Genomic DNA, 105541 nt, shown 5'->3' on the forward strand with positions numbered 1-105541 from the left:
CAAAAAAGGCCCTGCCGTTGCCGGCAGGGCCCTCTCATATGGCGATAACGCTGATCAGCTGTACACACGCCCCAACAGCTGGCGATGGCTTTCGAACTGGTCAAGCACATCACGCACGATCTGCTCCGGCGCAAAGCCCATCAGGTCGTACTCCTGGCTGCCATCGTGCAGGTACACCTCGGCACGGTAGAAGCGCTGGCGCACCTCCGGCTCGCCTTCCACCGGCGCCTCGCTCGGCGCGGCCATGTAGCCGTCAAGGCTCACTTCGTAAACGAACGGGTTACCCTCGTCCATCATCACCCGCAGGCCCATCATGTTGCGCGACTGGCCAACGCGGGTTTCCACCTCAAAGCCCAGAGTCTGCAACTGCGCGGCCGCTTCTTTCAGCGCCGGGCTGACCTGCTTGTCCATGAAGCGTTGCACCACAGCCTGGGTCGGTTGCAGCTCCAGTTGGGTCAGGCGCTCGCTGAAACCGCGACGGCCACGGGCGGCCAGCTCGGCGCGCTCGCTTTCTACTGCAACGTCCTGCTTCATGGCCTTGTACAGGCCAAACATGAACAGCACCAGCACCACCGAGAACGGCAGGCCCGCCAATACCACCATGGTCTGCATGGCTTCGAAGTTACCGGCAAACAGCAGGCCGATGGTGACCAGGGTGATAACCACCGACCAGAACACCACCATCCAGTGCGGGGCGTCTTCGTCGACCTTGCCGCCTTTGCACGACAGGTTGGCCATCATCACCGCGCCGGAGTCGGCCGGGGTGAGGAACAGCACAAAGCCCACGAACACCGCTACACCGATCACGATCTTGGCTGCCGGGAAGTATTCCAGCAGCTGGTAGATCGACATCGACGGTTGCTCCAGCGCGGTCTTGCCCAGCTCCACGGCGCCCTGGTTGATCACCAGATCCAGGGCGGTGTTGCCAAAGATCGACAACCAGGCCAGGGTAAAGCCCAGCGGGATCAGCAGCACGCCCATCACCAGCTGGCGCACGGTGCGGCCCTTGGAGATACGGGCAATGAACATGCCGACGAACGGGCCCCAGGAAATCCACCAGGCCCAGTAGAACACGGTCCACAGGCCCAGCCAACGCTCGGACTTGCCCGCCTCGCCTTCATACACGTACAGGTCGAAGGTTTTCAGCACGATGCCGTTCAGGTAATCGCCGATGTTCTGCACGAAGCCGTTGAGCAGGTGCAGGGTTTCGCCGCCCAGCAGCACGAAGATCAGCAGGCCGCTGAACAGCATGATGTTCAGGTTGGACAGGCGGCGAATGCCGTTCTCCACACCCGAAACCGCCGCCACGGTGGCCACACCCGCCATGACCAGGATCACCACCAGCAGGTTGGTCTTGCTGTGGTCCATGCCAAACAGGTATTCCAGGCCAGAGGACACCTGCATCGAGCCAATGCCCAGGTTGGTCACCAGGCCCAGCAGGGTGACGAACATGCCGAAGATGTCCACGGCGTTGCCGGCAGCGCCCTTGACCCAACGCTCACCCACCAACGGGTACAGCGCCGAGCGCAGTGCCAGCGGCTGGTTGTGGCGGTAGGCGAAGTAACCCACGGCCAGGCCGACCAGGGCATAGATTGCCCAGCCGTGCAGGCCCCAGTGCAGGAAGGTTAGTTGCAGGCCCTGGCGCGCAGCTTCGAGGCTGGCCGGGGTACCTTCCGGCGGGTTGAAGTAGTGGTCCAGCGGCTCGGAAGCGCCGAAGTACAGCAGCGAAATACCGATACCGGACGAGAAGAGCATGCCGGCCCAGGCGCCGTAGCTGAAGTCCGGCTGGTCGTCCTTGCCGCCCAGCTTGAGGCTGCCGTAGTCGGAGAAGGCCAGGTAGACGACAAACACCAGGTAACCGCAGATCACCAGCATGTAGTACCAGCCAAAGGTGCGCGTCAGCCATTTCTGGGCCACGCCCAGCACCTGGCCGGCGGTTTCGGGTACAGCGATCAGCAAGGCAGTCAGAACAAGGATCATCAGCGCGGAGGTGAAGAACACCACGCGGTTGACCCGTACCCTCTCGGCGGGGGGCTTGGTAAGTGAGGCAGAACTCATTGCACGAATGCTCCGGGCAGTACGGCTGTGGAGGCTAATCAGTCATTCCCGAGCAATTGGTGGAATATCCCCACTGCGTCAGGTGTTATAAAAGCACCCTGGAAACCGTGATCCCGAATCGATACGTTGCAAAAAAACAGACAGATGGCCTGCTGAAAAAGCCACACCTCGGCAGAGGTGCGCGCATTCGTCACAGATCACCCCGCCCGCTCCAAGGGCCTGTCGCAGGGCCAGTGACCGTACGGCAGAATCTGCATTTCGCATCGCTCATGCCCGTCAACGCCTTGTATTCCGGGGGTTACGCGATTTCCTAGGGTGTCAACTCGTGCCTTCTCGACCGCCTGAAAAACTGTCAATGGCACAAATTGTCGCAGAGCTTATTCTTTATTGATTGAACGTTCAATCAAAACAAAATAGACTGGCCTTCGCCGAGTCAGCCGCCCGTCGTCTGCTCGCAGGCCTGAGGAGATAGCAAGATGCCCAAGGTCGGTATGCAACCCATCCGCCGCCAGCAGTTGATCGAAGCCACGTTGCAGGCGGTCGATCAGGTCGGTCTGGGGGACGCCAGCATTGCGCTGATTGCCCGTTTGGCCGGTGTGTCGAACGGCATCATCAGTCACTACTTTCAGGACAAGAACGGCCTGATTGCAGCGACGATGGGTTACATCATGAACATGCTCAACGAAGGTGTTCGAGCACGTCGCCAGGCCCTGACGGACGACAGCCCGCGCGCTCACCTGAAAGTGATCATCGAGGGCAACTTCGATGCCAGCCAGGTAAACGGCCCGGCAATGAAAACCTGGTTGGCCTTCTGGGCTTCCAGCATGCACCAGCCCGATTTGCACAGGTTGCAGCGGATCAACGACCACCGCTTGTATTCCAACCTGTGCTGCCAGTTCCGCCGCGCCTTGCCGCTCTACCATGCGCGCAAGGCAGCCCGCGGCCTGGCGGCCTTGATCGATGGACTGTGGCTGCGTGGCGCCCTGTCGGGTGATGCATTCGACACCGACCAGGCGATACGGATTGCTTACGAATACATGGATCTACAACTGGCTAAACAGCACACCCTGGGTACAAACGACCAGGCCGCTGAACAACCGCGCACGGCCCTTGCCAACCCGGCTGGAGCGTGACGCGCAAGCCAAACCACACACTGCACTTGCGAGGACACTATGGCCCGTTTCGGAACGCAAAAACTCTACATTGATGGCGCTTACGTCGACGCTGGCAGCGATGCCACCTTCGAAGCCATCAACCCGGCCACCGGCGAAGTCCTCGCCCACGTACAGCGTGCCACCCAGGCTGACGTCGAGAAGGCTGTGGAAAGCGCCGAGCGCGGCCAGAAAGTCTGGGCAGCGATGACTGCCATGCAGCGTTCGCGCATCCTGCGCCGCGCCGTCGACATCCTGCGCGAGCGCAACGACGAGCTGGCCATGCTGGAAACCCTGGACACCGGCAAGTCTTACTCCGAAACCCGCTACGTCGACATCGTCACCGGCGCCGACGTGCTGGAATACTACGCAGGCCTGGTACCGGCCATCGAAGGCGAGCAGATCCCGCTGCGCGAATCGTCCTTCGTCTACACCCGTCGCGAGCCACTGGGCGTCACCGTGGGTATCGGTGCCTGGAACTACCCGATCCAGATCGCCCTGTGGAAGTCCGCCCCGGCCCTGGCCGCTGGCAACGCGATGATCTTCAAGCCGTCGGAAGTCACCTCGCTGACCACCCTGAAACTGGCCGAGATCTACACCGAAGCCGGCCTGCCGAACGGTGTGTTCAACGTCCTGACCGGCAGCGGCCGCGAAGTCGGCACCTGGCTGACCGAGCACCCACGCATTGAAAAAGTGTCCTTCACCGGCGGCACCACCACTGGCAAGAAGGTCATGGCCAGCGCCTCCAGCTCGTCGCTGAAGGAAGTCACCATGGAACTGGGCGGCAAGTCGCCACTGATCATCTGCGCCGACGCCGACCTGGACAAGGCCGCCGACATCGCCATGATGGCCAACTTCTACAGCTCGGGCCAGGTATGCACCAACGGTACCCGCGTGTTCATCCCTGCCGAGATGAAAGCGGCTTTCGAAGCCAAGATCGCCGAGCGCGTAGCCCGCATTCGCGTTGGCAACCCGGAAGACGAAAACACCAACTTCGGCCCGCTGGTCAGCTTCCCGCACATGGAAAACGTGCTGGGCTACATCGCCAAGGGCAAAGAGGAAGGTGCCCGTGTGCTGTGCGGTGGCGAGCGTCTGACTGCCGGTGACTTCGCCAAGGGCGCCTTCGTGGCCCCGACCGTGTTCACCGACTGCACCGACGACATGACCATCGTCAAGGAAGAAATCTTCGGCCCGGTGATGAGCATTCTCACCTACGAAACCGAAGAAGAAGTGATCCGTCGTGCCAACGACACCGAGTACGGCCTGGCCGCCGGTGTGTGCACCAACGACATCACCCGCGCCCACCGCATCATCCACAAGCTGGAAGCCGGTATCTGCTGGATCAACGCCTGGGGCGAATCGCCGGCCGAAATGCCGGTTGGTGGCTACAAGCAGTCGGGCGTCGGCCGTGAAAACGGCGTCAGCTCGCTGGCTCAATACACCCGCATCAAGTCGGTCCAGGTCGAGCTGGGCGGCTACAACTCGGTTTTCTAAACCCTGCCTAGCCACGCCCATGCCGCTGCGCACGGGCGTTCCCGCTCCCTGATCACCGCCAAACACGAGGGTACTTTCATGTCCCAAGAATTCGATTACATCATCGTCGGCGCAGGCTCCGCCGGTAACACCCTGGCTACCCGCCTGACCGAAGACGCCGGCGTTACCGTACTGCTGCTGGAAGCCGGTGGCCCCGACTACCGCTTCGACTTCCGCACCCAGATGCCAGCCGCCCTGGCCTTCCCGCTGCAGGGCCGCCGCTACAACTGGGCCTACGAGACCGACCCGGAGCCGTACATGGACGGCCGCCGCATGGAATGCGGTCGCGGCAAAGGCCTGGGTGGCTCGTCGCTGATCAACGGCATGTGCTACATCCGTGGTAATGCCCTGGACTTCGATGGCTGGGCAGAACTGCCAGGCCTGGAGGACTGGACCTATCTGGACTGCCTGCCGTACTTCCGCAAGGCCGAAACCCGCGACATCGGCCCGAACGACTACCACGGTGGCGAAGGCCCGGTCAGCGTGACCACGCCGAAAGCAGGCAACAACCCGCTGTTCCACGCCATGGTCGAAGCCGGCGTGCAGGCCGGTTACCCGCGCACCGAAGACCTGAATGGCTACCAGCAGGAAGGCTTCGGCCCGATGGACCGTACGGTGACCAAGAACGGCCGCCGCTCCAGCACCGCCCGTGGCTATCTGGACCAGGCCAAGAAGCGCCCGAACCTGACCATCGTCACCCACGCCCTGACTGACCGCGTGCTGTTCGACGGCAAGCGCGCCATTGGCGTGACCTACCTGGTCGGCGACAGTGAAGAACGTGTTGAAGCCCGTGCCCGCAAGGAAGTGATCGTCAGCTCTGGCGCCATCGCATCGCCGCAACTGCTGCAACGCTCCGGCGTCGGCCCGCGTCACTTGCTGGAAAGCCTGGACATCCCGGTGGTACACGACCTGCCGGGCGTTGGTGAGAACCTGCAGGATCACCTGGAACTGTACCTGCAGTACGCCTGCACCCAGCCAGTATCGCTGTACCCCTCGCTGCTGTGGTGGAACCAGCCGGCCATCGGTGCGGAGTGGATGTTCAACGGCACCGGCATCGGCGCCAGCAACCAGTTCGAGGCTGGCGGTTTCATCCGTACCCGCCCTGAGTTCAAGTGGCCGAACATTCAGTACCACTTCCTGCCGGTCGCCATTAACTACAACGGCTCCAATGGCGTGAAGGAACACGGCTTCCAGGCGCATATGGGCTCCATGCGCTCGCCGGCCCGTGGCCGCATCCAGGCCAAGTCGAAGAACCCGCGCCAGCACCCGAGCATCCTGTTCAACTACATGTCCACCGAGCAGGACTGGCAGGAATTCCGCGACGGTATCCGCCTGACCCGTGAAATCATGGCCCAGCCTGCGCTGGACCCGTACCGTGGCCGCGAAATCAGCCCGGGCGCCCACGTGCAAACCGACGAAGAACTGGACAAGTTCATCCGCGAGCACGCCGAAACTGCCTTCCACCCGTCCTGCTCGTGCAAGATGGGCACCGATGATATGGCAGTGGTCGACGGCGAAGGCCGTGTGCACGGCATGAAGGGCCTGCGTGTGGTCGATGCGTCGATCATGCCGCTGATCATCACCGGCAACCTCAACGCCACCACGATCATGATCGCCGAGAAAATCTCCGACAAGATCCGTGGCCGCAAGCCATTGCCGCGCAGCACTGCCAAGTACTATGTGGCGGGCGATGCACCGGTGAAGGGCAAGCCGATGCGTGAAGTGAAGCAGGCCTGACATCGGCACCATTGGGGCTGCTTTGCAGCCCTTCGCGGGCTTGCCCGCGAAGGGCCGCAACGCGGCCCCAAATCCCTTGGTTGACTGGCATCAGGTCGGCAGCGCAAAGAATGTACGCATCAACCCGTCATCCTCCACACCCAATCGTTCCGCCATCACCTGACGGTTGAACAACGCCCCCGTGCGCATCTCACGCACCCTCGCCCCCTCCGGCGCCCGCGCCAGTGCCTTCAGGCACACCTCCATGAAGCGATGATTGTCTCCCTTCACCGGCGTCAGCTTTTCAACCTGCAAATAACGCCCCGGCATCATCAGTGACTCCGCCTCGTCCGGACGCCTTGAGAACGGCCCGATCGGCATTGCCTGCACGTCCTCACCCGGCTCCAGCACATACACCAACGCGTTGTCGCCAAAAGCCCCCTTGCCGCTCACCTGGGTCTGCGGGTCGTTGAACACCTCCCACAGGGCATAAGGGTTTTCTGTGAACGACGTAAAACGAATAAACAGGTCACCCACAACAGCTTGCCGCTGCGTGTCATTCGAGGCCACATGCGCTTCTATCCAGGCCTGGAGCGTTGCGCGATCGTCGAAGACCACCAGCACATTCTGCGCATCGGGTAGATAGACGCACTGCCTGCCGGTCTTGAGTGAGTACAGAAACAGCGGCCTGACACCGGGATCGCTGCTGGAAAGCGAACGCCAGCCACCCCGGGCATTTGCAGGATAATCCTCGCGCAGCGCTTTCAGGCTACTCGGCAGCAGCGTCACACGCAGCGTTGCCGCAAGCAGTTCACGCCGCTCAAGTTCGCTGAGCACGGACTGGCCGACAACGGCAAGAAAGCGGGCGCGGGCCAGTACGCAGTAATCTTCGCCACACTGCTCACGAAAACGGCTCAGTGCCTCGCTGTAGCGCCCCGCAAAATCCATTTGCCAGAACGCCTTCAGCATCGCCTGCGGGTCGAGCCGCACTTCGTTACGCTCGTCATAATCGCCATGGCTGGCATCCACCCGGTAGAAACCGCCATAGACACTCAACTCATCGGCAGCGGTCTGCTGCTGTGGGCTGAAGCGCTGGATAACCAGCTCGGTCAGGCTCAGCGACCGCTGCGGCGGCCCACGGTGGCACCAGCCGGTGTAGCTGTGCGAGCTGCTGGCCGCCGACTGGAACTCGTGCCAGTAGAGCGTGTCCGGGTCCAGCCAGTACCCCAGCTGCTGGCGCAGCACATGGCCCGCCGCCTGGCGCGCAAGGCCGTGCAAATCAGGAAATTGCCCAAGCAGGCGCTGGGCCACCTGGGCAAGAGGGAGGCGTTGTTTATCGTTCATGCTATTCGGCTGCCTGACTGTGGGGGACACCACTACATCCGCAAGCCGTAACTACAGTGCGGTATCGCTTTACAGCCCGCATCAGCCTCAGGTTAGAATCGATTGGCACGCGACCTGCTAGCTTTTGCTGAAAAATCCGCTACCACGTCCCTTCCCCCGCTGTTTCGGAGTACCTGCCTTTGGATGCAAGCACCATCAATAGCCTGTTCCTGATCGGCGCATTGCTGGTGGGTGCAAGTATCCTGGTCAGCTCGCTGTCGTCACGCCTGGGCATCCCTATCCTGGTCATTATCCTCGCCGTCGGCATGGTCGCCGGTGTGGATGGTGGCGGCATCATCTTCAACAACTACCCCACCGCCTACCTGGTGGGCAACCTGGCGCTGGCCGTGATCCTGCTAGACGGTGGCCTGCGCACGCGGGTGGCAAGTTTTCGCGTGGCGCTGTGGCCGGCGCTGTCGCTGGCCACGGTCGGGGTCATGATCACCACCGCCCTCACCGGCCTGGTCGCCGCCTGGCTGTTCAACCTCAGCCTGATCCAGGGCTTGCTGATTGGCGCCATTGTCGGCTCCACCGACGCCGCAGCAGTGTTCTCGCTGCTGGGCGGCAAAGGCCTGAACGAGCGGGTTACCGCCACCCTGGAGATCGAATCGGGTAGCAACGACCCGATGGCAGTGTTCCTGACCGTCACCCTGATCGACATGATCGCCAGCGGCCAGACCGGCCTGCACTGGAGCCTGCTGGGCCACCTGCTGCGCGAGTTCGGCATCGGCGGCCTGCTGGGCTTGGGTGGCGGCTGGCTGATGCTGCAACTGGTCAACCGCATCAACCTGGCTGGCGGCTTGTATCCGATCCTGGTGGTGGCCGGTGGCCTGGTGGTGTTCTCGTTGACCAACGCCCTGCACGGCAGCGGTTTCCTCGCCGTGTACCTGTGCGGCCTGGTGCTGGGCAACAAGCCGATCCGCAGCCGCCATGGCATCCTGCACATGCTCGACGGCATGGCCTGGCTAGCCCAGATCGGCATGTTTCTGGTGCTGGGGCTGCTGGTCACTCCGCACGACCTGCTGCCCATCGCCCTGCCGGCACTGGGCCTGGCGCTGTGGATGATCCTGGTGGCGCGGCCGCTGTCGGTGGTCGCCGCCTTGCTGCCCTTCAAGGCCTTCCATGGCCGCGAAAAAGGCTTCATTTCCTGGGTGGGCCTGCGCGGCGCGGTACCGATCATTCTGGCGGTGTTCCCGCTGATGGCCGGCCTGCCGGACGCCCAGCTGTTCTTCAACCTGGCGTTCTTCATCGTGCTGGTGTCGCTGCTGGTGCAAGGCACCAGCCTGCCGTGGATGGCCAAGCTGCTGAAAGTGACCGTACCGCCAGACCCGGCACCGATCTCCCGCTCTGCCCTGGAAGTGCACATCACCAGCGAGTGGGAGCTGTTCGTGTACCGCCTGGGTGCCGAAAAATGGTGCATCGGCGCCGCCCTGCGCGAGCTGAAAATGCCCGAAGGCACGCGGATTGCCGCCCTGTTCCGTAACGAGCAGTTGCTGCACCCGTCGGGCAGTACCGTGCTGGAAGTAGGCGACATGCTCTGCGTGATCGGCCACGAGCACAACCTGCCGGCCCTGGGCAAACTGTTCAGCCAGGCACCCCAGCGCGGCCTGGACCTGCGCTTTTTCGGCGACTTCGTACTCGAAGGCGATGCCGAACTGGGCGCGGTTGCAGCGTTGTACGGCCTGAAGCTCGATGGCCTGGACGCGAAAATGCCGTTGGCGCAGTTCATCCGACAGAAGGTCGGAGGCGCTCCAGTAGTAGGTGACCAGGTCGAATGGCATGGCACGATCTGGACCGTGGCGACCATGGACGGGAACAAGATCCAGAAAGTGGGCGTCAGATTCCCCGAAGGAACGCGACCCGGACCAGGATTGTTCCTCTAAACTTCGTTTCTGCCGGATCCACAAGTAGTCTGCCTATGTCCCTGCGCGTGTACCTTCGCACAGCCCTGCTCGGGCTGTGCCTGTCCCTTTCCTTTGCGGCCACCGCCGCAGAGGCCCCGACCACCGCCAGCATCCAGAACAGCCTCGACAAGATCGCCGAGCGCAAGCTGCCCGAGGCCGACCAGAAGGCCCTGCAGCAGGTGCTCGAACAGACCTTGAGCCAGCTCGCCAGCAAGGAAGACAGCGAGAAGAAGCTTGTCGCACTTAAGCAGCAGCTGGCCGGGGCCCCGAAAGAAACCAGCGACAGCCAGAAAGAGCTCGCCAGGCTCAAGGAAAGCAAGCCCCAGCCCGTCGCCCAGCGTTATGCCACGCTGAGCGTGCCGCAGCTTGAGCAGATGCTCAGCGAGCGCAACACCCAACAGGGCGAGCTGCAAAAGGCGCTGTCCGAAGCCAACAGCCTGATCATCAACTCGCAAACCCGCCCGGAACGCGCCCAGGCCGAAATCAGCAACAGCCAGGCCCGTGCTCAGCAGATCAACAACATCCTCAAAACCGGCAAGGACGGCGGCAAATCCATCAACGCCGACCAGCGCAACCAGCTCAATGCCGAGCTGGCCTCGCTCAATGCGCTGACCCTGCTGCGCCGCCAGGAGTTGGCCGGTAACAGCCTGCTGCAAGACCTGGGCAACGCCCGCCACGACCTGCTGATCGAACGCGCCACACGCCTGGAGCAGGAAATCCAGGACCTGCAGACCCTGATCAACGACAAGCGCCTGGCCCAGTCCCAGGAGGCGGTAACCCAGCAGTCCATCGAAGCCCAGAAGGCCGGCGGCAGCAGCCTGCTGGCCACCGAAAGCGCGCTTAACCTCAAGCTTTCCGACTACCTGCTGAAAAGTACCGACCGCCTGAACGAACTGACCCAGCAGAACCTGCGCACCAAACAGCAACTGGACAGCCTGACCCAGGCCGACCAGGCGCTGGACGAGCAGATCAACGTGCTCAAGGGCAGCCTGCTGCTGTCCAAGATCCTCTACAAGCAGAAGCAGACCCTGCCGCACCTGAAGGTCGACCGCGACCTGGCCGACCAGATCGCCGACACCCGCCTGTACCAGTTCGAGGTCAACCAGCAGCGCGAGCAAATGAGCAGCCCGGTCACCTATGTCGACAAGCTGCTGGCCGCCCAACCGCAGGAAGCGGTGACGCCTCAGCTGCGCAAGGCCCTGCTGGAAGTGGCGATCAACCGTAGCGACCTGCTGGAGCGGTTGAACCGCGAGCTGTCGGCACTGCTGAACGAATCGATCACCCTGCAGCTCAATCAGAAGCAGTTGCTGGGCACCGCGCAGAGCCTGCGCACCACCCTCGACGAGCAGATGTTCTGGATCCCCAGCAACAAGCCGCTGGACTGGGACTGGCTGAGCTATGTGCCAGAGCGCCTGGCCGACCAGGTCGCCAACCTGCCGTGGGGTTCGGGCCTGAAAGAGCTGGCCGACGGCCTCAGCCAGCGCCCGCTGCTGTTCCTGCCATTGCTGCTGGTGATTGGCGCCCTGTTGTGGCGGCGCCAGTACCTGTACCAACGGCTGGGCAAGGTGCACCAGGACATCGGCCATTTCCGCCGTGACAGCCAGTGGCACACGCCCCAGGCGATTCTTATCAACATCCTCTTGGCGATGCCGGTCAGCCTTGGCCTGGCGCTGTGCAGCTACGCCCTGCAGATCGACGCCCGCGGGCAAAACGCCAACCTCGGCGCCGCCCTCTGGCAACTGGCCCAGGCCTGGCTGGTGTTCTACACCGCCTACCGCATCCTCGCCCCCGGTGGCGTGGCCGAAATCCACTTCCGCTGGCACAAGCCGCAGGTCGAGTTCTTGCGTGGCTGGGTGCGCCGCCTGGGCACCGTGGTACTGGCGCTGGTCGGCGTGGTGGCGGTGGCCGAGCACCAGCCTTCGGCGCTGGCCGACGACGTGCTGGGTATCGGCGTGGTGCTGACCTGCTACGCACTGATGGCCTGGCTGCTCAGCCGCCTGCTGCTCAGCAGCCCCGCGCACCGCGACACCTCGCTGTTCCGCAGGGCCGTGGGCGTGGCGTTCACCGCCCTGCCCATCGCCCTGTTCGTCGCCGTGTGCTTCGGCTACTACTACACCGCGCTGAAACTCACCGACCGGCTGATCTACACCTTGTACCTGCTGCTGTTCTGGCTGGTGATCGAAGCCGCCTTCGTGCGCGGCCTGTCGGTGGCGGCACGGCGCCTGGCCTACCAGCGCGCGCTCAGCAAGCGGGCAGCGGCCAAGGAAGGGCTGGATGGCGAAGTCATCACCGAAGAGCCGACGCTGGATATCGAGCAGGTCAACCAGCAGTCGCTGCGCCTGATCCGCCTGGCCCTGCTCGGCGGCTTCATCGCCGGCCTGTACTGGGTCTGGGCAGACCTGATCTCGGTGTTCGCCTACCTCAACAACTTCGTCCTCTACGAATACACCAGCGGCACCGGCGCCGCCGCCAGCATGGTACCGATCAGCCTCGGCGACCTGCTGGGTGCGCTGGTGATCGTCGGCATCACCTTCGCCCTGGCCGGTAACTTGCCGGGCCTGCTGGAAGTCCTGGTGCTGTCACGCCTGAACCTGGCCCAGGGCAGCGCTTACGCCACCACCACGCTGTTGTCGTACACCATCGTCGGCGTCGGTATCGTCAGCACCCTGTCCACCCTGGGGGTGAGCTGGGACAAGCTGCAATGGCTGGTGGCGGCACTGTCGGTGGGCCTGGGCTTCGGCATGCAGGAAATCTTCGCCAACTTCATCTCCGGCATCATGATCCTGTTCGAGCGCCCGGTGCGCATTGGCGACACCATCACCATCGGCAACCTGTCCGGCACGGTCAGCAAGATCCGCATCCGCGCCACCACCATCACCGACTTCGACCGCAAGGACATCATCGTCCCCAACAAGACCTTCATCACCGGCCAGCTGATCAACTGGTCGCTGACCGACACGGTCACCCGGGTGACGCTGAAACTGGGCATCGACTACGGCTCCGACCTGGACCTGGTGCGCGACCTGCTGCTCAAGGGCGCGCACGAAAACCCGCGCGTGCTCAAAGATCCGGAGCCGATCGTGTACTTCCTCAATTTCGGTGAAAGCTCGCTGGACCACGAACTGCGCATGCACGTGCGCGACCTGGGCGACCGCAACCCAACGCTGGACGAGATCAACCGCTACATCAACCGCGAGTTCAAGGCCCACAACATCAAGATCTCGGTACGCCAGGTCGAGGTGTTCCTGATGGACCAGAAGGACGGCAAGCAGCAGCTGATTCCGCTGGAGCAACCTAAACCCGATGGCACTGCACCGGCCTGAGTGGGCTCGAATGCTTTATTCTGTGCTGAATCTCAGGAGCAGCCCGTGAAAGCCCTCGACCAACTCACTTTCGACAACCGCTTCGCCCGCCTGGGCGATGCGTTCTCTACCCAGGTCCTGCCCGAACCCATCGCAGACCCGCGCCTGGTCGTTGCGAGCGAGTCGGCCATGGCGCTGCTCGACCTCGACCCCGCGCAGGCCGACCTGCCGGTGTTTGCCGAGCTGTTCAGCGGCCACAAACTGTGGGAAGAAGCCGACCCACGGGCGATGGTGTATTCCGGCCACCAGTTCGGCTCCTACAACCCACGCCTGGGCGATGGCCGTGGCCTGCTGTTGGCTGAAGTGCTCAACGACAAAGGCGAACACTGGGACCTGCACCTGAAGGGGGCCGGCCAGACCCCGTATTCGCGCATGGGCGACGGCCGCGCTGTGCTGCGCTCGTCGATTCGCGAGTTCCTCGCCTCCGAAGCCCTGCACGCCCTCGGCATCGCCACCAGCCGTGCGCTGTGCGTAGTCGGCTCCAGCACCCCGGTATGGCGCGAAACCCGGGAAAGCGCTGCCATGCTCACCCGCCTGGCGCAGAGCCATGTGCGCTTCGGCCATTTCGAATACTTCTACTACACCAAACAGCCCGAGCAGCAGCGCGTGCTGATCGACCATGTACTGCAGCAGCATTACCCTGAATGCCAGGCTGCCGAGCAACCGTACCTGGCCATGTTCCGCACCATCGTCGAACGCAATGCCGAACTGATCGCCCGCTGGCAGGCCTATGGTTTCTGCCACGGGGTGATGAACACCGACAACATGTCGATCCTGGGCATCACCTTCGACTTCGGCCCCTACGCCTTCCTCGACGACTTCGACGCCAACTTCATCTGCAACCACTCCGACGACCGTGGCCGCTACAGTTACGCCAACCAGGTGCCCATCGCCCACTGGAACCTCAGCGCGCTGGCCCAGGCCCTGACCACGGTGATCGAGGTGGAGCCCCTGAAAGAAGCGCTCGGCCTGTTCCTGCCGCTGTACCAGGCCCACTATCTGGACCTCATGCGCCGCCGCCTGGGCCTGACCACTGCCGAGGATGACGACATGGCGCTGGTCGAGCGCCTGCTGCAGTGCATGCAGCGGGGTGGCGTGGACTACAGCCTGTTCTTCCGCAAGCTGGGCGAACAGCCGGTGGCCGATGCGCTGAACGTAGTGCGTGATGACTTCATCGACCTGGCCGCTTTCGATGCCTGGGGCGCAGATTATCTAGCCCGCTGCCAACGCGAACCCGGCAATGCCCAAGGGCGCCGTGAGCGAATGCATGCGGTGAACCCGCTGTATGTGCTGCGCAATTACCTGGCGCAGAAAGCCATCGAAGCGGCTGAAGCGGGGGATTACAGTGAAGTGCGGCGGTTGCATCAGGTGCTGACCAGACCGTTCGAGGAACAAGCCGGCATGCAAGCCTACGCTGAGCGACCGCCGGAATGGGGCAAGCATCTGGAAATCAGCTGCTCTTCATGATTAATGCCCAACCCTGTGGGAGCGGGCTTGTCGAGGCGTCGAACCGCCGCTAAGCAGGCAACGCGATGGATGGCACCGGCTTCGCCGGTGTTCGCGGGCAAGCCCGCTCCCACAAGGGAAACGAGAATCCAACCCCGGAGATGACATGTCTGACCCACTGGTAATCCCCTGCCCCCACTGCAACGGCCTCAACCGCCTGCCCGCCGAGCGCCTGGGTGACACCCCGAAATGCGGCCGCTGCAAACAAGACATGCTGCTGAGCACCCCTTTCGAGCTCACCGAGGCCAGCTACGCCAGCCAGATCAAAGGCGACCTGCCGCTGCTGGTCGACATCTGGGCCGACTGGTGCGGCCCATGCAAGTCTTTCGCCCCCACCTTCGAAGAGGCCGCCCGCCAACTGGCCGGCCGTTGCCGACTGGCCAAGCTCGACAGCGAAGCCAACCGCAACCTCGCCGGGCAACTGGGCATCCGCTCGATCCCCAGCCTGCTGCTGTTCAAGAACGGCCGCGAAATCAGCCGCCAGGCCGGGGCATTCCCACTCCAGTCGTTGCTGGAGTGGGTGCGTAGCCAAGGGGTTTAAGCGCTCTCTTCGAGCAACGAATGCAACTCGACAAACTGCTGCGTCAGCTTGTGCTTTGGCTCCAGGTGAATCAGCGGCAGGCTGGCATGGTGCGATTCACGCATCTTCACCGAGCTGCCGAGGTACACCGGTAGCACCGGCAGGCCTTCGGCCAGCAGTTCGTCGAGCATCTGCTGCGGCAGGCTGGCGCGGGACTGGAACTGGTTGACCACGATGCCTTCGACCATCAGGTCTTCGTTGTGGTCATCCTTGAGGTCTTCGATCTCGGCCAACAGGCCGTACAGGGCCTGGCGTGAGAAACTGTCGCAGTCGAAGGGAATCAAGACGCGATCGGCGGCAATCAGTGCAGAAACTGCGTAAAAATTCAGCGCTGGCGGGGTGTCGATATAAATCCGGTCATAATCCTCATCCAGCTCGTCCAGCAGCTTTCGCAGCTTGTTGATCTTGTGCTTGGCCTCAAGCTTGGGCTGCAAGTCAGCCAGTTCTGCCGTGGCGGTAACCACATGCAGGTTGTCGAACGGGGTTTCGTAGATATCGACCTTGTTCTTCTTGCTGAACGGCCCGCTGGACAGGCTTTGTTTGAAGAAGTCGGCAATCCCCATGGGGATGTCCTCGCCGGTGAGGCCGGTGAGGTACTGGGTCGAGTTGGCCTGGGCATCCAGGTCGATCAACAGGGTCCGATAGCCTTCATTGGCACTGACCGCCGCCAGGTTGCAGGCAATGCTCGACTTGCCCACGCCACCTTTCTGATTGAACACCACGCGCCGCATGATTGACCTCCGTGTTTCAACGAATGCCCGAGTATGTGGCGGCACTGCGGCAATGGCCAGTGCCATTTGACCGGCATCAGCCCTGGCCGACCACCTGCCCAGTCAACAGCTCGGCAAATGCCTTGGCCATCACCGAATGACCGCGCTCGCGCTGCACCAGCCACACCGCCGACATCGCCCCCTCATCCAGCAGCGTGCGATATACAACCCCTTCGATGCGCATGCGCTGGAACGACGCCGGCAATACCGACACGCCCAGGCCCGCCGACACCAGGCCAATGATGGTCATCGCCTCCCCCGCCTCCTGGGCAAAGTGCGGGCTGAAACCCGCCTGTCGTGCCAGGCTCAGCAACTGCGCATGCAGGCCGCTGCCGTAACTGCGCGGGAAGAACACGAATGGCTCATGGGCCAACGCCGCCATGTACACACCCTGGTCAGAGCCCTCCGCCAGCGGATGCGAGGCGTTGATAACCGCCACAAGGGGCTCGCGGAACAACTCCGTGGCCACCAGACCTTCCGGCAACGGCATCGGCCGCATCAGCCCCACTTCGATGGACTCATCGAACACCCCTTCGGCGACATCGCGGCTGCTCATTTCCTTGAGGTTCAGGTGCACCGCCGGGAAACGCTGGCGAAAGGCATGGATGGCCTTGGGGATCTTCGAGGTGAAGGGTGCCGACGAGGTAAAACCGATCTTCATCTCGCCCAGTTCTCCCAGCTGTGCACGCCGGGCCACATCGGCCGCCTTCTCCACCTGCGCCAGCACCTGACGCGCTTCCTCAAGGAATAACCGCCCTGCCTCGCTCAGTTCCACCCGACGGTTGGTACGCTCGAACAGCCGAGCCCCCAGCTCCTGCTCCAGGGCCTGGATCTGTTGGCTCAGCGGCGGCTGCGAAATGCCCAGCTGCTGCGCGGCACGGCCAAAGTGCAGCTCTTCGGCCACGGCGATGAAGTAACGCAGATGGCGCAGTTCCATGATCGGCTCCAAACAGGTCGTAAAACATCTCAAATAGGTCGAACAATATATTGGATCTAATCATTAGCCAGCTATATGCTTTTTTCATTGCGCCAGAGGTACCCGCCCGTGAAAACTGCTGTAGCCCCCCTTCCCGCCGAGCCAGAACCTGCCCCCCTGAACGAAATGTGGATCGAGAAAGGCACCCCCGCCTTCATGAAGACCGTCCTGGCGCTGTTCAGCGGCGGCTTCGCCACCTTCGCCCTGCTGTACTGCGTACAGCCGATGATGCCGCTGTTGTCCAAGGAATTTGCCATCAACGCGGCGCAAAGCAGCCTGGTGCTGTCAGTGTCCACCGCCATGCTGGCGTTCGGCCTGTTGATCACCGGCCCTATCTCTGACCGTATCGGGCGCAAGCCGGTGATGGTCTTTGCATTGGTCTGCGCCGCCCTCTCCACCTTGGCCAGCGCCGTGATGCCGAGCTGGGAACTGGTACTGGCCACCCGCGCATTGGTCGGCCTGTCGTTGAGTGGCCTGGCGGCAGTGGCAATGACCTATCTCAGTGAAGAAATTCACCCGCAGCACATCGGCCTGGCCATGGGCCTGTACATCGGGGGCAACGCGATTGGCGGCATGAGTGGACGGCTCATCACGGGCGTATTGATCGACTTTGTCAGCTGGCACACGGCGATGCTGACCATCGGCGGCCTGGCGCTGGTGGCCGCCCTGGTGTTCTGGAAGGTACTGCCCGAATCGCGCAACTTCCGCCCACAGTCGATGAACCCGCGCAGCCTGCTGGACGGCTTTGTCATGCACTTCAAGGATGCCGGCCTGCCTTGGTTGTTCCTTGAAGCCTTCCTGCTGATGGGAGCCTTCGTCACCCTGTTCAACTACATCGGCTACCGCCTGCTGGCTGAGCCCTACCACATGAACCAGGCACTGGTCGGCCTGCTGTCGGTGGTGTACCTGTCTGGCATCTACAGCTCGGCGCAGGTCGGCGCACTGGCGGACAAGCTGGGCCGGCGCAAGGTGTTCTGGGCCAGTATCGTGGTGATGGCAGGTGGCTTGCTGATGACCCTGGCCAGCCCGCTGGCGATGGTGATCGCCGGCATGCTGGTGTTCACCTTCGGCTTCTTTGGTGCGCACTCGGTGGCCAGCAGCTGGATCGGGCGCCGGGCGCTGAAGGCAAAGGGGCAAGCATCGTCGCTGTACCTCTTCAGCTATTACGCAGGGTCCAGCGTGGCCGGTACGGCGGGTGGGGTGTTCTGGCACCAGTGGGGCTGGAATGGCATCGGGCTGTTCATTGGCAGCTTGCTGGCGGTGGCGTTGCTGGTGGCGTTGCACTTGAGCAAGCTACCTCCCAAGGCATAGGCGCACGTGCTCAGGCTTCGGGCAACGCCATCACCAAGCGCGCCTGAAGCAGCTCGCCCTCGGCTTGCAACTGGATGTTCAGCGCTTCGCCACCGTCATGCTCCAGTACGTGCAGCCAGGCCAGCACTGCGGCGACGGGCCCCTCCAGGCCGACATCCACTTGCCCTGCCTTGGCTTCCAGGCTGACGATGTAGACCCCTGCCGCCTTGGCACGCTCATTCAGCCCAGCCGGTGTCAGCAACTCGACGGCGCCTGGCGACCGACGCGGCCCCTGTACAATTCGCTGCAATGTGGCCGCCAGCTCATGCTCACGCGCCAGTGCTTGTTCCGCTTGCTGCATGCGAGCCTGCCCTGGCAACCAGAGTAGCTGGCAGATCACGATCAACAGCAGGCCCCACAACGCTGCACTCATCAGCGCACGCCGGCCTGCTGGTATCTCTTTCCACTGGCGAACCCATGCATGCTCGTTGAGATTTTTCATTCTGCCTCCTGCCAGGCGAGGGTTGCCCGCACGCCCTGGGCAGTCTGTCGCCCCTGTTCCATCCGCATGCCGGCAACACGCTCCCCTAGCCGTTCGAGATCGTCAAAGCCTTCAGCGATGACATCAACACGCCAGCCCTGCCCAGCTGTCGTTTCCGCTCGTTCAATCACCAGATTACCGCTGCTGACCAGCTGCTCGGAGAACTGCGCAAGCTGCTCCATAGCAGTCGACTGCCTGGGCATGTGTTCCAGCAACCGGATTTGCGTGGCCAAATCGCCTCCGGCCAGCGGTTCAGGCGCCCAGCGTTGCAGCACCCGAACATTGTCGGTGTGCTGCAGTGATACCTGACGCATCAACCACTCGGTTCGCCAGTATTCAGCCAGGCAAACCATCAGCAATGCCAGCACCACACTACCTGCCATCGCTTGCCATGCCGGCGCACTGTGCCGTCGGCGCAAGGTGCCCTGGCGCAGGTCCACGGCGCCAGTTTTACCCTGCACCAGCAGTTCCACAGCACTGTCGACCTCCTGATCGCAGCAGTGCGCACCCATTGCCCCTGCCTCGGCCATCCAGGGTATCGACGCATGGCTCTGCTTCAGTACCTGAGCAGCCTGGGCACTGACCGCCAGACGCGCCCCTTCGGTGCCTCCCAGCAACCAGCGACCCTCGAACCACAGGGCACACGCCTGTGCGGCACTCAGCAGGTCGGCATCGACGTGCACCGCGACCGGGTCGATACCCTGCTCAAGCAGCAGCGACATCAGCGGGCGCAGGCGTTCCAGCGCTATCACCAGCACCTTTCGCCGCCCCTCATCATCCTCTGGCCCGAACGCCAGGTGCAAGGCCTCCAAAGGGGCTGCCAACTGCTCTTCGGCCGCATAGCCCAATACTTCCCGGCCGGGGCGCCTGCCCGGCACTGGCCCGATCCTGCAGTACCCTGCCAGCTCCATCGGAAGGACGAGCACTACACCAGCATCGGCCAATGCTGGCGGCAGGTTGCCCAACGTCGACCGATAAAGCTGCCCCTGCGCTGTGCGCACAAGCACCGGCCATGTCCCGTCGGCTGCGGCCATACCCTCCGCCAGTAGAAACAGGTAAACATCACTCATCTGGCATTTGCTCCGGCTGTGCAGAAAAAACACGACGCCACACACGCACCTGATGCGTGTTCAGGTCGATCTCAAGGTCGCTGTACAGGTAACCAACATTGCCTGCCAGCGCTGCGCGCACCTCCAAGCGGTACCAGCGGCTGGTCACCGACAGTCCATGGCTGTCGATACCAAGACCGACCAGACGCGGTTGCGCCAGAAACTGCTGAACGCTGGCAAAACCCTCTTCGGGCCGTTCGCCTATCAAACGCCGGGCAGTGGATGCTTCCACGCCTTCAAGGCCTTCGAGCACCTGCGCCAGGGCGGTATTGACGTTGAGCCCCGCATTTGCAGGCAACGCCACAACCCATGGCCGCAGGCGTGTCATCACTTCATCATCAACGCCTGGCAGGGCGCGCAGCTGGCTAGGGTCGAGCATGCGTTGGCCTGCCAGGGAATCCAGCACTGGCGCCTCGATCTGCAGCGCACGGCACAACCGCTGCCAACGCTTTAGCAGCACAGGGTCGAGATTTTTCCGTGCGGTCAGCGCCGCAATGTTGAAACGCCCGGAAAGGTCTTCCAGACGCAGGCGAACCTGCCCCTGCTCAAGGTCCAGCAACCGGGCTTTCGCCCAGGGCTGACCACCATGGGTCACTTGCAGCAGGGTTGCAGCCTGCTGTTTCAGTTGCACCAAGGCCTGGCGTTCCCCCGCATGTGCCAACTGCAGCAGGCGCGAGGCATCGATTTGCTGCCTGACGCTGCCCAGCATGCCTTGATGGCTACGCAACATGCTGGCAACCAGCACGGTCAGCAGCGCCATGACCAACAGCACGGTGATTAGCGCCACACCCCGCTGCCGAGTGTTCTTCACAGGCTTGCCCCCGCCATTGGCAGCACGCGGCGTATGCCCTGGAAACGCTGGGTCGAAAGCGTGATTTCGAGCGCCTGTGGCGGCTGCGCAGCCGTCCAGTTGGAAACCCAGCCACCCTCTGCGCCATACATACGCCAGCGCAACGCCACAATACCGTCGAGCACGCGCTGCGGGCGTACCTGCCCGTGCTCCAGAGTACGCCGCTGGCGCCACAGCACACCGTCTTCCAGCCAGTATTCGACAACCCTCAGATCGCTGCGCGGCAAGGGCTGCCGATCACGCTCGGCACCCAACAACCAGCTCACCCGATGCGGCGTCAACAAGATGCCGTGGCTCGTGCCGTTCTTGCCGCTCGCGGGCCAGTACCCTTGCAGTGCATCCCGCTGCATCACACTCATTGCCCGCCCCAAGGCGCGCAGTTCGTCGGCGTGGGCCTGGCGCGCTGCATCGGCCCGGGTGAATGCAGCCAGCAACTGGCTGGTGCCTGCCGCCAACAAGGCGAAGATGGCGACGGCCAGCAACAACTCCAGCAGGGTAAAGCCGCGTTGGGTACAGGCTGGCTCACGGCGCACCATCGACAACCTCCAGCCAGCCCACCGTGTGATGAAGTGGCTGCCGATCCGGCGCCAAACCGACACTCACGTTCACTTCGACGAGGGGCGCATCAGCCAGAGGATGCCTCGCCTCGACCAACCACCAGCCCCGCTCATCGAACCGGACCTCCAGGGTGCGCCGCTGTGCAGCCGCAGGCGCGTGCAGACGCAGTTCAGCAAGGTGGTTATCGGCAATCCAGCTGGCGAACAGCCGGTCACGCAGGCCCTGCGACTGCTCCAGCACATGCTGGCTGGCGGTGGTCACAGCAGCAGCCAGCACGGCAAAAACAGACAGCGCCACCAGCACTTCCAGCAACGTAAACCCACGTTCAACGTTCGAGCCAGGGGTCATTGAGGCCATCGCTTGATACCTGGGCCAGGCTGACGCCAGCCTCATGGAATGACAACGAAAACGGGGTGTGCTCGTCGCTACGGGAAAACACCAGTTGCGCAGTGCCTTCCGGCTTGCCGGGCATCACTGCCAGCCCGTCGATTTCGAGATGCAGGTCCAGCCCGGTGTCCCGGCGCTGCCCCTGCGCTGCCACGCTGTGCCCTTCACCCTTCACTAGCTGATAGCCGCGGGGGTCGACGTGCACAGCCAAATCCCGCCCCTCCAGGACCGCCTGCTGCCTGGCGTACTGGACCAGTTGCAGAAACAGGGCGGCTTCCTGCCGTGCCAACCGTTGGGGGCCCTGCCCCACCTGTAGCCCGGCCATGGCCAGGACAACGCCCACCAGCAGCAGCACCAGCATGATTTCAAGCAGGGTGAAGCCCCTCGACCGGTTCTGCCTCATTCGGCCCAGTTACCGATATCGGCATCCGCATCTTCACCGCCGGGCTGGCCGTCGGCCCCCAAAGAGAACAAGTCGTACCCCTGGCCTGATCGCGTTCCTGGGTTGGCGTACTGATAAGGTGCCCCCCACGGGTCCATCGCCTGACGCTTGAGGTAACCCTGGGCGCTCCACTGCCGGGGCAGTGGCGCCAAGGTTGGACGCCGGACGAGCGCCTCCAGGCCTTGAGCCGTAGTGGGGTAGCGCCCATTGTCCAGGCGGTAGATTTCCAGCGCCGTGGCAATGGACTGGATATCGGTACGCGCTGCGGTGAGCTTGGCATGGTCCGGGCGGCTCATCACATTGGGTAGCACCAAGGCACCGAGTACCCCCAGGATGATCACCACCACCATGATTTCAATCAGCGTGAAACCGCGTTGCGCGCGGCGTGCAAAGCCGTAGGACATATCAGTTGACCAGTTGGTTGAGGTTAAGAATGGGCAGCAGGATGGCCAGCACGATGAACAGCACGATGCCGCCCATCACCAAAAGCATCAGGGGTTCACACAGGCTCACCAGAAGGGTTATACGACCTGCCAGTTGCCTGGCCTGAAGATCGGCGGCACGTTCCAGCATGCCGTCCAGCTCCCCGGCACGCTCGCCACTGGCGATCATGTGCAGCATCAGGTCAGGCATGGTCTGGCTACGTGCCAGGCTATGGGCCAGCGTTGCGCCTTCGCCCACTTCACGCACAGCGGCTTGCAAGCGTTCGCGTAGCACCAGATTGCCCACCACGCCGGCCGCGATGTTCATGGCATCGACCAGCACGACGCCGCTGCGCCCCAGAATTGCCAGGGTGCTGATGAAACGTGCGGCTTCACTGGCCAGCACAAAACCGGCGTAACCGGGTATGCGCAGAACCATGGCATGCCATTGCCTTCGTCTGGCGGGTTTGCGTAACAGCAAGACGACCGTTGTAGCGCCTGCCAGCATCACCAGCAAGGCCAACAGCCCAAAGCGGCCGAAGGCATCGCTGAGTGCGATCAGCACCTGCGTTGCCAGTGGTAACTGCGCCTGGTCGCGGGCAAAGGCCTGCACCACGTCCGGCACCACATAACCAAGCAGAAACCCCACCACCAGCAGTGCCACGGCCGTCAGGATCAAGGGGTAAAGCATCGCCAACTGCACCTTCTGGCGCAGTGCCCGCTGATCTTCGCCATGCTCAGCCAGCCGCTCCAGTACGCCGGCCAGGTGCCCTGAACGCTCTGCCGCCTCGACCGTGGCGCGGTAGACCAACGGGAATGCCGATGGGTAATGTGCCAACGCATCGGCAAAGGTATTACCTTCGGCGACCCGCTCAGCCACGCCCAGCAACACCTGCCTGACCAGACGCTGGCCGCTCTGCGCAGCCACCGCCTGCAATGCTTCAGTCAACGGGATGCCGGCCTGCAACAGCGTTGCCAGCTGTCGTGTCAGCAGGCAACGCTGCACGAGCGAGAGGCGGTTGCGTGCAGTCAGCGCGGCAAAGGGCGACGGCTGTACCTCTTCGATCACCAATACCGACCAGCCCTGCTCGCGCAACTGCTGTCGGGCCTGGCGTGCACTGGCTGCCTCTAGCGTGCCGCGCTGACGCGTGCCATCGATGCGCTGAGCCTGATACCGGAAAACCGCCATGCTCAGTCCTGGCCTGTGACGCGCAGCAGTTCCTCGACACTGGTCTGCCCTTGGCAGACTCGCTCGATACCGTGCTGAAACAAGCTGGTCGAGTGCGGGCACAGCAATGCCCGCATCTGTGCCAAGGATGCGCGGCCGTGAATAGCCTGTGCCAGCTGCGGGGTGATCACGACCATTTCATGCAAAGCCACACGCCCGCTGTAGCCCAACTGGCACAGCTCACAACCAACAGCCTGGTAAAGCTGCTGCGGTAAGTCATCGGGATTGCCCAGTGCAGCGGCCATGGCGTCATCCACCTCGCACGCGACCTTGCAATGCGGGCACAACACACGCACCAGCCGTTGAGCCATGACACCGGCGAGCGATGAGGCGAGCAAGCAGGTATCCACACCCATGTCCGCCAACCGCATGATGGCACCCAGTGCGCTGTTGGTATGCAGGGTCGACAGCACCAGATGGCCCGTCAGCGATGCCTGCACGGCAATTTCGGCCGTTTCCCTGTCACGGATCTCACCCACCATCACGACATCCGGGTCCTGCCGCAGGATCGCCCGCAGCCCGCGCGCAAAGGTCATCTCCACCTTGCTGTTGACCTGAGTCTGGCCGATGCCCGGCAAGTGATATTCAACCGGGTCCTCGACGGTGAGAATGTTGCGCGACTCACGGTTCAGTACCGACAACGCCGTATACAACGTGGTGGTCTTGCCAGAGCCGGTGGGGCCGGTCACCAGGAAAATGCCATGGGGTTTGTCCAGCAATGCAAGGAACGCCTTCTGCACAGAGGGCTGCATCTGCATGTGTTGTATGTCCAGGCGGACCGCCTGCTTATCCAGCAAGCGCATCACCACCCGCTCCCCATGGGCCGCAGGCAAGGTGGACACACGCACATCCACCTCATGGCCTGCCAGCCGCAAGCTGATGCGGCCATCCTGTGGCACACGTTTCTCGGCAATGTCCAGGCGCGCCATGACCTTGATGCGCGATACCAGCAATGCCGAGAGCGCCCTGGGCGGCGTGAGCACTTCGCGCATGACACCATCGATGCGCATGCGAACACGCAACTGCTGCTCGAAGGTTTCCAGGTGGATATCGGAAGCGCGTGACCTGACCGCTTCGCTGAGCAATGCATTGAGCAACCGGATGATCGGCGCATCGTCCTGTTGATCGAGCAGGTCACTGGCCTGCGGCAAGCCCTCAGCCATGCGTGACAGGTCGATGTGGTCATCCAGCTCCTGGATAACCGACTGTGCCGCATCCTGGGCGCCGCCATAGCAACCGGCCAGGTGGATGGCAAACGCGTCATCGTCCACCACCCGCAGCGGAACATGCTGCCCGACCACGCGCAACGCTTCGGAAAGCGACTCCAGCGAGGCGCCGTTGCGCATCAGCAACGTGTGGCGGTCCAGCAAAATGCCAAAGCGCCGGGCAAAGCCGAATGGAATCAGATCGCTCACCGGCCATGTTCCTCGCCCATCGGTGCAGGGCGCGCCTCGAACATTTGGCGGGGGTCTTTCGGTACTCGTGCCGGGTCGGACGCCTGTACGTCGCCATAGGCGCGGCGGCCGGACTCGATCAGGTCTTCCTGGGTACGCAAGACGGTAGGCCTCAGGAACACCATCAGGTTGGTCTTTTCCTGAGTGTCCCTGGTCCAGCGGAACAAGCCACCAAGCAGCGGGATGCGGCTTAGCAACGGCACTGCGCGCTGCTCTGTCCGCACGCTGTCCTTGATCAGGCCGCCGATCACGATGATCTCGCCGTCCGCAGCCAGGATGGTGCTCTTGAGCGTCCGCTTGCTGGTGATCAGGTCACCTTCGACCGTGCCAGGTGCCAGTTCGGAGCTTTCCTGTTCGACCTCCAGGCGCAAACTCCTGCCCTCATTGATGTGCGGGCGCACCTTCAGGCTAATACCGATGTCCTTGCGTTCCACGGTCGTGAACGGGTTGTCGGCGCCACTCCCTGATGTGGTGTACGAGCCGGTCTTGAAGGGCACGTTCTGCCCCACCAGGATCTGCGCCTCCTGGTTGTCTAGCGTGAGCAGGCTGGGGGTGGACAGCAAATTGCTGCGGGTATTGCTGGCCAACGCGGAAACCAGCAGGCCAAAACGGTCAGAACCCAATGCCAGTGCCGCACCGCTCGGCAGTGCCTTGTCTGCGCCCAGCAGGTCAGCCCAGGCCACACCGCTGTCGGGGAATGTCACACCGCCCTTGAGGCTGCCTGTATCTATCCCCCACTGCAGCCCCAAGGCTTCATTGATATCCCCGCTGACCTCGACGATGGCCGCATGTATCAGCACTTGCGCGCGTGGCTGGTCGAGTTGCTCGATGATCTGTACCACATTACCCAACGTCTGGGGCTCACCCAGAAGCACCAGCGCATTCTGGCTGACATCGGCCTTGACCATGGCCCCTGCCGCAAGTGGCTGGCCCAAGGTTTCAGTACCTGCCTTGGCATCCAGCCGTTTGCCCACTTCACTGAGCACCTCGGCCAGTTGCTCGGCATTGCCATGCTGAAGGCGCACCACTCGCCAGTTCTGCGAACTGACAGGCGCGGGCACATCCAGCTCGCGGGCCAGGCGAGCAAGGCGTTGCCGGGACTTTTCCGGGCCGAGTATCAGCAGGCGGTTGCTGCGCGAGTCGGACAGCACCCGCACGCCACTGTCCGGGCCGCCCGCCGAAGCCTCTACCACAGGCAACACATCCACGACCTGTGCTGTACGCAAGGTCACCAGCTCATAGTCATGCCGTTGACCGCTGTCCAGTTGCGCCACCAGGCTTTGCAGGCGCTCCAGGTTTGCAGCCGAATCGGTAACGACCAAGGCATTGGCCGAACTGGACGGTCCAATGTAACCATTGCTGGACACCAACGGCCTCAGCAAGCCCGCCAGATCAGCCGCAGTGCTCCCAGACAAGCTGAACACGCGCGTGGTGAATGCGGCAGGAATGGCATCGACCTGCTGGTTGGCCCAGGCTTTTGCCTCACTCGCCGGCAGCACCAGCAAGCGATCACCATCGTTCACCGCGGCGAACCCTTGTGCATTCAGCACCGAGTAGAACAGCCGGCGCACGCCCTCACGATCGTGCGCTTCATTGGACAAGACTGTAATCCGGCCCTGTACGCGCGGATCAAGCACAATTGTCTGGTCAAGAATGGCCCCGACTTCGCGCACCACATCGCGTACATCGGCATCGCTCATCGCCAGTTGCCAGGTCGGCGCATCAGCCAGGGCCAGCGGGCAGGTCAAAGTCAGACAGGCCCCGAACGAGGCCACCCGTAGAAAGCGTTGAAATGTCATTGCACCTCCCGCAGCAGGCGGGGTGAATCGGCAGACGCAGGACCACGCGTGGGGGTACTGCCCGATTGAACGAAGACGCTGGCGCGGCTGCCGGACAACGCCAGCGTTTGCTCGCGCTCACCGTCCCAAAGGGTGATGGAACGCACGTCGATCCGACGCAACACGCTGCCGCCCGGCATACGGTCGCCAACCCGGTACAGGCTTTCACCCTCGCGGCTTGCAACCAGCGCACGGGCCTGGCCCTGGCTTGATACGAAACACGCCTTGAGAACCAGTTCGGCCTGGCTGGCAGCCTGGCCGACTGGCTCGCTATAACCAAATGCCAGTGCCAGGGTTGCTGTGGGTAATGGCTTCTGGGCAATTGATGCGGACGCGACCTGCTCCCGCCCGATGCGCTCTGCCACGGGCCGGGTCGTTTCTCGCACGACCAGAAAAGCAATCGCCAACAGGGGAGCTGCCACCCAGGACAGAATCGAAAACGGCTTCATTGGCTCAGGGCAACATCCGGCGAAGCACCTGCCGCCCAGAACACTCGTGCAGAATGACGGCCCCGACATGCAGCGCCACAACCATGGTCAGCACCACGTTGGCTGCAACATGCAGCTTCAGCCAGGCACTGAGCCATGACGGGTCGCTGATCAACGGCGAGATGGCAAACCATCCAAACACGTCGATTGCGCGGTCCATCATCAGTACACCAGATAACAGCACCAGCGCGGTCAGCCAGTACATACCCTCGTGTACAGCATGGGCAGCCCGGCGCGCCCGAGGGTTCTCATTCAGCGCACCCGGCCTGGCCTTGACCAATCGCACCAGCCAGCGCAGCAAGAAAACCGGGATGAACAGCGTGGTCAGGCCGACATTCACGAAACCGACCAGATGGGCAGTGGCGGGTTCGACATCAAAGCCGGAAACATAAAAGCCACTGACCAGCGCCCAGCCGATCACCAATGCAGAGACCCAGTGCAACAGGATCTGCTGCCAGCAATATTTGTGTACTTGCATCGAAAATACCGTGTTGTGCCCTAGCCGCTACTCCGGCTGCCAGGGCACATTCCTTCAGCGTTTGATCCAGGCGTCTTGCCAGTGGCTGCCTACACCCGGCTCATATTGGGTGGCACTTGCCGAATAGCTCTTGCACCAGCCCTCGAACGGGAACGGCTTGCACTCGAACACTTCACCCGTCTTCGGTTGCAGTACACGTGTACCGGCCTTGTAGCTTGCAATCGATTGAGGGAATTCAAAGTCGTGGCCTTCGCCACCCGCAGCCTTCAGCTGAACCGTGCGCTCTTCCTGCAACAGGATGCGCCCGGCCTTGTTCACGCCAACGACCTTGAGCAGGTGCTCGCCTTCGACACTGCTCGCTTGCAGCGTCATCGGACGGGTGGTGGCGTCCACGTCCTGACGAGTGAAGCCGACTTGCTGGTTGGCACTGTCGAACAGCCGTGCACTGACCTGCAGCTTACGGTTGGTCATTACCGTGAAGTCCAGGTTCGCCTTACCGTCTTCCAGCACGTACTCAGGTTTGAGGTCATGCAGGTGCAGGTAGCTGTCATCGACAGGTACGCCTTCGAAATCCAGCTGATAGCTGCTGATGCCCGTCTCGGGTTTGGCGAAGATGCTGTTGGCGCCCTGGACCGGCTTGATGTTGCCCTCGCTATCAAGGTGGCCCGCTTGTACCAAGGACTGGGTTTCATTGATGCGCTTTGCAAGCTTGTAGGACCAGTTTGCTGCAAGGCCTTCCTCAGCGCTGTCAATGACGATACCTACGCTGAATTGAGCGCTTTCCGAGCCGGCCACGAACGCGCGAGCCCTGACCTTGTCGCCAACCTGCAGGTCACGATGTGGGTTGATGCTGCCCACTTGCGGCCACTCAGGGGCGGGGCCACCTTCAGTCTGAATATCCACGTCCATGACGTTGTAGAACGCTGCAGCAGTGTCATCGACTGTCCAGACACCCAGGATGATGTGCTGCCCGGTCTTGTCAGCAGGCAACGTGCACTGATGCTTTACAAGGGCTGGTCCATGTGTGGGTTGCCCCTCACCACGAGCCGGCTTCCCATGCCCATCAACGGTACAGAAAGGCGTCGACTCGAACGCATCGCGCCCCAAGGGTGCATTCGGGTTCCACCCCGCTTTGGTGATGAAGTACTCCCAACCCGTCGTCTTGTGCCCTTCGGTGTAATACCAGTCGAAGGCGACGTCGCGCTGCTTGATGGGCGTCAGCGACCAGCGGTTGGCAGACTGCTCATCCAGCGGTGCGAAGTCGGACCGCACCCCACCACTGGCGAGTTTGCCATCAGCCGGGCCGCGGGCCGGGAAGCCTTTTTCGGCCTCCCCGACTGCTTGCGGCTCGTACATAGGCTGGCCACACTCGGTGTTCAACCCAAGTCGGCACGCATACGCCCTGGAAGGCGGTTCACTGGCGTAACCGTGTGCACTGGCCATTTGGGCATGCATGCCCACCCCGGCAATCGCCAGCCATGCGCTGCTGGCAACAACCCTTCGTAGATGCTTTCGTGTACTCATGACGCACTCCAAACTGCTGAGTTTGCGTCGGGGGCTCCCGACAGGAGTGCGTCATTCTAAAAATGCGAAAGGCTGCAAAACATAGGAAAATTCCTGCCGAACAGCAGGCATTTTCATGAGTCAGTTGATGATCTCGACAATATCCACGTCAACCTCACGGCTCATCAGGTGCTTTTCCACCTCACCGGTCAACTTGACCTTGGTCTTGTCGTTGAACGGCGTCGACGGCAGGTCTTCGTCATCGATCTCGACGGTGATGGTGCCGGTGTTGTCCTTGAACTCGTACTTGTCGTCGTTGTTGATCTTCTTGGTCACAAACCCTTGCAGCACAACCGGAGTGTCATCGGCAGCGTCGTTGGCAGCGGCAACAGTGGTGACCGACTGAGCGCCGGGGCCGGTATAGGTCGCAGCCAGTGCGGCGGTGCTGAACAGAGGGGCGAGGATCAGGGCGAGGTAACGTGCTTTCATGAGGATCGGGTCCTGTTTGGGTTTCGATGGGACCAGATTAGCGACGATCGCTGAATTAAAACTTAATGCGACAAAAAGCCCGGCACAGGGCCGGGCTTGGGTTTTCAGCTTCAGATCACTGATGATACTGCGCCGACAGCTCATGCACGGCGTTGATGAACACACCCGCGTGCTCCGGATCGACTTCCGGCGTAATGCCGTGGCCCAGGTTGAACACATGGCCCGTGCCGTGGCCGTAACTGGCCAGGATGCGCGCCACTTCCTGGCGGATGGCTTGCGGCTTGGCGTACAGCACGGTCGGGTCCATGTTGCCTTGCAGGGCCACCTTGTCACCCACGCGGCGGCGGGCGTCGCCGATCTCGCAGGTCCAGTCCAGGCCCAGCGCATCGGCGCCGGCTTCAGCGATGCTTTCCAGCCACAGGCCACCGTTCTTGGTGAACAGGATCACCGGCACCTTGCGCCCTTCGTGCTCGCGGATCAGCCCGCTGACGATCTTGCGCATGTAGGCCAGGGAGAATTCCTGGTAGGCCGCCGCCGACAGGTTGCCGCCCCAGGTGTCGAAAATCTGTACGGCCTGGGCACCGGCCAGAATCTGGCCATTCAGGTAGCTGGTCACCGACTGGGCCAGCTTGTCCAGCAGCAGGTGCAGGGCTTGCGGGTTGTCGTAGGCCATGGCCTTGGTCTTGCGGAAGTCTTTCGACGAGCCGCCTTCGACCATGTAGGTGGCCAGGGTCCATGGGCTGCCGGAGAAGCCGATCAGCGGCACACGGCCATTGAGTTCGCGGCGAATGGTGCTGACCGCGTCCATCACATAGCCCAGGTCTTTCTGAGGGTCTGGGATTGGCAGCGCTTCGATGTCGGCCGGGGTGCTGATGACCTTCTTGAAACGCGGACCTTCGCCGGTTTCGAAGTATAGGCCCAGGCCCATGGCGTCGGGGATGGTGAGGATATCCGAGAACAGGATCGCCGCGTCCAGCGGGTAGCGGTCCAGCGGCTGCAGGGTGACCTCGCAGGCGAACTGCGGGTTCATGCACAGGCTCATGAAGTCGCCGGCCTTGGCGCGGCTGGCGCGGTACTCCGGCAGATAGCGGCCGGCCTGGCGCATCATCCACACCGGGGTGACGTCTACGGGTTGCTTGAGCAGTGCACGCAGGAAACGATCGTTCTTCAGGGCAGTCATGTCGGCATCCGGAAAAATAGTGCGGGCATTTTCTCAGACGCACAAAGAAAAGGCACGGCTCATTGCCGTGCCTTTTCTCTATGGGTATGTCCTGGATCAATAGATTTTGTATACAAAATCTAAATGATTTCAGACTTCGAGGTAGTCCAGGATGCCTTCAGCAGCGGTACGCCCTTCGAAGATTGCCGTCACCACCAGGTCCGAACCGCGCACCATGTCGCCACCGGCAAACACTTTCGGGTTGCTGGTCTGGTGCTTGAACTTGCCTTTCTCCGGCGCAACCACGCGGCCTTGGCTGTCCAGCTGGATACCATGCTGCTCGAACCACGGCGCCGGGCTTGGGCGGAAGCCGAAGGCGATCACCACGGCATCGGCCGGCAGGATCTCTTCAGAACCCGGGATCGGCTCGGGGCTGCGGCGGCCACGGGCATCCGGCTCGCCAAGGCGGGTCTCGACCACTTTTACGCCTTCCACCTTGTCCTCGCCAACGATGGCGATAGGCTGGCGGTTGTAGAGGAACTTCACACCCTCTTCCTTGGCGTTCTTCACCTCTTTGCGCGAACCCGGCATGTTGGCTTCGTCACGGCGATAGGCGCAGGTCACCGATTTGGCGCCCTGACGGATCGACGTGCGGTTGCAGTCCATCGCGGTGTCACCACCGCCCAGCACCACCACCTTCTTGCCCTGCATGTCGACGAAGTCTTCCGGCGACTTTTCGAAGCCCAGGTTGCGGTTGACGTTGGCGATCAGGAAGTCCAGCGCGTCATGCACACCTGGCAGGTCCTCGCCCGGGAAGCCACCCTTCATGTAGGTGTAGGTACCCATGCCCATGAACACCGCGTCGTACTCGGCGAGCAGCTGTTCCAGGGTGACGTCCTTGCCCACCTCGGTGTTCAGACGAAACTCGATGCCCATGCCGGTGAAGACTTCGCGGCGGTTGCTGAGCACGGTTTTTTCCAGCTTGAACTCGGGGATGCCGAAGGTCAGCAGGCCACCGATTTCCGGGTTCTTGTCGAACACCACCGGGGTCACGCCGGCACGCACCAGTACGTCGGCGCAGCCCAGGCCAGCAGGGCCGGCGCCGATGATGGCGACGCGCTTGCCGGTTGGTTTGACCTTGGACATGTCCGGGCGCCAGCCCATGGCGAAGGCGGTGTCGGTGATGTACTTCTCCACCGAACCGATGGTCACCGCGCCAAAGCCGTCGTTCAGGGTGCAAGCACCCTCGCACAGGCGGTCTTGCGGGCACACGCGGCCGCACACTTCCGGCAGGGTGTTGGTTTGGTGCGACAGCTCGGCGGCGGCCAGGATGTTGCCTTCGGAAACCAGCTTCAACCAGTTGGGGATGAAGTTGTGTACCGGGCACTTCCATTCGCAATACGGGTTACCGCAGCCCAGGCAGCGGTGTGCCTGGTCCACGGACTGCTGCGGCTTGAACGGTTCGTATATTTCCACGAACTCTTTCTTGCGCTGGCGCAGCAGCTTCTTCTTCGGGTCCTTACGGCCCACTTCGATGAACTGGAAGTCGTTGTTCAGACGTTCAGCCATTTTTCAAAACCTCTTTACAGCAGCTGCAAGCTAGACGCTGCAAGCCGCAAGACGATCACTTAAGCCGGGCAAACCTCGTACTGCCTTTACCTGCAGCGTGAGGCTTGCTACTTGCAGCTGTTTTTACTGCGGGTTGGCACGGGTGCTGGACAGCAGCTGCTTCAGGTTGGCTGCCTTCGGCTTCACCAGCCAGAAGCGCCGCACGTAGTCGTCCAGGTTCTCCGAGAGCTCACGCCCCCACTCGCTGCCGGTTTCTTCCACATACTCGGCAAGGACACGCGCCAGGTGGCTGCGGTACGCCTCCATCGCTTCACCACTGATGCGCTGGATTTCCACCAGTTCGTGGTTGAGCTTGTCGACGAAGCTATTGTCCATGTCGAGCACGTAGGCGAAGCCGCCAGTCATGCCAGAACCGAAGTTGTAACCGGTCTTGCCCAACACGCAGACAAAGCCGCCGGTCATGTATTCACAGCAGTGATCGCCAGTGCCCTCGACAACAGCGTGGGCGCCGGAGTTACGCACAGCGAAGCGCTCGCCCGCAGTACCTGAGGCAAACAGCTTGCCGCCAGTGGCACCGTAAAGGCAGGTATTGCCGACGATGGCGCTGTGCTGGGTTTCGAACGGGCTGCCGGCTGGCGGCACGATGGTGAGCTTGCCACCGGTCATGCCCTTGCCGACGTAGTCGTTGGCGTCGCCTTCCAGGTGCAGGTTCAGGCCACCGGCGTTCCACACACCGAAGCTCTGGCCCGCAGTACCCTTGAAGCGGAAGGTGATCGGCGCCGCAGCCATGCCCTGATTACCGTGCAGGCGGGCGATTTCACCCGACACACGCGCACCGATGGAACGGTCGCAGTTGCAGATGTCGAGGTTGAACTCGCCACCGGCCTGGTCACGGATGGCCGGCATGGCCATTTCCACCATTTTCTCGGCCAGCTCGCCCTGGTCGAACGGCGGGTTCTTGTCCACTTCGCAGAACTGCGGCTTGTCAGCCGGGATGTGCGAGCTGCCCAGCAGCGGCGACAGGTCCAGGTACTGCTGGCGCTCGGTGTCGCCTGGCAATACGTCGAGCAGGTCGGTACGGCCGATCAGTTCGCCCAGGCTGCGCACGCCCAGTTTGGCCAGCCATTCACGGGTTTCTTCGGCGACGAAGGTGAAGAAGTTGATCACCATGTCGACGGTGCCGATGTAGTGGTCCTTGCGCAGCTTGTCGTTCTGGGTGGCTACGCCGGTGGCGCAGTTGTTCAGGTGGCAGATGCGCAGGTACTTGCAGCCCAGGGCGATCATTGGCGCGGTACCGAAGCCGAAGCTTTCGGCGCCGAGGATGGCCGCCTTGATCACGTCCAGGCCGGTTTTCAGGCCGCCGTCGGTCTGTACCCGCACCTTGCCGCGCAGGTCGTTGCCACGCAGGGTCTGGTGGGTTTCTGCCAGGCCCAGTTCCCACGGGGCGCCGGCGTACTTGATCGAGGTCAGCGGCGAAGCACCGGTACCACCGTCGTAACCCGAGATGGTGATCAGGTCGGCATAGGCCTTGGCCACACCAGCGGCGATGGTGCCCACGCCGGCTTCCGCCACCAGCTTGACCGACACCAGCGCCTGCGGGTTGACCTGCTTGAGGTCGTAGATCAGCTGGGCCAGGTCTTCGATCGAGTAGATGTCGTGGTGCGGCGGTGGCGAAATCAGGGTCACGCCCGGTACCGCATAGCGCAGCTTGGCGATCAGGCCGTTGACCTTGCCACCCGGCAGCTGGCCGCCCTCACCGGGCTTGGCGCCCTGGGCGACCTTGATCTGCAGCACTTCGGCGTTTACCAGGTATTCCGGGGTCACACCAAAGCGGCCGGTGGCCACCTGCTTGATCTTGGAGCTGCGGAGGGTGCCGTAGCGCGACGGATCTTCACCGCCCTCACCGGAGTTGGAACGCGCGCCCAGGCGGTTCATGGCCTCGGCCAGCGCCTCGTGGGCTTCCGGCGACAGGGCCCCCAGCGAGATACCGGCGGAGTCGAAACGCTTGAGGATGGCCTCCAGCGGTTCGATCTGCTCCAGCGGCAGCGGCTGGTCGGCCACTTTCACTTTCAGCAGATCGCGGATCATCGACACCGGGCGGGTGTCGACCAGCGTGGTGTATTCCTTGAACTTGGCATAGTCGCCCTGCTGCACGGCGGCTTGCAGGGTGTTGACCACGTCCGGGTTGTAGGCGTGGTACTCGCCACCGTGAACGAACTTCAGCAGGCCGCCTTGCTGAATCGGCTTGCGCGCGCTCCAGGCTTCGGCCGCCAGCAGCTTCTGGTCGCTTTCCAGGTCTTCGAAGCGCGCGCCCTTGATGCGGCTGGACACGCCCTTGAAGCTCAGGCCGACCACTTCCTCGGCCAGGCCGATGGCTTCGAACAGCTGCGCACCACGGTACGAGGCGATGGTGGAGATGCCCATCTTCGACAGGATCTTCAGCAGGCCCTTCGAGATGCCCTTGCGGTAGTACTTGAAGACTTCGTCCAGGTCGCCCAGCACTTCGCCGGTGCGGATCAGGTCGGCCAGCACTTCATAAGCCAGGTACGGGTAAACGGCCGAGGCACCGAAGCCCAGCAGCACGGCAAAGTGGTGCGGGTCGCGGGCGGTGGCGGTTTCCACCAGGATGTTGCTGTCGCAACGCAGGCCCTGTTCGGTCAAGCGGTGGTGCACTGCACCCACGGCCAGCGAAGCGTGCACCGGCAGTTTGCCCGGGGCGATGTAGCGGTCGCTCAGCACCAGCTGGGTCTTGCCAGCGCGCACGGCTTCTTCAGCCTGGTCAGCGATATTGCGGATGGCCGCTTCGAGGCCGACGCCCTCTTCATAGTTGAGGTCGATCAGCTGGCGGTCGAAACCTTCGCGCTCCAGGCTCATCAGCGAACGCCACTTGGCGGGCGAAATGACCGGCGAGCTGAGGATGACCCGCGAAGCGTGCTCCGGAGACTCCTGGAAAATGTTGCGCTCGGCGCCCAGGCAGATTTCCAGCGACATCACGATCGCTTCGCGCAGCGGGTCGATCGGCGGGTTGGTCACCTGGGCGAACTGCTGGCGGAAGAAGTCGTACGGCGAACGCACGCGCTGCGACAGCACGGCCATCGGCGTGTCGTCGCCCATCGAGCCGACGGCTTCTTGGCCCTGCTCACCCAGCGGGCGCAGCACCTGATCACGCTCTTCGAAGGTGACCTGGAACATCTTCATGTATTGCTTGAGCTGGTCAGCGTCATAGCTGGCCACGCCCTGGTCGTCGGTCAGCGTCGCCTGGATACGGGTGGCGTGCTGACGCAGCCAGCGCTTGTACGGGTGACGCGACTTCAGGCGGTTGTCGATGGCGTCGGTGTCGAGGATCTGGCCGGTTTCGGTGTCCACGGCCAGGATCTGACCCGGGCCGACACGGCCTTTGGCCAGCACTTCCTCAGGCTGGTAGCCCCATACGCCGATTTCCGAGGCGATGGTGATGTAGCCGTTGGTGGTGGTCACCCAGCGCGCCGGGCGCAGGCCGTTACGGTCCAACAGGCACACCGCGTGGCGGCCTTCGGTCATGACGATACCGGCCGGGCCGTCCCACGGCTCCATGTGCATGGAGTTGTATTCGTAGAAGGCGCGCAGGTCGGCGTCCATAGTCTCGACGTTCTGCCAGGCTGGCGGTACCAGCATGCGTACGCCGCGGAACAGGTCGATGCCACCGGTCACCATCAGTTCCAGCATGTTGTCCATGCTCGACGAGTCGGAACCCACGCGGTTGACCAGCGGTCCGAGCTCTTCGAGGTCGGGGATCAGGTCGTTGGCGAACTTGGTGCGACGGGCCATGGCCCAGTTGCGGTTGCCGGTGATGGTGTTGATCTCGCCGTTGTGGGCGAGGAAGCGGAACGGCTGCGCCAGCGGCCATTTCGGCAGGGTGTTGGTGGAGAAGCGCTGGTGGAACACGCAGATCGCGGTTTGCAGGCGCTCGTCACCCAGGTCTGGGTAGAACGCCGCGAGATCGCGCGGCATCATCAGGCCTTTGTAGATGATGGTCTTGTGCGAGAAGCTGCAGATGTAGTGGTCGGCATCGTGGGCGTTGGCCACCGACGAACGGCGACGGGCACTGAACAGCTTGATCGCGAATTCCTGATCGCTCAGGCCTTCACCGCCGATGAACACCTGCTCGATCTGCGGCAGGCGCTCCAGGGCCAGGCGGCCGAGCACGCTGGTGTCGATCGGAACCTTGCGCCAGCCGACCAGTTTCAGGCCGGCTGCGAGGATTTCGCGGTCCATGTTGGCGCGGGCGGCTTCAGCTTTGACTGGGTCCTGGTTGAAGAACACCATGCCGACGGCATACTGCTTGGGCAGCTCGACGGCGAAGTGCTCCTGGGCCACAGCACGCAGGAATTGATCGGGCTTCTGCATGAGCAGACCGCAACCGTCACCGGTCTTGCCGTCGGCGTTGATGCCGCCGCGGTGGGTCATGCAGGTCAGCGCCTGCATGGCGGTTTGCAGAAGGTGGTGGCTCGGTTCGCCCGTCATATGGGCGATCAGGCCAAAACCACAGTTGTCCTTGAATTCTTCGGGATGGTACAGACCTGTTTTCATAGACACATTCTCACCAGGTTCACCTCTCAACGGAGGCAAATCTCTTTTTTAACAACCACTTACCATCCACGCCGATCAAACGCCAGCTTTTTTGCGGTGGCCATGGAAAACCATTGTTGCACAGCGACAGCGATGCCCACAAATTTTCATGTCTCACCAATGAAAATTTATGTCGCAATTTTGAATGTTTTTGCACCATGTGCCGTGATAGCGGCTTGGCTCGAGTCTGAAGCGTTTCAGCCATGACTGCAAGTAAGGCTTGTGGCCGGCAGTCTGGGACAGAAAAGCCTGCCGCGTTAAAACGCAGCAGGCTAGTCGAAAGCTAGAATTCGCTTAGCTACTGGGCGGCGGGGTGATGCCGCCCGGAAGGTATCAGCGGGCCGAGGCCAGCTCTTGTTGGACGCTGGCGACGGTACGTGGCCAAGGTTTACCAGCCTGGACCTTCGCTGGCAAGTTCTTGATTGCCGCAACCGCTGCATCGCGGTTGGCGAAGCTGCCATAAGTCACGACGTACAACGGCTTGCCCTGCAGGTTTTTCTTGAAGTAGCGATAGTCGCCACCCTGGGCCTTGACGTACGCCTGGGCCGAAGCCTCGGAGCTGGTGCCGAGGATCTGCACCACATAGTTACCCGGCTTTTGCCCGGCGTACCAGCCACCGCTGCCACCACCGGATGCCGCTGGTTTTTCAGCCGGTTTGGCGGCTGGCTTGGCCACGGCAACCTGGGTCGGTGCTGGCGCAGGCCTGGCAGGTGCAACCGGTTTAACCGGCTGGGTTGCGACGGGTTTCGGCGCAGGCGCCACCGGCTGCACTGGCTGGGCAGGCACACTGGCAACGGGCTGGGCAGGCGCAGGTGCCGGGCCGGCCGGCACGCCTTGCGGCGGGGCAATGGTGGTCACGGTGGGCGGTGGGTTGCCAGGCTGCAGGGCGGTGTCGCCTGCCGGGCTGCCTTCTTCACCTTCACCCATGCCTGCGGCCTGGGCCAGCGGTTCGCGCATCACCGGCTGGGACTGGCCCACCAAAGGCAGTGGCATCGGCTGGGACGAGCCAGAGAATTCGATGGCAGCACCTTGCTTGCCTTCGCCAAGCGGCAACTGTGCTTGGGCGGCTGGCGCATCGGCCGGCGCCTTGTCGCCTTTCTTGGGCATCAACACCGCGGCGCCAACGGCGACCACGACCACAGCGGACAGCGCGAGCACATGTTTTTTAGGCATCTTGAACCCCATGGATGGTCGCTTGGCCGTCGAGCGGCTGGCGATCATGGCTTCGATCAGAGTGTCACGGGCGACCTGGTTGATGTTGCCAGGCCAACCGTCGGAGTTTTCATGGATATCGACGATCTGTTCACGGCTGAACACCTCGATGCCCCGGCCAGCGCCTTCCAGACGCTGCTCCAGGTACTCACGGGTTTCCTCTTCACTGTAGGGGGCGAGCTCGATGATGTGGAAGCGTTCTTCCTCGATATTGAGCTCATCCAGCCCGGCAATCAGTGACGGTTCACCGAACAGGAACACATGCGGGCGCCCTTCCGGCACACCGGCCGCCAATTCCAGCAACGCTTGGAGTGCCGACTCGTCGAGTTGTTCCGCATCGTCCACCAGCAAATACACTTCCTGCCCGGTGAGTGCCAGTTGCACCACCTTGGACAGAATCGCCTGCACTTCAGCCTGGTCCACCCCCAGGTCCTGGGCGACCTGGGCCAGCATGCCGGAAGCATCGCTGGCACTGCGGGCAGACACCACCACGCTCTGCACCGCCTGTTTGTTGGTACTGGCCACCAGGGCCTGGCGCAGCAGCGACTTTCCGCTGCCCAGCGGGCCGCTGACTACCAGCATCAAGTGGCTGTAGCGTGCCAGATGGTGCAACTGGCCAAGCACGGGCTTGCGCTGGGCCGGGAAAAACTTGAAGCCGGGCACGCGGGGTGCGAACGGATCGTGGCTCAACTGGTAATGGTCGAGAAAGGCCTCATCGGCATGCAAACTGGTCATTGCGCTGTCACAACCTCAAAGCTGGGCCACGATCGCGCGGTAATCCGCCGACAGCGTGGCCTGTAGAATCTCTTTCGGATAGTCGTCGGTCACCACGGCCTCGCCCATCTGGCGCAGCAGCACCAGACGCAGACGACCGTCGAGCACCTTCTTGTCGACCGCCATGTGCTCCATGAAATGCGCCGGGGTCATTTCCTGTGGTGGCACCACCGGCAAACCTGCGTCCTGCAACAGGCGGATTCCGCGATCGCGCTCGGCCTGGTCGATCCAGCCAAGGCGCATGGACATTTCCAGGGCCATCGCCGTGCCCGCTGCCACGGCTTCGCCGTGCAGCCACACGCCGTAGCCCATGTGGGTCTCGATGGCATGCCCGAAGGTATGCCCCAGGTTCAGCGTGGCCCGTACGCCGGACTCACGCTCATCGGCCCCGACCACAGCAGCCTTTGCTGCGCAGGAACGACGAATGGCTTCAGTCAGGGCCACAGGGTCCAGGCCGCGCAGGGCCTGCATATTGTCTTCAAGCCAGGCGAGGAACGGCTTGTCGCAGATCAGGCCGTACTTGATCACTTCGGCCAGTCCAGCCGACAGCTCCCGCGCGGGCAGCGTCTTCAGGCTGGTGGTGTCGATCAGCACTGCATTGGGCTGATAGAAGGCACCGACCATGTTCTTGCCCAGCGGGTGGTTGATACCGGTCTTGCCGCCCACCGAGGAGTCGACCTGGGACAGCAGGGTGGTCGGCACCTGGATGAAATCGACACCACGCTGGTAGCAGGCGGCCGCGAAGCCGGCCATGTCACCGATGACACCGCCGCCCAGAGCGACCACGGTGGTGCGGCGATCATGGCGGGCGGTCAGCAGGCCATCGAATATCAGCTGCAGGGTTTCCCAGTTCTTGTAGGCCTCACCATCGGGCAACACCACTGGCAGCACCGAATAGGCGCCGAGGGTCTTGGTCAGGCGTTCGAGATACAGGGGCGCGACGGTCTCGTTGGAAACGATGGCGACTTGCCGGCCGGCAATGTGCGGTGCCAGCAGCTCGGGCTGGTCCAGCAAGCCTTCGCCAATGTAGATCGGGTAGCTACGCTCGCCCAGGTCGACCTTAAGTGTCTGCATGTATCCCCACAATGTACTTGGGCGCGGCGCCGTTCGGGCAACCTGCGCGGTAACGTTGAACCTCGCCTCGGCGCTGGTGGCCGAGAATAGTCCCGGGTTAACGGGGCGGCAACTGCTGCAAGCGCTCGAGAATGTCGATCACCACCATGCGCGGCGGCCGCTCGTCGGTTTCCACCACCAGGTCGGCGATCTCGCGGTAGAGCGGGTCACGCGCTTCCAGCAGGGCGCGCAAGGTCGCCTCGGGGTTGGCGGTGCGCAGCAGCGGGCGATTGCGGTCGCGCGCGGTACGGCCAACCTGCTGCTCCACCGAGGCGTGCAGGTAGATCACCCGACCACCCTGGTGCAATGCCTGGCGGTTGGCTTCGCGCATCACCGCGCCGCCGCCGGTGGCCAGGACCACGCCGTCAAGCGCGCACAGTTCGGCGATCATCGCTTGCTCGCGATCACGAAAACCCGGCTCGCCTTCCTTGTCGAAAATCCACGGGATATTGGCGCCGCACCGCAGTTCGATTTCCTTGTCGGAATCCTTGAACAGCAGGCGCAGCTCTTTGGCCAAAAGGCGTCCAATGGTGCTTTTACCAGCGCCCATGGGCCCCACAAGTATCAAATTTCGCACAGAATCAACGACTCACAGCAATCGCCTGGTCACTCATGATACGCGGAGTCAGGAAGACCAGCAGCTCGGATTTTTTCTCTTGTAATGCATCGCGTCGAAACAGCCGCCCAACATACGGCAGATCGCCGAAAAATGGCACCTTGTCGACCACATTGTTTTGCGAAGTCGAGTACACGCCACCAATCACGATCGTTTCACCGTCGGCCACGCGAACCTTGGCATTGACCTCGTTCTTGCGAATCGGCGGCACGTTGTTCAAGGCATTGACGTAATCCGGCTCGTCCTTGGTCACCCTGACGGTCATGATCACCTTATTGTCCGGGGTGATCTGCGGAGTCACCTCCAGCGACAGCGAGGCTTCGCGAAATGACACCGAGGTGGCGCCACTCTGACTGGTCTCCTGGTAAGGCACCTCGGTGCCTTTGAGGATCCTGGCCGTTTCCTTGTCGGCCGTTACCACTTTGGGCTGCGAAATGATCTCGCCGTTGCCGCTTTTTTCCATGGCGCTGAGCTCCAGGTCGAGCAACACGTCGCCACGCAGCAGGCCCAGACCGAGACTACTGCCCGCGCGCTCCACACCAAGATCGACAAACAGCTCCTGGCCCGGCCGCAGGTTTTCGCTATACAGCGGCCCGCCCCAGCGCACCCCCAGGCTTTTCTCGTAATCGACGTTGGCTTCAACGATACGCGCCTCGATCGCCACCTGGCGCACCGGCACGTCCAGTTGAGCAACCAGCTGCCGCAGTTCCGCCAGGCGGTCGGCGGGCTGGTACGCCACCAGTGTGTTGGTGCGCTCGTCGACTGCCAGGCTGCCTCTGGCAGTGAGGGTGCCGTCATCCGCCAGGCTGGTCAGCAATAGCTCAACCAACTCGGCGGCTTTGGCATGATGGATCGGTATCAGCTCACGGCGCAGCGGCTGCACCTGCGCATCCGGCTCCAGCCCCACGGGGGCATCGAACGGCTGCGCGGCAAACGCTGCCGCAGGTGCCACCAGCAGTACATTACCCTCCTGCCGCCGGGCCAGCCCCTTGCTTCGCAACACCAGGTCGAGTGCCTGATCCCAAGGTACATCCTGTAAACGCAAGGTGACGTTGCCTTGTACGTCGTCACCCGCAACCAGGTTGACGCCCGCATAATCAGCCAGTACCTGCAGCACCGAGCGCACTTCCACATCCTGGAAGTTCAACGACAGGGGCTCACCCTGGTAAGGCATCGCCGACGCCAGCGGGATCGGCAGCAGGGCTGCCAACACCCATTTCATCAACATTTTCATTCTGGTCCAGGGCCTCCTTGCCCAGGCGCTTTGCAAGGGTGATAAACGCTGTGCGCTCGTGCCACACCCCCGCCATGAATAGCCGTTCGCGTACCTCGACCTGGCCTTGGTCGACCCGCTCCACCACACCGTGGTTACGCCCTAAACGCTCGCCTTCCCGAACCCTATAGAGCCTGCCAGCCGCCATCAGCAGCGCCTCGTGCGACATCCCGCGCGACAGGCTGCCGACCATTTCCAGTTGCGCCAACGGCACACTGCCCAGCCCAAAGCCGGCCATTCGTCTCGCTGCTGGCGTGAAGGGGTCAACCACAGGTTCTGGTGTGGCGGCCCTGGCCGAGGTGCGTGCAAACGCCTCGGGTGCCGGCACCGGTGCGGCTGCCTCGAAGGCCTCTACACGCAGTTGCAGGCGCAAAAGCCTTGGCTGCCCCTCGACAATAGAAAGGTTGATGTCGCCACTGCGCAGCAGGCGCGCCTGGCCCAGCCAGTCGTGCAGCCATTGACGCAAGGCCGTGTAAGGCCCCATCACCTGCACCTGCAGGGGTGTTTTACGGTAGCCTGCCTGCTGCTCGCTTTCATGCACATCGAACCGCTCGACCAGGAGGCCGTGCGCATGCCCCGACGAAGCCAGGCTGCCGAGCAAGTCGCTCATGTCCTCCCCGCTGGCCAGGTGCCAGTGAGCCTCCAGCAACGCTTGCTCGGCAACAATCAGCGCTGCCCGCAGTTGCTCCAGCTCGACCCGCTTCGCCGTGCTGGCTGACTGCTGTTCGTCTAATAAGGCTTGCCTGGACGCCTCCTGTCCCTGTTGCTGGAGCGCTGCTGGCAGGCGCAACGCGCAACCCAGACCGAACACCAGCACAGCGACCATGGCTGGCGCCAGGCACCTGATACGCCTGGAGTGCTCGGCGACCGCCAGCCAGGCAAAGATCGGCGCCACATTCACGACCAGAACGCCGAAACGCGCGCAGCCAACAGAAACTCATCGCCACCCGGCACGCTCCTGATGCGCTTGAGTTCCAGGTCGAGCAGAACACGCGAATGTTCCAGGTCGCGCATGAACTGCGCAACCACGGCGCCGGAGGTAGCCAGCCCGGCCAGCTGCAAATGGCCGTTTTCCAGGCTGAGGTCAAGAAGCTGCACGCCCATCGGCAGCGCCCCTTCGAGGTCAGTGAACACATCACCCAGAATGCCCTGCTGAGTGCGCAAACGCTCAAGCGCAGCCAAACGCTCCAGCAGCGCCTGATGCTGTGCACGCACATCATCCAACGGCCGCAATTGCTCGGCCAGGCGATCGAGCGCGGCCTGTTGCCGGGTGTTGGACAGCGCCTGTTGCTGCCCGCGCTGACGGGCCAACTGGTCGACCAGCATCACCGCGCACAGCGCCAGAATGGCGCCAGCGACCAACCGGGAGCGAAAACGCCGAAGCGTGGCCTGGCGCTGCCGCTCACGCCAAGGCAGCAGGTTCAGTCGCATCATGGCCGCAATCCTCCATAAGCGAGGGCGCAAGCCAGCAGCATCGACCCGTCGACATGCTCAAACCCGGCCCGGCCAGGCAAATGCCGGCACGTCGTTTTCAGTTGACGGCCCAGGCTTTGCAGCCAGTCAGGATCCAGCGAACAACTGCTGGTTATCCACAGGCCCGCAGGCAAATGCTCATCGGCAAGCAGCCTATGCAGCGCCTCCGACAGCGGCCCCATCCCCTTCTGCCCCTGCGTTTGCAATTCACGCCGCTGGCTGGGCCGACCGGGATGCCAGTCATACAGAACTGCACCATGTGCCTCTACACGCAGTAATGCTGAGCCTTCGAAGCACCCCTGAGGCAACATGCGGCACAGGGCGATGTTATCGACCTCGACGGCTTCCAGCTGCAACCCTGCCTCGTCGACGATAGCCTCCAGTGACACCAACGCACTTTGCCGGCATGCGGCCACCATCACCTCGGCGCATCCCGGTTGCACGCGAGACGCCCCCAACACCTGAAAATCCAGGGCCAGGTCCTCCAGCGGAAACGGAAACAGTCGCTCGGCATCGGCCAGCAACTGCGCCTCCAGCTCTACACCAGCCTGCTCCATCGGCAGATGGCACAGCTTGCAGATCACCTGGTTGGCGGGTAACGCCAACGCTACCCGTCGTTGCCTGAGACCACTGCGCCGGTAGGCACGACGCAAGGCTGCCACCACCGCAGCGGGCTCCGTAGTCCAATCATTGCCCGCCGCTGACTCGAACGGTTCCTGAGCCGAGGCAAGCACCCGACAACGCCGGCTGCGCTGCTGAAGCTGCACAACCCGGACAGCGTCCGGGGCAATTTCTACCCCCACCAGTGAACCGGCATCCTTGCCGAAGCGTCCTAACATCGCGGCTTCCTTGCTGCGTGTCGCAGCGATCTGTCGCAACCCCGCGGTAACACTGGGCCAGGGCTGCTCATCGGGGCAACGGGCAGCCTGGCCGGTAACCCGGAGAGGCGAAAAAATGCTTATAATGCCCAGCGTTTTCTGGTCCGCCGGACCTGCGTGCAATCCACTCTCAACCTGGACACCGAAAAGCCTTGATACGTCTGCTGAAGTTCTTCTGGTGGTCTTCCGTCGCAGTCATCTGCGCGCTCGTACTCGGTGTGAGCGGTGCGTTTCTGTATCTTAGCCCCAGCCTGCCCTCGGTCGAGTCGCTCAGAAGCATCCAGTTGCAGATCCCCCTCCGGGTGTACAGCAGCGATGGCAAGCTGATTGCCGAGTTTGGCGAAATGCGCCGCTCGCCGATCCGCTTCGCGGAAATTCCGCCACAGTTCATTCAGGCACTTCTGTCAGCCGAGGATGACAATTTCCTCAACCACTACGGTGTCGACCCCAGCAGCCTGATGCGCGCGGCGACCCAGCTGGTAAAAACCGGGCATATCCAGACCGGCGGCAGCACCATCACCATGCAGGTGGCGAAAAACTTCTTCCTCACCAGCGAACGCAGCTTCTCGCGCAAGACCAACGAGATCCTGCTGGCCCTGCAGATCGAGCGCGAGCTGACCAAGGACGAGATCCTCGAGCTGTACGTGAACAAGATCTACCTGGGCAACCGCGCCTACGGCATCGACGCTGCCGCGCAGGTGTATTACGGCAAGTCGATCCGCGACGTGAGCCTGGCGCAGATGGCCATGATCGCTGGCCTGCCCAAAGCACCGTCACGCTTCAATCCACTGGCCAACCCGGTGCGCGCCAAGGAGCGCCGCGACTGGATCCTTGGCCGCATGTACAAGCTGGGCAAGATCGACGAAGCCAGCTACCAGGCTGCCCTGGCCGAGCCGCTCAATGCGAGCTATCACGTGCCGACGCCTGAGGTGAATGCCCCCTACATCGCTGAAATGGCCCGCGCGGAGATGGTCGGCCGTTACGGCAGCGACGCCTACACCGAAGGCTTCCGCGTCACCACCACGGTGCCCAGCGACATGCAGGAAATGGCCAACAAGGCCATCCTCAACGGCCTCTCCGACTACGACGAGCGCCACGGTTACCGCGGCCCCGAAGCCCGCTTCCCGGGCCGCACCCAGGCAGCCTGGCTACAGGAACTGGGCAAGCAGCGCATCCTTGGGGGCCTGGAGCCGGCCATCGTCACCCATGTCGAGAAAACCGGCCTAAAGGTGCTGACCCGCGACGGCCAGCAAGCCGAGGTTGCCTGGGACACCATGAAGTGGGCGCGTCCGTTCATAAACAGCAACGCCCAGGGCCGTACACCGCAGTCGCCGGCCGACGTGGCCCAGGTCGGCGACCTCGTGCGCCTGCAGCGGCTGGACGATGGCAAGCTCAAGTTCAGCCAGGTGCCTGGCGCACAAAGCGCACTGGTCACCCTCGACCCTTACAACGGCGCCATTCGTGCGCTGGTTGGCGGCTTCTCATTCGAGCAGAGCAACTACAACCGCGCCATGCAGGCCAAGCGCCAACCGGGTTCGAGCTTCAAGCCATTCATCTACAGTGCCGCACTGGACAGCGGCTACACGGCAGCCACCCTGGTCAACGATGCGCCGATCGTGTTCGTCGACGAGTCGGTGGATAAAGTGTGGCGGCCGAAGAACGATACCAACACCTTCCTCGGCCCGATCCGCATGCGCGAAGCGCTGTACAAGTCGCGTAACCTGGTGTCGATCCGCTTGCTGCAGGCCATGGGTGTAGACCGCACCATCGACTACATTGCCAAGTTCGGTTTCAACAAGCAGGACCTGCCACGCAACCTGTCGCTGGCCCTGGGCACCGCCACCCTGACCCCGATGGAAATCGCCACCGGCTGGAGCACATTCGCCAACGGCGGCTACAAGATCACCCCGTACCTGATCGACCGCATCGAAAGCCGCAGCGGCGAAACGCTGTTCACCGCCAACCCGGCCCGCGTACCGCAGGGTGCCGAGGACCAGGCAGGCCTGGCCGCACCCGAACAGCCGATCAGCACCGCCGCCATGCCAGGTGAGGCGCCACCGGCCTTCAGCCAGGTTGCGAATGCACCACAAGCACCTGCGGTGGCCGAACAAATCATCGACGGGCGCACCACCTACATCCTCACCAGCATGCTGCAGGACGTGATCAAGCGCGGCACCGGCCGCCGGGCGCTGGCACTGGGCCGCACCGACCTGGCGGGCAAGACAGGCACCACCAACGAATCCAAGGACGCCTGGTTCTCCGGCTACAACGCCGATTACGTGACCACCGTGTGGGTCGGTTTCGACCAGCCGGAAACCCTCGGCCGTCGCGAATACGGCGGTACGGCGGCCTTGCCGATCTGGATGAGCTTCATGGGCGCGGCACTGAAGGACAAGCCGAATCACGCACCGGCAGAACCGGAAGGCATCCTTAGCCTGCGGGTCGACCCGGTCAGTGGCCGCGCTGCCTCGCCGAGTACGCCGAATGCGTACTTCGAGCTGTTCAAGGCCGAAGATTCGCCACCGTCGGTGGATGAGCTGGGCAATGGCGCAGCACCGGGCAGCCCGCTGCCAGCCGATGAAGCGGCGCCGATGGATCTGTTCTGAGGCTGGGTGCCTGACTCAGGTTTTGCGTGGGCGCGTAAATCGAGCGCCGCGCGGGCGGCGCTCGATCCTCCAGGCGCTCCAAATGTCCCGGCCAATAAAAAGCCCCGGCTCATACGAGCCGGGGCTTTTTCATGTCGCTACAGCGGCAATCAGCCGTTGAACACGTCATCCACGCTGGTCAGCGGGTAGTGCTTCGGATACGGCAGGGTAGCGACGCCGGATTCGATGGCGGCCTTGGCCACAGCGTCGGAAACGACGGTGATCAGACGTGCATCCAGCGGCTTCGGAATGATGTACTCACGGCCGAACTCCAGGCCTTCGACGCCGTAGGCTTCGCACACTTCCTTCGGCACTGGCAGCTTGGCCAGGTCTTTCAGGGCGATAGCGGCAGCGATCTTCATTTCTTCGTTGATGCGCTTGGCGCGAACGTCCAGAGCGCCACGGAAGATGAACGGGAAGCCCAGCACGTTGTTGACCTGGTTCGGGTAGTCGGAACGCCCGGTGGCCATGATCACGTCGTTACGGGTGGCGTGCGCCAGCTCTGGCGAGATTTCCGGGTCCGGGTTCGAGCAAGCGAACACGATCGGGTTGGCCGCCATCGACTTCAGGCCTTCCGGGCTCAGCAGGTTCGGGCCGGACAGGCCTACGAACACGTCTGCACCGTTCAGGGCATCAGCCAGGGTGCGCTTGTCGGTAGCGTGGGCGAACTGCGCCTTGTACTGGTTCAGGTCGTCACGGCCAGCGTGAATCACGCCGCTGCGGTCGATCATGTAGATGTTCTCGACCTTGGCACCCATGCTCACCAGCAGCTTCATGCAGGAGATAGCGGCTGCACCAGCACCCAGGCAGACGATCTTGGCGTCTTCCAGCTTCTTGCCGGCGATTTCCAGGGCGTTGATCATGCCGGCTGCGGTCACGATGGCGGTACCGTGCTGGTCATCGTGGAATACCGGAATGTCGCACTGTTCGATCAGGGTGCGCTCGATCTCGAAGCACTCAGGCGCCTTGATGTCTTCGAGGTTGATGCCACCGAAGGTGATCGAAATACGGCGAACGGTGTCGATGAACGCTTGCGGGCTTTCCGATTCGACTTCGATGTCGAACACGTCGATACCGGCGAAACGCTTGAACAGAACACCCTTGCCTTCCATGACCGGCTTGGAAGCCAGTGGGCCGAGGTCGCCCAGACCGAGGATGGCGGTGCCATCGGAAATCACCGCAACCAGGTTGCCTTTGCCGGTGTATTTGTAAGCCAGCTCTGGATCACGGCCGATTTCACGCACGGGCTCTGCAACACCTGGGCTGTAGGCCAGGGCGAGGTCACGGGCGGTGGCAGTGGGCTTGGAGAGCTCGACGCTCAGTTTCCCCGGACGAGGTTGAGCGTGGTATTCGAGAGCGGCGGTTTTCAGGTCTGACATGGTGGGCATTCCGCTATTTACTGTTCTGACGGACCGCCGAGGATACGCAAAGAGCCGGGGAGTCACAAGACTGGTCGGTCACTTGTGTCAAGGCCTTTAGCCTACGACTTTACGCTATAACCCACGGGGGCATACGGCTCACAGTGTGTACAATCCAATAGGGAAATGTCTACATCTTTTAGCCTGAAATACGTTCCAACATGCTCGGATCGGTCAATGGCAACACCCAGCGTCGCTGCCCGGGCTTCAGGCCGCCCTTGCGGGAACGATCAAGCACCCAGCCACGCGCCTCGACCTGGCGTCCCTTGAGGTTATCGAAGAAGCTGGGGGGGAAGTTGCGTTGCAGACGAGCGGGAACCTGCAGCACCACGGCGTCGTCCAGCGTCAGCCAGACACCGCCACGGTTGCGTTCGATACCCTCGATGCGGCCACTAACCACAGCAAAACCCGCCTGTCTGACCTCCCCTGCCGGCACCACGGGCGAACGGCGCCACAAGCCGCTGCCTGCCTTGCGTGCCGCTTGCTCGGCAAGTTGCTGGCAACCGCTGAGACGTACATTCGGGGCAACTGCCACGCGGTAGCCCAAACCCTCACTCAGCAACTGTGCTTCCAGATTGTCGCCATTGCGACCGTAGATATGCGCCAGTGTGCGGCCATATTTGTCTTTGGCCTCAACGCCGGGCACCAACCCGACACGCCCATCACTGGCCTTGACCAGCGCCTGCAAGCGTCGCTTCGCGGCCTCGGCATAAGGCTCGCTGGTGCGCCCGTTGCGGCCAATTTCCGGGGCGTTGATGCCAATCAGGCGTACACTGCGGCCATCGGCCAGGCGCACGGTATCGCCATCCACCACCTGGCGCACCAGCACCTGCTGTGGCTGCTGCGGCAGCGGGCAGAATGCCATGGCGGGAAAGGCCCAGATGACGCCCATAAAAAAAGCGCCCACAAGGGGCGCCTTTTTTTGCAGCATTGCGAAACCTGAGGGGTTCGCCATGCGCATGATTACTTCTTGGTACCGAACATACCGAAGCGATCGGCGAACTTCTGTACGCGGCCGCCGGTGTCCAGGACTTTCTGCTTACCGGTGTAGAACGGGTGGCACAGGTTGCAAACGTCGATCGACAGGACATTGCCCAGGGTCGAACGGGTTTCGAACTTGTTGCCGCAGCTGCAGGTGACTGCAACTACTTCGTAGTTCGGGTGGATACCTTCTTTCATGGTCACTTCCTCGAGCTGCGTGCCGCCACCCAACACCAATTGTTGAATACCGCACGTAATTAGGCGGCGAATAATACCAGAGCACAGCGTCAGTGCAAGATGTCGCTTGCACCGACCGTCGTCTGCTAGGCTCGCCAATTCTTGTAACGCCCTCCGAGACTTTTTGCGTGTCCGACGTCATCCTGCGCCTTGCCCTGCCCTCCCCGCTGCGCCGCCTGTTCGACTACAAGGCGCCGGCGAGCATGGCGCGCCAGGCCTTGACCCCGGGCATGCGCATCCGCGTGCCCTTTGGCCGCCGCGAAATGATCGGTGTGCTGGTGGAGGTATGCGCACAGAGCGAAGTGCCTGCCGACAAGCTGAAACCGGCCAGCGCCCTGCTCGACCCGGTGTCCCCCATCCCGGCGTCGCTGTTCAAGCTGTGCCTGTGGACCGCCCAGTACTACCAGCACAGCCTGGGCGACACCCTGAGCTGGGCCTTGCCCACGCTGCTGCGCCAGGGCGAACCCGCCGAAATGCGCCAGGAGCGCTTCTGGCACATTGCCCCCGGCGCACGCCTGGAAGACCCTCGCATTGCCCGCGCGCCGCGCCAGCGCGACGCCCTCAAGACCCTGGCCCAGCACCCGCATGGCGTAGCCCACACCCTGCTGGCCAAGCTCAACCTGAACAAGGACAGCCTCGACCTGCTACTGGCCAAGGAACTGGTACAGGTCGAGGTCCGTCGCCACTTGCCGGCACTGCGCCACGAACACTGGCTGGCACAACCGGAACTGCCGCTCAACGAAGAACAACGCGATGCCTTCGACGCCGTACGCGAGGGTTTTGGCGGCTTCGGCGCGTTCCTGCTGGCCGGCGTCACCGGCAGCGGCAAGACCGAGGTCTACCTGCAACTGATCCGCGAAACCCTGGAAGCCGGCAAGCAGGCGCTGGTACTGATCCCCGAAATCAACCTCGGCCCGCAAACCCTGGCGCGCTTCGAACAACGCTTCAACGCCCGCATCGCGCTGCTGCATTCGGCGGTGAACGACCGCGAACGCCTGGACGCCTGGCTGGCGGCGCGTGACGGCGAGGCCGACATCATCATCGGCACTCGCTCGGCGCTGTTCACGCCAATGAAAAACCCCGGCCTGATCATCATCGACGAGGAGCACGACGGTTCCTATAAACAGCAGGAGGGCCTGCGCTACCACGCCCGCGACCTGGCACTGGTGCGTGCCCACCAGGAAAACATCCCGATCCTGCTCGGCTCCGCCACGCCGTCGCTGGAAACGCTGCACAACGCCCTGACCGGCCGCTACCGCCTGCTGCGCATGAACCAGCGCGCCGGCGGCGCACGCCCGCCACGCATGCTGCGCCTGGACGTGAAGAGCCTGCCGCTGGACAGCGGTATCAGCGGCCCGTTGCAACAAGCCATCCGCCAGACCCTGGAAGCCGGCCAGCAAGTGCTGGTGTTCCTCAACCGCCGCGGCTTCGCCCCGACCCTGCTGTGCCACGATTGCGGCTGGCTGTCCGAATGCCCACGTTGCGACGCGCGCATGACCGTGCATCAACGCTCCGGCGTACTGCGCTGCCACCACTGCGGTTATGACGAGCGCCTGCCGCACCAGTGCCCGCAATGCAACCACGTGGACCTGCGCCCGGTCGGCGCTGGCACCGAGCGCGCCGAAGAACGCCTGAAGGTGCTGTTCCCGGACTACCCGATACTGCGGGTGGACCGCGACAGCACGGCGCGCAAGGACGCCATGCACAACCTGTTCAGTACCATCCAGCGTGGCCAGCCGAGCATCCTTGTGGGCACGCAGATGCTTGCCAAGGGTCACCATTTCCCACGGGTTACCCTGGTGGCCATCCTCGACGCCGATGGCGGGCTGTTCTCGGGTGATTTCCGCGCCAGCGAACGCATGGCGCAGTTGATCGTGCAGGTGGCCGGGCGTGCCGGGCGTGCCGAGGAGCCTGGCAAGGTCATCATTCAGACCCACTTGGCCGACCACCCGCTGCTGGTGCAGCTTACCGAACAGGGCTACTTCGCCTTTGCCGAACAGGCCCTGGACGAGCGCCGCGCCGCCGGTTTGCCACCTTATTCTCATTTGGCGCTGTTGCGTGCCGAAGCGCACAAGCCGGGGCAGGCCGAAGGCTTCCTCGATGAAGCCTGCGCCGCGGCCGAACGCCTGGTGGCCGAACAACGCCTGCCGGGTATCGAACTGCTAGGCCCAGTACCGGCGCCCATGGAGCGCCGCGCCGGGCGCTTCCGTGCGCAACTGTTGATACAGGCCAATACCCGGGCGCCATTGCATCGACTGATCAGCGCCTGGTTGCTAGTGTTGGAGCAGATGCCGAGCGGGCGCCAGGTGCGCTGGTCACTGGATGTCGACCCGGTCGATCTGTACTGACGTCCGGGCTGCTTTGCAGCCCCAAAGGTTGGCAACCCGCTCCCAGCCACGGATAATGCCCAGTTTTTCCACCTGCGCATCCAGGCGCTCACCGCGCTTGCGGTCGAAAAGAGATCCCCATGAAAGACACCATTCGCCAGCTGATCCAGCAAGCCCTCACCCAACTCGTCACCGACGGTGTGCTGCCTGAAGGGCTGTCGCCGGCGATTCAGGTGGAAAACGCCCGGGACAAGACCCACGGCGATTTCGCCAGCAACATCGCCATGATGCTGGCCAAGCAGGCGGGCATGAAGCCGCGTGACCTGGCCGAAAAGCTGATCAATGCCCTGCCGGCCAGCGCCGACATCAGCAAGGTCGAGATTGCCGGCCCTGGTTTCCTCAACTTCTTCCAGAACACCGACGCCCTGGCCAACCGCCTGGACGCTGCCCTGGCCGACGCCCACCTGGGCGTGCGCAAGGCCGGCCCGAGCGAGAAAGTCGTCATCGACATGTCGGCGCCGAACCTGGCGAAAGAGATGCACGTCGGCCACCTGCGTTCGACCATCATCGGTGATAGCGTGGCTCGCGTACTGGAATTCCTGGGTGACAACGTCATTCGCCAGAACCACGTCGGCGACTGGGGTACCCAGTTCGGCATGCTGATGGCCTACCTGCAGGAAAGCCCGATCACCAGCGACGAGCTGTCGGACCTGGAAAACTTCTACCGCGCCGCCAAGAAGCGCTTTGACGAGTCGGAAGAGTTCGCCACCCGCGCCCGCGGCCTGGTGGTCAAGCTGCAGGCCGGCGACCCGGACTGCCTGGCCCTGTGGACGCGCTTCAAGGACATCTCGCTGTCGCACTGCCAGAAGACCTACGAGCTGCTCAACGTCAAGCTGACCATGGCCGACGTGATGGGCGAAAGCGCCTACAACGACGACCTGGCCAACGTGGTGGCCGACCTCAAGGCCAAAGGCCTGCTGGTCGAAGACCAGGGCGCCCAGTGCGTGTTCCTCGAAGAGTTCAAGAACAGCGAAGGCGAGCCACTGCCGGTCATCGTGCAGAAGGCTGACGGCGGCTACCTCTATGCCACCACCGACCTGGCCGCCGTGCGCTACCGTAGCAACGTGCTCAAGGCCGACCGCGCCCTGTACTTCGTCGACCAGCGCCAGGCCCTGCACTTCAACCAGGTGTTCGAAGTGGCACGCCGTGCAGGCTTTGTCGGCCACCCGATGCAGATGGAACACATGGGCTTCGGCACCATGAACGGCGCCGACGGCCGCCCGTTCAAGACCCGTGACGGCGGCACCGTGAAGCTGATCGACCTGCTTACCGAGGCCAAGGAACGCGCCTATGCGCTGGTCAAGGAAAAGAACCCTAGCCTGGCCGACGAAGACCTGCGCCACATCGGTGAAGTGGTAGGCATCGGCGCGGTGAAATACGCTGACCTGTCCAAGCACCGCACCAGCGACTACAGCTTCAACTTCGAGCTGATGCTCAACTTCGAAGGCAACACCGCCCCTTACCTGCTGTACGCCTACACCCGCGTGGCTGGCGTGTTCCGCAAGCTGGGCAAGGGCTTTGACGAAGTCGACGGCAACATCGTGCTGCAGGCTGCCCACGAGCAGGACCTGGCCGCACGCCTGGCGCAGTTTGGCGAAATCCTCAACAACGTCGCTGACAAGGGCACGCCGCACGTACTGTGCAGCTACCTGTACGACCTGGCCGGCCTGTTCTCCAGCTTCTACGAGAACTGCCCGATCCTCGCTGCGGACACCCCAGAGCAGCAGCAAAGCCGCCTGCGCCTGGCCGCCCTGACCGGCCGCACCCTCAAACAAGGTCTGGAACTGCTCGGCCTGGAAACCCTGGAGCGCATGTAAGTTGGCTGCCAAGAAAAAACCCGCACCCAAGCGCGGTGCCAGCCGCCAGACGGCGCCGGCCAAACAGCCGATCCCCGGCTGGGTATGGCTGGCCGTCGGCCTGACCGTAGGCGCATTCATCGTGTTCCTGATGAAGCTCGAACCTGGTAGCGAAGACATCAAGCGCGCCAAGCCCGAGCAGCAAAAACCTGAGAAAGTGGCCGAAGCGAGCAAGGCAGCGCAGCCCTCCCCGCAGCAGCCGGTGAAGCCGAAATACGACTTCTACACCCTGCTGCCGGAGTCCGAGGTGATCGTGCCGCCAGAGGCCGTGCCGGAGAAAACGCCACCGGTGCCGGCCCAGCCGGTCACCCCGGTGACGCCAGCAGAAGCGGCGAAAATCGACACCGCACGGGCCCAGGCGGCCCTGCTCGGCCAGACCCCGCCGCCAGCACCACCGGTGATCAAGCCCGCGGCCACCACCCAGTACTTCCTGCAGGCCGGCTCGTTCCGCAAGCAGGCCGATGCCGACAAAGTGCGCGCGCAGATCATCCTGCTGGGCCAGTCAGTGAAGGTGGAGTCGGGTGCGGTCAAGGACGAAACCTGGTACCGCGTGCTGGTGGGCCCGTTCAGCAACCGCGAGCAGCTGACCGGGGCGCAAAAGCAATTGTCCGGGGCAGGGTTCAGCAACCTGTTGCTGCAGCAGCGACAAACCCGCCAGTAACAAAAAAGGCCTTGCCGCTTCTATGCGACAAGGCCTTTTTTGTGGGCGCTACCGGCCGCTTCGCGGGTTCCCCCGCGAAGCCTTTCAACGCAACGCATTCCTCTCGGAAACCTGGCTGTTCAACGTCCAGAAGTCATATAGCACCCCCACCAGGAACAGCCCGCCGGTAAAGAAGTAGATGATCGCGGTGATCCACTTGCCCTGATACAGCCGGTGCAGGCCAAACACCCCGAGGAAGGTCAGCAGGATCCAGGCGATGTTGTAGTCGATACGCCCGGACTGGAACCTCAGATCGGCTTCACGGTCCATGGACGGGATCAAAAACAGGTCGATCAACCAGCCAATGCCTAGCAGCCCGAAGGTGAAGAACCAGATCGTCCCGGTAATCGGCTTGCCGTAGTAGAAGCGATGTGAGCCGGTGAAGCCGAAAATCCACAGCAGGTAGCCGATGGTCTTGCTGTGGGTGTCGTGGTAGGGCACGCCCTGTTGATAACTGTTCATTCATAGCCCTCGTGGGTTATCTGAAAATTTTCTAAAAAAAAATGTGACTTTCTCGTCGCAGGCCGACGTACGGCAGCCGGGCAATCGACCAACGGATCAAAGATTGATCGAAAAGCTGTTATAAAGTTGCGCGCCCAACACATAACTATTCATAAGAGCTTCATCTATGCCGCCTTTATTCAAGACATGGCTGACCCTCTGTCTATTATTGCCCCTGGCCGCCCACGCCACCAATCGTGAGCAACGTCTTCCCAATGGTTTCACCGGCTACACCAGCAATGCCTCGGTGAGACATGCGCCAACCAAGCAGGCCACCCTGCGCGCGCGCCCGAGCAACGCTGCCAGCAGTCGCGGTGCGCCTGTTGCTGCCATGTCGCCGAAGCAGAGCAGCGATGTGCTCAGCCGTGCGGTGAATGTGCTCGGCACCCCTTACGTTTGGGGTGGCAGCAGCCCGAAAAAAGGCTTCGACTGCAGTGGCCTGGTCAAATACGCCTTCAACGATGTTGCCGACGTCGACCTGCCGCGTACCTCCAATGCCATGGCCCAAGGCCACGGCGTGAAGGTGGCCAAGGGTGACCTGAAGCCTGGTGACCTGATCTTCTTCAACATCAAGAGCCGCCGGGTGAACCATGTTGCCATCTACCTGGGCAACGACCGCTTCATCCATGCGCCACGGCGTGGCAAGCGGGTGAGCATCGACACCCTGAGCAAGCCTTACTGGCAGAAGCACTATGTCGTGGCCAAGCGGGTGCTGCCGAAAGAACAGCAGCAGCTGAGCCTGGCCAAGCGCTGAGCTGATCGGCGCTTTCCTGCGCCGGCCTCTTCGCGGGCAAGCCCGCTAAAGGGCCGGTGCGGGCCCTATAGATCTTTGAACAGCCCCTTCTCTCTCAGCTCCCGCATTGCCCCCTCCATCGTCCGCATCCCTTCTGCACCACCCGCCTGCATCACCGAACACAATTGCGCCATCCGCCCCTCACGCACCAGGTTACGCACCGCTGTCGTCGCCACCAACACTTCCCGCGCCGCCACCCGCCCGCCACCTACGCGCCTGACCAGTACCTGCGCCACCACCAGGCGCAACGACTCGGCCAGCATCGCGCGCACCAACGGCTTTTCTTCGGCGGCAAACACCTCCACCAACCGATCGATGCTGTTTACGGCCGAACGCGTATGCACCGTCGCCAGCACCAGATGCCCGGTCTCTGCCGCGCGCAAAGCCAGGCGAACGGTCTCTAGGTCGCGCAATTCGCCAATCATGATCACATCCGGGTCCTGACGCAGGGCACTGCGTAGCCCCTGGGCGAAGCCGCCGCTGTGGCGACCGATCTCACGCTGATTGACCAAGCTGCGCTGGCTGCTGTGGATAACTTCCACCGGGTCTTCAAGGGTAATGATATGTAGCGCCCGCTCGCGGTTCAGTTGGTCGAGCAACGTCGCCAGGGTGCTGGACTTGCCGCTGCCGGTCGGCCCACCCACCAGGATCAAGCCATCACGGCAGTGCGCAACAGCTTGATACACATCCTCCAGGCCCAGTTCATCCAGCGTGGCGATCCGCCCGGGGATCAGCCGAAAGGTTGCCCCAGGGCCATTCAGCTGGCGAAACACGTTCAGCCGAAAGCGGCCGAGCGCGGGCAACGCCAGCGCCAGGTCCAATTCATCACCCTCGGCCCATTGCCGCCTTTGCTGCTCTGCCAACAAGGGCGCCATGCCCTCGGCCAGGTCAGCCGCCACCAGCGGCGGCAAGTTCATGCGCTGCAATTCACCGTCCAGGCGCAGCATCGGTATCTGGCCCGCCGCGAGGTGCAGGTCCGAAGCCCCCGCCTCCACGGCACGGGCCAACAGGTCGGTCACATCCATGAGACTCCCCAAAGGCCTTCAAGTAGGTAGAATGCCGCAAACCCTACAGCTGCCGGCATCCATCCATGTCCACCCTAGCAGACAACCTTTCCGCGATTTCCGCCCGTATCGCCAGCGCTGCCCAGGCAGCCGGGCGTGATCCGGCCAGCGTCCAGTTGCTGGCTGTGAGCAAGACCAAGCCCGCCAGCGCCATCCGCGAGGTCCATGCTGCCGGCGTGCGTCACTTCGGGGAAAATTACCTACAGGAAGCGCTGACAAAGCAGCAGGCGCTCAGCGACTTGCCCTTGATCTGGCACTTCATCGGCCCCATTCAGTCGAACAAGACCAAAGCCATTGCCGAGCATTTCGACTGGGTGCATTCCGTGGACCGCCTGAAAATCGCCCAACGCCTGTCCGAGCAGCGCCCTGCCGGGCTGGCGCCACTGAACATCTGCCTGCAGGTGAACGTCAGCGGCGAAGACAGCAAGTCCGGCTGCGCCCCCGCCGACCTGCCGGCCCTGGCCAAGGCCGTGGCCGCGCTGCCCAACCTGCGCCTGCGCGGGCTGATGGCAATCCCCGAACCCACTGATGATCGCGCCGCCCAGGAGGCCGCCTTCGCCAGCCTGCGCACGCTGCAAGAAGGCCTGGGCCTTGGCCTGGATACCTTGTCGATGGGCATGAGCCACGACCTGGAAGCGGCGATTGCTCAGAGTGCGACCTGGGTGCGTATCGGTACCGCCCTGTTCGGTGCACGCGACTACGGCAACACCTGATTCCATGCTTCACTCACTCTTTTCCACAAGGACCTGACATGAGCAAGACTCGCATTGCCTTTATCGGCGCCGGCAACATGGCCGCCAGCCTGATCGGTGGTCTGCGTGCCCAGGGCCTGGACGCCTCGCAGATCCGCGCCAGCGACCCGGGCGCCGAGACCCGCAGCCGCGTCCAGGCCGAGCACGGCATCGAAACCTTCGAGAACAACGCCCAGGCCATCGACGGTGCCGACGTCATCGTGCTGGCGGTCAAGCCGCAGGTCATGAAAGCCGTGTGCCAGGCCCTGCAACCCAACCTGCAGGATGGCCAGCTGATCGTGTCCATCGCCGCCGGCATCACCTGCGCCAGCTTGCAAAGCTGGGTGGGCGCTCGCCCGGTCGTGCGTTGCATGCCCAACACCCCGGCGCTGCTGCGTCAGGGCGTGAGCGGCCTGTACGCCACCGCTGAAGTGTCCGGCGAACAGCGCCAGCAGGCCGAACAACTGCTGTCGGCCGTGGGCACTGCACTGTGGCTGGAGCAGGAGCAGCAACTGGATGCCGTGACGGCCGTGTCCGGCAGTGGCCCGGCGTACTTCTTCCTGCTGATCGAAGCCATGACAGCGGCAGGCGAAAAACTCGGCCTGCCACGCGAAACCGCCTCGCAGCTGACCTTGCAGACGGCCCTGGGCGCTGCGCGCATGGCGGTTGCCAGCGATGTCGATGCCGCCGAACTGCGCCGCCGCGTCACCTCGCCCGCCGGCACCACGGAAGCGGCGATCAAGTCGTTCCAGGCCAGCGGTTTCGAAGCCATCGTCGAGCAGGCACTGCAGGCTGCGGCCACGCGCTCTGCCGAGCTGGCCGAACAACTGGGCAAATAAGGAGCTTTAGATGAATGCACTGTCCGGTGCCGCGATCTTCGTGGTGCAAACCTTGGTCAGCCTGTACCTGGTGATCGTCCTGCTGCGCTTCGTGCTGCAGCTGGTCAAGGCCAACTTCTACAACCCGCTTTGCCAGTTCGCGGTGCGGGCCACCCAGCCGCTGCTCAAGCCGATCCGTCGGGTCATCCCCAGTGTCGGTGGGCTCGACACCTCGTCGCTGCTGCTGGCCATCGTTATCCAGGCCCTGCTGATGGGCTTCGTGCTGATGGTCACCTACGGCACGTTCGGCGACATCCTGCACTTGCTGATGTGGGCGATCATCGGCATCACCTCGCTGTTCCTGAAGATTTTCTGGGTGGCGATGATCGTGATGGTGATCGTTTCGTGGGTCGCGCCCAACAGCCATAACCCGGCGGCCGAGCTGGCCTACCAGATCAGCGAGCCGGTGCTGGCACCGTTCCGTCGCCTCGTGCCTAACCTGGGTGGCATGGACATTTCGCCGATCTTCGCCTTCCTGGCGATCCAGGTGATCCAGTCGTTCGTCATGCCCCCGCTGGCCGCCTACGCCGGCATGCCACAGGAACTGTGGCGCATGATCTGACCCTGGTTACCCCCAGCGGCAAGCCTTTGCTTGCCGCTGGGGGTAGCGCTCTTTAGACTTACGCCTCCGTCAAGCGTGAGCAGGGTCGATGTCCACTGTCTTTCCCGAAGATTCCGTCGGTCTGGTAGTACCGCAAACCGCCCGGTTCGATGAACCGCTGGCCCTGGCCTGTGGCCGTTCCCTGGCCAGTTACGAGCTGGTCTACGAGACCTATGGCACCCTGAACGCCAGCGCGAGCAACGCCGTGCTGATCTGCCATGCCCTTTCCGGCCACCACCATGCCGCTGGCTACCATGCCGACACCGACCGCAAGCCGGGTTGGTGGGACAGCTGCATTGGCCCTGGCAAGCCCATCGACACCAACCGCTTCTTCGTGGTCAGCCTGAACAACCTCGGCGGCTGCAACGGCAGCACCGGCCCCAGCAGCATCAACCCGGCCACCGGCAAGCCCTACGGCGCCGATTTCCCGGTGCTGACTGTCGAAGACTGGGTGCACAGCCAGGCACGCCTGGCAGACCGCCTGGGCATTGCGCAATGGGCGGCCATCGTCGGCGGCAGCCTGGGTGGCATGCAGGCACTGCAATGGACCATGACCTACCCCGAGCGTGTGCGCCATTGTGTCGACATCGCCTCGGCGCCCAAGCTGTCAGCGCAGAACATTGCCTTCAACGAAGTGGCACGCCAGGCCATCCTTACCGACCCCGAGTTCCACGGCGGCTCGTTCCAGGACCAGGGCGTGATCCCCAAGCGCGGTCTGATGCTGGCGCGCATGGTCGGCCACATCACCTACCTGTCGGACGACTCGATGGGTGAAAAATTCGGCCGTGAGCTCAAGAGCGACAAGCTCAACTACGACTTCCACAGTGTCGAGTTCCAGGTCGAAAGCTACCTGCGCTACCAAGGCGAGGAGTTTTCTGGCCGTTTCGACGCCAATACCTATTTGCTGATGACCAAGGCGCTGGACTATTTCGACCCGGCCGCCGCCCAGGGCGGTGACCTGGCTGCCACGCTGGCCCACGTCAAGGCGGACTACTGCATCATGTCGTTCACGACCGACTGGCGCTTCTCGCCGGCCCGTTCGCGCGAAATCGTCGACGCCCTGATGGCGGCCCGCAAGAACGTGTGTTACCTGGAGATCGACTCGCCTTACGGGCACGATGCCTTCCTGATCCCCACACCTCGCTACATGCAGGGTTTCTCGAACTACATGAACCGCATTGCCATCTGAGGACAGCATGAGAGCCGATCTGGAAATCATCCACGACTGGATCCCCGCCGGCAGCCGGGTACTCGACCTGGGCTGCGGCAGCGGCGAACTGCTGGCCTCGCTGCGTGACCGCAAGCAGGTCACCGGCTATGGCCTGGAGATCGACGCCGACAACATCGCCGCCTGCGTGGCCAAGGGCGTCAACGTCATCGAGCAGGACCTGGACAAAGGCCTGGGCAACTTCGCCAGCAACAGTTTCGACGTAGTGATCATGACCCAGGCCCTGCAGGCCGTGGAGTACCCCGACCGCATCCTCGACGAGATGCTGCGGGTAGGCCGCCAGTGCATCATCACCTTCCCGAACTTCGGCCATTGGCGCTGCCGCTGGTACCTGGCCACCAAGGGACGCATGCCGGTATCGGACTTCATGCCGTACACCTGGTACAACACGCCGAACATCCACTTCTGCACCTTCGCCGACTTCGAAGAGCTGGTGCACGAGCGCAGGGCCAAGGTGCTCGACCGCCTGGCCGTCGATCACTTGCACCGCAACGGGTGGGGTGGCCGGCTTTGGCCTAATCTTCTAGGTGAGATCGGCATCTATCGCGTCAGCAGCCCGGGCCTGCAAGAGCACCAGCTCGCGGTCTGACGCCCACCGGAGGAATCGCCCCATGCGTCGCCTAGCCCTGTTCCTGATCAGCCTGTGCCTGGCCTTGCCGGTACTGGCTGCCGATGCCGCCCGGCCCGAGCGCAAGGAAGTGTTTGGCGACGTGACGGTGCACTACAGCGCGTTCACGTCGAGCATGCTCACGCCCGAGGTGGCCGCAGCCACCGGCCTGGTGCGCAGCAAGAACCAGGGCGTGCTCAACATTGCCGTACTCAAGGCCAACAAACCTGCCACGGCGGTGGTCAGCGGCACGGTCAAGGACCTGACCGGGCGTAGCAGCCCGCTGTCGTTCAAACAGATTACCGAACAGGGCGCGGTGTACTACATCGCCCAGTTCAAGATCGAACAGCCAGAAACCGTGACCTTCGACCTGAATATCGAAACCGGCGGTATCAGCAATTCCCTTAGCTTCAACCAGGACGTGTTCCCAGGCGAATGATGAATTTCCAGCAACTCGTATTGGCCAGCCACAACGCCGGCAAACTCAAGGAACTGCAGGCCATGCTCGGCCAGTCCGTGCAACTGCGTTCGATTGGCGAATTCAGCCAGGTAGAGCCAGAAGAAACCGGCCTGTCGTTCGTTGAAAACGCCATTCTCAAGGCGCGTAACGCCGCACGTATCTCCGGCCTGCCGGCCTTGGCTGACGATTCCGGCCTGGCGGTGGACTTCCTTGGTGGTGCGCCGGGTATCTACTCAGCGCGCTACGCCGACGGCAGGGGTGACGCGGCCAACAATGCCAAGCTGCTCGAAGCCTTGAAGGACGTGCCCAAAGCCGAGCGCGGTGCGCAGTTTGTCTGCGTACTGGCGCTGGTGCGCCACGCCGACGACCCGCTGCCGATCCTGTGCGAAGGCCTGTGGCACGGCAGCATCCTGTTCGAGGCCAGCGGCGAGCATGGCTTTGGGTATGACCCGCTGTTCTGGGTGCCGGAGCGCAACTGCTCCAGCGCCGACCTGGCCCCTGTGGACAAAAACCAGCTCAGCCACCGCGCCCGTGCCATGGCCCTGCTGCGCCAACGTCTGGGCCTGGCATGATCGCAACGCTGTCCACCACCGGCGCGGCGGGTTTGACCAGCCTGCCGCCGCTGGCGCTGTACATCCACATTCCGTGGTGCGTACGCAAGTGCCCTTACTGCGACTTCAATTCTCACGCTGCCGGGCCTGAACTGCCGGAAGACGCCTACGTCACAGCGCTGCTGGACGACCTCGATCAGGAGCTGGCCGCCGTACAGGGCCGCCCGATCAGTTCGATCTTCTTCGGGGGCGGTACGCCCAGCCTGTTCAGTGCCAACGCCCTGGGCCGGCTGCTGCGCGGCGTAGAGCAACGCATCCCGTTCGCACCCGACATCGAAATCACCCTGGAAGCCAACCCGGGCACCTTCGAGCAGGACAAGTTCAAGGCCTACCGGCAAACCGGTATCAACCGCCTGTCCATCGGCGTGCAAAGTTTCCAGCCCGCCAAGCTGGAGGCGCTGGGGCGTATCCACAATGGCGATGAAGCGGTCCGAGCTGCCGGCATGGCGCGTGCGGCCGGCTTCGACAACTTCAACATGGACTTGATGCACGGCCTGCCCGACCAATCGCTGGAGGATGCGCTGGGCGACCTGCGCCAGGCCATCGACCTGGGCCCTACACACCTGTCGTGGTACCAGCTGACCGTGGAACCGAACACGGTGTTCTGGAACCAGCCGCCTGAGCTGCCCGAGGACGACATCCTTTGGGATATTCAGGAAGCCGGCCAGGCACTGATGGCCGAGCACGGTTTCCGCCAGTACGAGGTATCGGCCTACGCCCAGGCGGGCCGCGCTGCCCGGCACAACCTGAACTACTGGCGCTTCGGCGACTTCATCGGTATCGGAGCCGGCGCCCACGGCAAGCTGACCTTCGCCGACGGGCGTATCCTGCGTACCTGGAAGACCCGCCTGCCCAAGGATTACCTGAACCTGGCCAAGCCTTTCAAGGCCGGCGAGAAGCTGCTGCCGGTGGACGAGCTGCCATTCGAGTTCCTGATGAACGCCCTGCGCCTGACCGACGGAGTGGAAGCCGAGCTGTTCACCCAGCGCACCGGTTTGCCACTGGAGCAACTGCGCGAGGCACGCCGCGCCGCCGAACAAAAGGGCCTTTTGCAGGTCGAACCGGATCGACTGATGGCCACGCCGAGGGGCCAGTTGTTCCTCAATGACCTGCTGCAGTATTTCTTGACCTAAGGATGACCCATGGATCTGGTACTTGATCTGCTCGCGACGGTTTCCCGCTGGAGCCGCGGCAACCTGTCGGAGATTTCACTGGCCTTGGTAGGCTGCCTGCTGGTGCTGTTTGGTAGCGATGTCAAAGCCTGGGCCGAGCAGCGGCTAGGTGGCTTGGCTGGCGCCCTGCGCGTGCCGTTCATGGCGCTAATGGTGATGATCGGCAGCGGTGCGGCGCTGATCTATGCCACGCCGTGGGTGGTGAAGGGGCTAAGCCAGTTCAACAACTACGCGCTGGCGCCGGTGTTGTTGGTGGTGCTGGTGTTGATTGGTGTGGTGGCTGATCGCAGGGGTTAAGCATTGCTAAAAGCTGCCCCGGAGTACCAGGGCAGCCCTACCACCTGACTAGCCCTTAACGGGCATCATCGAAGTGGTCACGCATGAAGTCCCGAGCGGTCTTGAGCACTATCAAGATCCGGACAAGCTTCCAGACGCGGCTCAGCGCATCAAGCAAACGCTTCATATGCCTTGGCCTCCGTGTTGGCGGGCCAGTCTTCCAGCATCTAACCGGTACTTCGATGCCTTTCGAAAACCGTGTAAGTCTTCAGTGAAGTGGCCAGGTCAATGGCCCTTCGAAAAGCATCACCGGCACGGTTCTCAAGCCGCGTCGAAGGGGCCGGAAAGCAGAATTCTTCTCCTACCCGGCCCATCACTGAATATCCTTAAACGGGAGCAGCGCGATGGTACTCGCATTCTCCGATCAAGACTGTTAACCACTCCGACACACATGATGCTAAAGATTTCTGGGCATTGACGCGGCATCCAGGCCTGCCTAAGATCCTTGGACCGTGTGAGTTTTCAGTGAAGTCCTGAGCGACGGATACTCAGTCCTACCGCTCACAAAAAAACCGCTCTTCTCAGAGCGGTTTTTTTCGCCTGCATTTCTGCAAGCACCAGCAATTGAACGGCCGTATCAGCCGCTCAATCCACCTTCTCGAACTTCAAGTCCCACACCCCATGCCCTAGTCGCTCGCCGCGCCGTTCGAACTTGGTGATCGGGCGCTCTTCCGGGCGTGGCACATAGGTGCCATCGGCCGCACGGTTGCGATAGCCAGGCGCAGCACTCATCACTTCCAGCATGTACTCGGCATACGGCTCCCAGTCGGTCGCCATATGGAACACGCCACCAGGCTTGAGCTTGCGACGTACCAGCTCGGCAAACTCCAGCTGCACGATGCGGCGCTTGTGGTGGCGCGCCTTGTGCCACGGGTCGGGGAAGAACAGCATCAAGCGGTCGAGGCTGTTGTCCGCCACGCAGCGGTTCAGCACTTCAATGGCATCGCAGTCGTATACCCGCAGGTTCTTCAGGCCCTGGGTCAGCACGCCGTTGAGCAGCGCGCCCACACCCGGGCGGTGCACTTCCACGCCGATAAAGTCCTGTTCAGGCGCGGCAGCAGCCATTTCCAGCAGGGAGTGGCCCATGCCGAAGCCGATCTCCAGGGTGCGCGGCGCCGAGCGGCCAAACACCTGGTCGTAGTCCACCGGGCTGTCGGCCAGCGGCAGGATGTACAGTGGGCCGCCCTGGTCCAGGCCGCGTTGCTGGCCTTCGGTCATGCGCCCGGCGCGCATCACGAAGCTCTTGATGCGGCGGTGTGGGCGGGCGTCGCCGTCGGGGGTGATCGGCGTATCGTGCGATTCAGTCATCAGGGGCTCTTACTTGATCAGACCATCCAGCGGCGAAGAGGCGCTGGCATAGAGTTTCTTCGGCATACGGCCGGCCAGATAGGCCAGGCGACCGGCAACGATGGCGTGCTTCATGGCTTCTGCCATCAGCACCGGCTGCTGGGCGTGGGCGATGGCCGAGTTCATCAGCACCGCTTCACAGCCCATTTCCATGGCGATGGTGGCGTCGGATGCGGTACCCACGCCAGCATCGACCAGTACTGGCACCTTGGACTCTTCCAGGATGATCTGCAGGTTGTAGGGGTTGCAGATACCCAGGCCGGTACCAATCAGACCAGCCAGCGGCATCACCGCGATGCAGCCGGCTTCGGCCAATTGGCGAGCAATGATCGGGTCATCGCTGGTGTACACCATCACGTCGAAACCTTCCTTGACCAGCACTTCGGCGGCCTTGAGGGTTTCGATCACGTTGGGGAACAGGGTTTTCTGGTCGGCCAGCACTTCCAGCTTTACCAGCGTGCGGGATTCGTGCGATTTGCGGCCATCGAGCAGCTCGCGGGCCAGACGGCAAGTGCGTACCGCTTCCACCGCGTCAAAGCAGCCGGCAGTGTTTGGCAGGATGGTGTACTTGTCGGGCGACAGCACGTCGAGCAGGTTCGGCTCGCCCGCATTCTGGCCAAGGTTGGTGCGGCGCACGGCGACGGTGACGATTTCGGAGCCCGATGCCTCGGTGGCCAGGCGGGTTTCTTCCATGTCACGGTACTTGCCGGTGCCCACCAGCAGGCGCGACTGGAAAGTACGCCCGGCCAGGGTGAAGGGCTTGTCGCTACGAACGTTGCTCATCGTTGTTCCTCGGGAAAGGTTGCAGGGCTAGCTTGTGAACCGCAGGGCTGCTGTCAGCCGCCACCAATGGCGTGGACCACTTCGACCTGGTCGCCATCGTTCAGCAGCGTGCTGTCGTGCTGGCTGCGCGGCACGATGTCCAGGTTCAGTTCCACTGCGACACGGCGCCCGGCAAGCTCCAGGCGCGTCAGCAGGGCTGCAACGCTCTCGCCAGCAGGCAGTTCGTAAGGTTCACCGTTCAGTTGAATGCGCATGCACACGGCCACCATTGTTCTTTGGGGCCCGCATTCTAGCGCCGAACCGCCCTGCAACCCAAGGGCGGTGCGCGCCATTAGTCGCGATTGTGGACCACTCGGTCAGCCCAGCCGCCAGGCTGCCAGGCCCAGGCACAACCAGCCGGCCAGGAAGCACAGGCCGCCAATCGGGGTGATGATGCCCAGCTTGCCCAGGCCGCTGAGAGTCAGCAGGTACAGGCTGCCGGAGAACAGCACGATCCCCAGGGCAAACAGGCCGCCAGCCCAGCCCACCAGGCGCCCGGGCAGGTGTGCCGAGAGCACGGCAACGCCGAAGATCGCCAGGGCATGCACCAACTGGTAGGTCACGCCGGTATGAAAAATAGCCAGGTAGTCCGCCGTCAGTCGGTTCTTCAGGCCGTGGGCAGCGAAGGCACCCAGGGCGACCCCGGTAAAGCCGAAAAAGGCGGCAAGCATCAGGAAGCTGCGAAGCATGGGACGACTCCTTGGATCGGGTCTGTATAATGGCCCCTTCCACCCGTACGGCCAAGCCATCGCCATGCTTCCAACTCTTCTGCGCCGCCTTTCCCGTGCCCTGCTCTGGTTCGCAGCCGGCAGCATCGTGCTGGTGCTGGTGTTCCGCTGGGTGCCACCGCCCGGTACGGCACTGATGGTCGAGCGCAAGGTGCAATCGTGGGTCAGTGGCGAGCCGATCGACCTGCAACGCGACTGGGAACCGTGGGAGAACATCTCCGATGAGCTGAAGGTTGCCGTCATTGCGGGCGAGGACCAGAAGTTCGCCAGCCACTGGGGCTTCGACATCCCGGCCATCCAGGCGGCGCTGGCCTACAACGAGCGCGGCGGCAGTGTTCGCGGTGCCAGCACCCTGACCCAGCAAGTGGCCAAGAACCTGTTCCTGTGGTCCGGCCGTAGTTGGTTCCGCAAAGGCCTGGAGGCGTGGTTCACGGCCTTGATCGAACTGTTCTGGTCGAAGGAGCGAATTCTCGAGGTCTACTTGAACAGCGCCGAATGGGGCAAGGGCGTGTTCGGCGCCCAAGCGGCGGCGCGCTATCACTTTGGCGTGGATGCCAGCCGGCTTAGCCGCCAGCAGGCGGCGCAACTGGCGGCGGTGCTGCCGAGTCCGATCAAGTGGAGTGCCAGCCGGCCAAGTGCCTATGTGGCGAGCCGGGCCGAGTGGATTCGTCGCCAGATGAGTCAGTTGGGTGGGCCTGGCTACCTGATGCAGCTCGACACTTCGCGCAGGCTTTGAGTCTTTTGGGGCTGCTGCGCGGCCCCAATAATTCACAGGCAAAAAAAAGCCGCTGACCCTATCCAGGCCAGCGGCTTTGTTTGCAGCCAGGTTTGATCAAACCGCAATCAACGCCTTGACCTTGTTCATCGCATTCTTCTCCAGCTGACGAATCCGCTCAGCCGAAACGCTGTACTTGTCTGCCAGCTCATGCAGCGTGGCCTTCTCTTCCGCCAACCAGCGCTGGTAGAGAATATCGCGGCTACGCTCGTCCAGCCCTTGCAGCGCTTCGTGCAGGTTGCTGGTCGAATTGTCGCTCCAGTCAGCATCCTCCAGTTGCACCGCCGGGTCGTACCGGTGGTCTTCCAGGTAATGTGCAGGCGACTGGAAGGCGCTGTCGTCATCCGCCTCGGCTGCCGGGTCGAACGCCATATCCTGGCCACTCAAGCGGCTTTCCATCTCACGCACTTCACGCGGCTCTACGCCAAGGCTTTCTGCCACGCGATGCACTTCGTCGTTGTTCAGCCAGGCCAGACGCTTCTTCTGGCTGCGCAGGTTGAAAAACAGTTTGCGCTGGGCCTTGGTGGTCGCCACCTTGACGATACGCCAGTTGCGCAGGATGAATTCGTGGATTTCTGCCTTGATCCAGTGCACGGCGAACGACACCAGGCGCACACCCATTTCCGGGTTGAAGCGCTTGACGGCTTTCATCAGGCCGACGTTGCCTTCCTGGATCAGGTCGGCTTGGGCCAGCCCGTAACCCGCATAGCTACGGGCAATGTGTACGACGAAACGCAGGTGGGCCATCACCATTTGACGAGCGGCCTCGACATCCTGCTCATAATAGAGACGCTCGCCCAGATCACGCTCCTGCTCGACCGTCAGCAGCGGGATGCTGTTGACCGTGTGCACATAGGCTTCCAGGTTTGCACCGGGCACCAGGGCATAGGCAGGTTGCAACGATGTGGTCATTCAAGAACCTCCGACTTACTAAACTCGCGCCTTGTGGGCGCTGCCAACATTGACCTGGAACGACGGTACAAGTTCCACAGTGAAGAAAATGTCAATGCCGGCACGTAAAAACTATCGCGGCGCCAACTCGTTCAGGTGACGAGCGACTGCGATCCATGCACCGATATACCCCAACAACACTGCTCCGATCAAGAGCGACAGACCATCGGACGCCGGCACCCCCCCCAGGGCGAAATCACTGCCATACAGCCCGGAAAGCCCTACAACCGCCTCGTTCAGCCAGTTCAGGCCAAACGCCAGGATGCCCCACGCCAACAGGCCTGCACCCAGGCCATACAGGGCACCCATGTACAGGAAAGGCCGGCGTACGTAGGCGTCGGTGCCGCCGACCAGCTTGATCACTTCGATCTCGATCCGGCGGTTTTCAATGTGTAGACGAATTGTGTTACCGATTACTAACAGCAGGGCAGAAATCAGCATCACGGCCAAGCCGAAGACGAAGCGGTCACCCAGCTTGAGGATGGCCGCCAGGCGCTCGACCCACACCAGGTCCAGTTGCGCCACTTCAACCCGTGGCAGCTCCGACAGACGCTGACGCAACGCTTCCAGGGCCGGCTTGTCGACCTCGGTCGGGGTCACGACCACCACGCCAGGCAACGGGTTGTCGGGCAGTTCACGCAGGGCCTCGCCCAGGCCGGACTGCTGCTGGAATTCCTCCAGCGCCTGCTCACGGCTGACATATTGCGCGTCCGCCACACCGGGCATGCCCTTGATCTCATCCCGCAGCGCCTCACCATCACGGCTGCCGGCATCCAGCTTGAGGAACAGCGAAATTTGCGCGGCGCGCTGCCACGAGCCGCCAAGCTGCTCGATGTTCTTCAGCAGCAACGACAGGCCCATGGGCATGCTCAGCGCCACCGCCATCACCAGGCAGGTGAAAAAGCTGCCGATCGGCTGCTTGCCCAAGCGGCGCAGGCTGTCGGCCATGCTGGCACGGTGGCTTTCCAGCCAGGCATGCAGCAGCGTGCGGAAATCCGGGCCATCATCGTCTTCGCCGCGCTTTTTCTTCGCCGGTTGCGGGTCAGCGGGCTTTGGTGCAACCCGCTCGGAAACCTTCGGCGTACGTGTAGTGCTCATTGCCCGGCCTCCCCATCGCCGATCAAGCGGCCGCGCTGCAAGGTCAGCATGCGGTGACGCATGCGCGCAATCAGTGCCAGGTCGTGGCTGGCGATCAAGACCGTGGTACCCAGGCGGTTGATGTCCTCGAACACGCCCATGATCTCTGCGGCCAGGCGCGGGTCGAGGTTACCGGTGGGTTCGTCGGCCAGCAGCAGGGCCGGCTGGTGGACGATGGCGCGGGCAATGCCTACCCGCTGCTGCTGCCCGGTGGACAGGTCAGCCGGGAACAGTTCGCCCTTGTCCGACAGCGATACACGCTCCAGGGCCGAATCCACGCGCTTGGCGATCTCGGCCTTGGACAGGCCGAGAATCTGCAAGGGCAAGGCGATGTTGTTGAACACCGTGCGGTCGAACAACAGCTGGTGGTTCTGAAACACCACGCCGATCTGCCGGCGCAGGAACGGGATCTGCGCATTGCTGATCTGGCCCAGGTCCTGCCCGGCCAGCATGAGCTTGCCACTGGTCGGGCGCTCCATGGCCAGCAACAGGCGCAGCAAGGTGCTCTTGCCGGCACCCGAGTGCCCGGTGACGAACAGGAATTCGCCCCGGCGCGCCCGGAAACTCAGCTCATGCAAACCCACATGACCGTTGGGATAGCGCTTGGCAACCTGTTCGAATCGGATCATGGTCAGTCTCGCTCGGCGAACAGAGCCTTGACGAACGGCTCGGCTTCGAAGGTACGCAGGTCGTCGATGCCTTCACCCACACCGATGAAGCGGATCGGAATGTTGAACTGCTTGGCCAGGGCAAAGATCACCCCGCCCTTGGCAGTGCCGTCCAGCTTGGTCAGGGCCAGGCCGGTCAGTTCGACGCTCTGGTTGAAGTACTTGGCCTGGCTGATGGCGTTCTGGCCAGTACCGGCGTCGAGCACCAGCAGCACCTCATGCGGCGCATCGGCGTCGAGCTTGCCGATAACCCGGCGGACCTTCTTCAGCTCTTCCATCAAGTTGTCTTTGGTGTGCAGGCGGCCGGCGGTGTCAGCGATCAGCACGTCGGCGCCACGGGCCTTGGCGGCTTGAACGGCGTCGAAGATCACCGACGCGGAGTCGGCACCGGTATGCTGGGCGATTACCGGAATCTGGTTACGCTCGCCCCACACTTGCAACTGCTCGACCGCTGCCGCACGGAAAGTATCGCCAGCGGCCAGCATCACTTTTTTGCCTTCCATCTGCAGCTTCTTGGCCAGCTTGCCGATGGTGGTGGTCTTGCCGGCGCCGTTCACGCCAACCACGAGGATGACGTAAGGCTTGTTTTGCGCCTGTACTTTAAGCGGCTGCTCGACCGGGCGCAGCAGTGCGGCCAGCTCTTCCTGCAGCGACTTGTACAGGGCATCGGCGTCGGCCAACTGCTTGCGCGCGACCTTCTGGGTCAGGTTCTGGACGATGGCCGAGGTGGCTTCCACGCCGACGTCAGCCGTCAGCAAACGGGTCTCGATCTCGTCGAGCAGGTCGTCGTCGATGACTTTCTTGCCCAGGAACAGGCTGGCCATGCCCTCGCCGATGCTGGCGCTGGTCTTCGACAGGCCCTGCTTCAGGCGGGCAAAGAAGCCGGGTTTGGCTTGTTCGACAACGGCTGGGGCAGCGACAGGGGCCGGCTCTGGCTCGACAGGCGCTGCTACCGGGCGCTCGGGGATCGCCGGCGGGGCCTTTGGCTCCAGGTCGGGAACCAGAGCAACGGGCTCTTCGGCAACGGGCAGGACCAGGTTGCTGACAGGGGTCTCGACGGCATGAATGACTGGGGCTGCTGCGGGTGCAGGGGTTTCAACCTGCGGGGCGGCAGGCGCTGCATTCGCGGGCACGCCCGCGCCCACAGGGGCCGGGGTTGGCTCGAATACCGGCGTCGCCACTGGCGCCGTTGCAGGCTCAGAGGCCAAGGCTGGCTCGGCAGCCCGAGGGGCCTCAGCTACAGCTGCGGGGGCTGCTGCAACCACCGGCTCGACCGGAGCGGCTTCAGGGCGCTCGACGGCGGGCTGCGGCGCTACGGGTTCTGCAGCCTGGGGTTCGGGGGCTTGTGGCTGTTCGGCGACAGGTTGCTGCGGCTTCTTTCGAAACCAGCTGAACAGGCCTTTCTTTTCGCCAGCTTCGGCCGGCGCTTTTTTGTCGTCGTTGGAACCAAACATGGAGGACGGCTATCTCAGGGTAGCGATGAGCCAGCAATGGCACATCGGGAATTCTCTCTACGCAGAACAGACTATCTTGAAGCCTGCTGGTTCATGCGCAACGTTTTGTCTTAGTGTCCTGTGGGCCAGAACGGCGACAGGCATGGTCGCCAGGCAACCGGATCAGTATCCTAGCACCTCCTGGCCCGTCGACGCTAAACCCAGCGGGCCGCCGAACAGGTTAAACACCGTATGAATGCTCTAGCCCGCCGCGCCGCTGGCCTGTTGTTCGGCACGCTCTGCCTGCCGCTCGCGGCCCTCGCCGCCGATGTGCAACCCACCCACGAATTCATTCTCGACAATGGCCTGAAAGTGGTCGTGCGCGAAGACCACCGCGCTCCGGTGGTAGTCTCGCAGATCTGGTACAAGGTGGGCTCCAGCTACGAGACCCCGGGCCAGACCGGCTTGTCCCACGCGCTGGAACACATGATGTTCAAGGGCAGCGCCAAGGTCGGACCCGGCGAAGCTTCGCGCATCCTGCGTGACCTGGGCGCCGACGAAAACGCCTTCACCAGCGACGACTACACCGCTTACTACCAGGTGCTGGCCCGCGACCGCCTGCCGGTAGCCCTGGAGCTGGAGGCTGACCGCCTGGCCAGCCTGCGCCTGCCCGCCGACGAGTTCAGCCGCGAAATCGAGGTGATCAAGGAAGAGCGCCGCCTGCGTACGGACGATCAGCCCAATCAAAAGGCATTTGAGCTGTTCCGCGCCATGGCCTACCCGGCCAGCGGCTACCACACCCCGACCATCGGCTGGATGGCCGACCTTGAACGTATGAAGGTCGAGGAGCTGCGTCACTGGTACGAGTCCTGGTACGCGCCCAACAACGCGACGCTGGTGGTGGTCGGCGATGTTACCGCCGATGAGGTCAAGGGCCTGGCGCAGAAGTACTTCGGCAGTATTCCCAAGCGCGCCGTGCCACCGGCCAAACTGCCTCTGGAACTGGCCGAACCTGGCCAGCGCCAGTTGACCCTGCATGTACGCACCCAACTGCCCAGCCTGATCTACGGTTTCAACGTGCCCGGCCTGCCCACCGCCAAGGACCCGCGCACCGTGCAAGCCCTGCGCCTGATCTCGGCCCTGCTCGACGGCGGCTACAGCGCCCGCATGCCGGCGCGCCTGGAGCGTGGCCAGGAGCTGGTGGCCGGCGCTTCTTCCAGCTACAACGCCTTCACCCGCGGCGACAGCCTGTTCCTGATTTCGGCTACGCCGAATGTGCAGAAGCAGAAAACCCTCGCCGATGTCGAAAAAGGCATCTGGCAGTTGCTTGAAGAACTCAAGACCACCCCGCCCAGCGCCGAAGAGCTCGAACGCGTTCGCGCTCAGGTCATCGCCGGCCTGGTCTACGACCGCGACTCCATCAGCAGCCAGGCCACCACCATCGGCCAGCTGGAAACCGTCGGCCTGTCCTGGAAGCTGATCGACAGCGAGCTGGACGAGCTCAAGCGTGTCACCCCGCAGGACATCCAGAACGCCGCGCGCACCTATTTCACCCGCGAACGCCTGAGCGTTGCCCATGTACTGCCCGAGGAGTCCGCTCATGAGTGATCGCCGCGCACCACGCCCAACCCTGCTGGCCACGGGCATCCGCGCCCTGGCGCTGGCGACCGTGCTGGCCGCCCCGGCCATGGCCGACAACGCCGCCAAGGCCGACAGCAGCGCCGCTCGCCCAGCCAACACCTTGCAATCCTTGGCCGAACTGGATGGCAAGGCACCGAGCCGGCGCCAGTTGAACATTCAGCACTGGAACACCGCCGAAGGCGCCCGTGTGCTGTTCGTAGAAGCCCGCGAACTGCCCATGTTCGACCTGCGCGTCACCTTCGCCGCCGGCAGCAGCCAGGACGGCGTTACGCCAGGTGTGGCCGCGCTGACCAACGCCATGCTCAACGAGGGCGTGGCCGGAAAAGACGTGACCGCCATCGCCGAAGGTTTCGAGGGCCTGGGGGCGGACTTTGGCAACGGCTCCTACCGCGACATGGCGGTGGCCTCGCTGCGCAGCCTCAGCGCCAAGGACAAGCGCGAACCGGCCCTCAAGCTGTTTACCGAGGTGGCCGGCAAGCCGACCTTCCCCGAAGACGCCCTCAAGCGCATCAAGAACCAGATGTTGGCCGGCTTCGAATACGAAAAGCAGAACCCCGGCAAGATCGCGGGCAAGGCGCTGTTCGGCAAGCTTTACGGCGACCACCCTTACGCCCACCCCAGCGACGGTACCGCCGAAAGCATCGAGGGCATCACCCTGGCACAGCTGCGCGCCTTCCATGCCAAAGCCTATACCGGCGGCAACGCGGTCATCGCGCTGGTCGGCGACCTGAGCCGCGCCGAAGCCGAAGCCATTGCGGCCCAGGTATCTGCAGGCCTGCCGAAGGGCCCGGCACTGGCCGCGCCAGCCCAGCCCACTGACGCCAAGGCTGGCCTGACTCACATCGACTTCCCGTCCAAGCAAACCCACCTGATGCTGGCCGAACTGGGCATCGACCGCCAGGACCCAGACTGGCCAGCCCTGTCGCTGGGCAACCAGATCCTCGGCGGCGGTGCGTTCGGCACCCGCCTGATGAGCGAGGTACGTGAAAAGCGCGGCCTGACCTACGGCGTGTACTCGGTGTTCAGCCCGATGCAGGTGCGCGGCCCCTTCATGATCAACCTGCAAACCCGCGCCGAGCAGAGCGAAGGCACGTTGAAGCTGGTGCAGGACATTCTTGCCGACTACCTCAAACAGGGCCCTACCCAGCAAGAGCTGGACGATGCCAAGCGTGAACTGGCCGGCAGCTTCCCGCTGTCCAATGCCAGCAACGCCAGCATCGTCGGCCAACTGGGCGCCATCGGCTTCTACAACCTGCCGCTGACCTGGCTGGAGGACTTCATGCAGCAGTCCCAGGCCCTCACCGTCGAACAGGTCAAGGCGGCCATGAACAAACACCTGTCAGCCGATAAACTGGTGATCGTCACCGTTGGCCCGAAAGTGCCACAAAAACCGCTGCCAGCCCCCACTGACAAGCCCTCCGAGCAGCCGCTCGGGGTACCGGAGCACTAATGCCAAGATCCACCCCTCCCGCCCGCCCGCAATCGGGCCAAAGCAAGGGCCAGGGCCACCTGCGCATCATCGCCGGCGAATGGCGCAGCCGCCGACTGGCGGTGCCGGAAGGCGAAGGCCTGCGGCCAACGCCCGACCGCGTGCGGGAAACCGTGTTCAACTGGCTGGCACCTTACATCGAGGGCGCCCGCGTGCTGGACGCCTTCACCGGTAGCGGCGCCCTGGTGCTCGAAGCCCTGTCGCGCGGGGCCGAAGACGCCGTGGCGCTGGACAGCAACCCGGCGGCCATCGCTAACCTGAAGAACAACCTCGAAATCCTGCGCTGCCCACGTGGGCAGATCCTGCAAACCGATGCCCTGCGCTACCTGCAAGGCCCGGCCAAGCAGCAGTTCGATGTGGTGTTCCTCGACCCGCCATTCCACCAGGACCTGCTGGCCAACACCTGCAACCTGCTGGAGCAGAACCAGTGGCTGCGCGAACAGGCATGGGTCTACACCGAAAGCGAAGCCGCGCCTTCAACCTTGCAATTGCCAGGCAACTGGCGCCTGCACCGCGAGAAGAAAACCGGTCAAGTGCACTACGCGCTCTGGCAAAGGGCCACAACCGACCAATAGCGCAGGTACTGTGGCGCTTTTTCGTGGCAATCTAGGCAGGCACATCACGAGTCGCCCAGTATGCCCAGCCAAAGCGCCACATTTCGCCCGGCCACCGGCCTTTCCAACCCCCACCTGCAAACCCTGTGGGGGCCCCTGTGGCGCAAGCTGCCTGAACTGCAGCGCAACCGCGAGCGGCTGTGGCTGGCCGACGGCGACTTCATCGACCTCGACTGGCATGGCCCCCATGAACCCCATGCGCCACTGGTGCTTGTGCTGCATGGGCTGACCGGCTCGTCGCATTCACCCTATGTGAAAGGCTTGCAGCAAGCGCTGCAAGGGCGCGGTTGGGCCAGCGTGGCAGCGAACTGGCGCGGTTGCTCGGGCGAACCCAACCTGTTACCACGCAGCTACCACTCCGGCGCCAGTGAAGACCTGGCAGAAATTGTCAGCCACCTGCGCGCCCAACGCCCCTTGGCGCCACTGTATGCAGTGGGTTACTCGCTGGGTGGCAATGTACTGTTGAAATACCTGGGCGAAAGCGGGGTTGCCAGCCAACTGGAAGCAGCGGTTGCAGTGTCGGTGCCCTTTCGTCTGGACCACTGTGCCGACCGTATCGGCCAAGGGTTCTCCAAGGTGTATCAGGCGCACTTCATGCGCGAAATGCTGGCGTATGTGCAGCTCAAACAGCAGCACTTCCACGCGCAGGGTCAGCATGATCGGCTGGCGGCGCTGGAGCGACTGGGGCAACTGACCAACTTGCGCACCTTCTGGGACTTCGACGGCAAAGTCACAGCACCGCTTAACGGTTTTCGCGATGCGCACGACTACTATCGCCGCTCATCCAGCCACTTCTTCCTCGGCCAGAACCGCACGCCAACGCTGATCATCCATTCCAGCGATGACCCGTTCGTGTCCGGCCATAGCCTGCCAACGGCCCGTGAGCTGGCGCCACACACCCGCTTCGAACTGCACAGCCGCGGTGGTCATGTGGGCTTTGTCGATGGCAGCCTGCGAAATCCGGGGTACTACCTGGAGCGGCGGATTCCGCAGTGGCTGGTGGACGGTCAATAAAGCGTTTACCGATTACTCGCCTGTGGCTACGCCATGCTCCGGGTCATTGATCCACTCGCTCCAGGACCCGGCATACAGCTTGCCCAACGGGTACCCCGCCAGCGCCAGCGCAAACAGGTTGTGGCAAGCCGTCACCCCAGACCCACAGTAAGACACGAGCTGCTCCGGCGCGCGCCCGGCTAGCTTTTCGGCAAAGCGCTGCTTGAGCTGGTCCGCCGGCAAAAAGCGCCCATCAGCCCCCATGTTGTCGGTAAACGCTGCGCACTGGGCCCCGGGAATATGCCCCGCCACCGGATCGATCGGCTCCACTTCACCGCGAAAACGCGGCAAGGCACGCGCATCGATCAAGGTCAGGTCACTGCTACCCAGGCGCTTGCCCAGGTGGTCGGCATCGATCAGCAGCCTGGCGTCCGGCTCACCCTTGAAGTTGCCCTCGCGTTTGGGCGGTGGGTCCAGGCTCAGCGGCAGGTGCGCGGCATGCCAGGCCTTCAGGCCACCGTCGAGAATCGCCACACCGCTGCGCTTGCCCAGCCAGACCAACAGCCACCAGGCACGGGCGGCAAAGGCACCGGGGCCGTCGTCGTACAACACCACCTCACTGTCGTTGTCCAGGCCCCACTCACGCAGGCGCGCGACCAGCCGCTGCGCATCGGGCAATGGGTGGCGCCCGGTGCGCCCCTTGCTCACCGGCCCGCTGAGGTCGCGGTCAAGGTCGGCAAAATGCGCCCCGGCGATATGCCCCTGGGCATAACTGCGTTGGCCATAGTCCACATCCTCAAGGGCAAAGCGGCAGTCGAGAATCACCAGCTTGGGCGCGTCCAGGCGCTCGGCCAACTGCTGCGGGGTGATCAATTGCGCAAGGGGCATGACAATCTCCTGATCAATGGCACTTGGGCCCTGGGCTAAAGCTCCAGGGCCTGGTTGAACGGTACATGGAATTCCTGGCACAAGGCGTCCACGGCAGCGCGGGCGTTGTCGGTCACGTAGCCGAGCTCCAGCACCAGCACCTGATAGACGCCGCGCTTGAACGCTTCTTCACCCAAATGCGCGGAATGTTCACGTGTGGTGCTGAGAAAGCGCACCCACGATGTGAGCACGATCCAGGCATTGATGGTCAGCGATTCGATCTGTGCCGGCGCCATGGCCAGAATGCCCGCCTCGACAAAGCCACGGTAGATCGCCTGGCCCTGGCGCAGGCAGCGCTCGGAAAAACGCCGATAACGGGCGGCCAGTTCGGCATCGCTGTCCAGCAGGTGCTCCAGGTCGCGGTGCAGGAAGCGGTAGTTCCACATGGCAGCCAGCAAGGCCTTGAGGTAGAAGCGTTTGTCCTCCACGGTGGCCGTGCGGCCTTGTGGCGGGCGCAGGAAGCTGTCCACCAACTCTTCATACTGGCTGAACAACAGGGCGATGATCGCCTGCTTGTTGGGGAAGTGGTAATACAGGTTGCCGGGCGAGATTTCCATGTGCGCGGCAATGTGGTTGGTACTGACGCTGCGTTCGCCCTGCTGGTTGAACAGCTCCAGGCTGTTCTGCACGATGCGCTCTCGGGTCTTCATGCGCGGGGCCATGCTCAGCTCCCAGTCTGCGGGCCTACTTCAAAGGGCCATCTTACGGCGTATTGCAGGTGGAATGCACCGTTCGAACGTGTGGAAAAATTCGCACCATCGTGCAAATTAGAGTAGGCTCTAGAGATTCCCTGCCCGGACTCGACACCGCCATGAACTCGCCCAGTGCCTTGCCCCCTGTGCAATCCGACCTCGACCTTGCGGCGATGTTCGCTGCCCAGCGCCAGGCCTTTGCCGGCAACCCCCTGCCACCGGCTGCCCAGCGGCTGCAATGGCTGAAAAGCCTGCGCGAAGCCTTGCAGGCCCACCAGGCTGGGTTGATCGAGGCCATCAGCGAGGACTTTTCCGGGCGTAGCGCCGACGAGACTTTGTTGGCCGAGTTGCTGCCCTCGATACAGGGCCTGCGCCACGCCGAAAAACACCTGCAACGCTGGATGCGCGCCAGCCGGCGACGCGTTGGCCTGGCCTTCCAGCCAGCCAGCGCGCAGGTGCGATACCAACCGCTGGGGGTGGTCGGCATCATCGTGCCGTGGAACTACCCGCTGTTCCTCGCCATCGGCCCGCTGACGTGCGCGCTGGCTGCCGGTAACCGGGTCATGCTCAAGCTCAGCGAAGCCACACCCGCCAGTGGCCAGGCTTTGAAGCAAGTCCTGGAACGGGTATTCCCCTGCGACCTGGTCAGCGTGGTACTCGGCGAGGTCGAGGTGGGCCAGGCCTTCGCCCGCCTGCCCTTCGACCACCTGCTGTTCACCGGCGCCACCAGCGTGGGCCGCCAGGTGATGCTGGCTGCGGCGCAGAACCTGACGCCGGTCACCCTGGAACTGGGCGGCAAGTCGCCCGCCATCGTGTCGGCCGACGTGCCCCTGGACACCGCCGCCGAGCGCATCGCCTTTGGCAAAACCCTCAACGCCGGCCAGACCTGCGTCGCCCCCGACTATGTGCTGGTGCCACGTGATCGCCTGGCGGCCTTCAGCGACGCCTACCAGCGCGCCGTTCAGCGCCTGTACCCGCGCGTCGCCGACAACCCTGACTACACCGCCATCATCAACCCGCGCCAGCTGCAGCGCTTGCAGCACCTGCTGGAGGATGCCCGCGCAAAAGGTGCGCAAGTGCTCGACCTGTACCCTGGCGAGCCCCGCCAAGGCCGACGCCTGCCACCACACCTGCTGCTGGAGGTGAGTGACGACATGCAGGTGATGCAGGACGAAATCTTCGGCCCGCTGCTGCCGCTGGTGCCCTACGACAGCCTCGACCAGGCGCTGGCCTACATCAACCAACGCCCGCGCCCGCTGGCGCTTTACTACTTCGGGTATGACCGGGCCGGGCAGGAACGCGTGCTGCGCCACACCCACTCCGGCGGCGTGTGCCTGAACGACACCCTGCTGCATGTGGCCCAGGACGACCTGCCCTTCGGCGGCATCGGCCCCTCGGGCATGGGCCACTACCATGGCCACGACGGTTTCCTGACCTTCAGCAAGGCCAAAGCCGTGCTGGTCAAGCAACGTTTCAACGCCGCGCGGCTGATCTACCCGCCTTATGGCAAAGCCTTGCAGCGCCTGGTCTACAAGCTGTTCATCCGCTGAGGGGCAGCCTATGCACCGTCGTGATCTGCTGCGTTTCAGCCTTGGCGCCAGCATCTTTCTGAGTGCAACCGGCCTGGTCGGCTGCACCGCGCAAACCAGCGCACAGGGTTTCCAACTACTGCGCGACGACGACCTGCCACTGCTGCGTGCGCTGATCCCGGTGGTGCTGGCCGGCACGCAGGCCGCCGAGACGTGGGTACTGCACAGCCTCGACCACAAGCTGGCGGCCTTGTCGCCGGAAATGCTCAAGCTCACCCGGCAACTGTTCGACGTGCTCAGCCTGCCGCTTACCCGTGGCCCGCTGACCGGCGTCTGGGGCGCCTGGGAACAGGCCAGCCCCACCCAAGTCACAGCCTTCCTGCAACGTTGGCAGGACAGCTCACTGAACCTGCTGCGCATGGGTCACGCGTCATTGCTGCAGCTGCTGCAAATGGCCTGGTACGAACGCCCCGAGTCCTGGGCCGCCTGCGGTTACCCGGGCCCACCGAAAATCTGAAAACAACAAGAGCATCGCCAATGCCTGTAGCCGACCCGTTTCGCCAAGGCCTCGAACGCGGCTGGATCACCCATGACGCGTCACGCCTGGAGCACGACCTTTTGCTGGAAGCCGATATTGCCGTGATTGGCAGCGGTGCCGGCGGTGCCACCAGCGCACAAATGCTCAGCGCCGCCGGTTTCAAGGTGCTGTTGATCGAAGAAGGCCCGCTCAAGACCAGCAGCGACTTCCACCTGCTGGAGAGCGAAGCCTACGCCAGCCTGTACCAGGAGGGCCTGGGGCGCATGAGCAAGGATGGCGCCATCACCATTCTCCAGGGCCGTGCCGTAGGCGGCACCACGCTGGTGAACTGGACATCGAGCTTTCGTACCCCGCCGCAGACGCTGGCGCACTGGGCCTCGGCCCACAACGTGAGCGGCCTGGGTGAAGGTGACCTGCGCCCCTGGTTCGAACGCGTGGAACAAGAGCTGGGCATTACACCCTGGGCCATGCCGCCCAATGCCAACAACGACGTGCTGCGCCGGGGCTGCGAACAACTGGGTTACCGCTGGGCGGTGATCCCGCGCAACGTGCGCGGCTGCTGGAACCTGGGGTACTGCGGCATGGGCTGCCCGGTGAATGCCAAGCAATCGATGTTGGTAACCCGTATTCCCGCCACCCTCGACCATGGCGGCGCACTGCTGTACCTGGCCCGGGCCGAGCGCTTCACCCACAACGGCGAGCGCATCCAGAGCCTCACATGCCAGGCCCTGGATGCCCGAGGCATACACCCCACCGGCAGGCAGGTCAGCGTCCGCGCGCGCCATTACCTGCTCGCTGGCGGCGGGATCAACAGCCCGGCCCTGCTGCTGCGTTCCGACGCACCGGACCCCCATGGTCGCCTGGGCAAGCGCACCTTCCTGCACCTGGTGAACTTCAGCGCTGCGCGCTTCAAGGACCGTATCGACCCCTTCTATGGCGCCCCGCAGTCCATCTACAGCGACCACTTCCAGTGGCAAGGCGGCACGGATGGCCCGGTCGGCTACAAACTGGAAGTGCCGCCGTTGCACCCGGCCTTGGCCAGCACCCTGCTGGGTGGTCACGGACAAGAAAACGCCCAGCGTATGGCCGAGTTGCCGCACACCCATGTGATGTTGGCGCTGCTGCGCGATGGCTTCCACCCCGAGAGCCAGGGCGGTGCCGTGGAGCTGCGTGGCGATGGCTCACCGGTGCTCGATTACCCGGTCACCGACTACCTGCGCGACGGTTTGCGTCGTGCCTACCGCAGCATGGCGCAGATCCAGTTTGCCGCCGGCGCTACCCAGGTCACCCCCGTGCACAGCGATGCCAGCGCCACGTCCAGCCTGGAACAGGCCTTGGCCATGATCGACACGTTGCGCCTGGAACCCTTCCGCACACGCCTGGGCAGTGCCCATGTGATGGGGGGCTGTGCGCTGGGCGAAGACCCGCGTCAAGCGGTGTGTGACAGCCTGGGCCGTCACCACCAGCTGGAAAACCTGTCCGTCCACGACGGTTCGCTGTTCCCCACCAGCATCGGCGCCAACCCGCAACTTTCGGTGTATGCCATCAGCGCCAGGCTCACCGAAGCACTGGTCGCCCGCCTGGCACGCAACGCATGACAACGAATACGCCCCCTGTCTATAGTGCCATCAGCCGGCCGCATGACTTGGCCGGGGCGCCGTCGCTGCGCTACCATCCGACTCCCCAACGCACTCCAGCCAGGATGACGCGATGAACCGAGTGTTGTACCCGGGTACTTTCGACCCCATTACCAAAGGCCATGGCGACTTGGTCGAGCGCGCTTCGCGGCTGTTCGACCATGTGATCATCGCAGTGGCGGCCAGCCCGAAGAAAAACCCCCTGTTCCCGCTGGAACAACGGGTGGAGCTCGCCCGTGAGGTCACCAAGCACCTGCCCAATGTCGAAGTCATCGGCTTCTCTTCCCTGTTGGCGCATTTCGCCAAGGAACAGGGCGCCAACGTCTTCCTGCGTGGCCTGCGTGCCGTGTCCGACTTTGAGTACGAGTTCCAGCTGGCCAACATGAACCGGCAGCTGGCCCCCGATGTCGAGAGCCTGTTCCTCACGCCTTCGGAACGTTATTCGTTCATTTCCTCGACGTTGGTCCGGGAAATTGCCGCACTGGGTGGGGATATCAGCAAATTCGTCCATCCGGTGGTGGCCGAGGCGCTGACCGAACGCTTCAAGAAGTAAGCCTGATCGCCTGATTGTCGCGCCCGCGTGCACTGCGGGCGCGAATGCGGCACAATTGTGCCCATTGCGTTGAACATGCCCGGGCGGTGAGCCCCGGCCGGAGTCCCCATGTCCCTGATCATCACCGACGATTGCATCAACTGCGACGTCTGCGAACCCGAGTGCCCGAACGAGGCCATCTCCCAAGGCGAAGAGATCTACGTGATCGACCCTAACCTGTGCACGCAGTGCGTGGGCCACTACGACGAGCCGCAGTGCCAGCAGGTCTGCCCGGTCGACTGCATCCCGCTGGATGAAGCCCACCCGGAAACCGAAGAGCAGCTGATGGCCAAGTACCGCCGCATTACTGGCAAGGACTGACCATCACCAGGCAAGGGCCTCCGCCCTTGCCTCAGCGCTGGCAACGCGGGCAGTACACGCTCGCCCGCTGCCCCAGCTTCACCTCGCGCAACTCCGTGCCACACACCTTGCACGGCTGCCCGCCGCGACCATAGACGAACAATTCCTGCTGGAAGTACCCCGGCTGCCCATCGCCCCCGATAAAATCGCGCAGGGTGGTGCCCCCTTGCTCGATCGCCGCCGCCAGCACCCGCTTGATCTCGATCGCCAGCTTCAGGTAACGCGCCCGGGAAATCCCGCCCGCCTCCCGGCGTGGGTCGATGCCTGCGGCAAACAGTGCCTCGGTGGCGTAGATGTTGCCCACCCCCACCACCACTGCGTTATCCATGATGAAGGGCTTGACCGCCATCGACCGCCCGCGCGACAGCTGGAACAAGCGCTCGCCGTCAAACAGGTCGGTCAACGGCTCTGGCCCAAGGCGTAGCAGCAGTTCGTGTTTCAGCGGGTCCAGGCTCCACAGCATGGCACCAAAGCGGCGCGGGTCGGTGTAGCGCAGCATCAGCCCCGATTCCAGCTCGATATCGACATGTTCATGCTTGGCCGCCGGTAAACCCAGCTCGACCAGCCGCAGGTTGCCAGACATGCCAAGGTGGCTTATCAACGTGCCGACTTCAGCATTGATCAACAGGTACTTGGCACGCCGCTCAACGCTGACAATGCGCTGCCCCGACAGCCGTACATCCAGGTCTTCCGGGATGGGCCAGCGCAGGCGCCGGTCGCGTACCACCACACGGCTGACGCGTTGGCCTTCCAGGTGCGGCGCAATACCGCGCCGGGTGGTTTCTACTTCTGGCAATTCCGGCATGTGTCAGTGCCCGCCCAGCTCGCGAATGTTCTGCTTGAGGTTTTCGAAATCGTATTCCGACAACCCAATGTAATCGAGCACCAACGGGCCCACCACATTCCACTCATGGTCCACCGCCTGGTTGCCCAGCACCCGGTAGGACGCGCAAATGTGCTCGGCCATCTTCAACACCGCCAGCAGGTTTTTCAGCTGGCTCTGGGTATTGCGCGAACTCTCGTCGCGGAACACGGCCAGGGCGTTATGGTGGTTGGCGATGGCCGCGCTCAGGTGCTCGGGTAGGCGCCAGGACTTGGCAGTGAAATAGCCGACCACAGAATGGTTGGTGTTGAACGTATGGTTTTCAGTATCGACCACGCGCGTATCTTCGCCGGCCTTGGCGTAGGCCTCCTCCAGCACCTCCATGTAGTTGGGGAAGCGCTTGAGCATCAACGGCACGCCGCAGTCATGGAACAGGCCCAGTGTGTACGCCTCGTCCGCTGCCTGGATACCGGTGCGCTTGGCCAGGGTCAGGCAAGTGTTCGCCACGTCCTGCGCGGTATCCCAGAAGCGGTTGAGGGTAACGATGGTCTCGTCGCTCATCTCGCCCTTGATCGACTGGGCGTTGATCAGGTTGATGATCGAACGGCTGCCCAGCAGGTTCACCGCGCGCTGGATCGAGCCGATCTTGTTGGACAGGCCGAAGTGCGGCGAGTTGACCAGTTTGAGCAAGGCGCCGGAGAGGCCCGGGTCCTGGGAAATCAGCTTGGCGATGGTTTCCAGGTCCGGGTCTGGCATGTACTGCTCGAACTGCAGGTCAACCATGATCTGCGGTTGCGGCGGGATGGTGATGCCTTGCAAGGCTTGCTGGATCTGTTCGGCGCTGAGTTCTTGGGACATACGTGCACACTCGTTTAGGACGGGGGATTCTAACCCAGTTGAGTGCGCAAGCGCTTTGTCGCGCCTCGAACAGAAGTGCGGGCCAACAGGTTATACTCCCGCTCTTTTTTCCCGGAGCGACGTCATGTCCCTGCCCAGCCTTCGCCTCAAAGCCAATGCCGACCGCCGTCTGCGCGCCGGCCACCTGTGGGTCTACAGCAACGAAGTCGACGTCAGCGCGACCCCGCTGCAAGGCTTCCAGGCCGGTCAGCAGGCTGTTCTCGAGGCAGCCAATGGCAAGCCTCTGGGGATTGTTGCACTCAGCCCGAACAACCTGATCTGCGCCCGCTTGCTGTCGCGCGACATCAAGCTGCCGCTGGACAAGTCGCTGCTGGTTCACCGCCTGAACGTCGCCCTGTCGCTGCGCGAGCGTCTGTTCGACCAGCCGTGCTACCGCCTGGTCTATGGCGACTCCGACCTGCTGCCGGGCCTGGTAGTCGACCGCTTCTTCGACATCCTCGTGGTGCAGCTGGCCTCGGCCACCATGGAGGCGCACAAGGACGACGTGATCGCCGCCCTGGTTCAGGTGCTCAAGCCAAGCGGCATCCTGTTCAAGAACGACTCCGCCGCGCGTGATGCCGAAGGCTTGCAGCGCTATGTCGAAACCGTCTACGGCGAAGTACCGGACTGGGTGCCGCTGGAAGAGAACGGCGTCAAGTTCGAAGCCCCGGTGCGTGAAGGCCAGAAGACCGGCTGGTTCTACGACCACCGCATGAACCGTGCACGCCTGGCCCCCTATGTAAAAGGCAAGCGTGTACTCGACCTGTTCAGCTACATCGGTGGCTGGGGCGTGCAAGCGGGTGCCTTCGGCGCCAGCGAAGTGTTCTGTGTGGATGCTTCGGGCTTTGCCCTGGATGGCGTGGAGCGCAACGCGGCACTCAACGGCATCAGCGAGAAACTGACCTGCATCGAAGGCGACGTGTTCGAGGCCCTGCGCGAACTGAAGGCCGCCGAAGAGCGCTTCGACGTGATCATTGCCGACCCACCCGCCTTCATCAAGCGCAAGAAAGACCTGAAAAACGGTGAAGCGGCCTACCGCCGCCTCAACGAACAGGCCATGCGCATGCTGAGCAAGGACGGCATCCTGGTCAGCGCCTCGTGCTCGATGCACCTGCCCGAGGACGACCTGCACAACATCCTGTTGACCAGCGCCCGTCACCTGGACCGCAACATGCAGCTGCTCGAGCGCGGCGGCCAAGGCCCGGACCACCCGGTGCACCCGGCCATTGCCGAGACCCGCTACATCAAGAGCATCACCTGCCGGTTGCTGCCTAACAGCTGATTGCGATCGACCGGGGGGCCTTACGCCCCCCGGCACGCTTCAAATGTCCAGAACGTGCGTTGCAATCCCGAAGTACACCAGCACCCCCGCGGCATCGGCAATCGATGTGATCAGTGGCCCGCTGGCTGTCGCTGGGTCGAGCCTGAAGCGACTCAGCAGAAATGGCAGGCTCATGCCGATCAGGCTTCCGACCAGCACGATGATCACCATGCTGCTGGCTACGATCAGGGCAATTTGCAGCCCGCCGCGCAATACTCCCAAGGACGCCACGGCAACAGCCATGGTGCAGCCTAGAGCCAAGGCAACCCCGAACTCCCGGCCCAGCATGCGCCACCAGTCACGCATGGCCACTTCGCCCGTCGCCAGGCCTCGTACCATCAGCGTTGCAGACTGGGCGCCAGCGTTTCCGCCGCTGTCCACCAGCAATGGCAGGAAGAATACCAAGGCGATGTGTGCTGCGATGGTTTCCTCGAAAGCGGCGATACCCGCCCCAGAAAACAGGTTGCCAAATACCAGCAACACCAGCCATAGCACGCGCTTGCGGTAGAGCAGCCCCAAGGTCGCATCCCGCAGGTTGCCAACGTGATTGGTGATCGAGGCGCTCTTGTGGAAGTCCTCGGTCGCCTCACGACGCATCGCGTCCAAGGCCTCTTGGCTCACAGGCTGCCGGGTATTCTTGTCGTTTTGATAGTGCATGAAGTTCTCCAGGCGCCCAACCAGGCGCCCACAGACCTCAGCCTTTAAGACTCAAGCCTTCGACAGCGCTGGCGACGGCGCGCTCAGTGCCAGATAGCAGGTTCGTATGGAACCGGTAACTGGGAAGGTCCATTGAGGGGTATCTCGTGAAGCCGCACATGCGGCGGCCGGATAATAGTTATTCATGGTGGCCAGGTCAGCCCCTTGGGTCATGTTTAGGAAGCGTCCTACAAACGCCGACCGTTAGGCCAAAATCACCGCCTGCACACATCTTCATTCCCTCGCCGCGCCAGCGGTGTAGAATCGGCCTATTCATCGCCAGTCATCCCCGGCGGGTTTATGAGCTCTGGCCAAGCACGCGGCGATCCCGCGCGGTCTTCGGCCTCATCCGTGCCAGTGGCAACCGGCCTGCGGCGCAAAGGACAAGAGAAGCTCACTCCCCTTTTTGTGACCTGATTAAGCCGCCAGGAGTGTTTCATGCCTGATTATCGTTCCAAGACTTCCACCCAAGGCCGCAACATGGCCGGCGCCCGTGCCCTGTGGCGCGCCACCGGGATGAAGGACGAAGACTTCAAGAAACCGATCATCGCCATCGCCAACTCGTTCACCCAGTTCGTCCCGGGCCACGTGCACCTGAAGGACCTGGGCCAGCTGGTTGCCCGCGAGATCGAACGCGCCGGTGGCGTGGCCAAGGAATTCAACACCATCGCGGTCGATGACGGCATCGCCATGGGCCACGACGGCATGCTGTACTCGCTGCCAAGCCGCGAGATCATTGCCGACGCCGTGGAATACATGGTCAACGCCCACTGCGCCGACGCCATCGTGTGCATTTCCAACTGCGACAAGATCACGCCCGGCATGCTGATGGCCGCCCTGCGCCTGAACATCCCGGTGATCTTCGTTTCCGGCGGCCCGATGGAAGCCGGCAAGACCAAACTGGCCAGCCACGGCCTGGACCTGGTCGATGCCATGGTCATCGCCGCCGACTCCACGGCCTCCGACGAGAAAGTCGCCGAATACGAGCGCAGCGCCTGCCCGACCTGCGGTTCGTGCTCCGGCATGTTCACCGCCAACTCGATGAACTGCCTGACCGAAGCACTGGGCCTGGCCCTGCCGGGCAACGGTTCGACCCTGGCCACCCACGCCGACCGCGAGCAGCTGTTCCTCACCGCCGGCCGCACCATCGTCGAGCTGTGCAAGCGCTACTACGGCGAGAACGATGAGTCGGTACTGCCGCGCAGCATCGCCAACTTCAAGGCGTTCGAAAACGCCATGATGCTCGACATCGCCATGGGCGGTTCGACCAACACCATCCTGCACCTGCTGGCCGCCGCCCAGGAAGGCGAGGTGGCATTCGACCTGCGCGACATCGACCGCCTGTCGCGCAAAGTGCCGCAGCTGTGCAAAGTGGCGCCGAACATCCAGAAGTACCACATGGAAGACGTGCACCGCGCCGGCGGCATCTTCAGCATCCTCGGTTCGCTGGCCCGTGGCGGCCTGCTGCACACCGACCTGCCGACCGTGCACAGCCGCAGCATGGAAGAAGCCATCGCCAAATGGGACATCACCCAGACCGATGACGAAGCCGTGCACACCTTCTTCAAGGCCGGCCCTGCCGGGATCCCGACCCAGACCGCGTTCAGCCAGTCGACCCGTTGGGAAACCCTGGATGACGACCGCGAAAACGGCTGCATCCGCAGCTTCGAGCACGCTTATTCGCAAGAAGGCGGCCTGGCCGTGCTGTACGGCAACATCGCCCTCGACGGTTGCGTGGTGAAAACCGCGGGTGTCGACGAGTCGATCCACGTGTTCGAAGGCACCGCGAAAATCTTCGAAAGCCAGGACAGCGCCGTACGCGGCATCCTCGCTGACGAAGTGAAGGCCGGCGACATCGTGATCATCCGTTACGAAGGCCCGAAAGGCGGCCCGGGCATGCAGGAAATGCTGTACCCGACCTCGTACCTGAAGTCCAAAGGCCTGGGCAAGGCTTGCGCCCTGCTCACCGACGGCCGCTTCTCGGGTGGCACTTCGGGCCTGTCGATCGGCCACGCCTCGCCAGAAGCTGCTGCGGGTGGCGCCATCGGCCTGGTGCGTGACGGCGACAAGGTGCTGATCGACATCCCTAACCGTTCGATCAACCTGCTGGTCAGCGACGAAAAGCTGGCCGAACGCCGCGTCGAACAGGACAAGAAGGGCTGGAAGCCTGCCGAAGTACGCCCACGCAAGGTGACCACTGCGCTGAAGGCCTATGCCCTGCTGGCGACCAGTGCCGACAAGGGTGCCGTGCGCAACAAGGCTATGTTGGAAGGCCTGTAAGAAGCGTCTGAAAACACCAACCGGCGCCCCGTGCGCCGGTTTTTTTGCTTTTCCGCTCCCATACTGCCTAAAAGCAGCCTTAGGGGGCAATGGCAGCCATGACTTGGAAAAGCCTGCTGTACAGCGTGACCATAGGGTACGTATGCCTGGTACCCACCTCTACCCAAGGTCAGGAGCGCGCAATGACCGGAGCCATCAGTTTCAGGGGCTCGGTACATGTACCTGGTTGTCGCCATGCCTGGGACGCCGAACAAGGGCGTTTGGTGCTTACTGATTGCCCCAGCGCCATCCCCCCATCAGACGCACCTCCTGCCCACTTGCAAGCCAAGAACATTTTCTCTGGCGAGTATGCCACGGTCATTCATCAAGAGACCCAGGCCGGTCACACGTTCGCCATCCACGACCGCTACGGCAAACGTGTTTCCAGCGGCAGTTATCGAATCACGGTACACGTACCATGAGCCTACTGAATCTGCTCCGGCGTCACGATCACCCAGTTCTTGTCCGCCGTCACCGGCAACCCTTCCTTGGCCTGAGCGGCGGCATTTCTGGCAATCATGCCATTGAGCTGGTCCATGTATTTGGCCTTGCGGTTTATCCACAGGTGGATGCCGCCCTTGCCCACATCCACCCCATGAAACTGCATGTAGCCATCACTGGTTGGCGTGTCGCCGCCCACCAGCACCGGCTTCTTCCATTCATCGATATAGGTGAGGATCGCCGCCTGCTTACCCGCCATCCAGGTGGCCGGGGTCCACAGGTACGGGGTCAGTTCCAGCACTTCGTTGGCCTTGGCGTCATAGTGCCCGGCGCTGATCTGCTTGCGTGCCGTGGTCAGCTGGCCATTGGCGCGGTCCTTGAGCAGCAGGCTCACGCCAATCACGTTTTGCGGCTTCACGTTGTAGCCGTACTTGGGGTCTGACGCGACCATGCGCACCAGCTCTTCCGAAGCCGCCGAGATCACGTACACCTCGATGCCGTTCTCCATCAGCTTGTTGTAAAGCTCGGCCTGGCCCTTGAAGACCTTGGGTGGCTGTACCTCAATAGTCTTGACTTGGTCGCCTTCGTAGTAGGTGCTGGGGATCGGCTTGGTAGAAGCCATCAGCTCATCCACCTGCACCTTCAGCTCCTTCAGGGTAAAGCCCGAGAACACCTGGGCCACCCACGGATAGCAGACCATGTCGTCAACTTCGCACAACCGGTAGTAGTAGCTGAACAGGCTTTCCTTGTGCTCGGCGGTGTCCTTGAACGGCATCAGCTTCAACGACGGGTCGAGCTTGTCGCGGCTCAGCAGGCCCTTGTTCTCCATGAATGGCAGCAGGGCCTCTTCAAGGTCATAGCGGTAACTGGTGTTGTCCATGTCGAACACCGCGTAATTACCTTTGTTGGCATTCGCGGCAATCATGCTGTCGAGCTGCTTGGCTGCTTCTGCAGGCCAATGCTTGAGCTCGGTGGCGAAGGTTTCGATACTGAACAGCAGGGACAGGCCGAGGGCCACGGCTTTAGGGGCGCGCTTCATTTACGAATCTCCTGAAATGACCCGGAAACGCTAGTGCAACATTCCCCGCCAACGGCCCTCGATAACGACCTCCATGCAGCTGCAAACGCCGTGTTCATTGCAACCTGCGACACGCCGTTATTCCATGAACGACTATACACATTCCATTTGGATATAAATTCGTTTGTTTTCAGCCTGTTAGCATTTCCGTTCGCAATCGCTCACAGAGGCGATGCTTCCTTTGCTTTTTTCCGCTGGAGCTTCAATGAACCTGCCGCTGTCTCTTAACCTGCTGGCGTTCCTGGCCCTGTTGCTGGGCCTGGCACAAACCCGCCGAACCGACTGGAGCCTGGCCAAGAAGGTGCTGCTGGGCCTGGTGCTGGGTGTGCTCTTCGGCCTTGCCCTGCACACGGTCTACGGCGCTGGCCACCCGGCGCTCAAGGCCACCATCGCCTGGCTCGACCTGGTCGGCAACGGCTATGTCGGCCTGTTGCAGATGATCGTCATGCCGCTGATCTTCGCCTCGATCCTCAGCGCCGTGGCACGCCTGCACAATGCCTCTTCGCTGGGCCGCATCAGCGTGCTGAGCATCGGCACCCTGCTGCTGACCACCGCCATTGCCGCGCTAATCGGCATCGTGCTGACCAACCTGTTCGGCCTCAGCGCCGAAGGCCTGGTGGCCGGCGCCCAGGAAAGCGCGCGTATGCAGGTTATCCACAGCGACTATGCCGGCAAGGTCGCCGACCTCAACATCCCGCAGCTGCTGCTGTCGTTCATCCCCAGCAACCCGGTGGGTGACCTGGCGCGTGCCAAGCCGACTTCGATCATCAGCGTGGTGATCTTTGCCGTGTTCATCGGCCTGGCGGCCTTGCAGCTGATCAAGGACGATGCCGAGAAAGGCGAACGTGCCCTGTCGGCCATCGACACCCTGCAAGCCTGGGTGATGCGCCTGGTGCGCGTGGTGATGAAACTGACCCCGTATGGCGTGCTGGCGTTGATGACCAAGGTCGTGGCCAGCTCGAACATGGAAGACATCCTCAAGCTGGGTAGCTTCGTGGTGGTGTCGTACCTGGGCCTGGCGCTGATGTTCGTGGTGCACGGCATCATCCTCGCCGCCACTGGCGTGAGCCCGCTGCGCTTCTTCCGCAAGGTGTGGCCGGTGCTGACCTTCGCCTTCACCAGCCGCTCCAGCGCTGCCAGCATTCCGCTGAACATCGAGGCGCAAACCCGTCGCCTGGGCGTGCCGCAATCCATCGCCAGCTTCAGCGCCTCGTTCGGCACCACCATTGGCCAGAACGGTTGCGCCGGCCTCTATCCCGCCATGCTGGCGGTAATGGTGGCGCCGGCGGTAGGCATCGATACCTTCGACCCGCTGTGGATCGCCACCCTGGTGGCCATCGTCACCCTGAGTTCGGCAGGCGTTGCCGGCGTGGGCGGCGGGGCCACCTTTGCTGCATTGATCGTGCTGCCGGCCATGGGCTTGCCGGTGGAGCTGGTGGCGTTGCTGATTTCGGTAGAGCCGCTGATCGACATGGGCCGCACGGCGTTGAACGTGAACGGTTCGATGACGGCGGGCGTGGTCACCAGCCAACTGCTGAAAGAGACCGACAAGTCTGTGCTGGCGGGCGATGAGCATGCCGAGTTGAGCCATACCTGACGGATCACCCGGGGCTGCCATACAGCCCCAATATCCCGTAACGCAATGGCATGGGACGCGGGCAACAGGCGGCTGGCAGCATCGCTATACTGCTAGCTCGCCTTAGCGAACACTCCAAGGGAAAGGCAACACCATGCCCCAGTACGACATGACCCAGGCCGAAGCCGAAAAGCTCCGCATTGAGGTGGCCAAGATCCGCGTCGAAGTCGACAAACTGATGGCCGAGACACGCAAGCTGAATGCCGAGGCCGTCAAGATGACCCGCGAAACCTTCTGGTACCCGGTTGCCATCGCCGTCGGTTTCGTCACCACCGTGGCGACTGTCACCGCACTGATCATCAAGCTGCTCACCTGAGCATCACCGCTCACCTTGCGCTGCTTGCCGGCGATGGGCTGCACAGCAGCCCCGGTAATATCAAACCTTGTCCCAGACCTCGAAGTGATAGGCAGGTTTACCTTCTTCAGCCTGCGCCTCACTCGACGCCAGCTTCCACTGCCCCTCATCAAACGCAGGGAACCAGGCATCCCCTTCCGGCGCCATTTCCACCCGCGTCAGGTACATGCGGCTGACCAGCCCTTTCTCCAGCGCCTGCCCATACAGCTGCGCCCCGCCAATCAGCATCAGCTCATCAACGCCTTGCTCGCGCGCCCACTGTTCAGCCCGCACCAGCGCCTCCTCCAGCGACGCGAACACCTCGGCGCCTGCCAGCTCAAGCCCCGGCTGGCGGCTGACGACGATGTTCAACCGCCCGGGCAGTGGCCGCCCCAGCGAGTCCCAGGTCTTGCGCCCCATGACGATCGGCTTGCCCAGGGTGGTGGCCTTGAAGTATTTGAAATCCCCCGGCAAATGCCAGGGCATGGAGTTGTCGATGCCGATCACGCGGTTTTCAGCGTATGCCGCGATCAGGCTGAGGGGGAGTGATGTATTCATGCCGGCGAGGATAGCACCGGGCGTGTGGGTTATGCTTCTGCCCTGACCTGTGCAATGGAAGACCTTGTGACTGCACCCACTTCACTGGACAAGCGCTGGCTCACCGAAGCGGTACGCCTGCGTGAAGAACATGCCGGCCCTCTGGAAGACCAGGAGGCCAACCGCCGCGCCCGCCAACTGGGCGGCGACCTGGCGGCCCGTATCGAAACCCGTGCGCTGTGCCTGGCCGAACGCGACGGCATGACTGTCGCCTTGCACCACTGGAAACAGGGTGCGCGCCTGGCGCTGCTGCCCTTGTTGCTGCTGGCCGTGCTCAGCGGCGCAGGCATGGCGCTGGCCGCCCTGGGCGATGGGCAACGGCCGGTCAACGTATTCTGGGCCTTGGGCAGCCTGCTCGGGCTGAACCTGCTGATGCTGCTGGGCTGGGCCGTCGGCTTTGCCATCAGTGGAAACCACGGCACGGGGCTGGGCCGCCTGTGGTTATGGCTTAGCGAACGCTTTGCCCGCGATGCCAAGGCCGCGCACTTGGCACCTGCGCTGCTGGTGCTGCTGCAACGCCAGCGCCTCAACCGCTGGTTGCTCGGCCTGCTGGTACACGGCCTGTGGCTGCTGGCGATGCTCACCGCCCTGGGCATGCTCCTGGCCTTGCTGGCTACCCGGCGTTATGGCTTTGTCTGGGAAACCACGCTGCTTGCCGCCGACCCGTTCATCCACCTGACCCAAGCCCTGGGCGCCCTGCCCTCGCTGCTGGGCTTTGCCATACCCGACGAGGCCATGATCCGCGCCAGCGGCGACACCTTGCCCGCGCTGGATCTGGCCCGCCAGGCCTGGGCCAGCTGGCTACTCGGCGTAGTGCTGGTGTATGGCCTGCTGCCGCGCTTGCTGCTGGCCGCGTTGTGCCTGTGGCGCTGGCGCCAGGGCCGCGAGCGCCTGACGCTGGACCTCAGCCTGCCCGGCTACGCGCACCTGCGAGATGCGCTGATGCCCCGCAGCGAGCGCATCGGCGTGCAGGACGCAGCCCCCGAGGCTTTGCCACAGTTTGCTGCCGGCCAGCTGGAAAGCGGCAGCAGCGGTGCCCTGCTGGTCGGCCTGGAACTGGACGACCAGCGCCCCTGGCCGCCCGCCCTGCCCAAAAACGTGACCGATGCCGGTGTGCTCGACAGCCGTGAATCGCGCAACCGCCTGCTTGAACAACTTAGCCGCTTCCCGCCTGCTCGCCTGGCCATCGCCTGCGACCCACGGCGCTCACCCGACCGCGGCAGCCTGGCGCTACTCGCCGAACTGGCGCGCAATGCCGGTGCGACCCGAATCTGGCTATTACAGGCCTCGCCTGGTCAGGCTCTCGATGCCCAGCGCCTGGGTGACTGGCACGAAGCCCTCGACCGCCTTGGCCTGGCACACGCCGACACCTCGCCCTTGACCTGGCTGGAGCATGGCCATGACTGAGCCGCTGAAACTGGCCGTGGTCGGCCACACCAACGTCGGCAAGACCTCGCTGCTGCGTACCCTCACCCGTGACGTCGGCTTTGGCGAAGTCTCCCACCGCCCCAGCACCACCCGCCATGTGGAAGGTGCGCGCCTGTCGGTGGACGGCGAACCCTTGCTGGAGCTGTACGACACACCGGGCCTGGAAGATGCCATCGCCTTGCTCGACTACCTCGAACGCCTGGAGCGCCCGGGCGAGCGCCTGGACGGCCCGGCCCGCCTGGAGCGCTTCCTGCAGGGCAGCGAGGCACGCCAGCGTTTCGAGCAGGAGGCCAAGGTGCTACGCCAGCTGCTGGCCAGCAATGCCGGCCTGTACGTGATCGATGCGCGTGAGCCGGTGTTGGCCAAATACCGCGACGAGTTGGAAGTGCTGGCCAGCTGCGGCAAGCCGTTGCTGCCAGTGCTCAACTTCGTCGCCAGCCACCAGCACCGCGAGCCGCAATGGCGTGAAGCCCTTGCCCGGCTTGGGCTTCACGCGTTGGTGCGGTTCGACAGCGTGGCCCCGCCTGAGGATGGCGAGCGGCGTTTGTACGAGAGCCTGGCCCTGTTGCTGGAAGACGCTCGCCCTGCCCTGCAGCGGCTGATCGACGACCAGCAGGCGCAGCGCCTGGCGCGCCAGCACAGCGGCAAGCGCCTGATCGCCGAGCTGCTGCTGGACTGCGCCGCCTGCCGGCGCAGCGTCGAGGCAGAACCGGCTGCCGAGGCCAGGGCCATCGAAGCATTGCGCCAGGACGTGCGCCAGCGGGAACAGCGCTGCGTCGAGGCGTTGCTCAAGCTGTATGCCTTCCGCCGCGAAGATGCCCATGCCAGCGACCTGCCTTTGCTGGATGGCCGCTGGGGTGACGACCTGTTCAACCCCGAAACCCTGAAGCTGCTGGGCGTGCGCCTGGGCAGTGGTGTGGCGGCCGGGGCGGCCGCCGGTGCCGGGGTTGATTTGCTGGTTGGCGGCCTTACCCTCGGTGCAGCGGCCTTGGCAGGTGCAATTGCCGGTGGCGCGCTGCAGACCGCGCGCAACTATGGGTCGCGGTTGATGGGCAAGCTTAAGGGCAAGCGCGAGCTGACCGTGGACGACACGGTATTGCGCTTGCTGGCCTTGCGTCAGCAGCAGTTGATGGTTGCGCTGGACAACCGTGGGCATGCGGCGCAGGACAGCATTCGGCTGGGAGAGCTGGATGAGAAGACGTGGCGTGAAGGCAAGTTGCCAGAGGCGCTGGTCAAGGCGCGGGCACATCCGCAGTGGTCCACCCTTAATCCAGGGGCGAAGCTGAATCAGGCTGAACGGCAGGAACAGCTAGAGGCGTTGGTTTCTCAGTTTTGAGTAAACAGGTCTGGCCTCTTCGCGGGTAAACCCGCTCCCACAGGGATAGCGCAAAGCCCAGTTCCTGCGCAGTACTTGTGGGAGCGGGTTTACCCGCGAAGAGGCCAGACCTGCAAAGTGAAGTGCTACTGCTGGGCCACCTTCTCCGACTTACCGTCATAGCGCTTGCGCCATTCAGCCAGAATCTGGTCGCGATTCTTCGAGGCCCAGGCAAAGTCGTTCTTGATCAGGCGCTGCTCATAGTCCGCAGGCAACTCGGTCTGCGGTTTGGCAATGCCCGGCGCCGCCAGCACCGCGAAGTTCTCCTTGTACAGCTCCATGGCTGCGGGGCTTGCCGAAAAATCGGCCAGACGCTTGGCCGCATTCGCCTTGGGCGAGCCCTTGATCACCGCAGTCGCCTCGATCTCCCAACCCAGGCCTTCCTTCGGCAGCACGATGTCCAGCGGCGCGCCCTGGCGCTTGAGCTGCACGGCCGGGTATTCGAACGAGATACCGATCGGGAACTCGCCCGCTGCCGCCAGCTTGCATGGCTTGGAGCCAGAGTGAACGTACTGCCCGATGTTCTGGTGCAGCGCGTCCATGTAGGCCCAGCCCTGTGGCTCACCGAAGGTCTGCAACCAGGCGCTCACGTCGAGGAAGCCGGTGCCGGACGAGGCCGGGTTGGGCATGACGATCTTGCCCTTGTACTCCGGCTTGGTCAGGTCCTGCCAGCTCACCGGTTTGCTCAGGCCCTGCTTCTCGGCCTCGACGGTATTGAAGCAGATGGTCGCGGCCCACACGTCCATGCCCACCCAGGCCGGTGGGTTGGCGGCATCGCGGTAGTTGGCTGCGATCTTGCCCAGGTCTTTTGGCGCGTAGGCTTCAAGCATGCCGTTCTGGTCGAGAACGGCCAGGCTGGACGCCGCCAGGCCCCACACGGCGTCAGCTTGCGGGCGGTCTTTCTCGGCCAGCAGCTTGGCGGTGATGATGCCGGTGGAGTCGCGTACCCACTTGATCTCGATGTCCGGGTTGGCCTTTTCGAAGGCCTGCTTGTAGCTCTTCAGTTGTTCTGCTTCCAGGGCGGTGTAGACCGTCAACTGGGTACCGGCGGCCGAAGCCTGTAGGCTGAACACGGCAGAAACGGCAGCGGCAAGTGCAAGGTGCTTGTACATGGGTAGGTTCCTTACAGGTCAGACGGTCGCGGCGCGTTGGCGCCAGGCTTGGGAGCGGCGCAGCAGGCCGCGTGAGGCTGCGGCCAGCAGCAGTGAAGCGCCGGCACTGGTCAGCAAAATCAGGGTGGACATGGCAGCAGCACCGCCCACGTTACCGGCGTCGTCCATGTTCAGCACGGCGACGGCAGCCAGAATGGTGTCGGGGCTGTACAGGAAGATCGCCGCCGACACGGTGGTCATGGCCGACACGAACAGGTAGCGGATGATATCCAGCAGTGCCGGCAGGCAAATCGGCACGGTCACCCGCACGAAGTGCTTGTACAGCGGTGCCTTCAGCGACAGCGCGGCGGCCTCGAACTCGCCGTCGAGCTGCCGCAGTGCCGTGGTTGCGGTCATCTGCGCGGTGGTCAGGTAGTGCGCAATGGTGCACACCACCAGCAGCCCCATGCCGCCATACAGCACATGCAGCGGGTTGCCGTTCAGGTTGAAGAAGAAGACGTAGCCCAGACCCAGCACCAGGCCAGGTACAGCCATGGGGATGAAACTGAGCAGGCGCAGCATCTGGTTGAGCAGGCGCTGACCTTGGGTTTTCTCCATCAGGTAAGCACCGGTGAAGATCACGATGCTGCCGATCAGCGCGGTGCCAATGGCCATGGTCACGCTGTTGCGATAAGCCAGCCAGCCGCCACCTGCGGTATCTTCGAACATGTAATGGCGCAGCGACAACGACAGGTTGTACGGCCAGAAGGTGACCAGCGAGGAATACACCGCCATGCCGATCACCAGCAGCAACGCCGCGCACACCAGCAGCACGATGGCCAGGAAGCAGGCATCTCGGCTGCGCGATGGCTTGGGCTCGAACACCTGGGCACGACCGCTCATGGCTTCGCCCTGGCGCCGACGCAGCCAGGCATCGACCGTGAAGCTGAACAGCGCCGGGAGCAGCAGGACCATGCCAATCAACGCGCCACGGCCGAACTGTTGCTGGCCCACCACCGCCTTGTAGGCCTCCAGCGCCAGTACCTGATAGTCACCACCGACCACGACCGGAACACCGAAGTCGGTGATGGTCAGGGTGAACACCAGGCAGAACGCCGCGAATACCGCTTGCCGCGTGGCTGGCCAGGTGATGCTGGTAAATGCCCGGCACGGGCCGGCCCCCATGCTGGAGGCCGCATCGAACAACCGGGCATCGGCCAACGACAGCGCCGACAGCAGGATCATCAGCGCATGCGGGAAGGTGTAGATCGCCTCGCCCAGCACGATGCCCCAGAAGCCATAGATGTTGTCGCTGAGCAACCCGCGCAGCAGCCCCTGGTTACCAAACAGGTAGACCAGCGCGATGGCCGGCAGCATCGACGGCGCCAGCAGCGGCAGCAGGGAAATCCCCCGCCACACGCCCTTGGCCGGAATCCGCGTGCGTTGCAGCGCATAGGCGAACAGGTACGCCAGCGGCACCACGATGGCCGCCACGGTGAACGCCACCGACAGGCTGTTGCCCAGCAACCAGTGGAAATTGTCGCTGGCGAACAGTTCGTGGGCTGCCAGCAGGCCGCCACCCTGGTCCGCGTCAGCGCTGAAGCCACGCCAGAAGATCGCCAGCAGTGGCATCAGCACAGCCAGCACCAGAAGGATCAGCAGCAGGCTCTTGCCGCCGACCACGAACAACCGGTCACCCAGGGCGACGCCAGCACGTGGCGCGGCGTTGGCCTGGCTCAGCGGCAGGGACATTGGCGCGGCCATCTCAGGCAAACACCTGCAGCCTCTGCGGCGGCAGGGCCACCCAGATGTCCTGCGAGCCCAGGCGCGGTATGGCCTCGGGGGCCAGTTCAGCCAGCAGGGCATGGCCAGGCAGGGCTTTGAGTTCGAAGCTCATGCGGCAGCGGTTACCCAGGAACGTAATCTCGCGGACCATGGCCGGGAACAGGTTTTCCTCGTGCACCACCGGGTTGACCGTGATTGCCTCCGGGCGGCAGAACAACCGGCCGCTGCTGGCCTGTGCCGAACCCGGCGCCAGACGCATGCTCATGGCGCCGACCTGGGCATGGCTGTCATCGTTGCGCTGGAACGGCAGCCAGTTGCCCTGGCCAACGAACTCGGCGACGAACGGTGTGGCCGGCTGGTCGTAGATTTCCTGTGGGGTGGCGTACTGCTCAACCTGGCCGTTGTTCATCACCGCAATACGGTCAGCCATCAGCATGGCCTCGTCCTGATTGTGGGTGACCATCAAGGTGGTAATGCCCAGTTGGCGTTGCAGCTGGCGCAGTTCGGTGCACAAGTGCTCGCGCACCCGTGCGTCCAGCGCCGACATGGGCTCATCGAGCAGCAACAGCGAGGGGGACGGTGCCAGCGCACGGGCCAGGGCCACGCGTTGCTGCTGGCCACCGGAAAGCTGGCCGGGGTACTTCTTCTCGCTGCCAGAAAGGCCCACCAGTTCAAGCATTTCAGCCACCCGCTGACGGGCCTGCTCGCGGCCACTGCCAGTCAGGCCGTAGGCAATGTTGGCCTCGACGGTGAGGTTGGGGAACAGCGCATAGGACTGGAACAGGATGCCGTAATCACGGGCCTGGGGCGGCAGTTCGGAGATATCGCGCTCGCCGATGTACAGCGTGCCGCGGTCCTGGCGCTCCAGGCCGGCGATGCAGCGCAGCAGCGTGGTCTTGCCACAGCCGGACGGGCCGAGCAGGCACACCAGCTCGCCGGCGGCGATGTCCAGCGAGACATCGTTGAGCGCCGTAAAGGCACCGAAGCGCTTGTGGATGTTGCGCACTTTCATTTGTGCGCCGGGGGTGGCGTGGTTCATGGCAGGGCCTCATCGAAGAGATGGGGGCCATGCTAGGCAGGCTGTGCGAAGGTTCTGTGGCTTTAAGGCAAAAGCAAGTGATAGTGGTATTGGCAGATTTTGTATTGGCCCTCAAAGGCCTCTTCGCGGGTAAACCCGCGAAGAAGCCCACACCGATCTAGAAATGCGAACCAGCCACTTCCTGCGCCACGCCCAGGAATGCAGCTGGCAACCGGGCCTGGCGCCGCTCCTTCAGGCAATACAAATACTCATGCATCACCGGCGCATCCTCCAGCGCCAGCACCCGTAATTCAGGGTTATGCGGCACCTCATGCCGGGCAATCACGCTGATACCGATATTGCGCAGCACCGCCTCGCGGATCGACTCACGGCTGCCGATTTCCAGCAAAGCCCCGGCCTTCACCCCGGCCTCCTGCAGCATCTGCTCGGTCAGCTTGCGCGTGGTCGAGCCCTTCTCGCGCATCAGCAGGCAATGCCCGGCCAAGACGTCGATGGACACCGCCTGGCGGTGGGCCAACGGGTGGTTGCGGTGCACCGCCACAACCAATGGATCCGTGCCCAGGACCCGCCGCACCAACCGGGCATCCTCCACGAGCTGCGACGAAGCGGCGATGTCCACCCGGTAGTCTTCAAGCATTTCCAGCACTTGCTGCGAGTTGCCGATCTCCACCGCCACTTCCACCTGCGGAAGCCGTTCGCGGTAGATCTTCACCAGGTCGAGGATGTAGTAAGGCGCCGTGGCGGCAATGCGCAGGGTGCCTTGGGCCTGGCCGCTGTTGCGCAGTTCGAACTCGATGTCCGCCTCTTGCTGCAACAGCGCCTTGACCATCGGCAGCAGGCGCACGCCCTCTTCACTCAACACCAGGCGCCGCCCGCCACGGTAGAACAGCTCGACCGCGTACTGGCTTTCCAGGTTGCGGATCTGCGTGGTCACCGTGGGCTGGCTGAGCCCGAGCTTCTTCGCCGCCAGGGTGATGCTGCCCAGGCGGGCCACCATGTAGAAGGCTTTCAGCTCCGAACTCAGCATGCACGTCCTCTATTTGCGCAGCAGGCGCAAGCCGTTGAACACCACCAGCAGGCTCACGCCCATGTCAGCGAACACCGCCATCCACATGGTGGCCATGCCAGCGAAGGTGATCGCCAGGAATATTGCCTTGATGCCCAACGCCAGAACGATGTTCTGCATGAGGATCGCCGCACTTTGGCGCGACAGCCTGACGAAGGCCGGGATTTTGCGCAAGTCGTCGTCCATCAACGCTACATCGGCAGTCTCGATGGCGGTGTCGGTGCCAGCCGCCGCCATTGCAAAGCCGATTTCGGCACGGGCCAGGGCCGGGGCGTCGTTGATGCCGTCACCCACCATACCCACCCGATGGCCTTGGGCGTAAAGGGCTTCGATGGTTTTCAGCTTGTCGGCCGGCAGCAGGTTACCCTCGGCGCGGTCGATACCCACCACGCCGGCGATGGCCTGCGCGGTATGCGGATTGTCGCCGGTCAGCATGACAGTCTTGATACCCAGCTCATGCAGTTCGGCGATGGCCTGGCGGCTGCTGTCCTTGACCGTATCGGCCACCGCGAACAGCGCCAGCGGGCCAGAGCGGTCGAGCAGTAAAACCACTGTTTTGCCCTGACGCTCCAGTGCATCCAGCTGGGCTTCCAGCGCGGGCGAGCACAGCCCCAGTTCTTCGACCAGGCGGTGATTGCCCAAGTGGTAAACCTCACCGGCAATGGTGCCACGCACGCCGCGACCGGCCAGGGCAGCGAAGTCATCCACTTCGCTCAAGACCAGGCCTTGCGCCTTGCCGAACTGGGCAATGGCGCGGGACACCGGGTGATCCGAGCGCTCACCCAGGCTGGCGGCCAGGGCTTGTGCGCGGCCTCCGAACAGCGGCTCCAGCACCTTGGCGTCGGTCTGCACAGGCTTGCCGTGGGTAATGGTGCCGGTCTTGTCCAGAGCCAGGAAGTCCAGGTGGCGACCGCCCTCCAGGTAAACACCGCCCTTGATCAGGATGCCTTTGCGCGCCGCAGCGGCCAGGCCGCTGACGATGGTCACTGGGGTCGAGATCACCAGGGCGCACGGGCACGCGACCACCAGCAGCACCAAGGCGCGGTAGATCCAGTCGAACCACGCACCGGCCATGAACAGCGGCGGAATCACCGCCACGGCCAGGGCGATGGCGAATACCACCGGGGTGTAGATGCGCGAGAACCGGTCGACGAAGCGCTGGGTCGGCGCCCGCGCGCCTTGCGCTTCCTCCACGGCCTTGATGATTCGCGCCAGGGTCGATTGCCCGGCGGCGGCAGTAACGCGAAACTCCAGCGCCCCCGCCTGGTTGATGGTACCGGCGAACAGCTTGTCGCCCACCGCTTTCTCTACAGGCAGGCTTTCGCCGGTGATCGGCGCCTGATCGACGCTGGATTGGCCGCTGGTCACTTCACCATCCAGGCCAATGCGCTCACCAGGGCGTACCCGCACCAAGGCGCCGAGGGCCACTTCACGCACCTCTACCTCGCGCCACTGGCCGTCGGCCTGCTGCACCGTGGCCATGTCCGGGGTCAGCTGCATCAGCCCGCCGATGGCATTGCGTGCGCGGTCCAGCGAGCGCGCTTCGATCAGCTCGGCGACGGTGAACAGCACCATCACCATGGCCGCTTCCGGCCACTGGCCGATCAGCACGGCGCCGGTCACGGCGATGCTCATCAGCGCATTGATGTTGAGGTTGCGGTTCTTCAGGGCGATCCAGCCCTTTTTATAGGTACCCAAGCCGCAGCCAGCAATGGCCGCCAGCGCCAATGCCGCCACCACCCATTCAGGCGCCAACGCACCAAAGTGCACGACTTCGGCGGCGATCGCGGCAATGCCCGACAAGGCCAGCGGCCACCAGCGGGTCTTGGCCGGTTGCGGTGCAGCGGCTGTGCCGTCATCTTCGGCACCAAGCGGCTCGGCCTTCATCCCCAGGCTGTCGATGGCCCGTTCGATATCGCCGGTGCCGTTCAAGGTATGGCGCACGCCAAGCACGCGGTTGATCAGGTTGAATTCCAGCTGCTCGATCCCGGCCAGCTTGCCCAGCTTGTCCTGGATCAGGGTCTGCTCGGTGGGGCAGTCCATGGCCTCGATACGGAAACGACTGAGCTGCGCCTGAGCACTGGCCGTTTCGGTCACTTGCACCCGAGACGGCGCGGCTTTGGAAGCGCAGCAGCTGTGCCCGTGGGCGGCATGGCCATGGTCGTCATCGCCATGGGCGTGATCGTGCGGGTGCTTGTGTTCGTGGCTGACAGGCTGGTTCATGGGGTCATCCTTAAATTGAGCCTGTTGCCAAGTGAACACCCTGTAGCCACTATAGGGTCAAGCCATTTGCTGGAGATTTCGTGATGAAGATCGGAGAACTGGCCAAAGCCACAGACTGCGCGGTGGAAACCATCCGCTACTACGAGCGTGAAAACCTTTTGCCCGAGCCTGCGCGCACCGAAGGCAACTACCGGCTGTATACCCAGGCCCACGTCGAGCGGCTGACCTTCATCCGCAACTGCCGCACCCTGGACATGACCCTGGACGAAATCCGCAGCCTGTTGCGGCTGCGCGACAGCCCGGATGACTCATGCGGCAGCGTCAATGCGCTGATCGACGAGCATATCGAGCATGTGCAGGCGCGGATCGATGGCTTGGTGGCGTTGCAGGAGCAGCTGGTGGAGCTGCGGCGGCGCTGCAATGCGCAGGGGAGTGAGTGCGCGATCTTGCAGCAACTGGAGACGAACGGGGCGGTATCGGTGCCGGATACCGAGCATTCGCATGTAGGGCGAAGCCACGGGCATTGACCTGAAAGCATTCGCGGGCAAGACCGCTCCCACAGGTACAGCGCAGCCTTCAACTGCGGCGCGGTCCCTGTGGGAGCGGGTTTACCCGCGAAGAGGCCAGTTCAGGCAGTAAAGATCTTTCAGACCGCCATCGGCGCCGTCATCGGCGCATGGTGCTCATACCCTTCAAGCCAGAAATCACTCGGCTCGATCTTTTCCAGCCACTCCGGCTCATACTTGCCGGTCTCGGCAAACGCCGGCACGCGATCACTGATCACCAGCTTCGGCGCCTCCAGCGGCTCGCGCTTGAGTTGCTCGTTCAGCATGTCCAGGTGGTTTTCATACACATGGGCATCGCCGATGAAGTAGGTGAACCAGCGCGGGGTATACCCGGTCAGGCGGCCGAACAGCGACAGCAGCGCCGCGCCTTCGGTGAGGTTGAACGGCGTGCCCAGGCCCAGGTCGTTGGAGCGGATGTAAAGGGTCAGGGAGATTTCCCTGGTCTCTACATTCGGGTGGAACTGGTACAGCAGGTGGCACGGCGGCAGGGCCATTTCGTCCAGCTGCGCGCAGTTCCAGCCGTGGAACAGGATGCGGCGGCTGCCTGGGTCGTTGGCGATGGTGTCCAAGCACTGGCGCACCTGGTCGATGGCCTTGTACAGGATGACGAACGCGACGCCGTCCTCTTCGTCCTGAGCAATGCGACGGAAGCCTGCCTTTTCGGCCATTTCGATGGCCGCCGGGTTGCTCAGCGGGATGCGTTTGTAGCCCGGCCACTGGCGCCATTGCACGCCGTAGATCTCGCCCAGGTCGTCATGGCCCTGGCGGAACGGGTTGGCCAGCCACTGGGCGTTCTCGTTGGCGTTCTGGTCCCACACCTTGCAGCCCAGCTCGCGGAATTCACCGGCGTTCTTCACGCCACGCAGGAAACCGACCATTTCGCCAATCGCCGACTTGAACGCAAGCTTGCGCGTGGTGATGGCCGGAAAGCCCTTCTGCAGGTCGAAGCGCAGCATCGCGCCCGGCAGGCTGATGGTGCGGATGCCGGTGCGGTTTTCCTGCAGCGTGCCGTTGTCGATAACGTCGCGGACCAGGTCCAGATACTGTTTCATGGCTTACCTGTAGCAAAAACGGCAGGGGGATCGCCCCTGCCGTGGGATTAATCAGGCGGGTTTCGCCGTGGGCTTGCGATTATAAGCCCACCAGATCAGGCCGAGGCCAGCCAGGATCATCGGCACGCACAGAATCTGACCCATGGTCAGCCAGCCCCAGGCAATGTAACCCAGCTGGGCATCCGGTACGCGGACGAATTCGACGATGAAGCGGAAGATGCCGTAGAACAACGCGAACATGCCCGATACCGCCATGGTCGGCCGTGGCTTGCGCGAGAACAGCCAGAGGATGACGAACAGCGCCACACCCTCAAGGGCGAACTGGTAGAGCTGCGACGGGTGGCGCGGCAACTGCGCCGGGTCGCTGAACGGCGGGAAAATCATCGCCCATGGCACGTCGGTAGGCTTGCCCCACAGTTCGGCGTTGATGAAGTTACCGATACGCCCGGCGCCCAGGCCGATCGGCACCAGTGGGGCGACGAAATCCATCAGTTCGAAGAACGACTTGTTGTTGCGCTTGCCAAACCACAAGGCCGCCAGCATTACGCCAATGAAGCCGCCATGGAACGACATGCCGCCCTTCCACACCTCGAAGATCAGCGTCGGGTTGGCCAGGTACTGGTGCAGGTCATAGAACAGCACATAGCCCAATCGCCCGCCGACAATTACCCCCATCGACAGCCAAAACACCAGGTCGGACAGCTTCTCACGCGACCAGGTAGGGTCAAAGCGGTTCAGCCGGCGCGAGGCCAGCAGCCAGGCGCCGCCGATGCCGATCAGGTACATCAGGCCGTACCAGTGGATTTTCAACGGCCCGAGGGCCACGGCCACGGGGTCTATCTGCGGGTAAGGCAGCATGGAACTTCCTCTCGATTCAAATCAAAAAGCTGAGGCCGACACAGAACAGCAGTGCTGCGAACAGGCGCTTCAACAAACGGGGCGACAGCTTGTGCGCCAGGCGCGCGCCAAAGCGGGCGAAAAACATGCTGGTCACGGCAATGCCG

Annotated in this window: 96 protein-coding genes and 1 pseudogene; 41 read left to right on the forward strand and 56 right to left on the reverse strand. The window is 63.1% G+C overall.

Annotated features, from left to right (window positions below):
* Positions 1-54: 54 nt before the first annotated feature.
* Positions 55-2001 (reverse strand): BCCT family transporter, encoded by a 1947-nt coding sequence (locus APH36_RS06915; RefSeq protein WP_225850699.1) that lies wholly within the window; start codon positions 1999-2001, stop codon positions 55-57.
* A gap of 533 nt (positions 2002-2534) precedes the next feature.
* Here APH36_RS06915 and betI point away from each other — a divergent pair.
* The 3 genes from betI (at position 2535) to betA (ending at position 6479) form a co-directional block, all read left to right on the forward strand.
* Positions 2535-3191: a transcriptional regulator BetI gene (gene betI, locus APH36_RS06920; RefSeq protein ID WP_060498023.1), complete on the forward strand. Its 657-nt coding sequence runs from the start codon at positions 2535-2537 to the stop codon at positions 3189-3191.
* 39 nt (positions 3192-3230) lie between these two features.
* Positions 3231-4703 (forward strand): betaine-aldehyde dehydrogenase, encoded by a 1473-nt coding sequence (gene betB, locus APH36_RS06925; RefSeq protein WP_027614845.1) that lies wholly within the window; start codon positions 3231-3233, stop codon positions 4701-4703.
* Positions 4704-4781: 78 nt separating this feature from the next.
* Positions 4782-6479 carry a choline dehydrogenase gene (gene betA / locus APH36_RS06930; RefSeq protein WP_060498024.1) on the forward strand — a complete coding sequence of 566 codons (1698 nt, stop codon included), beginning with the start codon at positions 4782-4784 and terminating at the stop codon, positions 6477-6479.
* A gap of 90 nt (positions 6480-6569) precedes the next feature.
* On the opposite strand, the gene APH36_RS06935 is transcribed toward betA, so the two are convergent.
* Positions 6570-7703 carry a dermonecrotic toxin domain-containing protein gene (locus tag APH36_RS06935; RefSeq protein ID WP_256219127.1) on the reverse strand — a complete coding sequence of 378 codons (1134 nt, stop codon included), beginning with the start codon at positions 7701-7703 and terminating at the stop codon, positions 6570-6572.
* Here APH36_RS06935 and APH36_RS32585 point away from each other — a divergent pair, their 5' ends adjacent.
* The 5 genes from APH36_RS32585 (at position 7704) to trxC (ending at position 15154) form a co-directional block, all read left to right on the forward strand.
* The gene (locus APH36_RS32585; RefSeq protein WP_256219128.1) at positions 7704-7853 is read left to right on the forward strand and encodes a hypothetical protein; all 150 of its coding nucleotides are present in this window, start codon (positions 7704-7706) and stop codon (positions 7851-7853) included. It begins immediately after the preceding gene.
* A 128-nt stretch (positions 7854-7981) separates the two neighbouring features.
* A complete protein-coding gene (locus tag APH36_RS06940; RefSeq protein WP_016712480.1) occupies positions 7982-9724 on the forward strand; it encodes a potassium/proton antiporter in 1743 nt (580 codons plus the stop codon).
* A 35-nt stretch (positions 9725-9759) separates the two neighbouring features.
* Entirely contained in the window at positions 9760-13068 is a 3309-nt protein-coding gene (mscK, locus tag APH36_RS06945) for a mechanosensitive channel MscK (RefSeq protein ID WP_060498026.1), read from the forward strand.
* 45 nt (positions 13069-13113) lie between these two features.
* Complete coding sequence (gene selO, locus APH36_RS06950; protein ID WP_060498027.1) at positions 13114-14574, forward strand: protein adenylyltransferase SelO; 1461 nt, start codon at positions 13114-13116, stop codon at positions 14572-14574.
* A 145-nt stretch (positions 14575-14719) separates the two neighbouring features.
* Positions 14720-15154, forward strand: coding sequence for a thioredoxin TrxC (gene trxC, locus APH36_RS06955; RefSeq protein WP_060498028.1), 435 nt, complete (start codon positions 14720-14722; stop codon positions 15152-15154).
* Here trxC and APH36_RS06960 read toward each other — a convergent pair.
* Together APH36_RS06960 and APH36_RS06965 are read right to left on the reverse strand one after the other, a co-directional pair.
* Complete coding sequence (locus APH36_RS06960) at positions 15151-15924, reverse strand: ParA family protein (RefSeq protein ID WP_060498029.1); 774 nt, start codon at positions 15922-15924, stop codon at positions 15151-15153. The two genes, trxC and APH36_RS06960, sit on opposite strands and share 4 nt — an antisense overlap.
* A gap of 76 nt (positions 15925-16000) precedes the next feature.
* Positions 16001-16900, reverse strand: a complete 900-nt coding sequence (locus APH36_RS06965; protein WP_060498030.1) for a LysR family transcriptional regulator — start codon at positions 16898-16900, stop codon at positions 16001-16003.
* 165 nt (positions 16901-17065) lie between these two features.
* Between APH36_RS06965 and APH36_RS06970 the strand changes: the two genes are divergently transcribed.
* Positions 17066-18250, forward strand: a complete 1185-nt coding sequence (locus APH36_RS06970) for an MFS transporter (RefSeq protein ID WP_256219135.1) — start codon at positions 17066-17068, stop codon at positions 18248-18250.
* Positions 18251-18260: 10 nt separating this feature from the next.
* Here the strand turns inward: APH36_RS06970 and APH36_RS06975 are convergent, their stop codons facing one another.
* From APH36_RS06975 to pilM, 24 genes are all read right to left on the reverse strand, one after another.
* A complete protein-coding gene (locus tag APH36_RS06975; RefSeq protein WP_060498032.1) occupies positions 18261-18731 on the reverse strand; it encodes a hypothetical protein in 471 nt (156 codons plus the stop codon).
* A complete protein-coding gene (gspL, locus tag APH36_RS06980) occupies positions 18728-19840 on the reverse strand; it encodes a type II secretion system protein GspL (RefSeq protein WP_060498033.1) in 1113 nt (370 codons plus the stop codon). Before gspL ends, APH36_RS06975 begins: the two co-directional genes overlap by 4 nt.
* Entirely contained in the window at positions 19833-20690 is an 858-nt protein-coding gene (locus APH36_RS06985) for a general secretion pathway protein GspK (protein WP_060498034.1), read from the reverse strand. Before APH36_RS06985 ends, gspL begins: the two co-directional genes overlap by 8 nt.
* Positions 20687-21265 carry a type II secretion system minor pseudopilin GspJ gene (gspJ, locus tag APH36_RS06990; protein ID WP_060498035.1) on the reverse strand — a complete coding sequence of 193 codons (579 nt, stop codon included), beginning with the start codon at positions 21263-21265 and terminating at the stop codon, positions 20687-20689. Before gspJ ends, APH36_RS06985 begins: the two co-directional genes overlap by 4 nt.
* Positions 21252-21635, reverse strand: a complete 384-nt coding sequence (gene gspI / locus APH36_RS06995) for a type II secretion system minor pseudopilin GspI (protein WP_060498036.1) — start codon at positions 21633-21635, stop codon at positions 21252-21254. The genes gspJ and gspI overlap by 14 nt, the downstream gene beginning before the upstream one ends.
* Positions 21613-22077 (reverse strand): type II secretion system minor pseudopilin GspH, encoded by a 465-nt coding sequence (gspH, locus tag APH36_RS07000; RefSeq protein WP_060498037.1) that lies wholly within the window; start codon positions 22075-22077, stop codon positions 21613-21615. The genes gspI and gspH overlap by 23 nt, the downstream gene beginning before the upstream one ends.
* Positions 22074-22520 (reverse strand): type II secretion system major pseudopilin GspG, encoded by a 447-nt coding sequence (gspG, locus tag APH36_RS07005; protein ID WP_060498038.1) that lies wholly within the window; start codon positions 22518-22520, stop codon positions 22074-22076. Before gspG ends, gspH begins: the two co-directional genes overlap by 4 nt.
* A 1-nt stretch (position 22521) precedes the next feature.
* On the reverse strand, positions 22522-23727 hold the full coding sequence (gene gspF, locus APH36_RS07010) for a type II secretion system inner membrane protein GspF (protein ID WP_060498039.1): 1206 nt from the start codon (positions 23725-23727) through the stop codon (positions 22522-22524).
* Positions 23728-23729: 2 nt separating this feature from the next.
* Positions 23730-25181: a type II secretion system ATPase GspE gene (gspE, locus tag APH36_RS07015; protein ID WP_060498040.1), complete on the reverse strand. Its 1452-nt coding sequence runs from the start codon at positions 25179-25181 to the stop codon at positions 23730-23732.
* Entirely contained in the window at positions 25178-27019 is a 1842-nt protein-coding gene (gspD, locus tag APH36_RS07020) for a type II secretion system secretin GspD (RefSeq protein ID WP_060498041.1), read from the reverse strand. Before gspD ends, gspE begins: the two co-directional genes overlap by 4 nt.
* Complete coding sequence (locus APH36_RS07025) at positions 27016-27423, reverse strand: type II secretion system protein N (RefSeq protein ID WP_177337087.1); 408 nt, start codon at positions 27421-27423, stop codon at positions 27016-27018. Before APH36_RS07025 ends, gspD begins: the two co-directional genes overlap by 4 nt.
* A gap of 88 nt (positions 27424-27511) precedes the next feature.
* Positions 27512-28024 carry a cytochrome b gene (locus APH36_RS07030; RefSeq protein WP_060498042.1) on the reverse strand — a complete coding sequence of 171 codons (513 nt, stop codon included), beginning with the start codon at positions 28022-28024 and terminating at the stop codon, positions 27512-27514.
* 54 nt (positions 28025-28078) lie between these two features.
* Positions 28079-29548 (reverse strand): N-acetylglucosamine-binding protein GbpA, encoded by a 1470-nt coding sequence (gbpA, locus tag APH36_RS07035; protein WP_060498043.1) that lies wholly within the window; start codon positions 29546-29548, stop codon positions 28079-28081.
* A gap of 120 nt (positions 29549-29668) precedes the next feature.
* Entirely contained in the window at positions 29669-30016 is a 348-nt protein-coding gene (locus tag APH36_RS07040; protein WP_060498044.1) for a YgiW/YdeI family stress tolerance OB fold protein, read from the reverse strand.
* Between the two features lie 115 nt (positions 30017-30131).
* On the reverse strand, positions 30132-31196 hold the full coding sequence (gene hemE / locus APH36_RS07045; protein ID WP_060498045.1) for a uroporphyrinogen decarboxylase: 1065 nt from the start codon (positions 31194-31196) through the stop codon (positions 30132-30134).
* Between the two features lie 129 nt (positions 31197-31325).
* The gene (locus APH36_RS07050) at positions 31326-32744 is read right to left on the reverse strand and encodes an FAD-dependent oxidoreductase (protein WP_060498046.1); all 1419 of its coding nucleotides are present in this window, start codon (positions 32742-32744) and stop codon (positions 31326-31328) included.
* Between the two features lie 123 nt (positions 32745-32867).
* Positions 32868-37313, reverse strand: coding sequence for a glutamate synthase large subunit (gene gltB, locus APH36_RS07055; RefSeq protein ID WP_060498047.1), 4446 nt, complete (start codon positions 37311-37313; stop codon positions 32868-32870).
* Positions 37314-37685: 372 nt separating this feature from the next.
* Complete coding sequence (locus APH36_RS07060) at positions 37686-39299, reverse strand: SPOR domain-containing protein (protein WP_060498048.1); 1614 nt, start codon at positions 39297-39299, stop codon at positions 37686-37688.
* 15 nt (positions 39300-39314) lie between these two features.
* Positions 39315-40412, reverse strand: a complete 1098-nt coding sequence (aroB, locus tag APH36_RS07065) for a 3-dehydroquinate synthase (RefSeq protein WP_060498049.1) — start codon at positions 40410-40412, stop codon at positions 39315-39317.
* 97 nt (positions 40413-40509) lie between these two features.
* Entirely contained in the window at positions 40510-41028 is a 519-nt protein-coding gene (gene aroK / locus APH36_RS07070) for a shikimate kinase AroK (RefSeq protein WP_028698445.1), read from the reverse strand.
* A gap of 4 nt (positions 41029-41032) precedes the next feature.
* A complete protein-coding gene (locus tag APH36_RS07075) occupies positions 41033-42301 on the reverse strand; it encodes a type IV pilus secretin PilQ (RefSeq protein ID WP_082426354.1) in 1269 nt (422 codons plus the stop codon).
* On the reverse strand, positions 42225-43226 hold the full coding sequence (locus APH36_RS07080) for a pilus assembly protein PilP (RefSeq protein ID WP_060498096.1): 1002 nt from the start codon (positions 43224-43226) through the stop codon (positions 42225-42227). Before APH36_RS07080 ends, APH36_RS07075 begins: the two co-directional genes overlap by 77 nt.
* A gap of 11 nt (positions 43227-43237) precedes the next feature.
* A complete protein-coding gene (locus tag APH36_RS07085) occupies positions 43238-43774 on the reverse strand; it encodes a PilN domain-containing protein (RefSeq protein WP_060498051.1) in 537 nt (178 codons plus the stop codon).
* Positions 43771-44652 carry a type IV pilus biogenesis protein PilM gene (gene pilM / locus APH36_RS07090; protein WP_060498052.1) on the reverse strand — a complete coding sequence of 294 codons (882 nt, stop codon included), beginning with the start codon at positions 44650-44652 and terminating at the stop codon, positions 43771-43773. The genes APH36_RS07085 and pilM overlap by 4 nt, the downstream gene beginning before the upstream one ends.
* Positions 44653-44843: 191 nt before the next feature.
* Between pilM and APH36_RS07095 the strand changes: the two genes are divergently transcribed.
* Positions 44844-47297, forward strand: coding sequence for a penicillin-binding protein 1A (locus APH36_RS07095; protein WP_060498053.1), 2454 nt, complete (start codon positions 44844-44846; stop codon positions 47295-47297).
* 149 nt (positions 47298-47446) lie between these two features.
* Here APH36_RS07095 and APH36_RS07100 read toward each other — a convergent pair whose 3' ends face one another.
* From APH36_RS07100 to rpmE, 3 genes are all read right to left on the reverse strand, one after another.
* Positions 47447-48715: a malic enzyme-like NAD(P)-binding protein gene (locus APH36_RS07100; RefSeq protein WP_060498054.1), complete on the reverse strand. Its 1269-nt coding sequence runs from the start codon at positions 48713-48715 to the stop codon at positions 47447-47449.
* A 178-nt stretch (positions 48716-48893) separates the two neighbouring features.
* Positions 48894-49715 (reverse strand): thermonuclease family protein, encoded by an 822-nt coding sequence (locus APH36_RS07105; RefSeq protein WP_060498055.1) that lies wholly within the window; start codon positions 49713-49715, stop codon positions 48894-48896.
* 2 nt (positions 49716-49717) lie between these two features.
* Complete coding sequence (gene rpmE, locus APH36_RS07110; protein ID WP_012274639.1) at positions 49718-49933, reverse strand: 50S ribosomal protein L31; 216 nt, start codon at positions 49931-49933, stop codon at positions 49718-49720.
* A 167-nt stretch (positions 49934-50100) separates the two neighbouring features.
* Here rpmE and APH36_RS07115 point away from each other — a divergent pair, with 167 nt between their 5' ends.
* From APH36_RS07115 to APH36_RS07125, 3 genes are all read left to right on the forward strand, one after another.
* Positions 50101-52320, forward strand: a complete 2220-nt coding sequence (locus APH36_RS07115) for a primosomal protein N' (RefSeq protein ID WP_060498056.1) — start codon at positions 50101-50103, stop codon at positions 52318-52320.
* 119 nt (positions 52321-52439) lie between these two features.
* Positions 52440-54176 carry an arginine--tRNA ligase gene (gene argS, locus APH36_RS07120; protein ID WP_060498057.1) on the forward strand — a complete coding sequence of 579 codons (1737 nt, stop codon included), beginning with the start codon at positions 52440-52442 and terminating at the stop codon, positions 54174-54176.
* A 1-nt stretch (position 54177) separates the two neighbouring features.
* Complete coding sequence (locus APH36_RS07125; protein ID WP_060498058.1) at positions 54178-54876, forward strand: SPOR domain-containing protein; 699 nt, start codon at positions 54178-54180, stop codon at positions 54874-54876.
* A gap of 84 nt (positions 54877-54960) precedes the next feature.
* Here the strand turns inward: APH36_RS07125 and APH36_RS07130 are convergent, their stop codons facing one another.
* Positions 54961-55377: an NINE protein gene (locus APH36_RS07130; protein WP_016712505.1), complete on the reverse strand. Its 417-nt coding sequence runs from the start codon at positions 55375-55377 to the stop codon at positions 54961-54963.
* 166 nt (positions 55378-55543) lie between these two features.
* On the opposite strand from APH36_RS07130, the gene APH36_RS07135 reads away from it, so the two are divergent.
* Complete coding sequence (locus APH36_RS07135) at positions 55544-56170, forward strand: C40 family peptidase (RefSeq protein WP_060498059.1); 627 nt, start codon at positions 55544-55546, stop codon at positions 56168-56170.
* A 65-nt stretch (positions 56171-56235) separates the two neighbouring features.
* On the opposite strand, the gene APH36_RS07140 is transcribed toward APH36_RS07135, so the two are convergent.
* Positions 56236-57234 carry a type IV pilus twitching motility protein PilT gene (locus APH36_RS07140; protein ID WP_060498060.1) on the reverse strand — a complete coding sequence of 333 codons (999 nt, stop codon included), beginning with the start codon at positions 57232-57234 and terminating at the stop codon, positions 56236-56238.
* A 65-nt stretch (positions 57235-57299) separates the two neighbouring features.
* Between APH36_RS07140 and APH36_RS07145 the strand changes: the two genes are divergently transcribed.
* From APH36_RS07145 to APH36_RS07185, 9 genes are all read left to right on the forward strand, one after another.
* Complete coding sequence (locus APH36_RS07145; protein WP_060498061.1) at positions 57300-57986, forward strand: YggS family pyridoxal phosphate-dependent enzyme; 687 nt, start codon at positions 57300-57302, stop codon at positions 57984-57986.
* 38 nt (positions 57987-58024) lie between these two features.
* Entirely contained in the window at positions 58025-58843 is an 819-nt protein-coding gene (gene proC / locus APH36_RS07150) for a pyrroline-5-carboxylate reductase (protein WP_060498062.1), read from the forward strand.
* A 10-nt stretch (positions 58844-58853) separates the two neighbouring features.
* Positions 58854-59444 carry a YggT family protein gene (locus tag APH36_RS07155; RefSeq protein ID WP_012274648.1) on the forward strand — a complete coding sequence of 197 codons (591 nt, stop codon included), beginning with the start codon at positions 58854-58856 and terminating at the stop codon, positions 59442-59444.
* An 88-nt stretch (positions 59445-59532) separates the two neighbouring features.
* Positions 59533-60672 carry a homoserine O-acetyltransferase gene (locus APH36_RS07160; protein ID WP_028698440.1) on the forward strand — a complete coding sequence of 380 codons (1140 nt, stop codon included), beginning with the start codon at positions 59533-59535 and terminating at the stop codon, positions 60670-60672.
* A 7-nt stretch (positions 60673-60679) separates the two neighbouring features.
* A complete protein-coding gene (gene metW, locus APH36_RS07165) occupies positions 60680-61300 on the forward strand; it encodes a methionine biosynthesis protein MetW (RefSeq protein WP_003249106.1) in 621 nt (206 codons plus the stop codon).
* A 22-nt stretch (positions 61301-61322) separates the two neighbouring features.
* Positions 61323-61757 (forward strand): DUF4426 domain-containing protein, encoded by a 435-nt coding sequence (locus APH36_RS07170; RefSeq protein ID WP_060498063.1) that lies wholly within the window; start codon positions 61323-61325, stop codon positions 61755-61757.
* The gene (gene rdgB / locus APH36_RS07175; RefSeq protein WP_060498064.1) at positions 61754-62350 is read left to right on the forward strand and encodes an RdgB/HAM1 family non-canonical purine NTP pyrophosphatase; all 597 of its coding nucleotides are present in this window, start codon (positions 61754-61756) and stop codon (positions 62348-62350) included. Before APH36_RS07170 ends, rdgB begins: the two co-directional genes overlap by 4 nt.
* On the forward strand, positions 62347-63522 hold the full coding sequence (gene hemW, locus APH36_RS07180; RefSeq protein ID WP_060498065.1) for a radical SAM family heme chaperone HemW: 1176 nt from the start codon (positions 62347-62349) through the stop codon (positions 63520-63522). Before rdgB ends, hemW begins: the two co-directional genes overlap by 4 nt.
* A gap of 9 nt (positions 63523-63531) precedes the next feature.
* Complete coding sequence (locus tag APH36_RS07185) at positions 63532-63858, forward strand: DUF3392 domain-containing protein (protein ID WP_016712515.1); 327 nt, start codon at positions 63532-63534, stop codon at positions 63856-63858.
* Between the two features lie 624 nt (positions 63859-64482).
* Here the strand turns inward: APH36_RS07185 and trmB are convergent.
* The 4 genes from trmB to APH36_RS07205 form a co-directional block, all read right to left on the reverse strand.
* Positions 64483-65205: a tRNA (guanosine(46)-N7)-methyltransferase TrmB gene (trmB, locus tag APH36_RS07190; protein ID WP_019097204.1), complete on the reverse strand. Its 723-nt coding sequence runs from the start codon at positions 65203-65205 to the stop codon at positions 64483-64485.
* Positions 65206-65214: 9 nt separating this feature from the next.
* Entirely contained in the window at positions 65215-66027 is an 813-nt protein-coding gene (locus tag APH36_RS07195; protein ID WP_060498066.1) for a thiazole synthase, read from the reverse strand.
* Between the two features lie 53 nt (positions 66028-66080).
* Positions 66081-66281: a sulfur carrier protein ThiS gene (gene thiS, locus APH36_RS07200; protein WP_012274654.1), complete on the reverse strand. Its 201-nt coding sequence runs from the start codon at positions 66279-66281 to the stop codon at positions 66081-66083.
* A 102-nt stretch (positions 66282-66383) separates the two neighbouring features.
* Complete coding sequence (locus tag APH36_RS07205; protein ID WP_060498067.1) at positions 66384-66755, reverse strand: DUF423 domain-containing protein; 372 nt, start codon at positions 66753-66755, stop codon at positions 66384-66386.
* 64 nt (positions 66756-66819) lie between these two features.
* Between APH36_RS07205 and mtgA the strand changes: the two genes are divergently transcribed.
* Positions 66820-67530, forward strand: a complete 711-nt coding sequence (gene mtgA, locus APH36_RS07210) for a monofunctional biosynthetic peptidoglycan transglycosylase (protein ID WP_060498068.1) — start codon at positions 66820-66822, stop codon at positions 67528-67530.
* A gap of 96 nt (positions 67531-67626) precedes the next feature.
* On the opposite strand, the gene rpoH is transcribed toward mtgA, so the two are convergent.
* The 4 genes from rpoH to ftsY form a co-directional block, all read right to left on the reverse strand.
* The gene (gene rpoH / locus APH36_RS07215; protein ID WP_015272155.1) at positions 67627-68481 is read right to left on the reverse strand and encodes an RNA polymerase sigma factor RpoH; all 855 of its coding nucleotides are present in this window, start codon (positions 68479-68481) and stop codon (positions 67627-67629) included.
* 111 nt (positions 68482-68592) lie between these two features.
* Entirely contained in the window at positions 68593-69618 is a 1026-nt protein-coding gene (gene ftsX / locus APH36_RS07220) for a permease-like cell division protein FtsX (protein WP_016712522.1), read from the reverse strand.
* Entirely contained in the window at positions 69615-70286 is a 672-nt protein-coding gene (ftsE, locus tag APH36_RS07225) for a cell division ATP-binding protein FtsE (protein WP_012274659.1), read from the reverse strand. The genes ftsX and ftsE overlap by 4 nt, the downstream gene beginning before the upstream one ends.
* Positions 70287-70288: 2 nt before the next feature.
* Entirely contained in the window at positions 70289-71779 is a 1491-nt protein-coding gene (gene ftsY / locus APH36_RS07230; protein ID WP_060498069.1) for a signal recognition particle-docking protein FtsY, read from the reverse strand.
* Positions 71780-72010: 231 nt separating this feature from the next.
* Here ftsY and APH36_RS07240 point away from each other — a divergent pair, with 231 nt between their 5' ends.
* The 4 genes from APH36_RS07240 to APH36_RS07255 are packed head-to-tail and all read left to right on the forward strand — an operon-like array spanning position 72011 to position 76516.
* Complete coding sequence (locus APH36_RS07240) at positions 72011-73366, forward strand: pitrilysin family protein (protein WP_060498070.1); 1356 nt, start codon at positions 72011-72013, stop codon at positions 73364-73366.
* The gene (locus APH36_RS07245; protein ID WP_060498071.1) at positions 73359-74849 is read left to right on the forward strand and encodes a pitrilysin family protein; all 1491 of its coding nucleotides are present in this window, start codon (positions 73359-73361) and stop codon (positions 74847-74849) included. Before APH36_RS07240 ends, APH36_RS07245 begins: the two co-directional genes overlap by 8 nt.
* A complete protein-coding gene (gene rsmD / locus APH36_RS07250) occupies positions 74849-75463 on the forward strand; it encodes a 16S rRNA (guanine(966)-N(2))-methyltransferase RsmD (RefSeq protein ID WP_060498072.1) in 615 nt (204 codons plus the stop codon). Before APH36_RS07245 ends, rsmD begins: the two co-directional genes overlap by 1 nt.
* Positions 75464-75523: 60 nt before the next feature.
* On the forward strand, positions 75524-76516 hold the full coding sequence (locus APH36_RS07255; RefSeq protein ID WP_060498073.1) for a hydrolase: 993 nt from the start codon (positions 75524-75526) through the stop codon (positions 76514-76516).
* Positions 76517-76528: 12 nt separating this feature from the next.
* Here the strand turns inward: APH36_RS07255 and APH36_RS07260 are convergent, their stop codons facing one another.
* Positions 76529-77383, reverse strand: coding sequence for a sulfurtransferase (locus APH36_RS07260; RefSeq protein WP_060498074.1), 855 nt, complete (start codon positions 77381-77383; stop codon positions 76529-76531).
* 35 nt (positions 77384-77418) lie between these two features.
* Positions 77419-78084, reverse strand: coding sequence for a TetR/AcrR family transcriptional regulator (locus APH36_RS07265; RefSeq protein ID WP_060498075.1), 666 nt, complete (start codon positions 78082-78084; stop codon positions 77419-77421).
* A gap of 149 nt (positions 78085-78233) precedes the next feature.
* On the opposite strand from APH36_RS07265, the gene APH36_RS07270 reads away from it, so the two are divergent.
* The 5 genes from APH36_RS07270 (at position 78234) to APH36_RS07290 (ending at position 82731) form a co-directional block, all read left to right on the forward strand.
* The gene (locus APH36_RS07270) at positions 78234-79664 is read left to right on the forward strand and encodes a coniferyl aldehyde dehydrogenase (RefSeq protein WP_060498076.1); all 1431 of its coding nucleotides are present in this window, start codon (positions 78234-78236) and stop codon (positions 79662-79664) included.
* Between the two features lie 10 nt (positions 79665-79674).
* Positions 79675-80160 carry a hypothetical protein gene (locus tag APH36_RS07275; protein ID WP_060498077.1) on the forward strand — a complete coding sequence of 162 codons (486 nt, stop codon included), beginning with the start codon at positions 79675-79677 and terminating at the stop codon, positions 80158-80160.
* Positions 80161-80180: 20 nt separating this feature from the next.
* Entirely contained in the window at positions 80181-81779 is a 1599-nt protein-coding gene (locus APH36_RS07280; RefSeq protein ID WP_060498078.1) for a GMC family oxidoreductase, read from the forward strand.
* A gap of 112 nt (positions 81780-81891) precedes the next feature.
* Positions 81892-82371 (forward strand): pantetheine-phosphate adenylyltransferase, encoded by a 480-nt coding sequence (gene coaD / locus APH36_RS07285; protein ID WP_014861498.1) that lies wholly within the window; start codon positions 81892-81894, stop codon positions 82369-82371.
* Between the two features lie 108 nt (positions 82372-82479).
* The gene (locus tag APH36_RS07290; RefSeq protein WP_016489663.1) at positions 82480-82731 is read left to right on the forward strand and encodes a YfhL family 4Fe-4S dicluster ferredoxin; all 252 of its coding nucleotides are present in this window, start codon (positions 82480-82482) and stop codon (positions 82729-82731) included.
* Between the two features lie 31 nt (positions 82732-82762).
* Here APH36_RS07290 and mutM read toward each other — a convergent pair whose 3' ends face one another.
* Both mutM and APH36_RS07300 read right to left on the reverse strand, forming a co-directional pair.
* Positions 82763-83575: a bifunctional DNA-formamidopyrimidine glycosylase/DNA-(apurinic or apyrimidinic site) lyase gene (gene mutM / locus APH36_RS07295; protein ID WP_025340985.1), complete on the reverse strand. Its 813-nt coding sequence runs from the start codon at positions 83573-83575 to the stop codon at positions 82763-82765.
* A gap of 3 nt (positions 83576-83578) precedes the next feature.
* On the reverse strand, positions 83579-84397 hold the full coding sequence (locus tag APH36_RS07300; protein WP_177337088.1) for an HDOD domain-containing protein: 819 nt from the start codon (positions 84395-84397) through the stop codon (positions 83579-83581).
* A gap of 178 nt (positions 84398-84575) precedes the next feature.
* On the opposite strand from APH36_RS07300, the gene APH36_RS07305 reads away from it, so the two are divergent.
* Positions 84576-85772, forward strand: coding sequence for a class I SAM-dependent rRNA methyltransferase (locus tag APH36_RS07305; protein ID WP_060498080.1), 1197 nt, complete (start codon positions 84576-84578; stop codon positions 85770-85772).
* A 39-nt stretch (positions 85773-85811) separates the two neighbouring features.
* On the opposite strand, the gene APH36_RS07310 is transcribed toward APH36_RS07305, so the two are convergent.
* Positions 85812-86468, reverse strand: a complete 657-nt coding sequence (locus APH36_RS07310) for a magnesium transporter (RefSeq protein ID WP_082426355.1) — start codon at positions 86466-86468, stop codon at positions 85812-85814.
* Between the two features lie 477 nt (positions 86469-86945).
* Here APH36_RS07310 and ilvD point away from each other — a divergent pair, with 477 nt between their 5' ends.
* Positions 86946-88787 carry a dihydroxy-acid dehydratase gene (ilvD, locus tag APH36_RS07315; RefSeq protein ID WP_060498081.1) on the forward strand — a complete coding sequence of 614 codons (1842 nt, stop codon included), beginning with the start codon at positions 86946-86948 and terminating at the stop codon, positions 88785-88787.
* A gap of 182 nt (positions 88788-88969) precedes the next feature.
* Positions 88970-89248 carry a hypothetical protein gene (locus APH36_RS07320; RefSeq protein ID WP_060498082.1) on the forward strand — a complete coding sequence of 93 codons (279 nt, stop codon included), beginning with the start codon at positions 88970-88972 and terminating at the stop codon, positions 89246-89248.
* Positions 89249-89250: 2 nt separating this feature from the next.
* Here the strand turns inward: APH36_RS07320 and APH36_RS07325 are convergent, their stop codons facing one another.
* Positions 89251-90306 (reverse strand): phosphorylcholine phosphatase, encoded by a 1056-nt coding sequence (locus tag APH36_RS07325; RefSeq protein WP_060498083.1) that lies wholly within the window; start codon positions 90304-90306, stop codon positions 89251-89253.
* Between the two features lie 244 nt (positions 90307-90550).
* On the opposite strand from APH36_RS07325, the gene APH36_RS07330 reads away from it, so the two are divergent.
* Complete coding sequence (locus APH36_RS07330) at positions 90551-91942, forward strand: L-cystine transporter (RefSeq protein WP_060498084.1); 1392 nt, start codon at positions 90551-90553, stop codon at positions 91940-91942.
* A gap of 133 nt (positions 91943-92075) precedes the next feature.
* Entirely contained in the window at positions 92076-92297 is a 222-nt protein-coding gene (locus APH36_RS07335) for a hypothetical protein (protein ID WP_104833785.1), read from the forward strand.
* Between the two features lie 60 nt (positions 92298-92357).
* Here the strand turns inward: APH36_RS07335 and APH36_RS07340 are convergent, their stop codons facing one another.
* Positions 92358-92873: a dihydrofolate reductase gene (locus APH36_RS07340; protein ID WP_060498085.1), complete on the reverse strand. Its 516-nt coding sequence runs from the start codon at positions 92871-92873 to the stop codon at positions 92358-92360.
* A gap of 54 nt (positions 92874-92927) precedes the next feature.
* On the opposite strand from APH36_RS07340, the gene APH36_RS07345 reads away from it, so the two are divergent.
* Positions 92928-94319, forward strand: coding sequence for a DUF2868 domain-containing protein (locus APH36_RS07345; RefSeq protein WP_060498086.1), 1392 nt, complete (start codon positions 92928-92930; stop codon positions 94317-94319).
* Positions 94312-95676, forward strand: a complete 1365-nt coding sequence (locus APH36_RS07350) for a GTPase/DUF3482 domain-containing protein (RefSeq protein WP_060498087.1) — start codon at positions 94312-94314, stop codon at positions 95674-95676. The genes APH36_RS07345 and APH36_RS07350 overlap by 8 nt, the downstream gene beginning before the upstream one ends.
* Positions 95677-95801: 125 nt before the next feature.
* Here APH36_RS07350 and APH36_RS07355 read toward each other — a convergent pair whose 3' ends face one another.
* From APH36_RS07355 to APH36_RS07375, 5 genes are all read right to left on the reverse strand, one after another.
* Complete coding sequence (locus APH36_RS07355; protein WP_060498088.1) at positions 95802-96827, reverse strand: putative 2-aminoethylphosphonate ABC transporter substrate-binding protein; 1026 nt, start codon at positions 96825-96827, stop codon at positions 95802-95804.
* An 18-nt stretch (positions 96828-96845) separates the two neighbouring features.
* On the reverse strand, positions 96846-98570 hold the full coding sequence (locus APH36_RS07360; RefSeq protein WP_060498089.1) for a putative 2-aminoethylphosphonate ABC transporter permease subunit: 1725 nt from the start codon (positions 98568-98570) through the stop codon (positions 96846-96848).
* Between the two features lies 1 nt (position 98571).
* A complete protein-coding gene (locus tag APH36_RS07365) occupies positions 98572-99630 on the reverse strand; it encodes a putative 2-aminoethylphosphonate ABC transporter ATP-binding protein (RefSeq protein ID WP_060498090.1) in 1059 nt (352 codons plus the stop codon).
* A gap of 157 nt (positions 99631-99787) precedes the next feature.
* Positions 99788-100657: a LysR family transcriptional regulator gene (locus APH36_RS07370; RefSeq protein ID WP_060498091.1), complete on the reverse strand. Its 870-nt coding sequence runs from the start codon at positions 100655-100657 to the stop codon at positions 99788-99790.
* Between the two features lie 9 nt (positions 100658-100666).
* The gene (locus tag APH36_RS07375) at positions 100667-102919 is read right to left on the reverse strand and encodes a heavy metal translocating P-type ATPase (RefSeq protein ID WP_060498092.1); all 2253 of its coding nucleotides are present in this window, start codon (positions 102917-102919) and stop codon (positions 100667-100669) included.
* A gap of 83 nt (positions 102920-103002) precedes the next feature.
* Here APH36_RS07375 and cadR point away from each other — a divergent pair, with 83 nt between their 5' ends.
* Positions 103003-103446 (forward strand): cadmium resistance transcriptional regulator CadR, encoded by a 444-nt coding sequence (cadR, locus tag APH36_RS07380; protein WP_016489679.1) that lies wholly within the window; start codon positions 103003-103005, stop codon positions 103444-103446.
* A 119-nt stretch (positions 103447-103565) separates the two neighbouring features.
* Here the strand turns inward: cadR and APH36_RS07385 are convergent, their stop codons facing one another.
* From APH36_RS07385 to APH36_RS30635, 3 genes and pseudogenes are all read right to left on the reverse strand, one after another.
* Positions 103566-104537: a thymidylate synthase gene (locus tag APH36_RS07385; RefSeq protein WP_060498093.1), complete on the reverse strand. Its 972-nt coding sequence runs from the start codon at positions 104535-104537 to the stop codon at positions 103566-103568.
* Positions 104538-104588: 51 nt separating this feature from the next.
* The gene (lgt, locus tag APH36_RS07390; RefSeq protein ID WP_060498094.1) at positions 104589-105395 is read right to left on the reverse strand and encodes a prolipoprotein diacylglyceryl transferase; all 807 of its coding nucleotides are present in this window, start codon (positions 105393-105395) and stop codon (positions 104589-104591) included.
* A gap of 16 nt (positions 105396-105411) precedes the next feature.
* A pseudogene (locus tag APH36_RS30635) lies at positions 105412-105541 on the reverse strand (TSUP family transporter); the annotation flags it as partial.

Source organism: Pseudomonas sp. NBRC 111133 (genome assembly GCF_001320605.1).
Lineage (GTDB): Bacteria > Pseudomonadota > Gammaproteobacteria > Pseudomonadales > Pseudomonadaceae > Aquipseudomonas > Aquipseudomonas monteilii.

What these genes read in the sequence shown, in the direction of transcription:
- betI (WP_060498023.1), top strand. Translation starts at nt 2,535, where the DNA reads ATGCCCAAGGTCGGTATGCAACCCATCCGCCGCCAGCAGTTGATCGAA.
- betB (WP_027614845.1), top strand. Translation starts at nt 3,231, where the DNA reads ATGGCCCGTTTCGGAACGCAAAAACTCTACATTGATGGCGCTTACGTC.
- betA (WP_060498024.1), top strand. Translation starts at nt 4,782, where the DNA reads ATGTCCCAAGAATTCGATTACATCATCGTCGGCGCAGGCTCCGCCGGT.
- APH36_RS32585 (WP_256219128.1), top strand. Translation starts at nt 7,704, where the DNA reads ATGGCCCGCCGCCTGGCGCGCAAGGCCGTGCAAATCAGGAAATTGCCC.
- mscK (WP_060498026.1), top strand. Translation starts at nt 9,760, where the DNA reads ATGTCCCTGCGCGTGTACCTTCGCACAGCCCTGCTCGGGCTGTGCCTG.
- trxC (WP_060498028.1), top strand. Translation starts at nt 14,720, where the DNA reads ATGTCTGACCCACTGGTAATCCCCTGCCCCCACTGCAACGGCCTCAAC.
- APH36_RS06960 (WP_060498029.1), bottom strand. Translation starts at nt 15,924, where the DNA reads ATGCGGCGCGTGGTGTTCAATCAGAAAGGTGGCGTGGGCAAGTCGAGC.
- APH36_RS06965 (WP_060498030.1), bottom strand. Translation starts at nt 16,900, where the DNA reads ATGGAACTGCGCCATCTGCGTTACTTCATCGCCGTGGCCGAAGAGCTG.
- APH36_RS06970 (WP_256219135.1), top strand. Translation starts at nt 17,066, where the DNA reads ATGTGGATCGAGAAAGGCACCCCCGCCTTCATGAAGACCGTCCTGGCG.
- APH36_RS06975 (WP_060498032.1), bottom strand. Translation starts at nt 18,731, where the DNA reads ATGAAAAATCTCAACGAGCATGCATGGGTTCGCCAGTGGAAAGAGATA.
- gspL (WP_060498033.1), bottom strand. Translation starts at nt 19,840, where the DNA reads ATGAGTGATGTTTACCTGTTTCTACTGGCGGAGGGTATGGCCGCAGCC.
- gspJ (WP_060498035.1), bottom strand. Translation starts at nt 21,265, where the DNA reads ATGGTGCGCCGTGAGCCAGCCTGTACCCAACGCGGCTTTACCCTGCTG.
- gspI (WP_060498036.1), bottom strand. Translation starts at nt 21,635, where the DNA reads ATGACCCCTGGCTCGAACGTTGAACGTGGGTTTACGTTGCTGGAAGTG.
- gspH (WP_060498037.1), bottom strand. Translation starts at nt 22,077, where the DNA reads ATGAGGCAGAACCGGTCGAGGGGCTTCACCCTGCTTGAAATCATGCTG.
- gspG (WP_060498038.1), bottom strand. Translation starts at nt 22,520, where the DNA reads ATGTCCTACGGCTTTGCACGCCGCGCGCAACGCGGTTTCACGCTGATT.
- gspF (WP_060498039.1), bottom strand. Translation starts at nt 23,727, where the DNA reads ATGGCGGTTTTCCGGTATCAGGCTCAGCGCATCGATGGCACGCGTCAG.
- gspD (WP_060498041.1), bottom strand. Translation starts at nt 27,019, where the DNA reads ATGACATTTCAACGCTTTCTACGGGTGGCCTCGTTCGGGGCCTGTCTG.
- APH36_RS07030 (WP_060498042.1), bottom strand. Translation starts at nt 28,024, where the DNA reads ATGCAAGTACACAAATATTGCTGGCAGCAGATCCTGTTGCACTGGGTC.
- gbpA (WP_060498043.1), bottom strand. Translation starts at nt 29,548, where the DNA reads ATGAGTACACGAAAGCATCTACGAAGGGTTGTTGCCAGCAGCGCATGG.
- APH36_RS07040 (WP_060498044.1), bottom strand. Translation starts at nt 30,016, where the DNA reads ATGAAAGCACGTTACCTCGCCCTGATCCTCGCCCCTCTGTTCAGCACC.
- hemE (WP_060498045.1), bottom strand. Translation starts at nt 31,196, where the DNA reads ATGACTGCCCTGAAGAACGATCGTTTCCTGCGTGCACTGCTCAAGCAA.
- APH36_RS07050 (WP_060498046.1), bottom strand. Translation starts at nt 32,744, where the DNA reads ATGGCTGAACGTCTGAACAACGACTTCCAGTTCATCGAAGTGGGCCGT.
- gltB (WP_060498047.1), bottom strand. Translation starts at nt 37,313, where the DNA reads ATGAAAACAGGTCTGTACCATCCCGAAGAATTCAAGGACAACTGTGGT.
- APH36_RS07060 (WP_060498048.1), bottom strand. Translation starts at nt 39,299, where the DNA reads ATGACCAGTTTGCATGCCGATGAGGCCTTTCTCGACCATTACCAGTTG.
- aroB (WP_060498049.1), bottom strand. Translation starts at nt 40,412, where the DNA reads ATGCAGACACTTAAGGTCGACCTGGGCGAGCGTAGCTACCCGATCTAC.
- APH36_RS07075 (WP_082426354.1), bottom strand. Translation starts at nt 42,301, where the DNA reads ATGAAAATGTTGATGAAATGGGTGTTGGCAGCCCTGCTGCCGATCCCG.
- APH36_RS07085 (WP_060498051.1), bottom strand. Translation starts at nt 43,774, where the DNA reads ATGATGCGACTGAACCTGCTGCCTTGGCGTGAGCGGCAGCGCCAGGCC.
- pilM (WP_060498052.1), bottom strand. Translation starts at nt 44,652, where the DNA reads ATGTTAGGACGCTTCGGCAAGGATGCCGGTTCACTGGTGGGGGTAGAA.
- APH36_RS07100 (WP_060498054.1), bottom strand. Translation starts at nt 48,715, where the DNA reads ATGTCAGACCTGAAAACCGCCGCTCTCGAATACCACGCTCAACCTCGT.
- APH36_RS07105 (WP_060498055.1), bottom strand. Translation starts at nt 49,715, where the DNA reads ATGCGCATGGCGAACCCCTCAGGTTTCGCAATGCTGCAAAAAAAGGCG.
- rpmE (WP_012274639.1), bottom strand. Translation starts at nt 49,933, where the DNA reads ATGAAAGAAGGTATCCACCCGAACTACGAAGTAGTTGCAGTCACCTGC.
- argS (WP_060498057.1), top strand. Translation starts at nt 52,440, where the DNA reads ATGAAAGACACCATTCGCCAGCTGATCCAGCAAGCCCTCACCCAACTC.
- APH36_RS07130 (WP_016712505.1), bottom strand. Translation starts at nt 55,377, where the DNA reads ATGAACAGTTATCAACAGGGCGTGCCCTACCACGACACCCACAGCAAG.
- APH36_RS07135 (WP_060498059.1), top strand. Translation starts at nt 55,544, where the DNA reads ATGCCGCCTTTATTCAAGACATGGCTGACCCTCTGTCTATTATTGCCC.
- APH36_RS07140 (WP_060498060.1), bottom strand. Translation starts at nt 57,234, where the DNA reads ATGGATGTGACCGACCTGTTGGCCCGTGCCGTGGAGGCGGGGGCTTCG.
- APH36_RS07145 (WP_060498061.1), top strand. Translation starts at nt 57,300, where the DNA reads ATGTCCACCCTAGCAGACAACCTTTCCGCGATTTCCGCCCGTATCGCC.
- proC (WP_060498062.1), top strand. Translation starts at nt 58,025, where the DNA reads ATGAGCAAGACTCGCATTGCCTTTATCGGCGCCGGCAACATGGCCGCC.
- APH36_RS07155 (WP_012274648.1), top strand. Translation starts at nt 58,854, where the DNA reads ATGAATGCACTGTCCGGTGCCGCGATCTTCGTGGTGCAAACCTTGGTC.
- APH36_RS07160 (WP_028698440.1), top strand. Translation starts at nt 59,533, where the DNA reads ATGTCCACTGTCTTTCCCGAAGATTCCGTCGGTCTGGTAGTACCGCAA.
- metW (WP_003249106.1), top strand. Translation starts at nt 60,680, where the DNA reads ATGAGAGCCGATCTGGAAATCATCCACGACTGGATCCCCGCCGGCAGC.
- APH36_RS07170 (WP_060498063.1), top strand. Translation starts at nt 61,323, where the DNA reads ATGCGTCGCCTAGCCCTGTTCCTGATCAGCCTGTGCCTGGCCTTGCCG.
- rdgB (WP_060498064.1), top strand. Translation starts at nt 61,754, where the DNA reads ATGATGAATTTCCAGCAACTCGTATTGGCCAGCCACAACGCCGGCAAA.
- hemW (WP_060498065.1), top strand. Translation starts at nt 62,347, where the DNA reads ATGATCGCAACGCTGTCCACCACCGGCGCGGCGGGTTTGACCAGCCTG.
- APH36_RS07185 (WP_016712515.1), top strand. Translation starts at nt 63,532, where the DNA reads ATGGATCTGGTACTTGATCTGCTCGCGACGGTTTCCCGCTGGAGCCGC.
- trmB (WP_019097204.1), bottom strand. Translation starts at nt 65,205, where the DNA reads ATGACTGAATCGCACGATACGCCGATCACCCCCGACGGCGACGCCCGC.
- APH36_RS07195 (WP_060498066.1), bottom strand. Translation starts at nt 66,027, where the DNA reads ATGAGCAACGTTCGTAGCGACAAGCCCTTCACCCTGGCCGGGCGTACT.
- thiS (WP_012274654.1), bottom strand. Translation starts at nt 66,281, where the DNA reads ATGCGCATTCAACTGAACGGTGAACCTTACGAACTGCCTGCTGGCGAG.
- APH36_RS07205 (WP_060498067.1), bottom strand. Translation starts at nt 66,755, where the DNA reads ATGCTTCGCAGCTTCCTGATGCTTGCCGCCTTTTTCGGCTTTACCGGG.
- mtgA (WP_060498068.1), top strand. Translation starts at nt 66,820, where the DNA reads ATGCTTCCAACTCTTCTGCGCCGCCTTTCCCGTGCCCTGCTCTGGTTC.
- rpoH (WP_015272155.1), bottom strand. Translation starts at nt 68,481, where the DNA reads ATGACCACATCGTTGCAACCTGCCTATGCCCTGGTGCCCGGTGCAAAC.
- ftsX (WP_016712522.1), bottom strand. Translation starts at nt 69,618, where the DNA reads ATGAGCACTACACGTACGCCGAAGGTTTCCGAGCGGGTTGCACCAAAG.
- ftsE (WP_012274659.1), bottom strand. Translation starts at nt 70,286, where the DNA reads ATGATCCGATTCGAACAGGTTGCCAAGCGCTATCCCAACGGTCATGTG.
- ftsY (WP_060498069.1), bottom strand. Translation starts at nt 71,779, where the DNA reads ATGTTTGGTTCCAACGACGACAAAAAAGCGCCGGCCGAAGCTGGCGAA.
- APH36_RS07240 (WP_060498070.1), top strand. Translation starts at nt 72,011, where the DNA reads ATGAATGCTCTAGCCCGCCGCGCCGCTGGCCTGTTGTTCGGCACGCTC.
- APH36_RS07245 (WP_060498071.1), top strand. Translation starts at nt 73,359, where the DNA reads ATGAGTGATCGCCGCGCACCACGCCCAACCCTGCTGGCCACGGGCATC.
- rsmD (WP_060498072.1), top strand. Translation starts at nt 74,849, where the DNA reads ATGCCAAGATCCACCCCTCCCGCCCGCCCGCAATCGGGCCAAAGCAAG.
- APH36_RS07255 (WP_060498073.1), top strand. Translation starts at nt 75,524, where the DNA reads ATGCCCAGCCAAAGCGCCACATTTCGCCCGGCCACCGGCCTTTCCAAC.
- APH36_RS07260 (WP_060498074.1), bottom strand. Translation starts at nt 77,383, where the DNA reads ATGCCCCTTGCGCAATTGATCACCCCGCAGCAGTTGGCCGAGCGCCTG.
- APH36_RS07265 (WP_060498075.1), bottom strand. Translation starts at nt 78,084, where the DNA reads ATGGCCCCGCGCATGAAGACCCGAGAGCGCATCGTGCAGAACAGCCTG.
- APH36_RS07270 (WP_060498076.1), top strand. Translation starts at nt 78,234, where the DNA reads ATGAACTCGCCCAGTGCCTTGCCCCCTGTGCAATCCGACCTCGACCTT.
- APH36_RS07275 (WP_060498077.1), top strand. Translation starts at nt 79,675, where the DNA reads ATGCACCGTCGTGATCTGCTGCGTTTCAGCCTTGGCGCCAGCATCTTT.
- APH36_RS07280 (WP_060498078.1), top strand. Translation starts at nt 80,181, where the DNA reads ATGCCTGTAGCCGACCCGTTTCGCCAAGGCCTCGAACGCGGCTGGATC.
- coaD (WP_014861498.1), top strand. Translation starts at nt 81,892, where the DNA reads ATGAACCGAGTGTTGTACCCGGGTACTTTCGACCCCATTACCAAAGGC.
- APH36_RS07290 (WP_016489663.1), top strand. Translation starts at nt 82,480, where the DNA reads ATGTCCCTGATCATCACCGACGATTGCATCAACTGCGACGTCTGCGAA.
- mutM (WP_025340985.1), bottom strand. Translation starts at nt 83,575, where the DNA reads ATGCCGGAATTGCCAGAAGTAGAAACCACCCGGCGCGGTATTGCGCCG.
- APH36_RS07305 (WP_060498080.1), top strand. Translation starts at nt 84,576, where the DNA reads ATGTCCCTGCCCAGCCTTCGCCTCAAAGCCAATGCCGACCGCCGTCTG.
- APH36_RS07310 (WP_082426355.1), bottom strand. Translation starts at nt 86,468, where the DNA reads ATGCACTATCAAAACGACAAGAATACCCGGCAGCCTGTGAGCCAAGAG.
- ilvD (WP_060498081.1), top strand. Translation starts at nt 86,946, where the DNA reads ATGCCTGATTATCGTTCCAAGACTTCCACCCAAGGCCGCAACATGGCC.
- APH36_RS07320 (WP_060498082.1), top strand. Translation starts at nt 88,970, where the DNA reads ATGACCGGAGCCATCAGTTTCAGGGGCTCGGTACATGTACCTGGTTGT.
- APH36_RS07325 (WP_060498083.1), bottom strand. Translation starts at nt 90,306, where the DNA reads ATGAAGCGCGCCCCTAAAGCCGTGGCCCTCGGCCTGTCCCTGCTGTTC.
- APH36_RS07330 (WP_060498084.1), top strand. Translation starts at nt 90,551, where the DNA reads ATGAACCTGCCGCTGTCTCTTAACCTGCTGGCGTTCCTGGCCCTGTTG.
- APH36_RS07335 (WP_104833785.1), top strand. Translation starts at nt 92,076, where the DNA reads ATGCCCCAGTACGACATGACCCAGGCCGAAGCCGAAAAGCTCCGCATT.
- APH36_RS07340 (WP_060498085.1), bottom strand. Translation starts at nt 92,873, where the DNA reads ATGAATACATCACTCCCCCTCAGCCTGATCGCGGCATACGCTGAAAAC.
- APH36_RS07345 (WP_060498086.1), top strand. Translation starts at nt 92,928, where the DNA reads ATGGAAGACCTTGTGACTGCACCCACTTCACTGGACAAGCGCTGGCTC.
- APH36_RS07350 (WP_060498087.1), top strand. Translation starts at nt 94,312, where the DNA reads ATGACTGAGCCGCTGAAACTGGCCGTGGTCGGCCACACCAACGTCGGC.
- APH36_RS07355 (WP_060498088.1), bottom strand. Translation starts at nt 96,827, where the DNA reads ATGTACAAGCACCTTGCACTTGCCGCTGCCGTTTCTGCCGTGTTCAGC.
- APH36_RS07360 (WP_060498089.1), bottom strand. Translation starts at nt 98,570, where the DNA reads ATGGCCGCGCCAATGTCCCTGCCGCTGAGCCAGGCCAACGCCGCGCCA.
- APH36_RS07365 (WP_060498090.1), bottom strand. Translation starts at nt 99,630, where the DNA reads ATGAACCACGCCACCCCCGGCGCACAAATGAAAGTGCGCAACATCCAC.
- APH36_RS07370 (WP_060498091.1), bottom strand. Translation starts at nt 100,657, where the DNA reads ATGCTGAGTTCGGAGCTGAAAGCCTTCTACATGGTGGCCCGCCTGGGC.
- APH36_RS07375 (WP_060498092.1), bottom strand. Translation starts at nt 102,919, where the DNA reads ATGAACCAGCCTGTCAGCCACGAACACAAGCACCCGCACGATCACGCC.
- cadR (WP_016489679.1), top strand. Translation starts at nt 103,003, where the DNA reads ATGAAGATCGGAGAACTGGCCAAAGCCACAGACTGCGCGGTGGAAACC.
- APH36_RS07385 (WP_060498093.1), bottom strand. Translation starts at nt 104,537, where the DNA reads ATGAAACAGTATCTGGACCTGGTCCGCGACGTTATCGACAACGGCACG.
- lgt (WP_060498094.1), bottom strand. Translation starts at nt 105,395, where the DNA reads ATGCTGCCTTACCCGCAGATAGACCCCGTGGCCGTGGCCCTCGGGCCG.